Origin of the sequence: Streptomyces sp. NPDC048507 (assembly GCF_043199995.1) — a bacterium.
Classification (GTDB): domain Bacteria; phylum Actinomycetota; class Actinomycetes; order Streptomycetales; family Streptomycetaceae; genus Streptomyces.
In genome coordinates this window covers 610,173-724,239 of the sequence record NZ_JBICWZ010000003.1, presented here as the reverse complement: position 1 = coordinate 724,239, position 114,067 = coordinate 610,173, and the positions used below count along the sequence as shown (strand labels likewise).

Here is a 114,067-nt window from a genome sequence, read left to right as displayed (position 1 = left end):
CACACCGTGATGATCGGTCCGAGCTGCCGCATCGGGGGCAGCCGCATGCCCAGGAACCTGCGGCCGGTCAGCGCCAGGGAGTCGCGGTGGATGACCAGGTAGCCCGCGAAGAAGATCGCGATCATGATCTTGACGAACTCGCCGGGCTGGAGCGAGAAGCCGAAGAGGATGATCCAGCGCTTGGCCCCGTAGGTGTCCGCGCCGAAGAACGCCGGCGCGATCAGCAGCACCAGCGCGACGGCCATGGTGATGTAGATGAACCGCTGGAGCAGCCGGTGGTCGCGCAGCAGCGCCACCACCAGGATGCAGGCGGCGACCCCGACCACCGTCCACAGCAGCTGGCCGGGCGCGTTCGCGTCGGACCCGTACCGCTCGATGTACCCCTGGTCCAGACGGTGGATCAGCACCAGGCCGAGCCCGGTCAGCAGCATGGCCAGCGGGAAGATCAGCGGGTCGGCGTACGGGGCGAACCGGCGGATGCCCAGGTGCCCCACCAGGGAGAGCAGCGTCATGCTGATGACGAAGCTGACGAGCTGCTGCGGCAGCTCCCCGTTCATCGCCAGGCCGGCGCTCACGTGGCCGAAGACCGCGATGCCGATGACGAGGAGCAGCAGCAGCGCTTCGGTGCGGCGGCGGGCGCCCGACGCCGTCCGGGGCCTCAGTCCACGCACGGGATGCCGCCGCCGTCGATGGTGCCGGGCTCTTCTTCCGGTGACGGTGACCGGGGTGACGGCGGCGGTGATGAGGGTGACGGCGGTGATGAGGGTGACGGCGGCGACGAAGGCGACGACGGCACAGAGGACGCGGCGCTCGGTGCACTTGGGGTGGCAGTGGTCTGGGGACCGATCTGCTCGGCAATGAGGCGCTTTATCTTCATATCATCTACGACGTTGATGTCCTCCCCATGGTTCCTTGCGAACCCCTCGACGGGGAGTGTCGTGAACCGCACTTTTCCGCCCGACAGGTTCTTCGCCTGCCTCACGAACCCCAGCAGGTCCCAGCCCGCGTCCGTCACGACGTCCTGCTTCGCCGTGTCGATCAGCTTGAGCAGCTTCACCGGGTCCGTGAAGGTCCCGGCCGAGTTCAGCTTCTGCGTCGCGCCCGCCAGGAAGGCCTGCTGCCGCTTGGTCCGGTCCAGATCGCCCAGGTCCAGCCCGTGCCGCTGCCGGACGAAGGCCAGGGACTGCCGGCCGTTCAGGGACTGCCGGCCCGCGGGGAAGTCGGCGCCCGAGTACCGGTCCTTCACCGGCTTCTTCAGGCACACCGGTACGCCGCCCAGCGCGTCCGCCAGGTGGTAGAAACCGGCCAGGTTCAGCTCGGCGAAGTGGTCGACCGGGACGCCGAGGAAACCGCGCACCGTGTCGATCTGTGCCCTGCGCCCCGCCTCGCGCCCCTCCTGCTCCAGCTGCCGCCGGTCGTGCACCCCCTGCGCGGACAGCCGGTCCTCACGGGCCGCCTTCGCCAGCCCGTACGCCTTCTTGATCTTGTCCTTGCCGTGCCCGGGTATGTCCACGAAGTCGTCGCGCGGGATCGAGAACGCCTTCGCCGGGCCGCCGTCGCCCGGCACGTGCAGCAGGATCAGGGTGTTCGCGTTGTAGCCGCCGATGTCCGAGCTGCCCGCGTGCAGCTGGTCGAGGACCTCCTCGGGCAGCGGGTCGCCGTTCTGGTCGCGACGGCTGTCCAGGCCCATGAGCAGGACGTTCACATCCCCGTGCGCCGATTTCTCGGCGCCCTCCAGGGCCTTGGAGCTGCCGATGCTCGACGACAGGTCCCGGTAGACGTACCAGGCGGTGCCGCCCGCCATCACCGTCAGGGCGCAGCCCGTGATCAGCAGCGTGCGCCCGACCCGCCGCGGCGAGGGCCGGCGGCGGCTGGTCTTCCTCCGTTGCGCGCTCATGTCGGACGATGCTCGCGCAGACCCGCTGAAGGAATCCTGAGCGCGGAGCCCCGGCAGCCCCCGCCCCAGCCCCCGCCCCCGTCACCCGTTCCCCGGGATCCGCAGCCGCAGCAGCGCCCCGCCGCCCGGAGCCGCCAGGGCGTGCACGTCGCCGCCGTGGGCCCGCGCGATCTGCCGCGCGATGGCCAGCCCCAGCCCGGTGCCGCCGCTCGCGCGGCCCCGGTCGGGGTCCAGGCGCACGAACCGCTCGAAGACCCGGTCGCGGTCCGCCGCCGGGATGCCCGGCCCGTCGTCGCTCACCTCCAGCACCGCCCAGCCGTCCTCGGCGGCGGCCCGGACCAGGACCCCGGTACGGGCGTGCCGCAGGGCGTTGTCCACCAGGTTGGCCAGGGCCCGCTCCAGCCGCGCCGGATCCCCGTACGCCGGTACGGGCGCCCCCGCCGCCAGCCGCAGCGGCACCCGGGGAGCGGGCCGCCGGGCCGCGTCCTCCGCCGCGAGCAGCAACAGGTCCACCGGCTCGGCGGGGCGGGGCGCGGGTCCGCCGTCGAGCCGGGCCAGCAGCAGCAGGTCGGCGGCGATCCGCTGGAGCCGTTCGGTGTCGGCCAGCGCGGCGGCGACCGACTCCCGGTCGGGGTGCTCGCGGGCGAGGGCGACTTCCAGCCGGGCGCGGACGGCGGCCAGCGGGTTGCGCAGCTCGTGCGAGGCGTCGGCGGTGAACTGGCGCTGGCGGGCGTCGGAGCGCTCCAGCCGGTCGAGCGTGTCGTTGACGGTACGGGCCAGCCGGGCGATCTCGTCGGCGCCGCCGGGGTCGGGGACGCGCCGGTCGAGTTCGCTCGCGGTGACGGCGGCCAGCTCGGTGCGGATCGCGGTGACGGGGCGCAGCGCGTGCCCGGTGACCCACCAGGCGAGGGCCGCGCTGAAGGCGATCAGCGGGGGTGCGCCGGCGAGGAGTCCGAGGGCGGTGGCCCGGGTGGCGTCGTCGACGTCGCTGAGCACGGTCATCGCGTACACGGAGTAGGGGGCGCGCGGGTCGTGCGCGCCGGGCGGCCCGGGGGTGGTGACCACCACCGCCGTGCGCCGTTCCGCGCCGGGACGGGCGGGCGGGAGCACGGTCGCGCGGGAGTCCTGGCCGGGGGCGGGCCGCAGGCCGGCGAGGCCGGGGACGTCCTGGGGGCCGCCGCTGGTGGCGAGCGTCCGTCCGGCCGCGTCCCGTACGAGGACCAGGTCGACGCCGCTCTCGGGCGCGGGCAGCCGGCCGCCGGCCGGCAGGGTCCGGGTGTCGAGCTGGGCGGCGACCTTCCGCGCGGCGAGCTCGGTGCGGCCGGTGGTGTTGTCGAGGAGGTTGGTGCGCGTGAGGGTGAACAGCCACAGTCCGCCGGTGGCCAGGACGGCGGCCATCGCGAGCGCGGCGGCCAGGGCGGCCCGCGCGCGGACGCTGCTAACCACCGTCGGGGGCCATCCGGTAGCCGGTGCCGTGGACGGTGAGGATGGAGCGGCGGCCGAAGGGGACGTCGATCTTCTTGCGGAGCGAGGAGACGTAGACCTCGACGATGTTCGGGTCGATGCCGTGGGGCGCGTCCCAGACCTCGTCGAGGATGTCCTGTTTGGCGACGGCCCGGCCGGGGCGCTCCATCAGGCAGGCGAGCACGCCGAGCTCGCGCGCGGTGAGTTCGATCTCGCGCTCGCCCCGGCGGCAGCGGCGGTCCTGCGGATCGAGGACCAGGTCGCCCGCGCGCAGGACGGCGGGCTCGGGGGCGGCGGCGCGGCGGGCGAGGGCGCGCAGGCGGGCGCCGAGCACGACGAAGGAGAACGGTTTGGTGAGGTAGTCGTCGGCGCCCGCGTCCAGGCCCTCGGCCTCGTCGTACTCGCCGTCCCTGGCGGTCAGGATGAGGACGGGGGTGGGGTCGCCGTGGGCGCGCATCCGGGCGCAGATCTCGGCGCCGCCGAGGCCGGGGAGCATCAGGTCGAGCAGGACGGCGTCGTACGGCCCGCCGGTGAGGGCCAGTTCCAGTCCCCGGTGGCCGTCGCGGGCGACCTCGACGCGGTGGCCGTCGGCGGACAGGCCCTGGCGGAGGGACTCGGCCAGGTTGTCTTCGTCTTCGACCACGAGGATGCGCACGGCTCAACTGTCACACACGGGCCGACGGCCACACACGGGCCAACCGTCACACACCGGTCAACCCACGTACACCGCCCAACCCGGACGTACCGCTCCGCACACGGACCCCGGCCCGGTCTACCCGCCCGGACCCCGGCCCGGTCACCCGCCCGGGCATTCGTGGCTGTCCCCGCCGCTGAAGCACTGCCCGTACGTCCCCCCGTACCGCGGCCCCGGCGCGGGTGCCGGCCGCAGCTCGTCGCGGGACCCGACGGCGATGGCCGCGGTGCCCAGCAGGATCGCCGCGCACACCAGGGCCTGGACGCATCCGGTGACGGGCGCCCGGCGGCGGAAGGCGCGCCCGGAGACGACGGCGGTGATCACGGCCGCCAGCACGAGCCCGCCCAGCACCCAGATCAGGACCCGGCGTGCGCGACCGTCGTCGGAGCCGCCGGGGTCCCAGGCGGCGAAGGCCGAGACGTAGAGTCCCGCGGCGATGGCCACCGCCTCCAGTACGGTCAGCAGCACGGCGGCGGCGATGTCCGCGGCCCAGCCCGGCCCGCCGCGCCCGTTCCCTGTCGTCGTCATGGCCGCAGTGTGGTCCCGGGGCGGCCGCCGGCGCCTGAGTACGGGTACTCAGGCGGCCCCGCGCCGTCCGCGGACCGCGGTCCGCGGCGGCAGAGCGAGGCCGGGCAGCGGCAGGGGAGCGGCCGGGGAGCGGCCGGAACCCGACGCCGCGCGCAGCTGAATTGGCACTCCGCTTGACCGAGTGCTAATCGCCGGAATAGTGTCGCACCTGGCACTCGCCACCGGTGAGTGCCAACGCAGCGACAGGCAGGTCCGGCACCCGCGACGACGGATCGACCTGGTCGCCACCCCAGACAGTTAACCCCGGATCTCCGAAGGGGGAGGTCGGATCGTGACGACCACCAGCTCCAAGGTTGCCATCAAGCCGCTTGAGGACCGCATCGTGGTCCAGCCGCTCGACGCCGAGCAGACCACGGCCTCTGGCCTGGTCATCCCGGACACCGCGAAGGAGAAGCCCCAGGAGGGCGTCGTCCTCGCGGTCGGTCCCGGTCGCTTCGAGGACGGCAACCGTCTGCCGCTCGACGTCACCGTCGGCGACGTCGTCCTGTACTCCAAGTACGGCGGCACCGAAGTGAAGTACAACGGCGAGGAGTACCTCGTCCTCTCGGCTCGCGACGTGCTCGCGATCGTCGAGAAGTAAGTCACTTCTCCAAGTTTTGTTTGAGCTACGCCCCTGGTCACCCCTGCTGATGCCGGGCGGCGAGGGGCGTAGTTCGTTCCAGGCGGTCGCGGTGAGCGGCCGGGGATCGCAACGAGAGGGAACACCGCTCCCATGCCGAAGATTCTCAAGTTCGACGAGGACGCCCGTCGCGCCCTCGAGCGCGGCGTCAACAAGCTTGCCGACACGGTCAAGGTGACGATCGGCCCCCGCGGCCGCAACGTCGTCATCGACAAGAAGTTCGGCGCTCCCACCATCACCAACGACGGTGTCACCATCGCTCGCGAGGTCGAGCTGGACGACCCGTACGAGAACCTGGGCGCCCAGCTCGTGAAGGAGGTGGCGACCAAGACCAACGACATCGCGGGTGACGGCACCACCACCGCCACCGTGCTGGCCCAGGCGCTGGTCCGCGAGGGTCTGCGCAACGTCGCCGCGGGTGCTTCCCCGGCCGCCCTGAAGAAGGGCATCGACGCCGCGGTCAAGGCCGTGTCCGAGGAGCTCCTCGCGACCGCCCGCCCGATCGAGGACAAGTCCGACATCGCCGCCGTGGCCGCGCTCTCCGCGCAGGACTCGCAGGTCGGCGAGCTCATCGCCGAGGCGATGGACAAGGTCGGCAAGGACGGTGTCATCACCGTCGAGGAGTCCAACGCCTTCGGCCTGGAGCTGGAGTTCACCGAGGGCATGGCCTTCGACAAGGGCTACCTCTCGCCGTACATGGTCACCGACCAGGAGCGTATGGAGGCCGTCCTCGACGACCCGTACATCCTGATCAACCAGGGCAAGATCTCCTCCATCCAGGACCTCCTGCCGCTGCTCGAGAAGGTCATCCAGGCCGGCGGCTCCCGCCCGCTGCTGATCATCGCCGAGGACGTCGAGGGCGAGGCGCTCTCCACCCTCGTCGTCAACAAGATCCGCGGCACCTTCAACGCGGTCGCCGTCAAGGCCCCCGGCTTCGGTGACCGCCGCAAGGCGATGCTCCAGGACATGGCCACCCTCACCGGTGCCACCGTCATCGCCGAGGAGGTCGGCCTCAAGCTCGACCAGGCCGGTCTGGACGTCCTCGGTTCCGCGCGCCGCGTGACCATCTCCAAGGACGACACGACCATCGTCGACGGCGGCGGCAACACCGCTGACGTCGCGGGCCGCGTCAACCAGATCAAGGCCGAGATCGAGTCCACGGACTCCGACTGGGACCGCGAGAAGCTGCAGGAGCGCCTGGCGAAGCTCGCCGGCGGCGTCTGCGTCATCAAGGTCGGCGCCGCCACCGAGGTGGAGCTCAAGGAGAAGAAGCACCGCCTCGAGGACGCCATCTCGGCGACCCGCGCCGCGGTCGAGGAGGGCATCGTCTCCGGCGGTGGCTCCGCGCTCGTCCACGCCGTCAAGGTCCTGGAGGGCAACCTCGGCCTGACCGGCGACGAGGGCACCGGCGTCTCCGTCGTCCGCCGCGCCGCCGTCGAGCCGCTGCGCTGGATCGCCGAGAACGCCGGCCTCGAGGGCTACGTCATCACCTCGAAGGTCGCCGAGCTCGACAAGGGCCAGGGCTTCAACGCCGCCACCGGCGAGTACGGCGACCTGGTCAAGGCCGGCGTCATCGACCCGGTCAAGGTCACCCGCTCCGCGCTGGAGAACGCCGCTTCCATCGCCTCCCTGCTGCTCACGACCGAGACCCTGGTCGTCGAGAAGCCGGCCGAGGAAGAGGCCGAGGCCGGTCACGGCCACGGGCACGGCCACAGCCACTGAGGCTGACGCCGCCTGACGCGTGAGAAGGCCCTGGTCACCGCCGCCGAGCGGGGGTGACCAGGGCCTTTCGCGTGCCCCGGCGGGATCCGGCGCCGCGGTGCCGCGTCAGTACGGGTGGCCGGGCGCCATGCCCATCTGCCGCATCAGCCCCGGGGCGTCGTAGTACCACCAGTCCTCCGCGATCTGCCCGTTCTCGATCCGGCAGGTCGAGCAGCCCGACATGGAGACCTCCCGGCCGGTCGGGGCCAGGCCCATGAACTCGCCCCGGTGGGTGCCGCGCCAGTCCCACAGGGTGGTGACGCAGTCCCCTTCGGCGATCTGGCGCGTCACGGAGAAGGTGAAGTCGAAGGCGTCGCGCCACATCGAGATGGTGCGCCGCAGCCCGTCCCGGCCGTTGCCCCGGCCCTCCGTGTCCATCATCTCGTGGCTGACGTAGCCGGCCGCGACGCACTCCTCGATGACGTCGAAGTCACCCTTGACCGCGATCTCCTCGAAGAACCGGTTCGCGACGAGCTTGTTGAGGTACTCGTCGCGGACCACGTCGAGGTTCATGAAGGTGGGCATCCCCTCGCAGAGGGCGACCATCTCGCGGAACATCCGGTCGGTCTCCGGCAGGTGAGAGTTCCTCATGGCCTCCTCGTAGGAGGGGAATTCGACGAGGTCCACGTAGTGCGTCCGCTCGTCCCGGTCCCGGCCGATCATGGTGTGGGTGACCGTGCGCCTGCCGCTGGTCTGTTCCGCGTAGCGGTCGATGAGCGCGTTCATCTCCTCGAACCGCGTGGTCTCGTAATCGATCACCTGTACGAATGTCATCGCGTCGCCTCCCGCGGTGGATGGGACACGTCCAGTTTAGGGAGATTTCACCCGGTCGGCGGGGCTACTGGGGTCCGTACTTGCGGCCCGTACGGGAGGACACCCCGCCCAGCAGCGCGCGCGGCGTCAGCTTCACCACGCCCATCAGCGCCTTGTACCGGGGGTCCGGGATCGAGACGGTCTTGCCGCGCGCGAGGTCGGCCAGCGCGGCCGCCACCAGCTTGTCGGCGTCCAGCCACAGCCACCCGGGGATGTTGTCGGTGCCCATGCCCGCCCGCTGGTGGAACTCGGTCCGCACGAAGCCCGGGCACAGCGCCATCAGCCGCACGCCCGAGCCCGCGAGGTCCTTCGCGGCGCCCTGGGTGAACTGCACGACCCAGGCCTTGCTCGCGCCGTAGGTGCCGCGCGGGACGAAGGCGGCCACCGAGGCGACGTTGACGACCCCGCCGCGTCCGCGCGAGCGCATCGATTCGGTCGCGGCCGAGGTCAGCCGCAGCACCGCTTCGATGTGCACCTTGATCATGGTCAGCTCGTCGGCCATGGAGACCTCGAGGTAGCGGCCCTTGTTGCCGAAGCCCGCGTTGTTGACCAGCAGGTCCACGGGGTGCGTACGGTCCCCGAGGCGGGTCTCGACGGACGCGATGCCCTCCTCCGTGGAGAGGTCGGCGGCCAGCACCTCCGCCTCGATGCCGTGCCGGTCGTGCAGCTCGGTGGCCTGCTCGGCCAGTCGCTCGGTGTCGCGGGCCACCAGTACGAGGTTGTGTCCCTGGGCGGCCAGCCGCCGGGCGAAGGCGGCGCCGATGCCCGCCGTGGATCCCGTAATCAACGCAGTCGTCATGTGCGCAACCTAGCCGCCGTCCCGATCGGCGTCCGTACCCGAGCGGGCACATCCGGGCGGGTACGGACGCCGTCGGGAGGGTCTGCTCAAAGAGGTGGCGGGACATTGGCGCCGGGATCAAAGACTGGCTTATGCTCGAAGGGTGATTGAGGCACGCCATCTCCGCGTCCTGCGCGCTGTCGCCGGGACCGGGTCCTTCTCCGCCGCCGCCCGTGAACTCGGCTGCACCCAGCCCGCCGTCTCCCAGCAGATGAAGGCGCTCGAACAGTCGGCCGGCACCCCGCTGCTGATCCGTACGGGCCGCGAGATGCGGCTGACCCAGGCCGGCGAGGCGCTGGTGCGGCACGCCGCCGGGATCCTGGCCGGGCTGACGGCCGCCGAGGAGGAGGTCGCGGCCATCGCCGGGCTGCGCGCCGGGCGGGTGCGGCTCGTCTCCTTCCCGAGCGGTAGCTCGACCCTGGTTCCCACCGCGCTCGCGGCGATGCGCGCCGCGCATCCGGGCACCCGGATCTCGCTGGTCGAGGCGGAGCCGCCGCGGTCCGTCGAGATGCTCCGCGAGGGCGACTGCGACCTGGCGCTGGCCTTCCGCTACGGGGGCGACGGCGGCGGGGAGCGCGGGACGGCCGCCGAATGGGAGGACCTGGTGGTCACCCCGCTGCTGACCGACCGGCTCGTCGGACTGGTTCCCGAGGGCCACCGGCTGGCGGGCGCCGAGCGGGTCGGCATGGCGGAGCTGGCCGGGGAGCCCTGGATCGCGGGCTGCCCGCGCTGCCGCCGCCACCTGGTGGAGGTCTGCGAGGGCGTGGGATTCACCCCGCGCATCGACTTCGCCACCGACGACTACCCCGCCGTGGTCGGCCTGGTCGGGGCCGGCCTCGGGGTCGCGGTGCTGCCGGAGCTGGCGGTGGAGTCCGTACGGGCCAAGGGCGTGAGCACCCTCGCCGTGGAGCCCGCCGTGGAGCGGGAGATCGTGGCGCTGACGCTGCCCGACCTGGCCCGCGTGCCGGCGGTGGCGGCGACCCTGGGCGAACTGGCGCGGGCCGCCGCGCGCTGAGCGGGCCGCCGCGCGCCGACCGCGGCCCCCTCCGCCCGGTGGTGTCCGGGGGAGGCGGTGCGGCCGGACGCGCGGCGTGGCGGTGCTGTGTGCCGTGTTGAGGAAACGTTCCTTCGGTTGGTCGGGCGGCAGCCGGTCAGTGCGGGGCGATGGGGCCGATCGTGGTCGAGGCGGGGATCAGGCGGTGCCGGGCGCGGCCCATCAGCTCCTCGCGTTCGTCTTCGGTGAGGCCGCCCCACACCCCGTAGGGCTCGCGGACGGCGAGTGCGTGCGCGGCGCATTCCGAGCGCACCGGGCATCTCATGCAGACCTCTTTAGCCGAGGTCTCGCGCGCACTCCTGGCCGCGCCCCGCTCGCCTTCCGGGTGGAAGAACAGGGAGCTGTCGACCCCGCGGCAGGCAGCCAGCAGCTGCCAGTCCCACAGGTCGGCGTTCGGTCCGGGGAGGCGGGAGAAATCTGCCATGGGTAGTCCCTCTTGTGCCGGTACTGAGGCGGATACGGTCCATGTCTCCACACCTACTGTCGTAGTAGATGTAAATATGACTCATTGGGAATCTAGCCTCAGACACATGCCAAACGGAAGAAAAGCCGCCAAATAGGGCATAGCTCCAGATGGAGGACAGATGGCTTGAGCCTCCCGTGTCGTGATCGCTTCCTCACGTAGAGTGCCGAAGGTGTCCGTCCGACCCGTAACTCTTTCGAGTGACCATCGTTGAGAGAGCGAGTGCGGTTGAACCGAGAAGTTCCCGGACAGGTGTCCGAGGGCATCGACCGCACAGGTGACGATACGTACCAGCCTGGAGGCTCAAGGTGACGCGCATCAGCAGCTGCGGAGGGCGGTCATGACATCCGTCCTCGTCTGCGACGACTCCCCGCTTGCCCGAGAGGCGCTCCGTCGCGCGGTTGCCACCGTGCCCGGCGTCGAGCGTGTGACGACGGCTGCCAACGGCGAGGAAGTCCTCCGCCGCTGGGGTGCCGACCGCTCCGACCTGATTCTGATGGATGTACGGATGCCGGGGCTGGGCGGTGTCGAGACGGTCCGCCGGCTCCTGTCCGCCGATCCCGGCGCCCGCATCATCATGCTGACGGTCGCCGAGGACCTGGACGGGGTGGCCCTCGCGGTCGCCGCCGGTGCCCGCGGCTATCTGCACAAGGACGCCTCGCGCGCCGAGCTGCGGGCCACGGTCACCCAGGCGCTCGCCGACCCGACGTGGCGACTGGCCCCGCGCCGGCTCCGCTCGGCCGAGATGGGCGCCGCGCCCACGCTCACCGCGCGCGAGATCCAGGTGCTGGAGGGCATGAGCCACGGCCGTTCCAACGCGGAGATCGGGCGCGAGCTCTTCCTCTCCGAGGACACGGTCAAGACCCACGCGCGCAGGCTCTTCAAGAAGCTCGGCGCCTCGGACCGCGCGCACGCCGTGGCGCTCGGCTTCCGCTGGGGCCTCGTCCGCTGATTCGCCGCGGCCGTCGGGCGGCCGTCCGGAACGCTCCCGTCCGCCTCTGGCGGGCGGGGCGGCAGTTCCCCGGGCCGCCGTCGAACGTCCTGTCGTATCCGGTGACCCGCCGGGGATTGGCGGGGCACAATCCGGGGGACGTGTCGCTTCGGGCGCGATGCCGCATCCTTGGTGGTGTGCCGCATTCTTGGAGAGGTCGAGTCCCCGGGTCCCCGGGGACGACGATTCGGGCCGAGCGGAGGGGAGGGCGCACATGATGAGTTCCGGCGCACCCGCTCATAACGCTTCGATGCACAACACGGGCCACGGCGGCGCGAATGCTCCGGCGCCAAGGCACCATGGATTGATGCGCGACGACGAGGCCCTGGGGTCACCCGCGGCCACAGGCCCCACCGGCGCCGCCAAAGGCGGCAACGCCGGGGCCGTCAGCGCGCTCGTACGCCGTGCGGTCGAGGGCGACGAGCAGGCCACGCACGATCTGCTGGCCTTCGTGCACCCCCTCGCGATCCGCTACTGCCGGACCCGGCTGTCGCGACTCCCGGGTGACGCTCGTCACTTCGTGGAGGACCTGGCGCAGGAGGTCTGCGTCGCCGTCCTGATGGCGCTTCCCCGCTACCGGGACACCGGGCGCCCCTTCGAGGCGTTCGTCTTCGCCATCGCCGCACACAAGGTCGCCGACCTCCAGCGGGCCGCCATGCGGCATCCGGGGAGCACGGCCGTCCCCTCCGACGAGATGCCGGAGCGGCCGGACGACTCGCTGGGCCCCGAGGAGCGGGCCCTGCTCAGCAGTGACGCCGCCTGGGCCAAGAAGCTGCTGGCCAACCTGCCGGAGAACCAGCGCGAGCTGCTCGTGCTGCGGGTGGCCGTCGGGCTGACCGCCGAGGAGACCGGGCAGATGCTCGGCATGTCCCCGGGGGCGGTGCGGGTCGCGCAGCACCGGGCGCTGAGCCGGCTGCGGGCGCTCGCGGAACAGTAGGCCCGCCGCGGGGGGCCGCCGGGACGTCCGGGGCCTTCGAGGGTGCCGCCGAACGGCGGAATCCTCGTAGGAAACGACGAAACTTCTGCTTGACCTTGGTCGTGGAATGAGACGCGTCGGGATCCCGTTAGCATGGACATCCGCGCTGAGCAAGACCATTTGGGAAGGTGTCATGACCGACAGCGGTTCGACCGGAGTACCCGACAAATTCGCCACGCTCGGACTGACCTACGACGACGTGCTGCTGCTGCCGGGCGCGTCGGACATGTCGCCTGACGCGATCGACACCTCCTCCCTCATCTCGCGCAACGTCCGCGTGAACGTCCCGCTGCTGTCCGCCGCGATGGACAAGGTCACCGAGTCCCGCATGGCCATCGCGATGGCCCGCCAGGGCGGCGTCGGCGTGCTGCACCGCAACCTCTCCATCGCCGACCAGGCCAACCAGGTCGACCTGGTCAAGCGCTCCGAGTCCGGCATGGTCACCGACCCGATCACGGTGCACCCGGACGCGACGCTGCGCGAGGCCGACGAGCTGTGCGCGAAGTTCCGCATCTCGGGCGTCCCGGTCACCGACCCGGCGGGCAAGCTGCTCGGCATCGTCACCAACCGCGACATGGCCTTCGAGTCGGACCGCAGCCGCCAGGTGCGCGAGGTCATGACCCCGATGCCGCTGGTGACGGGCAAGGTCGGGATCTCCGGCGTGGACGCCATGGAGCTGCTGCGCCGCCACAAGATCGAGAAGCTTCCGCTGGTCGACGAGGCGGGCCTCCTCAAGGGCCTCATCACCGTCAAGGACTTCGTCAAGGCCGAGAAGTACCCGAACGCCGCCAAGGACAAGGACGGCCGCCTGCTCGTCGGCGCGGCCGTCGGCGTCGCCGGTGACGCGTACGAGCGCGCCCAGGCCCTGATCGAGGCGGGCGCCGACTTCATCGTCGTCGACACCGCCCACGGCCACTCCCGGCTGGTCGGCGACATGGTCGCCAAGATCAAGTCGAACTCCTCGGTCGACGTCATCGGCGGCAACATCGCCACCCGCGACGGCGCCCAGGCGCTCATCGACGCCGGCTGCGACGGCATCAAGGTCGGCGTCGGCCCCGGCTCCATCTGCACCACCCGCGTCGTCGCCGGCATCGGCGTCCCGCAGGTCACCGCGATCTACGAGGCCTCGCTGGCCGCCAAGGCCGCGGGCGTCCCCGTCATCGGTGACGGCGGCCTGCAGTACTCCGGCGACATCGCGAAGGCCCTGGTCGCGGGCGCCGACACGGTGATGCTCGGCTCGCTGCTCGCGGGCTGCGAGGAGTCCCCGGGCGAGCTGCTCTTCATCAACGGCAAGCAGTTCAAGTCGTACCGCGGCATGGGCTCGCTCGGCGCGATGCAGACCCGCGGCGACCGCAAGTCCTTCTCCAAGGACCGGTACTTCCAGGAGGGCGTGGGCGGCGACGACAAGCTCATCCCCGAGGGCATCGAGGGCCAGGTGCCCTACCGCGGTCCGCTGTCCGCGGTCGTGCACCAGCTCGTCGGCGGCCTGCGCCAGTCGATGTTCTACGTCGGCGGCCGTACGGTCCCCGAGCTGCAGGACCGGGGCCGCTTCGTCCGGATCACCTCGGCGGGCCTCAAGGAGAGCCACCCGCACGACATCCAGATGACGGTCGAGGCGCCGAACTACAGCCGCAAGGGCTGAAGCGCGCGAGGTGAGGGGCGGATCCGGCGGCAGGCGCCGGGTCCGCCCCTCCGCCGTGTGCGCGGCCGTCCGCGGCGGCGGCGGGCGCGCCGGGTGCGTCCGTACAGCGGTCACCGCGACGCGCGGCCCCGCCCGTCGGGGATACTGGACGGGCAGACCCACAGGAAAGGCCACCACACGTGACTGAGATCGAGATCGGGCGCGGCAAGCGCGGCCGCCGGGCGTACGCCTTCGACGACATCGCCATCGTCCCGAGCCGGCGCACGCGGGACCCGAAGGAGGTCTCGATCGCCTGGCAGATCGACGCGTACCGCTTCGAGCTCCCCTTCCTGGCCGCCCCCATGGACTCGGTGGTCTCCCCGCAGACCGCGATCCGCATCGGCGAGCTCGGCGGCCTCGGCGTGCTGAACCTCGAAGGCCTGTGGACCCGCTACGAGGACCCGCAGCCGCTCCTCGACGAGATCGCGGAGCTGGACGAGGAGTCCGCGACCCGCCGTCTCCAGGAGATCTACGCCGCCCCGATCCAGGCGGACCTGATCCGGCAGCGCATCAAGGAGGTGCGCGACTCCGGTGTCGTCACCGCCGCCGCGCTCTCCCCGCAGCGCACGGCCGAGTTCTCCAAGGCCGTCGTGGACGCGGGCGTGGACATCTTCGTCATCCGCGGCACCACCGTCTCGGCGGAGCACGTCTCCGGCGCCGCCGAGCCGCTGAACCTCAAGCAGTTCATTTACGAGCTCGACGTTCCCGTCATCGTGGGCGGCTGCGCCACCTACACGGCGGCCCTGCACCTGATGCGCACCGGCGCGGCGGGCGTGCTGGTCGGCTTCGGCGGCGGCGCCGCGCACACCACCCGCAACGTGCTCGGCATCCAGGTCCCGATGGCCACCGCCGTCGCGGACGTGGCCGCGGCCCGCCGCGACTACATGGACGAGTCCGGCGGCCGCTACGTGCACGTCATCGCCGACGGCGGCGTGGGCTGGTCCGGCGACATCCCGAAGGCGGTCGCCTGCGGCGCCGACGCCGTGATGATGGGCTCCCCGCTGGCCCGTGCCACCGATGCGCCCGGCAAGGGCAACCACTGGGGCATGGAGGCCGTCCACGAGGACGTGCCGCGCGGCAAGAAGGTCGACCTCGGTACGGTCGGCACCACCGAGGAGATCCTCACCGGTCCGTCGCACAGCCCGGACGGATCGATGAACATCTTCGGCGCGCTGCGCCGCTCGATGGCGACCACCGGCTACAGCGAGCTCAAGGAGTTCCAGCGGGTCGAGGTCACGGTCGCGGACTCGCAGCACCGCCGCTGACGCGTCCCGAGACGGACCTGAGGGCCGGCACCCCGTTGGGGGGTGCCGGCCCTCAGGCGTGGAGCCGGGTGGGCGGGCGCGGCCTCAGTTGGCGACCTTGCGGGAGATCTGGAACGAGGCGTAGCCGCCGATGCCGAGGAAGACGTAGGTCAGCAGGTCCGCGTCGGCCTTCCAGACCTCCATGATCGGCGAGAAGCCCTCGCCGAGGATGTCGAAGGCGCCGACCTGGAGCTCGTCCGCGGCGATCAGGACGATGCCGAACAGCTGCCCGGCGAAGATCGCGGCCAGCGAGAGCAGCGCGGCGACGGCGGACAGGGCGGGGTTGCGGCCGCCGATCTTGCCGGCGGCGAAGCCGACGAGGGCGCCGACGCCGATGGCGGCGTAGCCGATCTCGTGCTTGGTGCCGCCGATGATCCCGCCGTAGACGCCGGCGGCGACGACCGCCGCCACGACGGCGGCGAGGACGCCGAGGCCGAGGTTGCCGGACGGTGCGGGAGCCGGCGCGGGCACCTCGGTGTAGGACGAGGGCGCGGGCGGCTGGAAGTTCTGGCTCATCGGGAATCCCCCCCAGGGATCAGGACGCAGCTCCGCTGATCGAGCGTAAGTGCGAGATAAGTGACGCCGCAGGCTAGCAGGGGGTACCGACATCCGGCGGGGGGATTTCGGGCGTACGGGCGGGGCGGTCCAGGCCGTGACCGGACCGGGACCCGGCCGTGACCCGCGGGGGAGCGGGGCGCGGGTCCCGGGCCCGGTCAGAGGCGGTGGGCCGCCCCGGCGGGGCTCGCGCCCCGGGTGTCGAGGAGCAGCTGCGCCTTCACGGCGAGGCCCTGCAGGTCGTAGGTGCGGTGGTGCTGGAGCAGGATCGTCAGGTCGGCGTTGGCGGCCGCCTCGTAGAGCGAGTCCGCGCGCGGCACGGGCTGGTCGCGCACCCGCCAGCCCGCGATGTACGGGTCGTGGTAGCTGATCACGGCGCCGAGGTCGAGGAGCCGGCTGGCGATCTCGCGCGCCGGGGAGCCCTCCTGGTCGGCGAGGTCCTGCTTGTACGTGACCCCCAGGAGCAGCACCCGCGCGCCCCGGGCGGACTTCCCGTGCTCGTTCAGCAGGGCGGCGGAGCGCTGGATGACGTACTGGGGCATCCGGTCGTTGATCTCCTGCGCCAGGCCGACCATGCGCAGCGGGTGGCCGGGGGTTCGGGTGGTGTGGGGGAGGTAGTTGGGGTCCAGGGGGACACCGTGTCCGCCCACGCCCGGGCCGGGGCGGAAGGCCTGGAACCCGTACGGCTTGGTCTCGGCGCACCGGACGACGTCCCACAGGTCGACGCCCAGGTCGTGGCAGAGGACCGCCATCTCGTTCATGAGGGCGATGTTCACGTGCCGGTAGTTGGTCTCCAGGAGCTGGACCGTCTCGGCCTCGCGCAGGCCGCGGGCGCGCACCACCTTCTCGGTGAGGCGGGCGTAGAAGGCGTGCGCGGACTCGGTGCAGGCGGGGGTGAGGCCGCCGATGACCTTGGGCGTGTTCGCGATGCCGTGGGTGCGGTTGCCCGGGTCGTGCCGGCTGGGGGAGTAGGCCAGGTGGAAGTCCCGCCCGGCGCGCAGTCCGGAGCCGCTCTCCAGGATGGGGCGCAGGTAGTCCTCGGTGACGCCGGGGTGGACGGCGGATTCCAGGATCACGGTGGTGTGCGGGCGCAGCCGGGCGGCGAGCGCGCGGCCCGCCTCGCCGACGGCGCTCAGGTCGATCGCGCGGTCGGCGCCCAGCTGGGTGGGGGCGCAGATGACGGCGGTGCGGACCCGGCCGAGCTCGGCGGGGTTGGTGGTCACCCGGAAGCCGGCCGCCGACATGCGGCGGATCTCGGCGGCGGTGAGGGTGCTGTCCGTGGTGGGGCCGCTGTCGTAGCCGACGGTCTCGATTCCGGCGGCGACGGCCGCCTGGGCGAGGGGGAGGCCGAGGTGGCCGAGTCCGATGACGGCGAGATCTGCGGGCATGGGGGGCCGTCCCTTCCCTTCCCTGGCATGAGGGGGCGGTGCGCACGCGTTCCCGGGGCAGGGGGGCCTGAGGGGCCCGCACGCCGCCGGGAGCAGGCGCAATGTCACACTAGGCGTATATATGACAGATATGCCGCATTGTGTGGCGGTGGCTACCGTTGTGTTGTCCACAGGCGGTGGCTGAAGTCCGCGCGGCCGGTCAGAATCGTGAAACGGGAGATGTGAGCGGGATCACCCGCATCGAGCGGGTTCGGCCCGCACCAACGGGAGGCAGCCGTGAGGACAGCGACACTGGGACCGGTGCAGCGCGCGGAGGCGCTCGCCGCGATGGCCGAGCGCGAGCTGGACGTGCTGGTCGTCGGCGCGGGAGTGGTCGGAGCCGGCACCGCGCTCGACGCCGTGACCCGAGGCCTCGCGACGGGGCTGGTGGAGGCCCGGGACTGGGCATCCGGCACGTCGAGCCGGTCGAGCAAGCTGATCCACGGCGGGCTCCGGTACCTGGAGATGCTCGACTTCGCCCTCGTCCGGGAGGCCCTGAAGGAGCGCGGGCTGCTGCTGGAGCGGCTCGCCCCGCACCTGGTCAAGCCCGTCCCGTTCCTGTACCCGCTCCAGCACAAGGGCTGGGAGCGGCTCTACGCGGGCTCGGGCGTGGCCCTCTACGACGCGATGTCGGTCTCCAGCGGCCACGGGCGGGGCCTGCCCACCCACCGGCACCTCTCGCGCCGCAGGGCGCTGCGGATCGCCCCGGCCCTGCGCAAGGACGCCCTGGTGGGCGCCCTGCAGTACTACGACGCCCAGATGGACGACGCGCGCTACGTGGCCGCGCTGGTGCGGACCGCCGCGGCGTACGGGGCGCACTGCGCCAACCGGGCGCGGGTGGTCGGCTTCCTGCGCGAGGGCGAGCGGGTGGTCGGCGCGCGGGTGCGGGACGTGGAGGGCGGCGGGGAGTACGAGATCCGCGCCAAGCAGGTCGTCAACGCCACCGGGGTGTGGACGGACGACACGCAGGCGCTGATCGGCGAGCGCGGACAGTTCCACGTCCGGGCGTCGAAGGGCATCCACCTGGTCGTACCGAAGGACCGCATCCACTCCAGCACCGGGCTGATCCTGCGCACCGAGAAGTCCGTGCTCTTCGTGATCCCGTGGGGCCGGCACTGGATCGTCGGCACCACGGACACCGACTGGGACCTGGACAAGGCCCACCCGGCGGCGTCGAGCGCCGACATCGACTACCTGCTGGAGCACGTGAACTCCGTCCTGGCGGTGCCGCTGACCCGGGACGACGTCCAGGGGGTCTACGCGGGGCTGCGGCCGCTGCTCGCGGGCGAGTCGGACGCGACGAGCAAGCTCTCGCGCGAGCACACGGTGGCCCATCCGGTGCCGGGGCTCGTGGTGGTGGCCGGCGGCAAGTACACGACGTACCGGGTCATGGCGAAGGACGCCGTCGACGAGGCGGTGCACGGACTGGACCAGCGGGTGGCGCCGTGCGTGACGGAGGACGTCCCGCTGGTGGGGGCCGAGGGGTACCGGGCCCTGTGGAACGGCCGGGCCGGGACGGCGGCGCGGACCGGACTGCACGTGGCGCGGGTGGAGCACCTCCTGAACCGCTACGGCTCCCTGACGGAGGAACTCCTCGACCTGATCGTGGCCGACCCGGGGCTCGGCGAACCGCTGACCGGGGCGGACGACTACCTGCGGGCCGAGGTCGTCTACGCGGCCTCGCACGAGGGGGCCCGGCACCTGGACGACGTGCTGACGCGGCGGACCCGGATCTCGATCGAGACCTTCGACCGGGGCACCCGATCGGCCAGGGAGTGCGCGGAATTGATGGCTCCGGTGCTCGGCTGGGACAAGGAGCAGATCGAGAAGGAAGTCGAGCACTACGAGAAGCGGGTGCAGGCGGAGCGCGAATCGCAGCGCCAGCCCGATGACCAGACTGCGGACGCGGCGCGGCTGGGAGCGCCCGACATCGTTCCGTTGTAACTCCGCGACGCGGGCGGGGGAACCGTCGGACCCGGGGCTCCCGTCCGATGCGGAGTGAGCAACAATGAGGTTTCTGCCGGGGTGGGTTACCGTGCCCCCCGGCGGCTGCCGGGGCAGCCGGGGCACGCTGCACGAACGCAGAGGGGACGCATGTCGAAGCCGGAGCACACCGAATCGCCTGCCGGGTCGCCGGCGGCGGAACTGGACGGTGACGCGGCGGCCGCGGCCGGGCAGGACGCCGCCCCCGGGGCCGGGAGGGTCCCGAAGGCGCGGACCGGCTCGTCGAAGCCGTCGGCCGGGTCTGCCGCGCGTGCTTCCGGTGGGCGGGACAACGCCGCTGACGGCGCGTCCGCCGCCGCCGCCCCGGCGAAGCCCGCGCCCGCGCCCGGGAAGGCCAGGGCCGCGAAGCCTGCGGCCGCGCCCGGGAAGGCCGGGGCCGCGGAGCCCCGGGCCGCGAAGCCTGCGGTCCCCAAGTCCGGGGCCGTGAAGCCCACGCTCGCGAAGCCTGAGGCTGCCGGGGCCGGGAAGCCCGGGGCGGTGGAGCCTGAGAACGCGAAGCCCGTGTCCTCGAAGTCCGCGCCCGGGAAGGCCGGGGCCGCGGAGCCTGAGGCCTCCACGTCCGGGGCCGCGCAGCCTGAGGACGCGAAGCCCGAGGCCGCGAAGTCCGCGCCCGGGAAGGCCGGGGCTGGGGAGCCTGCGGCCTCCACGTCCGGGGCCGGGAAGCCCGGGGCGGTGGAGCCCGAGGCCGCGAAGGCGGGGGCTGCGGAGCCTGTGGCCCCCGAGGCCGGGGCCGGGAGGCCCACGCTCGCGAAGCCCGCAGCTGCGGAATCCGAGGACGCGAAGCCCGCGGGCGGGAAGCCTGTGGTTGCGAAGTCAGAGGGTCCGAAGCCCCTCGTAGGCGGGGAGTCCGGGGCTGCGGAGCCTGAGGACGCGAAGCCCGCGCCGGCGAAGGCCGGGGCTGCGGAGCCTGAGGCGCCCAAGTCCGTGGGCGGCAAGGTCGGGGCTGCGGAGTCCGATGCCGGGGACGGCCAGGACCAGGGGCGGTTGCTCGCGCGGCGGTACCGGCTCGGGGCCGTGCTCGGCAAGGGCGGCATGGGCACGGTCTGGCGCGCCGAGGACGAGGTCCTCGGCCGGACCGTCGCCGTCAAGGAGCTCCGCTTCAGCACCGGCGTCGACGAGGACGAGAAGCGCCGCCTCATCACCCGCACCCTCCGCGAGGCCAAGGCCATCGCGCGGATCCGCAGCGAGGGCGCCGTCACCGTCTTCGACGTCGTCGACGAGGACGGCCGCCCCTGGATCGTCATGGAGCTCGTCGAGGGCGCGTCCCTCGCCGAGTTCGTCCGGGAGAACGGCCCCCTGACCCCGCACCGCGCCGCCGAGGTCGGACTCGCCGTCCTCGACGTGCTCCGGGCCGCCCACCACCAGGGGATCCTGCACCGCGACGTGAAGCCGTCCAACGTGCTCATCGCCTCCAGCGGCCGCGTCGTCCTCACCGACTTCGGCATCGCGCAGGTCGAGGGGGACCCCTCCATCACCTCCACCGGCATGCTCGTCGGCGCCCCCTCGTACATCTCCCCCGAGCGCGCCCGCGGCCAGAAGCCCGGCCCGCCCGCCGACATGTGGTCCCTCGGCGGGCTCCTGTACGCGGCCGTCGAGGGCACGCCCCCGTACGACAAGGGGTCCGCGCTCGCCACCCTCACCGCGGTGATGACCGAACCCGTGGACCCGCCGAAGAACGCCGGTCCGCTGCTCACCGAGGTCATCTACGGTCTGCTCGTCAAGGACCCGGCCGGCCGGCTCGACGACGACGGCGCCCGGGCCATGCTCACGGCGGTGCTCAACGCCCCCGAGCCGGTGGTGGTGCCCGTTCCCGAGCCGGTGCCGCCCGTGGAGGAGACCCGGCCGATATCGCTCACCAAGGCCGAGGCCGAGGCCGAGAAGGCGGCCGAGAAGACGGCGAAGAAGGAGCGCGAGCGGCGCGAGCGCGAGCAGCGCGAGCGCACCCGCGCCGCGCTGAAGTCGGCCCGCAAGGCGGCGGCCGCCGCCCAGGCCGCATCGGCCGCCGAGGCCGCGCCCTCGCGGCCCTCGCCGGTACCGGCCCCGCTCACCGACGTGATGTCCCGCCGGACCATCGCGCTCGCCATAGCCGGTGTGGTCGTGGTGCTCGCGGTGATCGCCTCGCTGATCGTGTACCTGGTCCGCGGCGACGACGGCAGCGGCGACCGCAAGAACGAGGGCAGCGGCGGCCCCACCCCCGCCGCGTCCGACGGCCGGACCCCGGGCGGCCAGGCCCCCGCGGCCCCTCCCGCCAACTCCCCGGCCGCCTCGCCGGCTTCCTCGCCGGCCGCGACCCCCGGCGGCAGCCCGTCGGGCGCCGCCCCGGGCACCGACCCCGGCCAGGGCCAGGGCCAGAACCAGGGCCAGGGGCAGGGAAGTCAGGGCCAGGGCGCCAGCCCGGGCGGCTCCGGCACCCTCCCCGCCGGGTACGCCACCGTCACCGATCTGCGGTACCACTTCGCGATGGCGATGCCCGAGGGCTACCACCAGACGGACACCGCGGGCACCAACTCCGGCGCGATATACAGCCGCGACGGGGGCTTCCCGCGGATCCAGGTCGACTACACCGCCTCCCCGGGCGCCGACGCCCGCGCCGCCTGGCTGGAGATAGCCCCGGGCGTCGCCGGCAGCAGCAACGGCTACCGCCTCGTACGCCTGGAGGCGGTGGAGTACCGCGGCTACCCGACCGTCGCAGACTGGGAGTTCGAGCGGGAGCAGAAGGGCGTCAAGGTCCGGGTGCTCGACCGGGGCTTCCGGATGGACGCCAAGCACGGCTACGCCATCATGATCAGCTGCCCCGCCGACCAGTGGGACGGCCCCGAGTGCACGCAGCTGCGTGACACCGCGTTCCAGACCTTCCAGTCGTTGGGCTGACGGCCCGTTGGGCTGACGGCCCGTTGGGCTGACGGCCCGCGCAAGCCCGGGACGCGGGTGCCCCGGGCGACGTATCGTGTCAGCGGGGCCACATGGGGGTCCACCGCACTCGGGGGAGGCGATGTGGAGGAGTACGCGGGCCGGATCCTGGCCGAGCGCTACCGCCTGCCGTTGCCGCCCTCCGACGCGTACGAGCTGATAGAGACCCGCGCCTTCGACACGCGCAGCGGCCAGGAAGTCCTCGTACGGCAGATCCCGTTACCCGAGGTCGTCGACGCCGAGCTGCTCGACGGGACCCGTACGCACGCCGCGGCGGCCGCGGAACTCCCCGCGGTGCGCCGGGCCATCGCCGCCGCGCAGGCCGCCGCCTCCGTCCCCGACCACCCGCGCCTGGACCAGGTCTTCGACGTGTTCGCGGAGGGCGAGGCGCTGTGGATAGTGAGCGAACTCGTCCCGGCCCGGCCGCTCGCCGCGCTCATCGCCGATGAACCGCTGAGCCCCTACCGGGCGGCGGAAGTGGCCTCGGACGTGCTCACCGCGCTGCGGGTGCTGCACGCGCACGGCTGGACGCACCGCAACATCACCGTCCGGACCGTGCTGATATGCGAGGACGGACGGGTCGTCCTGACCGGGCTCGCGGCGGGCGCCGCCGAGGAGGCCCTGTGCGGGTACGACCCGGTGCCGGTGCCGGACGCCGACGTCGAGGGGGACGCCGAGCCGGGCCCGGAGCCCGAAAGGGGCTGGGGCACCCCGCGCCCGGTGTCCCCGGCCCCGTCGCCGCTGCCGCCCCCGGCTCCGGTTCCCCCGCCGCTGCCCCCCGCGGTCCCGGCCGACGAGCCCGTGTACGCGCCGCTCGTGGCGCCGGGTTACGACACCGGGCCCCGCTACTCCGACCACATCGTCGTGGAGTCCGCGCGGCCCCCGGCGGAGCGCACGGCCGCCGCCGACCGGGCCGACCGGGCCGACCAGCAGGCCACCGCCCGGGCGGGCATCATCGCCGCCTACCGGAGCGGAACCCGGGCCGGCGCCGCCCAGGTGGCGCGCGAGCGCGGCGAGCGGGGGCCGGTGGTCGTCCCGCAACTGCCGCCGACCGGGGCCAACCTGCCGCAGGAGTACGCGTACCCGTACGGCGGCCCGGACAGCGCCGCCGCCACCCCCTGGCACGGTGCGGCCCCCCGCCGCCCGGCGGAGCCGGAGCCGGAGCCGGACCGGGCGCCGCGAGCCCTGCCGCAGCGGGCCCCCGAGCCGGAGCCGGAGGCCGAGCCCGAGCCGCAGGCCGCCCCGGAGCCGGAGCCGGAGTGGGGGCAGGAGGGCGACCGGCCCGCGCTGCCCGCACGGCTCGCCCTCCCGCAGGGGTACCACCAGGCCGACCCCGCTGCCACCGCGCCCGTACCCGTGGTTCCCGAGCGCCCCCGCCCCGTCCCGCCGCCCGGGCCGCCCGGACCGCCCGGCGCCGGCGCCTGGGGCGGCGGCGGCCCGCGCACCGGCCTCGACGCCGAACGGGCCCGGCAGACCCGGATGGCCGTCGTCGGCCCCGTCACCGAGCGCTGGGCCCCCGAACAGGCCGGGCCCGTCCACGGCCACTGGCAGCTGGCCGCGCCCGTCGGCCCGGCCACCGACCTGTGGGCGCTCGGAGCGCTGCTGTACCGCGCCGTCCAGGGGCACGCCCCGTACCCCGAGGACAGCGTCGCCGAGCTCGTGGAGATGGTCTGCGCCGAGCCGCCCGCCTTCGCCGAGGAGTGCGGTCCGCTGCGCCCCGTCGTGGAGTCCCTGCTGCGCCAGGACCCCACCGAGCGGCCCGACTTCGAGGAGCTCCGCGGCTGGCTGCGCTCCCTCGTGCGCTCCGCGCCGGAACCCGACGGGGACTTCGCCGCGCTCCCGGCGCCGGAGCCGGATCCGGCCCGGCTGCCCGTCGTCCGCCGGCGCGGCGACCTGCACGGCCGCCACCGCAACCCCGCCGCCCCGCGGGGGCCGCGCTCCCTCGGCCGGACCCTGCTGGTCGGCGTACTGGCCCTGCTGGCCGCCGCCGTGGCGTACGCGATGCTGTTCATGCCGCGCTCCGGCGGCAGTACCGACGAGCAGGGCCGGCAGCCCACGGCCGCGCAGAGCCCGGCGGCCTCCGGCCCGGCCGGCAAGCCCCCGGGCACCGGCCCCGCGCCGCGGCCGTCGTCCGCGAACCCCTCCACGGGCCCGCAGTCCAAGCCCGCCTCCGCGCCGCCCGGTTCCGCCCCGGAGGGCTACACCCTGGAGCGGGACCCCGAGCACTTCACGGTCGCCGTTCCCCAGGGCTGGACCCGTCGCAGCATCAACGAGGCCGGCCAGGTCCGCTACACCCAGGGCGCGTTCACCCTCACCGTGGTCCCCGGCCGGGACCGGATCGAGGGCAACCCGGACCCCAAGGCGTACCAGCAGGACAAGGAGCCGGAGCTCTCCCCGTACCGCAATTCGACCTGGGCCGAGGCGGGCGACGTCAAGAGCACCACGGTCGGCGGCCAGCTGCGCGTCACCGGCCGCTACACCTGGATCGACTCCACGGGCCGGTCCGTCCTCGCCCGCAATTTCGTCGTCGCCCTCGGCGGCAGCTACCACGTCGTCCTGGTGACCGGGCCGAAGGACGAGGAGGACAAGGTCACCGACGTCTTCGAGAAGGCCACGGCGAGTTACCAGGCGGGTGGCTGACTGGCCATCAGTACGGCGATTGCGTCACAGTGCTGTCTGACCGGCCCCGCCCGCTTCCGGCAGCGGCCGCGGGCTCCGTAATCTGACCCGGAGTGCACAGAGCGGCGGGAATTCGTGGAACAGCAGACAGGCGCGGGTGCGGTGCTCGCGGGCCGGTACCGGCTCGTGGAACCCATCGGCAGCGGTGGCATGGGCAAGGTGTGGCGCGCGCACGATGAGCTGCTGCACCGGACCGTGGCGGTCAAGGAACTGACGGCGGGGCTGTACGTGGCCCAGGCCGATCGGGAGGTCCTGCACGCCCGGACCCAGAAGGAGGCCCGGGCCGCGGCCCGGATCCAGCACCCGGCGGTGGTCACCGTCCACGACGTGCTGGAGCACGACGACCGGCCCTGGATCGTCATGGAGTACATCGACGGCCCTTCCCTCGCGGAGGCCGCCAAGGCCGCCGGCCGGATCGAGCCGCGCGAGGCGGCCAGGATCGGGCTGCACGTGCTGGGCGCGCTGCGCGCCGCGCACGCGGTCGGCGTCCTGCACCGGGACGTGAAGCCGGGCAACGTCCTGCTGGCCAAGGACGGCCGGGTGCTGCTCACGGACTTCGGGATCGCCGCGATCGAGGGCGACTCGTCGATCACGCGGACCGGTGAACTCGTCGGCTCCATCGACTACCTGGCCCCCGAGCGGGTGACGGGCGGCGCCCCCGACCCCTCCTCCGACCTGTGGTCGCTGGGCGCCACCCTCTACACGGCCGTCGAGGCCCGCTCGCCGTTCCGCCGTACGTCGCCCATCTCCAGCCTCCAGGCCGTGGTCAACGACGAGCCGCCCGTGCCGCGCCAGTCCGGTGCGCTGGGTCCGGTCATCACCGCCCTGCTGCGCAAGGATCCGGTGCAGCGGCCCTCGGCGTCCGAGGCCGAGCGGATGCTCATCGAGGCGATGGAGGGCCGCGAGCCCAAGGCGGCGCAGGCGTACGTCCCCACGCGCGTGGTCGGCGCCGAGGAACTGCCCCCCGTCCAGGCCCCGCAGCCGGAACCGCCCGCCGTGCCCGCGGTCGTTCCCGTCCCGGCCCCCGCGCCTGCTCCGACGACCGCCTTCGCGGAGTCCCGGCCCGTCCCGCAGGGGCGTCCGTCCGGGCGGCTCAAGCGGGCCGCGGGCGTCGCGCTGGTGGCGGCGCTGCTCGGCGGCGGCGGGGTGTTCGGGGTGCTCACGTACCTCGACGGCAAGGGCGAGGGGGTCAAGGACGCCGGCTCCGCCGACAGGTCCGCCTCGGCCCCCGACGACGCGGCCGCGGGCGCCGACGGTGTCGGCGGCGGCAGTGGAGGCGGCGGTGGCACGAAGGCCGGGACCGGGGAGGTGGCCGTACCGGCCGGCTTCGTGAAGGTCGAGGACCCGGCGGGCTTCACGCTGTTCGTCCCGGCCGGCTACAAGCGCCAGATGGACGGCAACCAGATCGACTACACCCCCGACAACGGCCGTCACCTGATCCGGATCGCCATCGACCCGACCCCGGACTACGACAACCCGTACGTGCACCTCCAGGACATGGAGAAGCAGCTCAAGGAGCGCATGGACTACAAGCGGGAGGCGCTGCGGCAGAACAGCTTCCGCGACACCACCCGCGCCGGCCTGTGGGACTTCTCCTGGACGGAGAAGGCGCCGCACGCCGGTCCGCGCCGGGCCATCGAGCAGATGTACGTCAGCCCGGACAACACCGAGTACGCGGTGTACATGTCGGGCCCGGCGAACGAGTGGACGAAGATCCGGCAGCAGTTCGACACGGTGCTCACCGGCTGGCAGCCCCCGGCGAAGAAGGGCTGAAGGCGGGCGCCGGCCGGATCGCGCCAGCGATCACTGGCAGACTTGGCAAAATCCGGTTACCCACGGGTACCCAAAGGCCCGTCGGCGGCATACGCTCACCGCCATGACGGACTCGCAGGCCTCCGACGCCCCCCTCCGCACCGCACCCCAGCCCACCAACCCCGTCGCCCCGGTCCCGGCCGGCGCCCGCGGCGCCGCCGACGTGGTGACCCCCGAGCTGGTCACCCGGCTGACCCGCGGAGTGATCGGCTCGGGCCGGACCGCCAACCACACCCCCTTCACCGGGGACGTGCTGGCGGAGCTCCCCGAGGCCACCCCCGAGGACGTGGCCACCGCCTTCACCCGCGCCCGCGCCGCCCAGTCCGCCTGGGCGGCGGTCCCCGTACGCCGTCGCGCGGCGGTCCTGCTCCGCTTCCACGACCTGGTCCTGGCCCGCCAGTCCGAGGTGCTCGACCTCATCCAGCTGGAGACCGGCAAGGCCCGCCTGCACGCCCACGAAGAGGTCCAGGCAGTCGCCGTCGCCGCCCGTCACTACGGCCGCAAGGCGCCCGCGTACCTGCGCCCCAAGGGCCACACGGGTGCCATGCCGACCCTGACCAAGGTCACCGAACTGCGCCAGCCGCGCGGCGTCGTCGGCCAGATCGCGCCCTGGAACTACCCCCTCGAACTGTCCGTCGGCGACGCCCTGCCCGCCTTCGTCTCCGGCAACGCCGTCGTCATGAAGCCGGACACCGAGACCGCGCTGACCGCCCTGTGGGCCCGTGACCTGCTGATCGAGGCCGGACTGCCCGCCGAGGTCTTCCAGGTGGTCCTCGGCGAGGGCCCGGTCGTCGGCCCCGAGGTGGTCCGGCACGCCGACTACGTCTCCTTCACCGGTTCCACCCGGACCGGCCGCGAGGTCGCGCGGGGCGCCGCCGACCGGCTGGTCGGGGTCTCGCTCGAACTCGGCGGCAAGAACGCCATGCTCGTCCTCGCCGACGCCGACGTGGAGAAGGCCGCCGCGGGCGCCGTCCGCGCCTGTTTCTCCTCCGCGGGCCAGCTCTGCATCTCCATCGAGCGCCTCTACGTCCACGCCTCGGTCGCCGACGCCTTCGTCGAGCGGTTCGCCGCCCGCACCCGGGCCATGCGGCTCGGCCACGCCCTCGCCTACGGGGCGGACATGGGCTCGCTCGTCGGCACCCGCCAGCTGGAGACCGTCCAGCGGCACGTGGACGAGGCCGTCGCCAAGGGCGCCACCCTCGTCGCCGGCGGCACCGCCCGCCCCGACATCGGCCCCCTCTTCTACGAACCCACCATCCTCGACGGGGTCGAGGCCCCCATGGCCGTCTGCGCCGAGGAGACCTTCGGCCCGGTCGTCTCGGTCTACCGGTTCACCGACGAGGACGAGGTCATCGCCCAGGCCAACGCCACCCCCTACGGCCTCAACTCCAGCGTCTGGACCAAGGACGCGCGGCGCGGCCACGCCGTCGCCGCCCGCCTGCGCACCGGCACCGTCAACATCAACGACGGTTACGCCCCCGCCTACGGCAGCGCCCAGGCCCCGATGGGCGGCATGAAGGACTCCGGCCTCGGCCGCCGCCACGGCTCCGAGGGGATCCTCAAGTACACCGAGGCGCAGACCGTGGCCCACCAGCGCCTGCTGCCGATGGCGCCCTCACTGGGCATGGACGACGCGAAGTACGCGGAGTTCATGACCCGCAGCCTCAAGGTCATGAAGGCCCTCCGCTTCCGTTAGGAGCACGCCCGTGTCGTACGACTACGACGTCATCGTCATCGGATCGGGCTTCGGCGGATCCGTCTCGGCGCTGCGGCTCACCGAGAAGGGCTACCGGGTGGGCGTCCTGGAGGCGGGGCGCCGCTTCACCCGCGAGAGCCTGCCCAAGAACAGCTGGGACCTGCGCAACTACCTCTGGGCGCCGGCCCTCGGGCTGTACGGCATCCAGCGCATCCACCTGCTCGGCAACGTGATGGTGCTGGCGGGCGCCGGGGTGGGCGGCGGCTCGCTCAACTACGCCAACACCCTGTACGTGCCCCCCGCCGCCTTCTTCGAGGACCGCCAGTGGGCGTCCATCACCGACTGGCGCGAGGAACTCGCCCCGTACTACGACCAGGCCAAGCGGATGCTCGGCGTACGGCTGAACCCGACGCTCACCCCCTCCGACGTCCACCTCAAGGCGGCCGCCGAGAAGATGGGCGTGGGCGACTCCTTCCACATGGCGCCCGTCGGCGTGTTCTTCGGCGACGGCGAGGACGCCGGCGGGGCCCCGCCGACGGGACCGGGGCGGGAGGTCCCCGACCCGTACTTCGGCGGCGCCGGGCCCGCCCGCACGGGCTGCACCGAGTGCGGGGAGTGCATGACGGGCTGCCGCCACGGCGCCAAGAACACCCTGAACGAGAACTACCTGCACCTCGCCGAGCGGGCCGGGGCCGTCATCCACCCGATGACCACGGTCACCGCCCTCTCCGACCACCCGGACGGCGGCTACCGGGTCCGCACCGTGCCCACCGACCACCGCCGCACGGGCCGCGCCAAGGTGCTGCGCGCCCGGTACGTGGTCGTCGCGGCGGGCACCTACGGCACCCAGACCCTGCTGCACACCATGAAGGACCGGGGCGAGCTGCCCCGCCTCTCGGACCGGCTCGGCGAGCTGACCCGGACCAACTCCGAGGGGCTGGTCGGCGCCCAGACCGACGACCGCCGCTACCGCAAGCGCCACGGGGAGGGCAGCCGGGCGGACTTCACGCGGGGCGTGGCCATCACCTCCTCGGTGCACCCCGACGCCGACACCCACATCGAGCCCGTCCGCTACGGCAAGGGCTCCAACGCCATGGGGTTCATGACCGTCCTCCAGGTGCCCTACGCCCGCCACCGGGTCCGCGCCTGGTTCGCCCGCACCGCCCGCCACCCCGTGCAGCTGGCCCGTTCGCTGTCCAACCGGCGCTGGTCGGAGCGGACCATCATCGGCCTGGTCATGCAGTCCCTGGACAACTCCCTGACGACGTACCGCAGGCCCGGCGGCCCCGGCAAGGGGCTGCTGACCGCCCGCCAGGGCCACGGCGCGCCCAACCCGGTGCAGATCGAGGAGGCCACCCGGGCCGCGACCCTGCTCGCCGAGGAGATCAACGGTTTCCCCGGCAGCAACGTCGGCGAGCTGATGGGCACCCCGCTGACCGCGCACTTCCTCGGCGGCTGCCCCATCGGCGCCTCGCCGCAGGAGGGTGTGGTGGACCCGTACCACCGGCTCTACGGGCACCCGGGCATCTCGGTCGTCGACGGCTCGGCGGTCTCCGCGAACCTCGGGGTCAACCCGTCGCTGACGATCACGGCACAGGCGGAGCGGGCGATGTCCTACTGGCCCAACAACGGCGAGGCGGACCCGCGGCCCGAGCAGGGGGCGGCGTACGTCCGTCTCACGGCGGTGGAACCGGGCCGTCCGGCCGTTCCGAAGGAAGCCTTCGGTGCGCTGCGGCTGCCCTTCCTGGCCGTTCCCGCGGTGCCTCCGAGGCAACCGGAACCGGATCACTGACCGTGGTGGGTACCGCGCTCCCCCTCCGAGCGCGGTACCCACCGCGGTACAAGAGAGGACAGGCGGTCGCCGAAGAAGGTTGTACCGGAATCCTCGCGCCAGGTCTGTGGTGTCGGTCACAGGGCGAAGGGCGCAACCGCTGCCGGGGTCCGGTGGTCACAGGGTGCATGAGACAGCGCATCTCCCTGCTGGCCGCCTGCGGCCTGGTCGTCGCGGGGCTGGCCACCGCCACCGCCCCCGCGCAGGCCGCGGACCCCGTCCTCACCCCGGCGGCCCCGGCCGCGGACCCCGTCCTCACCCTGGCGGCCCCGGCCGCCCTCGCCCTCGTGCCGCACCCGGCCGACGGCGCGCCGAAGCCGGTGGCGCTGGCCGTCCGGCTGGAGCAGCCGGCCGGCGCGAGCGCCTTCACCGGCCCCGTCACCTTCACCGTCGACCTGGCCAAGGCCGCCGGGGTGGCCACCGTCCGCGAGGTGCCCGCCGCCGGCGCCGCGCCCCGGTGCGCGGCCGTCGCGAGCACGCTCGTCTGCAAGGACGAGGCTGCGCGCGCGGGCTCCCCGCGCGGCATCGACCTGGAGGTCGCCGCCGCGAAGGGCGCCGCCGACGGCGCGTCCGGCGCGATCGCGGTGAGCGGGGCGGGCGCCGGAGTCACCGTCAAGCCGGCCGTCACCGCGGTCACGGTCGGCGGCCCCGACCTGGTGATGGAGGAGATGCGGCTGAAGCGGGACCCCAAGCCGGGGGAGAGCCAGCCGCTGCCGCTCGCGTTCGCCAACCGCGGCGGGCAGCCCGCGCGGGGCGTGGTGCTGGAGCTGGAGGCCAGTCACGGCCTGGAGTTCGGCGAGCACTACGACAACTGCGCGTACCGCATCACCGCCACCTCCACCACCGCGCTCTGCACGGTCGAGGGGGAGTTCAAGGCGGGCGAGAGCTACGAGCTGGCGGGCGACAGCCCCCTGCACCTGAAGGCCACCGCGCACGCCCGCGCGGAGCTGCTCGGCTACGGCATCTACCCGGCGGCCCCGGCGGCCCCGGCGGGCGCGAACGCGGGCGCCGGCGCGAAGCCGGGCGACCAGGCGGCCGGGGACCAGGCGGCCGGGGACCAGGCCGGGAAGAACCCGGCCGGGGGCCGCAAGCTCACCGCGAAGAAGCGCGCGGCGACGCTGACCCCGGCCCTGCGCGGCCCGGACCTCAACCCCGCCGACAACCGGCGCGAGGCCGGCTTCGCCGTCACCAACACCGCCGACCTGGCGGCCGACCCGCTCGTCGTGAAGGGGAAGGCGGGCGCGACCGCCAAGGCCGTCGTCTCCGTGCGCAACCAGGGCCCGGCCTGGGTCTTCGAGCCCCGCTCCGAAGCCCCGGCGGCCGTCGTCGACGTGGCGCTCCCGCCCGGCCTGAAGGTCCTGACGGCCCCCGCGGCCTGCCGTTCCACCGGGGCCGACACCGCGCCCCGCTACCTCTGCGCCACCGGGACCTCGCTGTCGGAGAGCGCGAAGGCCGAGTTCCCCTTCGAGGTGCGGATCGACAAGGCCGTCCCGGACGCCCGGGGCGCGATCACCGTCGGCCGCCCCGGCCCCGGCGGCGAGCCGCAGCGGCACCCGTTCGACCCGGTACTGGCCAACAACCAGGCCGCGTTCACGGTGAACCCCACCGGCCCGGCCCCGAGCACCTCGGGCACGCCGTCGCCGAGCGGTTCCCCCTCCCCGTCCGCCTCCGCCTCCGCTTCGGCCTCGCCGTCGGCCGGCGCGAGCGGCGGGGCCACGGCCGCGGGCGGCTCCGGCTCGCGCGGCCCGCTCGCCTCCACCGGCAGCACCGCGGGCCCGCTCGGCCTGGCGGGGGCCGGGCTGGTCCTCGTCGGGGGCGGCCTGTACGTGGCCTTCCGCCGGCGCCGCACGGCGTAGGAACGCGGAACGCGGAACGGCCGGCCCGGGGCGTCCCCCGGGCCGGCCGTCCTCATGGGTGACCGGGCTGCTGTCCCCTGCCGTCCGGTCACGGACGGAGCGAGGTCCCACGACGCGCGCCCTCGGGCGGCACGTCTCATCGCTCCCCTGGAGCCACGCGTGGTGCTGCGACCCGCGCCTGGCTGACGCGGACTACCCCGAGAACGAAGCCCCCGCGCGGCCGGTCACGCTCCGGAAGGGTGACGAACACCCGTCAGACGCGGCCGCGGCTCAGCTCCAGCAGGGTCATCGCGAGGGCGGTGCCCGGCTTGCCGAGGGCGTCGTTCCAGTGCGCGAGCACCTCCATCTCGCGCGAGAGGTGCACCCGGCGGCCGCCGGAGGTGATCCGGGCCTCCTGGATGACGGCCGAGACGGCCATCCGTTCCTGGATCAGGCCGATGATCCGGTCGTCGAGCGCGTCGATCCGCTCGCGGCTGCCGGCGATGAGCTGCTCGGGGGTGGTGGCGGTGGCGTTCATGTCGGGTCTCCTGGGGGATGGGGGCCGCAGGACCGGAGGGAACGCGAGAGCGCCCCGGTCCTGTCGGACCGGGGCGCTCTGGGAAGTCAGCGGCTCAAGCGAGCATCACGCGGACCCATGGCGACCGGACCGACCGGTGCCATAGGTAAAGAGGAAGCTCAGCTGCTTGCGCATGGACGGATTATTACCCTCCGCCCCCGCCCCGGGTCAACCGGGCCCACATCCCGAGACGACCCGCGCGTGATCGCTGCGCACCCGCCGGAACACCTCGTGCCCGCTGCGCCGCGCGTGCCGCAGCGCCCACTCCTCGGCGGCCTCCTCCTCGTCCTGGGGTCCGGAGTCCGCCGGGCAGCAGTACGCCCGGCAGAACACCTCGTAGGTCACCCCGCCCTCGGGCACGTGCCTCAGCACCGGCCGCGCCCCTGATGCGCCCGGATCTCCACGTCGCAGTCCGACACCGCCGACCGGTCCCCCCGCCGACGGGCCTCCCGACGCTGCCGCCCGAGCGCCGCACAGACGTCACACCCCGGCACGGGTCTGGGGGCGTCCCGGGGGAGGGAGAGGTGGACGGGCGGGCTCATGGTGGTCTGTGATGCCATGAACTGGACGCTAGAGGAGGGGAGTTCGACGCAGGGTCGGCTATGCGCGAAAATTCTCGGACAGTCGACAGCTATGCCCGGAAATTCTTACGCGGCTCTCTCGGGACCGTGGCGGAGCGAGTGATCCCTGCTCGAAGCTGGGACCACCGCCTACGAGAGGGGAAGCGCCATGGCGCGTCGACTGCGATTCAACGGCACAGGCAGTGGGGTCAACGGATGCCCGGCGGTTCACGAGGACGTGGAGAGCGGCGAGGTCATCGTGCACGGACCGCCGCTCACCGATCCCGAGGACATCGCGCAGCTCCGGCACCTGTCGGCCGGGGAAGTGCCCATCGTTGTTCCGCGTGAACTGCTGGTGGACTTCGGCCTCAAGGAGGTCGACCGTGTGCCGCAGATCATTGATCTGGACGAGTTCGACCGGCTGTTCACGCGGTTCGAGCACGTGACCTGGCGGCTGGAGACCCGGCGGCGCTACGCGTCTGACGAAGCCACCAGGACGTATGCGCAGTTCGAGCGGGGCGAGCCCGTGCGCTGGGAGGGGGAGAATCCGGAATGGTGCGCCGAGCGTCGTGAGCAGGTGGCGCTCGGCAAGCGGTTCGAGCGCGTCCGTATCGTTGATGAGCCGGCCACGCGCGGGCAGCTCTACCTGCTCGACAACGCCCGCCGTAACAGCGCGCTGGGCGAGGACATCCGGGTCCTGCGACGCAGCGACGCGGAGCGGCTGCGCCTGCCTGAGGTGGACTTCTGGATCCTGGACTCGCGGACGGTGGCGCTGCTGAACTTCGACGAGGACGACAACTTCGTCGACGTCGAGCTCATCACTGAGCCCGCCGAAGTGCTCCGCTACGCCCAAGTGCGCGACGCGGCATCGCACTACGCTGTGCCGTACGAACAGTTCGAGGCCAAATAGCGGCAATGAACGGGTACCGGTGAGCACGGACTATCAGCAGGCGCGTGAGGCGCTCGGCCTGCGGCTGCGCGAACTGCGTCTCGCAGCTGTCGACGGCCGGCTCACCGGTGCCGGTCTGGCGCGGCGGCTCGGGTGGCCGCAGCCCAAAGTGAGCAAGCTGGAGAACGGCCGGCAGACCGCGACGCCCGACGACCTGCGCGCCTGGGCCGACGGGACCGGTCAGCCGGAGGCGTACGACGAACTGCTCGCCCGGCTCAGGGGTTTCGAGAGCCACATCCGCTCGTGGCGGCGGCAGCTGAGTTCAGGACACAAACCCGTACAGGACGCGCACCTCGCCGCGCACGCCGACGCCACCGTGCTCCGAGGGTGGGAGACGTCCATGATCATGGGGATCCTGCAGACGCCCGACTACGCGCGGTCCCTCTTCACCCGGTACGCCGAGCTTCAGCGCTCCCCCCGCGACACCGAAGAGGCCGTCCGGTCGCGCATGCGCAGGCAGGAGGCGCTCTACGATCCCGGAAAGCGGTTCCACCTGCTGATGTGGGAGGCCGCGCTCCACGCTCGTGTGTGCCAGCCTTCCGTTCTCGCCGCGCAGCTCGACCGGCTGCACGGAGTGGTCGGGCTCGACACCGTGGACCTGGGGATCGTTCCGTTCGGGGCGGTTCTGAAGATCCCGCCGGCCACCCCGTTCTGGATCTACGACGACCAGCAGGTGGTCGTGGAGACCTGGCACGCCGAGCTGTGGCTGGACGACACCGACAGCGTCGCGACCCACCTCCGGGTCTGGGACGCGCTCCGCGAGTCCGCCGTGTACGGCGCCGAGGCGCAGCGGGTCATCGCGCGGGCGAGGCAGGGGCTGTGAGCGGGGACGACGTCCGCCCGTGGCGGGAGCGGCTACGGTCGGGCCACCGCCCCGTGCAGGACGCGATCACGGCCGAGCACGACCGGACCACGACCCTGCGGATCTGGGAGAACTGCGTCGTGGCGGGGATGCTCCAGACGGCCGACTACGCCCGCGCCGTCTTCACCCGCCATGCCGATCTCATGCGTTCCCCGCGCGACACCGAGGACGCGGTGCGCGCACGGGTCCGCCGGCAGGAGGCGCTGTACGACTCCGGGAAGCGGCACCAGATCATGATGTGGGAGGGGGCGTTGCACGCCCGGGTCTGCCCGCCGTCGGTCCTCGCCGCGCAACTCGACCGGCTTCTGGGCGTCATCGGCCTCGACACCGTCGAACTCGGGATCGTCCCCTTCTCCGCCCTCCTGAAGACCCACCCCGGGAACGGCTTCTGGATCTACGACGACCGGCGGGTGGTCGTGGAGGACTGGCACGCCGAGCTGTGGCTGGACGACTCCGACAGCGACCCACCTCCGGGTCTGGGACGTGCTCCGCGGGTCCGCCGTGTACGGCGCCGGGGCGCAGCGGGTGATCGCACGGGCGCGGCGAGCGCTGTGAGCGGGGGGTCGCGGGGCGTCACCGGGGTGGGGGACTCGGATGGTGCGACAAAACCGGGGGTGGCGCCACCGGTAGAATCGACAAAACAGCCACCCTCTTCCGCCGGAAGGCCGCCCCGTGCCAGAAGCACCCTCCGCCGCCCACGACAGCGCCCCGGACACGGTTCTCGTCGTCGACTTCGGCGCCCAGTACGCCCAGCTCATCGCCCGCCGCGTCCGCGAGGCCAGGGTCTACAGCGAGATCGTGCCCAGCACGATGCCCGTGGCCGAGATGCTCGCCAAGGACCCCAAGGCGATCATCCTGTCCGGCGGTCCGTCCTCCGTGTACGAAGAGGGCGCCCCGCGCCTGGACGACTCGCGGGCCCTGTTCGAGGCCGGCGTCCCGGTGTTCGGCATGTGCTACGGCTTCCAGCTGATGGCGACCACCCTCGGCGGCACCGTCGACAACTCCGGTGCGCGGGAGTACGGCCGTACCCCGCTGGCCGTCTCCAAGGCCGGTTCGACGCTGTTCGAGGGCACCCCGGCCAGCCAGTCGGTGTGGATGTCGCACGGCGACGCATGCTCCGCCGCCCCCGAGGGCTTCTCCGTCACCGCCTCGACGGACGTCGTCCCGGTCGCGGCCTTCGAGAACGACGAGAAGCGGCTGTACGGGGTCCAGTACCACCCCGAGGTCATGCACTCCACGCACGGCCAGCAGGTCCTGGAGCACTTCCTCTACCGGGGCGCGGGCCTGTCCCCGTCCTGGACGACCGGCAACATCGTCGAGGAGCAGATCGCGGCCATCCGCGAGCAGGTCGGCGACAAGCGCGCCATCTGCGGCCTGTCCGGCGGCGTGGACTCGGCGGTCGCCGCGGCCCTCGTGCAGAAGGCCATCGGCTCCCAGCTGACCTGCGTGTACGTCGACCACGGCCTGATGCGCAAGGGCGAGACCGAGCAGGTCGAGAAGGACTTCGTGGCCGCCACCGGCGTCCAGCTGAAGGTCGTCGACGCGCAGGAGCGCTTCCTGAACGCGCTCGCCGGCGTCTCCGACCCGGAGACCAAGCGCAAGATCATCGGCCGTGAGTTCATCCGCGTCTTCGAGCAGGCCCAGCTGGAGATCCTCCAGGAGGACGGCCCGGCGGTCGCCTTCCTCGTCCAGGGCACCCTGTACCCGGACGTCGTCGAGTCCGGCGGCGGCACCGGCACCGCGAACATCAAGTCCCACCACAACGTGGGCGGCCTGCCCGACGACATCGAGTTCGAGCTCGTCGAGCCGCTGCGCCAGCTGTTCAAGGACGAGGTCCGGATGGTCGGCCAGGAGCTCGGCCTGCCCGAGGAGATCGTCCAGCGCCAGCCGTTCCCCGGCCCCGGCCTCGGCATCCGCATCGTCGGCGAGGTCACCAGGGAGCGCCTGGACCTGCTGCGCGAGGCCGACGCCATCGCCCGCCACGAGCTGACCGCGGCCGGCCTGGACCGGGAGATCTGGCAGTGCCCGGTCGTGCTGCTCGCCGACGTCCGCAGCGTGGGCGTCCAGGGTGACGGCCGCACCTACGGCCACCCGATCGTGCTGCGCCCCGTCTCCTCCGAGGACGCCATGACGGCGGACTGGACGCGGCTGCCCTACGAGGTCCTGGCGAAGATCTCCACCCGGATCACCAACGAGGTGCCGGACGTGAACCGCGTGGTCCTCGACTGCACGAGCAAGCCCCCGGGCACCATCGAGTGGGAGTAGTCCCCTCCGCGGCCCGAAGGAGCCGCCGTTCCCCTCCGGGGAGCGGCGGCTCCGCCGCGTGTATGGCCTCTTGGGGCGGCCGCCGGTACCTTGCGCCGCGACCGACCCCGAGAAGAAGGAGGGGCCCCGTGGCCGAGCGACCGGTACCCGTGCCCGCGGAGCGGCTCGGCTTCGCGATGCCGCCCGTCTTCGCCACGGCGGAGCAGACCCGGGCGCACCGCAGGGAGCGGCTCGCCGAAGGGCTGCGGCTGCTGGGGCGGCTGGGGTACGAGGACGGGGTGGCCGGGCAGGTCTCCGTACGCGACCCGGAGTTCGAGGACTGCTACTGGGTGAACCCCTTCGGGCGGGCCTTCGGCGCGCTCGGCCCCGCGGACCTGCTGCTGGTCGACGGGGAGGGCCGGGTGCTGGAGGGGGAGCGGCGGGTCAACCAGCTGGCCTTCGCCGTGCACGCCGCCGTCCACCGCGAGCGGCCCGGCGTGGTGGCCGTCGTGCGCACGCAGGGCCCGTACGGCAGGGCGCTGGCCTGCCTCGGCGAACTGCTGGCCCCGGTCACGGAGGAGGCCTGCGCCTTCTACGGGGACCACGCGCTGCTGGACGAGTTCGCGGGGGCCGAGGACCCGGCGCGGATCGGGCGCGCGCTGGGCCCGTACAAGGCGCTGATCCTGCGCAACCGGGGCCTGCTGACGGTCGGGGACTCGGTGGAGGCTGCGGTGTGGTGGTTCCTCGCGGCGGAACGGGCCGCGCAGGTGCAGCTGATCGCGCGGGCGGCCGGGAAACCGGTGCCCATCGACCACCGCAGCGCGGTCGCCACCCGCGGGCGGTTCGGCTCGGATCTGGCCGCCTGGGTGAGCTATCAGCCGCTGCGGGAGGCACCCACAGGGGTGACGTCAACATCATGAACGGTTAATCACCTGCTCTGACATCGTGCGCAATCCGGAGCACTGCCGCAGTGGTGCACAATTCGCTGGCACTGCACCGGAGTTCAGAGAGGCATCACGCACGTGGCTGTCCAAGAGATCCCCCGAAGTACCCACGGCGGCGGCTGCACCTGCGACGACTGCCCCCACGGAGCCCGCGAGGGACACCGGCGGGCGGTGGCCGCCTTCCTGGAGAAGCGCGAGGAGTTCGCCGCCGGTCAGGGCGTCCCGGCCGCCGTCGCCCACTCCCTCGGCGCCTCCCGTCAGTGGGTGTCGGACGAACTGACCCTGTCCGCCCGCACGGTCGCCGACCGGGGCCGGGAGGCCGGGCACTCCTGGCTGTACCTGCTGTCCCGGCGGGCCGTCCTCGCCCTGTGGATCGCCGCCGGGGTGCTGCTGGTGGTCCAGGTCGCCGCGGCGCTCGGCACCGGCTGGTCCGCCGCCCGCACCGCCGCCCTGCTGACGGCCGTCGCCCTGGCCGGGCTGCTCACCGTCGCGGCGCGGGCCCAGTCGCTGCGCGGCGGCCTGCTGGCCCCGCTGGTCGGCGAGGACAACCGGCTGTCCACCTCCAAGGCGGTCCCGGCGGCCTGGCTGGTGCTGACCGCCTTCGCGGCGCTGCTTCCCGCGCTGCGGCTGGCGGCCTCCGCGCCCGGGCCGGAGCGCGACGCCCTCTACGACGGGCTCGCGCTGGGCCGGGCGCTGCCGCTGCTGGCGGTGCTCGCGCTGACGTCCGGGGTGGCGGTGCTGGTGCGCCGGGTGGTCGCCGTACGGATCATGGGGCAGCGGCTGCAGAAGCTCCCGGCGGACCGTCCCGCCGGCGCCGACCTGCTCACCGACGACGCGGGCCGGGGGAGCTTCACCGACGCCCAGTACGTGCTGGTCTCCACGGTGGTGCTGGCCTTCGCGGCGGTGTCGCTGGCCCGGTTCCCGGACCGGCTGCCCCGGCTGCCGTGGTCGCTGGCCCTGCTGGTCGCCCTCTCGGCGGTGGTCTACCTGGCGGCGAAGTACGCCGAGGGCAGCCGTCCGCTCGTGCTGTCGGTGGTGCGCAGACGGGAGCCCGGGGACCTGGACGCGGCCGTCCGCCCCGGGGACGACATCGAGATCCGCGGGGTCGGCTTCGTGCCGCCGGGGGCGCAGACCCCGGAGATGATGGCCCGGCTGGTGGTGCGGATCGGGGCCGTGCACGTCCACGTACCGCTGGTTCCGGTGCCGGGCGGGTTCACCAACCCGTCGGACGCGGTGCTGACCGTGCCCGTGCCGGCGGAGGTCGAGCCGGGCCGCACCGAGGTCCAGGTGGTGACCGCCGCCGGGGTGGAATCCAACCGGTACGGCATCGACGTCGCCGAGTGAACGGGGTACACATGGGGCGTGACCCGAACTGACGTGCCTTCAGGGCTGCCGGCCCCGTCCCTCCGGGAGACGGCCGCCCGCCACGCGCTCCTGCCCCTGCGGATCTTCCTCGGCGTGACCTTCGTGTACGCGGGTCTGGACAAGCTGACCGACTCCGCTTTCCTGTCCGCCACCGGCCCCGGCTCCCTCGGCGAACTGATGCACGGGGTGCGCGACACCGCCGCCGTGCCCGCCCTGGTGGACCTGGCCCTGAAGTCGCCCGTCGGCTTCGGCATCGCCATCGCCGTCGGCGAGCTCCTCGTCGGCCTCGGCGCGCTCGCCGGGCTGCTGACCCGGATCGCGGCCACCGGCGGAGCGCTGATCTCGCTCAGCCTGTGGCTCACGGTGTCCTGGGCGGTCAGCCCGTACTACTACGGCAACGACCTGGTCTACCTGATGGCCTGGATCCCGCTGATCCTCGCCGGGGCGCCCTACCTGTCGGCGGACTCGCTCATCCGGCGGTCGGCCGATCCGGTCGCACCCGCCCGCCGGTCCCGCCGGACGGCGTAGGTCACCATCCCGACCAGTGCGGCGAGCACGAGCCCGCCGACCGCCATCGGGACCACCAGGAACCAGGGCAGGTCCGTCTCCCCGGCCGCGTCGAGCAGGTAGAGCACACCGACCGCGGTCAGGACCAGTCCCGCCAGCAGCCGTCCCGGCTGGAACTCATGACGCCGCACGGTCCACCTCCACCTGTCCCACGCCCGCCTCCAGGCGCAGCTCGATCGTGCCGCCGGCCTCGGTGCCGGCGGCGGGGGGCAAGGTCGCCCGACGGGTCTCCCCGCCGCTCTTCACACGGATGTCGGGGCCGCCCTCCCCGGGGAACTGGATGTCGCCGAGCCGGATGGAGACGTCGGCCTCCGCGGTGACCTCCCGGGGCACGATCACCTTCAGCCGGCCGGCGTCGATGGACGCGGCGACGCTCACGGTGGTGCCCTTCGGCACGTCCAGCCGGCTCAGGTCCAGGGTGGCGAGCCCGGTGCCCGACCGGTACGAGGGCCGTACGTCGGCCACCGCCGCCGGACGCCAGTCGACGTCGCGCCAGTCGGTGCCGATCTCGCGCGGCAGGGCGAGCGAGCCCGCGAGCAGACCGGCGGTGAGAAGGGAGAGCAGCACCGTCCCGAAGCCGGTGCGCCCCTTGAGGGAGCTGACGGCCATGCCCAGTCCGAAGACGGCCAGCGCCGAGGCGAGCCCGACCTGGAGGGCGTGCGCGAGGGTGCTGCCGTGCCACACCGAAGCCGTGCCCGCGGCTCCGGCCAGCAGGGCCAGGACGAACACCCGGCCCCCGATGCCGCCGCCGGACCGCGCCGGGGCGGCCTCGCGCGGCCGCTCCGGCGCCCCGCCGGGCCGCGGCCGGTCCTCGTCGTCCGGGCCCCACAGGTACCCCGCCGACCCGACCGGACCGGTGGTGCCGTCCTTGACCAGCGGATCCCGCCACCACGACGGGCTGCCGGGCACCGGCGGCGCCTGCGTCTCCGGCGGCGCGGGCCGGTGCGCCGCCGGGGCCTCCGCCTCCGCCTCGGGGGCGCGGCGGTGGCGCTGCGACCAGTACGAGGCGGCGCCGAGGGCCAGGACGACCAGTACGGAGAAGCCCCCGATCACCCCGTTGTCCGCCATCGACAGGAACAGGGCGCAGCCCACCAGGGCGCTGAAGACCGCCGCCAGGGTGGCGCCCTCCACCCGGCCGGTCAGCAGCTTCCTGCCCTCGCTGTCCTCCTCGCCGTCCTGGGGGAGCAGCAGCCAGGAGAACCCGTAGAAGATCAGACCGACGCCGCCGGTGACGGCGAGGACGCCCAGCACGATCCGGAACACCACCGGGTCCAGACCGAAGTACCGGCCGAGGCCGCCGCACACGCCCGCGAGGACCTTGTCGTGCTTGCTGCGGCGCAGGGGTGGGCGGCCGTCCGGGGCGGGTGCCCCGGGATCGGCCGGGGGAGCGTCGTGTACGTCGGTCATGGGTCCATGGTGACGGTCCGCCCGGCCCCGCGGCACCGGTCCCGACCCTGGCGCAACCCTGATATCCCCCCGGAGGAACTGGGGGGCTGCCCTGATGCCGCGCCCCGCCCGCGCGTGTGACCCTTGGTGCCATGCCCGTAGCCGCCGCGCCCCGCACGCCGCACCCGCCCGAAGCCGAGGACGTCCCCCAGCGCAAGCTCTACCGCAGCGCCGACGGCCGGATGCTCGGCGGCGTCGCCCGCGGTCTCGCCGGGCACCTCGGGCTGCCGGTGATCTGGGTCCGGCTCGCCTTCCTCGGCATGTTCATGTTCGGGGACGGGTTGGGCGTGCTGCTCTACGCGGCGTTCTGGGTGTTCGTCCCGCTCGGCGTCGGCGGCAAGACCGGCCACCACTCCTTCTTCGAGACCCTGCCCGACGGCACCCGGCGGCTGCGCAAGCCCGACAAGGGGGCCGTGTCCGGACTGATCGCCCTGGCCGTCGGCGCGGGCATCTTCTTCTCGCAGCTGCGCGTCGGCGGGGAGAACGGCCGGTACATCTGGCCGACCCTGCTCGTCGGCGCCGGCGTGGTCCTGGTCTGGCGGCAGGCCGACAACGCCCGCCGCGCCCACTGGGGCGCCGCCGCCGGCCGCCACGGACGCCTGTTCCAGGCCGCCCGGGCGCTGGCCGGGGTGGTGCTCGTCGGTGTGGGCCTGACCGTCTTCATCGTCGTACGGGGCTCCGCCGCCCAGCTGGGCAACGTCCTCACCGCCACCCTCGCCGTGCTCGTCGGCATAGCCCTGCTCGCCGGACCCTGGCTGATCCGGATGACCCAGGACCTCTCCGAGGAACGCCTGATGCGCATCCGCGCCCAGGAACGCGCCGAAGTCGCCGCCCACGTCCACGACTCGGTGCTGCACACCCTCACCCTGATCCAGCGGAACGCCGAGGACGCCGGCGAGGTCCGCCGCCTCGCCCGCGCCCAGGAGCGGGAACTGCGCAACTGGCTGTACCGGCCCGAGGGCACCGGCAAGGACGAGGCCGAGGAGCCCGCCACCCTCGCGGAGGCCGTGAAGAAGACCGCCGCCGAGGTCGAGGACCACCACGGCGTCCCGATCGAGGTGGTCGTCGTCGGGGACTGCCCGCTCGACGAGAAGCTGGCGGCACAGATCCAGGCCGCGCGCGAGGCGATGGTCAACGCCGCCAAGTACGGTGGCGAGGGGGGCCCGGTCCAGGTGTACGCGGAGGTCGAGGGCCGCACGGTCTTCGTGTCCGTACGGGACCGGGGCCCGGGCTTCGACATGGACGCGGTACCGGGCGACCGCATGGGCGTACGAGAATCGATCATCGGCCGGATGCAGCGCAACGGCGGGACCGCCCGGCTGCGGTCCGCGCCCGACGGCGGCACGGAAGTCGAGCTGGAGATGGAGAGGGCGGCATGAGCACCGAGGACAGCGCTGTGAACGAGGCCGGGGGCAGGCAGGTCCGGGTGGTGCTCGTCGACGACCACCGGATGTTCCGCACCGGGGTACAGGCCGAGATCGGGGAGACCGCCCGGACCGGGGTCGAGGTCGTCGGCGAGGCGGCCGACGTGGACCAGGCCGTCACCGTCATCACCGCCACCCGCCCCGAGGTGGTGCTCCTCGACGTGCACCTGCCCGGCGGCGGCGGCGTCGAGGTGCTGCGCCGCTGCGCCCCGCTGATGGCGGCCGCCGAGAACCCGGTGCGCTTCCTGGCCCTGTCGGTGTCGGACGCCGCCGAGGACGTCATCGGCGTCATCCGCGGCGGCGCCCGCGGCTACGTCACCAAGACCATCACCGGCACCGACCTGGTGGACTCCGTCTTCCGCGTGCAGGACGGCGACGCGGTGTTCTCGCCCCGGCTGGCCGGCTTCGTCCTGGACGCCTTCGCCTCCACGGACGCCCCGCCGGTGGACGAGGACCTGGACCGCCTCACCCAGCGCGAGCGCGAGGTGCTGCGGCTCATCGCCCGCGGGTACGCGTACAAGGAGATCGCCAAGCAGCTGTTCATCTCCGTCAAGACGGTCGAGTCGCACGTCTCCGCGGTGCTGCGCAAGCTCCAGCTCTCCAACCGCCACGAGCTGACCCGCTGGGCCACCGCCCGCCGCCTGGTCTGACCGCCGCCCCCGGCCCCTGCGGTGTGATCCACACCGCAGGGGCCGGGGGCAACCGCGGGGCCGCGGCCGGGGTCTTGGGTGGCGTGATGAGCCTGACGGGGACCCCGTTCTTCGCGACCGCGGTCGCCCTGGCCGTGACCGCCGTCGCCCTGCCGCTGATCCTGTGGGGCAAGGTCCGCGGCCCGGCCGCGCTGCGCCTCGCCGCGCGCGGCTCCATGGTGGTCTTCGCCCAGGTCACCGCCGTCCTGCTGGTGTTCGTCGCGGTCAACCGCGACATGAACTTCTACGCGAGCTGGGGCGACCTCCTCGGCACCGGGAAGTACGTCACCGCCGCCCCCGACCTCGGCCCCGACGGCCTCGGCGGGAAGAAGGCCGAAGAGGTCAAGGCCGCGCCCAAGGTCCGCCAGGAGTTCCAGCCCGTCGAGGGCCTCGGCGGACGGGTGCGCAAGACCGAACTCGACGGGAAGATATCCGGGGTCAAGGGCGACGTCATGGTCTGGCTGCCGCCGCAGTACGACGACCCGGCCTACAAGGACCGCACCTTCCCCGTCGTCGAGCTCATCCCCGGCATCCCCGGGACCGGCAAGTCCTGGTTCCAGGGACTCAAGGCGCACGAGGTGCTGGAACCCCTGATGAAGCAGGGCAAGGTGCAGCCCTTTGTGCTCGTCTCGCCGCGCGCGATGCTGCTGGGCAACGCCGACACCGGCTGCGCCAACATCCCCGGCAAGGTCAACGCGGACAGCTGGTTCAGCGTCGACGTCCGCAAGATGGTCACCGACAACTTCCGCGTCTCCGGCGAGGCCCGCAGTTGGGGCGTGGCCGGCTACTCGGCCGGGGCGTACTGCGCCGCCAAGCTCGCGATCCTGCACCCCGACCGCTACGGCGCGGCCGTCTCCCTGTCCGGCTACAACGACCCCGGCCAGGAGCCCTCGTCGCTGGTCGCGCAGGACCCGGAGCTGCGCCGCACCCACAACCTGAAGGCGGTGCTGCAGGCCGCCCCCGCGCCGCCGCCGGTGGCGCTGTGGATGTCGGGGGCGGAGCAGGACGGCTACCTGTCCGGCATGGACCTCAAGGCGCTCGCGAAGAACCCGACCACGGTGCACGCGGAGAAGGTGACCGGCGGCCACAACCTGGAGTCGTGGTCGAAGCAGCTGCCGCAGACCTTCGACTGGCTCAGCAAGACGGTGAAGGCTCCGTAGGGGGCGTCGTGACCGGCCGCTACGCGGGGCGGGCGGCTCCCGCCCAGGGCATGGAGTCCACCGGCGCCAGGCGGACCGTCGAGCCGGGGCGCGGGGCGTGGATCATCTGGCCGTTGCCGACGTACATGCCGACGTGCGTGACCCCGGAGTAGAAGAAGACCAGGTCACCGGGGGCGAGCTGGTCCCGGGAGACCCGCCGGCCGGCGTTGATCTGGGTGTAGGTGGTGCGGGGCAGGGAGACCCCGGCCGCCCGCCAGGCCGCCTGGGTCAGGCCCGAGCAGTCGTACGAGCCCGGGCCCGTGGCGCCCCAGACGTACGGCTTGCCGATCGCCGCGTACGCGAACGCCACCGCGCGGGCGGCCCGCGAGCCGTCGGCGGGGGCAGGAGCCGGGGCGGCGGCCCCGGCGGTGACGGCGCCCATCGGGGCGGCCCCGGCCGGCCCGGCCTCGTACGCCGCCCGCTGCTCGGCGGTGAGGCGGGCCAGCAGCCGGCGGGCGGCGGCGGTCCGGCCCTCGATGACGGCCTTCTGCCGCTCCAGTTCGCCCTGCCGGGCCCGCAGCTCCGCGAGCCGCCCGGCGGCCCGGTCGCGCAGCTGCCCCACCTCGTCGAGGCCGCGCCGTACGGCGGCCACCTCGGCGGCGGTCCGGTCCCCGGCCCGGGTCAGCAGGGAGGCCCGCTCCAGGTAGTCCTGCGGGTCGGTGGCCGTCGCCAGCTGGAGGGCCGGACCCAGGCCGCCGCTGCGGTACTGGGTGGCGGCCAGCGATCCGAGCGAGCGCCGGGCGGTGTTCAGCCGGTCCGCCTTGCGGGCGGACTCCTCGCGCAGGGCGGACAGCTCGCGCTCGGCCTCGTCGGCCTTCACCTTCGCCCCGTTGTACCGTTCCGTCGCCTCCTCGGCCTCCCCGTACAGCCGGTCGACCTCCGCCCCGACCTGGGCGGGAGTGGGCTGGGGGTCGGCCTGCGAGGTGCCCTCGAAGGCGGTGGCGGTGGCAGCGCCCGCGAGGACGAGGGTCGCGGCGGTCCGTACGGCGCCGCCGGAGAGCAGGCGCTGCCTGGGCTTTCGATGACTGGCCACGGGGGCCTCACGTCCTTCCGTCGGTCTTGGGGGAGGACGCTAAACCGCAAGGTAACGGGATGATGACGAGATGCGCGGAACTGGCCCTCCGTGACCGCGAATGACCGGAAGGGGGCCGTTCGGTGGCGGTCAGTGCCAGAGGACGGCGATGAAGATGTTGGCGACGGTCAGTCCGCCGACCGCGGCGAAGAGGCCCTTCTCCACGTGCTCCTCGTCGCGCTTGACGTAGACGATCGCCAGGATCACGAAGAGGACCGCGAGCTTCACGCCGATCTTGACCATGTTCAGGGGCGCGCCGTCGCCCATCTCGTGGAAGCCGACCAGCAGGACGCCGGTGACCAGCATGGTCAGCGCGCCGTGCAGCATCGCGGGCACGAAGCGGGCCGTGCCCGCCCCCATGGCCTTCATCTGGGTCAGGAACCCGCCGAGGAGGGAGGCGATGCCGATGATGTGCAGGCCGACGAACACCTGGGTGAGGACAGTCATGCCGCCGAGCGTACGGGGCCGCTCCGGGCGCCCCGACGGCGGTGTTCGCCCGGCCCGGAGGGGCCCGCGGACCGCGGACGGGCCGTACGGGACCTGCGTAGGGTGAACCCCATGCCGCCCGCCCCCGCCGCCGAGCCGACCCACCCCGCAGCCGACCGGATCGAGCTGGCCGCCGTCCTCGCGGCACTGGGGCACCCCGCCCGGCTGGAGATCGTCCGCAGGCTGGCCGCCGTCGAGGAGTCCTGCTGCGGGGACGTGGTGCCCGGCCTGCCCCGCTCCAGCGTCACCCACCACATCAGGACCCTGCGCGAGAGCGGCGTGATCCTCCAGCACCCCCGGGGCCGCAAGCACCTGCTCGCCCTGCGCCGGACGGACCTCGACAGCCGCTTCCCGGGCCTGCTGGACCTCGTACTGGCCTGCCGCTAGGCGCCCGCCGCCCCGCCCGGGCGTGCGGATCCCGGACGATTTTCCGGGGGCGGGACCGGCTGTCGGTCCGGCCCCCTAAACTCGGAAGGCGATGAGCAGCCTCTTTGACGACAGCTTCCTGGCGGACCTCGGCCCCACCGACGACGTCCCGCCGCCGCCCGAGGACCACCCCGCCCCGGAGCCGGGCGCGGACGACCTCTTCGGGGGCCGGTTCGACGTACCCATGAGCGGGGACGCGTACTACCGCGACGGCGCCCCCAAGCCGGTCATCGACCCGGCGGCGCTCCTGGACGGCCTCAACGAGGAGCAGGCCGCGGCCGTGGTGCACGCGGGCTCGCCGCTGCTCATCGTCGCCGGAGCCGGCTCCGGCAAGACCCGGGTCCTGACCCACCGCATCGGGCACCTGCTGTCCGCGCGGCACGTCCACCCCGGCCAGATCCTGGCGATCACCTTCACCAACAAGGCCGCCGGCGAGATGAAGGAGCGCGTCGAGGGCCTGGTCGGCCCGCGCGCGAACGCCATGTGGGTCTCCACCTTCCACAGCGCCTGCGTACGGATCCTGCGCCGCGAGTCGAAGCGGCTCGGCTTCACCTCTTCCTTCTCGATCTACGACGCGGCCGACTCCAAGCGCCTGATGGCGCTCGTCTGCCGCGACCTGGACCTGGACCCGAAGAAGTTCCCGCCCAAGTCCTTCAACGCCAAGATCTCGAACCTCAAGAACGAGCTGATCGACGAGGACGCCTTCGCCGCGCAGGCCGCCGACGGCTTCGAGAAGACCCTCGCCCAGGCGTACGCCATGTACCAGGGCCGGCTGCGCGAGGCCAACGCGCTCGACTTCGACGACATCATCATGACCACCGTCCACCTGCTCCAGGCCTTCCCGGAGGTCGCCGAGCACTACCGGCGCCGTTTCCGCCACGTGCTGGTCGACGAGTACCAGGACACCAACCACGCCCAGTACACCCTCGTGCGCGAGCTCGTCGGCCCCGGCTACCCGGACCTGCCGCCCGCCGAGCTGTGCGTGGTGGGTGACGCCGACCAGTCGATCTACGCCTTCCGCGGCGCGACCATCCGCAACATCCTCCAGTTCGAGGAGGACTACAAGGACGCCACGACGATCCTGCTGGAGCAGAACTACCGCTCCACGCAGACGATCCTCTCGGCGGCCAACGCGGTCATCGAGCGCAACGAGAACCGCCGCGCGAAGAACTTGTGGACCCAGGCCGGCTCGGGCTCGGTGATCACCGGCTACGTCGCGGACACCGAGCACGACGAGGCCCAGTTCGTCGCCGACGAGATCGACCGCCTCACCGACGCGGGCGACGCCAAGGCGGGCGACGTCGCGATCTTCTACCGGACCAACGCCCAGTCCCGCGTGTTCGAGGAGATCTTCATCCGCGTCGGGCTGCCCTACAAGGTCGTCGGCGGCGTCCGCTTCTACGAGCGCAAGGAGGTCCGCGACGTCCTCGCGTACCTGCGCGTCCTGGCGAACCCCGAGGACAACGTCCCGCTGCGCCGCATCCTCAACGTGCCCAAGCGCGGCATCGGCGACCGCGCCGAGGCGATGATCGACGCGCTCGCGCTGCGCGAGAAGATCACCTTCCCGCAGGCCCTGCGCCGCGTGGACGAGGCCTTCGGCATGGCCGCGCGCTCCACCAACGCCGTCAAGCGGTTCAACGTGCTGATGGAGGAGCTGCGCACCATCGTCGACTCCGGCGCGGGCCCGGCCGTCGTGCTGGAGGCGGTGCTGGAGCGCACCGGGTACCTCGCCGAACTCCAGGCGTCCACCGACCCGCAGGACGAGACGCGCATCGAGAACCTCCAGGAACTCGCCGCCGTGGCGCTGGAGTTCGAGCAGGCGCGGGACGAAACCAACCCGGGCACCCTGGCCGAGTTCCTGGAACAGGTCGCGCTCGTCGCCGACTCCGACCAGATCCCGGACGAGGACGAGGACGGCAGCGGGGTCATCACCCTGATGACCCTGCACACCGCCAAGGGCCTGGAGTTCCCCGTGGTGTTCCTGACCGGCATGGAGGACGGCGTCTTCCCGCACATGCGCGCGCTGGGCCAGACCAAGGAGCTGGAGGAGGAGCGCCGCCTCGCCTACGTCGGCATCACGCGCGCCCGCGAGCGGCTGTACCTGACCCGGTCCGGCATGCGCAGTGCGTGGGGCACCCCCTCGTACAACCCGCCCTCGCGGTTCCTGGAGGAGATCCCGGCCGAGTACCTCCAGTGGAAGCGGACCGGCGCCTCGCAGAAGCCCGCCGGGCCGGTGCGCGGCTCCGGCTACGGTGCGGGCACGGGCGGCGGCAAGGCCTCCTTCGGGCAGTCGCCCGAGGCGTTCCTGTCCTCGTCGCGCACGAAGTCGGGCCCGTCCGGCTTCGCCACGCGCCGCGCCACCGACAAGCCGGTCATCGCGCTCGTCGTCGGGGACCGGGTGACGCACGACCAGTTCGGGCTGGGCACCGTCATGGAGGTCCGGGGGGCCGGGGCGGACGCCCAGGCCACCATCGACTTCGGGGACGACAAGCCGAAGCGGCTGCTGCTGCGCTACGCGCCGGTGCAGAAGCTCTAGCGGGGACTACGTCGGGTCCAGGTCGTGGCTGCGCAGCCACGACAGGGGGTCGATCGCGGCGCCCGCGCCGGGCCGCACCTCGAAGTGGAGGTGCGGGCCGGTGGAGTTGCCGGAGTTGCCGGAGTAGGCGATGACGTCGCCGGCCTTGACCTTGCCGGACCGGATCTTGGTGCTGCTGAGGTGGCAGTACCAGGTCTCGGTGCCGTCGGGCGAGGTCACTATGGCCATGTTGCCGTAGGCGCTGTTCCACTGCGTGCGGACGGTGCCGTCGGTGGCGGCCATGACCGGGGTCCCGTAGGACACCGGGAAGTCGATGCCGGTGTGCACCGACATCCACATGCCGCCGGCCTGTCCGAAGCCGGCGCTCAGGCCGTGCTGGGTGACCGGGATCGCGAACTTGGGGCGGGCGGCCTCCTTGGCCGCCGCCTCCTCGGCCCGCTTCTTCTTCTCTTCGTCCTGGCGCTGCTTGAGGTCGATGCGCTCCTGCGTGCGGCTCGCCCGGTCGGCGAAGTCGCCCGCGTCGGCGCTGAGCGCGGCCAGCTGCGTGTCGAGCTTGTTGTTCGCCGCGACGGGCTTCACCGAGGCCGGGTCGGCGGCGGCCAGCGTGGTCGGCTGCTCGGCCGGCTTGTCGGTGCCGGTGAGCCCGCCGACGGAGGCGGCGGCGACGCCCGCGACCCCCATCACACAGGCGGAGGGGACGGCCACGGTCAGCAGGGCGGACCGCTTGGCGGGCGTGCGGCGGCGGCTGTTGCCGGCCGCGCCGCCCTGGACGCCGCCCTTGACGTCCTTCTTGACGTCCTTCCTGGGGTCCTTCTTGCCGGCGGCGCGGCGCGCGGAGCGCGGCTCGGCGGGGGTGACGGGCATGGCCTGCGTGGGCAGGTCGTGCACGGCGTCGGTGAAGACCGGCTCGCGCTCGAACCCGGCCTCGGACATGGCCCCGAACCCGTTTGCGTCCGGCAGGGACAGGGGCTCGAAGACGGAGGTCTCCTCGGCGGCGAACGCGTACGGATCGACGCCCGGGCCCGCCTCGGTGACGGCCGGGACGACCGTCGTGGCCTCGTAGCCGGCGTAGGGGTCGGCGACGGGCTGAGGGGCGCCGCCGCCGTTCCAGGCGGTGGCGTCGTAGCTGCCGGTGTCCTGCCCGTACCCGGGAAGGGTCCAATGCCCGCTCTGCTCCGCGCCGGTGGGGTCGTAGCCGAAGTCGGGGGCCTGGTAGGCGGTGTCGGGCTGGGACCAGGCGCTGGTGTCCCACGACCCGGTGGCGTTCTCGGGAACGGTCTGGGCCGGGACGCTGGAGAGGTAGGACTCCTGCGAGGTCCACGCGGTGGTGTCGTACGAACCGGTCGCGGTGGACGGGTCGTAGCCGCCGCCGGTGGCGTAGTCCGTGACGTACTGGTAGCCCTGACCCTGCGTTTCATAGGAAACGTATGTCTGGTCACCAGCGAAAGTGGTGGTGGAAAGGCCGTCGTATCCCATTTCGGGGTACTGGCCCGACGTGGGGCGGTCGTTCACCAACTTCTCTTTCGCCTCGGCAGTGGGGGGCCTGGGTGGCCGGGGAACTCAAGGTTCCACGGAGGAGAGCAGTGGCGTGACTGTACCCGCCGGTTACTCGCCACGACAATCTTCGGCGGGGTCCGGTCTGACGGGAACCGGGCATTCGGCGGCCTTTCGGTCGCCGGAACACTCAGCCTTGGCCTGGAGTTCGAAATCTGTTCGACTTCGGGCCCGCGGTCGGCGGCGGACTCAGTCGGTGGTGAAGGCGGCCAGCGCCAGCAGCAGGGCGAAGGGCACCGGTATGAGCGCCGCGGAGCGCAGCCACAGGTGACGCCGCTCCTTCGCCGGCAGGACCGCGTCCACGACGAGGACCGCACCGAGCATCAGCACACCCGTCACCACCAGCAGGAACAGGACGGCCGTGGAGTGGTCGAGGGTGTGGAAGTCGCAGTCGGAGAGGGCTGGGTCGGAGAGGTCGGCCGTGCTGTGGCAGTCCATGGGCAGGTACTCCGTCACCACCCACCACAGGAGGTAGAGCGGGATGACGGCGGGCAGGCCGAGGGCCAGGTTGGCCAGTACGGCCGCCCAACGGCCGCGGCGCGGCGCGGCGTCGCCGCCCATGTGCCCTCCCCGGGATGACCGTCCGGGCGTGTCCCCGGTACGCGCACCATTCGCAGGCTCAGATGTCCGGCCCCTGCACTTCGGTTCCCGTGGGGCGGAGGTTTTGCGCGGGACGGACCGGGGCGTCGTCCGCCGGGCCGGGGGTCCGGGCCGTGTCCGCGGCGCGGACCGGCCCGTCGAGGGCGCGCCGGACGGCGGTGATGACGGTGGGGTGGACGGCCAGGGCGAGGTGGCCGATGCCCATGACCTCGATGTTCGTCGCGTCGAGGTCCGGATGCTCCAGGCGGGCGGTGCCGGTGGGCTCCATCAGGGCGTCGAACTCGCTCCAGAACGCGACGCAGCGGGTCCGGCAGCCCGGCACCGGCGCCCGCAGCTCGGCCATCACCGCCGACTCCGGCCGCATCTGGCGGACCAGCGGGTGCGCGTCCATGAACGGGGCCACGCGCGTGCCGTCGTGCGGGGTGCCCAGGGTGACCAGCGTCCGCACGCGCACGTCCCCGCCCAGGCGCTGGACGTAGTACCGCGCGACCAGCCCGCCCAGACTGTGGCCGACGAGGTCCACCCGGTCCTGCCCGGACCGCTCGCACAGCTCCTCGACGCGCCGGCCGAGGTGCCGGGCGGTGGCGCGCAGGTCCCGGGTGAAGGGGGAGTAGTTGTACGTCTCCACCCGGCGCCGGCCGCCCGCGCCGAGGGCGCGGCGCAGCAGGACGAAGACCGAACGGTTGTCGGTGAAGCCGTGCAGCAGCAGCACGGGCGGCAGCTGGGCGTCGGGGCCGGGGCCGGGCGCGGGGGCGGTGGCGGGCGCGGGGCTCTCGGCGCGGACGCCGGTGGGGTAGAGGAGCAGGTGTCCGGCGAGCACCAGTGCCTCCAGCACGGCGGCCCGGACGGCGGCCCCCGTGCGCGATACGGGCAGCGGCGCGAGCGTCAGCCCCATGGACGGCCTCCCCTGGACCTCTCGGACCCCGGCCGCACGGGCCGGGCCCCTCGGGTGCGGGGCCGTGGTGCCGACGGGCCCCGCCACCGTGCCGTGCGGCTGTCGGCGCGGTGACGGGGCGACCGGGCGGTGGTGAATCAGCGGGCTCCCCCGTGTGATTTCCCCCTCGTGGTTGACCGTGAAACGGTGCCGTGCGCAATGCTGTACTTAACGTTCGTTCACTCGGGAGGCAGTGCGATGGGTGTGACCGGTCCGATCCGTGTGGTGGTGGCCAAGCCGGGTCTCGACGGCCACGACCGTGGGGCCAAGGTGATCGCGCGGGCGCTGCGGGACGCGGGCATGGAGGTCATCTACACCGGCCTCCACCAGACCCCCGAACAGATCGTCGACACCGCCATCCAGGAGGACGCGGACGCCATCGGCCTCTCGATCCTCTCCGGCGCGCACAACACGCTGTTCGCGCGCGTCATCGAACTCCTCAGGGAGCGCGACGCCGAGGACATCAAGGTCTTCGGCGGCGGGATCATCCCCGAGGACGACATCGCCCCCCTCAAGGCGAAGGGCGTCGCCGAGATCTTCACCCCCGGCGCCACCACCACCGCGATCGTCGACTGGGTCAACGCCAACGTCCGTCAGGCGTAGGCCCTCACGTGCGCGGCCGGGGCGGGGCTCAGGCGGGCGGGGTGAGTTCGGCGTGCATCGCGGCGCGCAGGCGGAGGGTGGAGACCAGGCGCTGGAAGGCCTCCGCCCAGTACGCGGCGGCGCCCGGCGAGGTGTCGCAGGGCGGCTCGGCGATGGCGGTCAGGGTGGCCAGGCGGGCCGCCTCCGCCGGGTCGAGGCAGCGTTCCGCCAGGCCCATGACCCCGCTGAAGCTCCACGGGTAACTGCCCGCCTCACGGGCCGCGTCGAGGGCGTCGACCACGGCCCGGCCCAGCGGCCCCGCCCAGGGCACCCGGCAGGCACCGAGCAGCTGGAAGGCCTCCGAGAGGCCGTGGGCGCGTATGAACTCCGCCACCCAGTCGGCGCGTTCGTCCGGCGGCAGGGTCTCCAGCAGCTTCGCCCGCTCCGCCAGCGAAGCCGTCCCCGGACCGGCGGCGGGCGGCGCGGACGCCGGGCCCAGGAGGGCCTTGGACCAGAGCGCGTCACGCTGGCGCACCGCCGCCCGGCACCAGGCCGCGTGCAGTTCCTCGGCCCAGCCCCCGGGCACCGGGAACGCCACGATCCGTGCCGGGTCCAGCCCCTCGAACCGCTCCCGCCAGCAGGACAGCGGGGCGGCTTCCACCAGCTGGCCCAGCCACCAGGCCCGTTCCCCGCGCCCCGCGGGCGGGCGCGGCACCACCCCGTCGCGGAGCATCCCCGCATCGCACTCCGCGGGCGGATCGACGGTCCCCGGGCCCACGCAGGCCAGCGCCCGCTCCGCCATCCGTCCGGCCAGCGCCGAACCCGGCAGCGCGGAGAGCAGTTCGGCGGCCGTCGCCCGGACGTTGCGGCTGCGGTCACCCAGCGCCGCCTCCAGGAAGGGCTCGTCGGCCGCCGAGAGGCCCGCCCGCAGCGAATCGAGGAACATCAGCCGGTCCTCTGCCCGCTCGGTGGCCCAGGTGGTGGCCAGCAGCCGGGTCGCGTCCGTCGCCGCACGGGCCCGTACGGAGCCCAGCAGCGCGACCCGCTCCGCGAACAGCCCCTCCGCCCACAGGCGCTCCACCCCCGCGCGGTCGGCGGGGTCCGGCAGTTCACCGCCGCCCCCCGCCGCGCGCAGGGCGAAGCGCCAGTCCGGATTGAGCCGGGCCAGCCACAGCCCGCGGGCCCCGGCCAGGGCCAGGGCCCGCGGGCGCAGGTCGGTACGAGCCCGGGCCGCGTCCAGCAGGGCCGGGAGGAGCTCCTCCGGTGCGCGGTAGCCGTGCCGGCCGGCCGTCGCCAGCCACTGCGGGAGCAGCTCCGTCAGATCCGGGGCGCTGCCCCGGCGCCCGCCCCCGCCCGCCCCGCGGCCGGCCAGCAGCTGCGCGAGCCGCCGCCGGGCGCCCTCCGGCGGCGCCGGCCGGGGATCGTGCGGCGCGGGCTCCGGCCGGGCGGCGGCCTCGGCGGGCCGCAGCCCGGCGCGGCGCCGCAGCGTCGCCCCGGCCGCCGCGCCGAGCAGCTCCCGCGGTGCGCCGCCGCGCCGTTCGGTGCCCAGCAGCGCCGTCGCGACCAGCTCCTCCCAGTCCCAGGCCCGCTCGCCCCCCGGGTCCGTCGTGCCGTCCGCCCGGCGCGTGCCGTCCATCGGATTCCCCTCCCTCGTCGTGCCGCGTGTCGGTCGTGTCCGTGTGGGAAGCGCCCCGGTCCCGCCCCCTCCGCGGGACCGGGGCATGCCTCAGCTGGCGTGGTTGTCGTCCATCACAAAGCCCCCCGGCTTTCTCGTCCCGTACGGCGGCGCCCCCGCGCCCCGTTCCGGGTACTCGTCGTGCACGGCGGATCCCGGTCGTTCCGGTCCCTCGCGGTCCCGGCCCCCCGGCCATGACCCGCCGTCCCCCTCTCCTGCGCACGGCCCCCGGGCCGTGTCCTCACCCCAGGACGACCGGCTCCGCGGCATGCGGGTGCCAGGCCGTCAGAGGGGTGAAGCCGCGGTGGCCGCACTCCCCGAAGACCGTGACGGGCCCGCCGCCCGAGAGGGCGGCCAGCTGCCACAGTCCCGTCCGGGAGCGGCCCCCGGCGGGCGTCACCGGCAGCGCGGACGTCCCTTCCGCGTCCGCGATCTGCCAGCCCCCCTCGCCCGCTTCTCCCGGGACCGGTATCACCGGACCCAGGACCACCGGCCAGGACTCCAGCCACGGGTCCTCCCGCAGCGCGGCCCCGTAGGCGGCCAGGGCCTCCCCGGTGCTCACTGCGGCCGGAGCCCCGGTGGCCGCCGTCGTCGCGGTGCGGTCCCCGAGGTCCGCCCGGAGCCCCGCCGAGCCGGTCCGGAAGCGCACGGGCGCCTCCAGTACCAGTCCGACGGGCAGCGCCAGTTCCGGCGGCCGCCCGGGCGGGCCGAAGTCCAGCACCAGGGCCGGGCGTCCGCTCCCCAGCCCCCGCAGCCAGGTCCGGCGGGTGGTGAGCCGGCCGTCCGGGGACACCGAGTCGTACTGGGCCAGCACGAGCCAGCGGTCCCGGACGGTCTCCCCCTCCGCCGAGTACGGCAGCCCCACCCGGCTGCGGACGGTCGCGGCCAACGGCTCCGGCAGCCCGGACACCCCCAGCCAGGCCCTGTCCAGCAGGTGCAGCAGCGCGAACTCCTCAAGCATCCGGGCGGGCCAGCCGGCGCCGCAACCGGGTATTGCCCCCAACTCCCGCACCCGCGCCGCCAGTCCGGGAGCCTGGGCGTCGACCATCCGGGCAGCGGTCTCCTCCCAGCCCGCGTAGCCCGTCCGCTCCTGGCCGGCCAGCCCTTCGCGGACCGCGTCCGCGAGCCGCCGCTCCAGTTCGAGGACGCCCGCCCCCACGCGTTCCGCCCGGCGCGCGGCCCGCTTGCGGGCCGCCTCCGCGTCCGCCGGCCGGGCCGGGCCGTCCGCCGCCCGAGCGGCCTTCGCCGCCCGCTCCGCCAGCCACTCGGCGGCCCAGTCCGGCGGCGGCGCGGGCTCCTGCCCCTCCCGTGCCTCCCGTCCCTCCCGCGCTTCCTGCGCCTCCCGGGTCGCCCGGAGCAACAGCAGCCCCAGCGCGTGCTTGCACGGAAACTTCCGGCTCGGGCACGTGCACCTGTACGCGGGCCCCGTCAGGTCCACGACCGTCCGGTACGGCTCCCTGCCGCTGCCCTTGCACAACCCCCACACCGCCCCGGAAGCGGAATCTCCGGTTAGTGTCCATGACCCCTCCCCTCCCAGCTTTCCCCCCGCTGTGCGCGATGCCTCGTCGGATGCCAGAGCCAGTACCTGTTCCACCGTCAGGCGGAGCTGCTGCCCAGTCATGGAAACCACCGTAGAGACCCCCACTGACAATCGCTCTGACCTGCAACAACGCCTCGAACAAGGGGCGTTGTCAGTGGCATGGTGCACCGTGGTGGAAGCGGTCGGGAACGGCCGGCGAGCCTTGGAGGGGGACCATGACCATGCCCGGAACCGACACCGCCGCAGCGGTACTGCGACCGCATGCCGAAGACGCCTTCGCGGAAGAACTGAAAGCCCTCGAAGCCGCCGACGACCGGCCCCGCCCGGCCCGCTGGAAACTCTCCCCGTGGGCCGTGGCCACCTACCTGCTCGGCGGCACGCTCGGCGACGGAACCGTCATCACGCCCAAGTACGTCGGCCCGCGCAGGATCGTCGAAGTCGCCGTCACCACCCTCGCCACCGACCGCGCCCTGCTCCTCCTCGGCGTCCCCGGCACCGCCAAGACGTGGGTCTCCGAACACCTCGCCGCCGCCGTCAGCGGAAACTCCACCCTCCTCGTCCAGGGCACCGCCGGCACCCCCGAGGAAGCCCTCCGCTACGGCTGGGACTACGCCCGCCTCCTCGCCCACGGCCCGAGCCGCGAAGCCCTCGTCCCCAGCCCCGTCATGCGGGCCATGGCCGATGGCACGACCGCCCGCGTCGAGGAACTCACCCGCATCCCCGCCGACGTCCAGGACGGCCTCATCACCGTCCTGTCCGAGAAGACCCTGCCGATACCGGAACTCGGCCAGGAGGTGCAGGCCGTGCGCGGCTTCAACCTCATCGCCACCGCCAACGACCGCGACCGCGGCGTCAACGAGCTCTCCAGCGCCCTGCGCCGCCGCTTCAACACCGTCGTGCTGCCGCTGCCCGCGAGCACCGACGCCGAAGTCGCCATCGTCGCCCGCCGCGTCGACCAGACGGGCCGGGCCCTGGACCTCCCCGCGGCCCCCGAGGGCCTGGAGGAGATCCGCCGCGTCGTCACCGTCTTCCGGGAACTGCGCGAGGGCGTCACCGGTGACGGCCGCACCAAGGTCAAGTCGCCCAGCGGCACCCTCTCCACCGCCGAGGCCATCTCCGTCGTCACCGGCGGCCTGGCGCTGGCCGCCCACTTCGGCGACGGCGTCCTGCGCCCCGGCGACGTGGCCGCCGGCATCCTCGGCGCCGTCGTGCGGGACCCGGCCGCCGACCGCGTCGTCTGGCAGGAGTACCTGGAGACCGTCGTGCGCGAGCGGGACGGCTGGAAGGACTTCTACCGGGCCTGCCGGGAGGTGACGGCGTGAGCCCGCGGGCCGCCGGGCCGCTGCTGCTGGGCGTGCGCCACCACGGGCCCGGCTCCGCCCGGTCGGTCCGGGCCGCGCTCGACGCCGCCCGGCCGCGGGCCGTGCTGATCGAGGGACCGCCCGAGGCGGACGCCCTGCTCCCGCTCGCCGCCGACCCCGGGATGCGCCCGCCCGTCGCCCTGCTCGCCCACGCGGCGGACGACCCGGCCCGGGCCGCGTTCTGGCCGCTCGCCGCCTTCTCCCCGGAGTGGGTCGCCCTGCGCTGGGCGCAGCGGCGCGGCGCGGCGGTCCGCTTCGTCGACCTGCCCGCCGCGCACACCCTGGCCGAAGCGCCCGGCCCGCGGGAGGACGCCGGGGAGGACGCGGGGCAGGGTGCGGGGGAGCCCGCGCCGGGCGGGGCCGCCGACCTGCAGGCGGACCCCCTCGCCGCGCTCGCCCGCACCGCCGGGTACGACGATCCGGAGCGCTGGTGGGAGGACGTCGTCGAACACCGGGACCCCGGAGCGGCACCGGACCCGTCGGCCGTCTTCGAGGCCGTCGCGGAGGCGATGGCGGCCCTGCGCGAGGCGCACGGGGACGGCGGCCGCCCCCGCGACGCGGTCCGCGAGGCGTACATGCGGCAGAAGATGCGCGCCGCCCGCCGGGAGTTCGGCGAGGACTACGCCGTCGTGTGCGGCGCCTGGCACGTCCCGGCGCTGCGCGCCCGGACCACGGCGGCCGCCGACCGCGCGCTGCTCGCCGGGCTCCCGAAGACCAGGGTGGAGACCACCTGGGTGCCCTGGACCCACCGCAGGCTCACCCGGGCCGGCGGGTACGGCGCGGGCATCGACTCGCCCGGCTGGTACGCGCACCTCTTCGCGGCCCGGGACCGGCCGGTCGAGCGCTGGCTGACGAAGGTCGCGGAGCTGCTGCGGGCGGAGGACCGGCAGGTCTCCCCGGCGCACGTGATCGAGACGGTCCGGCTGGCCACCGCCCTGGCCGCCCTGCGGGGCCGCCCGCTGCCCGGCCTCGCCGAAACGCTGGAGGCCGTCCGGGCGGTGATGTGCGACGGGTCCGGCGTACCGCTCGCGCTGGTCGAGGACCGGCTCGTCGTCGGGGACGTCCTCGGCGAGGTCCCGGACACCGCGCCCGCCGTCCCGCTCCAGCGGGACCTCACCCGCCGGATGCGCTCGCTGCGGCTCAAGGCCGAGGCACAGCGCCGCGAGCTGGAGCTGGACCTGCGCAAGGACACCGATGCGGCCAAGTCCCTCCTGCTGCACCGGCTGCGGCTGCTCGGCGTGGACTGGGGCGTGCCGACGGCCTCCCGCAGCGGTACGGGCACCTTCCGCGAGACCTGGCGGCTGTGCTGGGAGCCGGAGCTGTCGGTCCGGGTCGCCGAGGCCGGGATCTGGGGCACCACCGTCCTCGGGGCGGCCACCGCGAAGGCGCGGGCCGACGCCGCGGGCGCCGGGGAGCTGGCCGCGGTCACGGCGCTGGCCGAGCGCTGCCTGCTGGCCGGGCTGTCGCAGGCGCTGCCCGCCGTGCTGCGGGCCCTGGCCGACCGGGCCGCGCTCGACACCGATGCGGCCCGGCTGGCGGCGGCGCTGCCCGCGCTGGCCCGCGCCCTGCGGTACGGGGACGTACGGGGGACCGACGCGCGGGCGCTGGGGACCGTCGCGGCCGGCCTCGCGGAGCGGATCTGCGTGGCCCTGCCCCCCGCCTGCGCGGCCGGGCTCGACGCCGACGCGGCGGCCGCCCTGCGGGACCACGTCGACGCCGTGCACGGGGCGGTCGCCCTGCTCGCGGACGCCGACGCGGGGCTGCGGGAACGCTGGACGGGGGTGCTGCGGACGCTGGCCGGGCGGGAGGCCGTGCCCGGGCTGATCCGCGGCCGGGCCGTCCGGCTGCTGCTGGACGGCGGCCGGCTCGCACCCGGGGAGCCGGCGCGGCTGATGGGGCTCGCGCTGTCCCCGGCGGTGGCCCCGGCGCGGGCGGCGGGCTGGATCGAGGGCTTCGCGGGCGCCGGCGCGGGCGGGGGCACGCTGCTGGTCCACGACGAGCGGCTGCTGGGCCTGATCGACGCCTGGCTGGTGTCGGTGCCGGAGCGGGCCTTCGTCGACGTGCTGCCGCTGCTGCGGCGCACGTTCGGGGCGTACGAGCCCGGTGTGCGCCGCGCGCTGGGGGAGCTGGTCCGGCGCGGTCCGGGCGGCGGCCCCGGCGGGCGGGCCGCGTCCCGCGAGGCCCCCGAGGGCTTCGCCCCGGAGCTGGACCCCGGCCGCGCGGACGCGGCGGCGGCGGTGGTCCGCCGGCTCCTCGCCGCCGCCCCGGCCTGACGGGACCGGGCCGGCGGGCGGGCGGAGCAGGGGTGGCGGTGGCGGGGACGGACGGACAGGGGCACGGGCCCCCGACGGGGAACGGCGGAGGGGGCGGGGCGGATGACGGACACGACGGCCGGGGCCGAGCGGCTGCGGCGGTGGCGGATGGTGCTCGGGGGCGGGGAGGCGGACGGCACCGGATGGGTGCCCGGCGGGCGGGACGCCGCGATGGACGGCGCGCTGGCGGCGCTGTACGGGGGCCCGGGGGCGGGACGCGGGGACCGGGCGGAGCGCTCCGCCGGGCTCGGGGGCTCCGCACCGCACGCGGCGCGCTGGCTCGGGGACATCCGTACGTACTTCCCCACCACGGTGGTCCAGGTCATGCAGCGGGACGCCATCGAGCGGCTGGGCCTGTCCGCGCTGCTGCTGGAGCCGGAGATGCTGGAGGCCGTCGAGCCCGACGTCCACCTGGTCGCGACCCTGCTCTCGCTGCACAAGGCGATGCCCGACACCACCCGGGAGACGGCCCGGGCGGTGGTCCGCCGGGTGGTCGGGCGGCTGGAGGAGCGGCTGGCGGCGCGCACCGACGCCGCAGTACGCGGCGCCCTCGACCGTTCGGCGCGGACCTCCCGGCCCCGCCACGCGGACATCGACTGGAACCGGACGATCCGGGCCAACCTGAAGAACTACCTGCCCGAGCACCGCACGGTCGTGCCCGAACGCCTCGTCGGCTACGGCCGGGCCGCCCGCTCGGTGCGCAAGGAGATCGTGCTCTGCGTCGACCAGTCGGGTTCGATGGCGCCCTCCGTCGTCCACGCCTGCGTCTTCGGCGCGGTGCTGGCCTCGATGCGCGCGGTCGCCACCCGGCTGGTCGTCTTCGACACGGCCGTCGTCGACCTCACCGAGCAGCTCGACGACCCGGTCGACGCCCTCTTCGCCGCCCAGCTCGGCGGCGGCACCGACATCAACCGCGCCCTCGCGTACTGCCAGTCCCGGATCACCCGTCCCGCCGACACGGTCGTCGTCCTGATCAGCGATCTCCACGAGGGCGGCATACGCGACGGGATGATCAGACGGGTCGCGGCGATGAAGGCGGCGGGGGTGGAGTTCGTGGCCCTGCTCGCCCTCTCCGACGAGGGCGCGCCCGCCTACGACCACGCGCACGCGGCGGCCCTCGCCGCGCTCGGCGCCCCCGCCTTCGCCTGCACCCCCGACCTGTTCCCGGAGGTGATGGCGGCGGCGCTGGAGAAGCGACCCCTGCCGATTCCTCCGCCCAGCACGTGACGACGGCGGCGCACACCGGCAGATCGCACGAACTTGCAGTTCAACCGTGAGGCGATCTGTGACAGGTATCACCGCTCAGGTGTGATCTGCGATTTAGGGACCTACGTCCCACGGGGATAACCTGCGAGACGGACATGCCGCGTCCACGGTCACCGTGTGCGCCTTCCTTGTGACAGCGCCGTCACGTTGCCCTCCGCGGCACGCCCACGCAGATAGCAGACAACCGCGAATCACTGCGAATCTTTGAAGACAAGGGACGGACGCGCGTGGACCTGTTCGAGTACCAGGCGAGGGACCTCTTCGCCAAGCACGGTGTACCGGTGCTGGCCGGTGAAGTCATCGACACGCCTGAGGCGGCTCGCGAGGCCACCGAGAAGCTGGGCGGCAAGTCGGTCGTCAAGGCCCAGGTGAAGGTCGGCGGCCGCGGCAAGGCCGGCGGCGTCAAGCTGGCCGCCACCCCGGACGAGGCCGTCGCCCGTGCGACGGACATCCTGGGGATGGACATCAAGGGCCACACGGTCCACAAGGTGATGATCGCCGAGACGGCTCCCGAGATCCTCGAGGAGTACTACGTCTCGTACCTGCTGGACCGCACCAACCGCACCTTCCTGGCCATGGCCTCGGTCGCGGGTGGCATGGACATCGAGCAGGTCGCCGAGGAGACCCCGGAGAAGCTCGCCAAGGTCCCGGTGAACGCCAACGAGGGCGTGACCATCGAGAAGGCCCGCGAGATCGTCGCCCTGGCGAAGTTCCCGGCCGAGGTCGCCGAGCAGGTCGCAGAGGTCCTGGTGACCCTGTGGAAGACCTTCATCGCCGAGGACGCGCTCCTCGTCGAGGTCAACCCGCTGGCGAAGGTCGCCTCCGGCGACGTCATCGCCCTCGACGGCAAGGTCTCGCTCGACGAGAACGCCGAGTTCCGCCAGCCGGGCCACGAGGAGTTCGTGGACCACGCGGCCGCGAACCCGCTGGAGGCCGCCGCCAAGGCGAAGAACCTCAACTACGTCAAGCTCGACGGTGAGGTCGGCATCATCGGCAACGGCGCGGGTCTCGTCATGAGCACCCTCGACGTCGTCGCCTACGCCGGTGAGAACCACGGCGGCGTCAAGCCCGCCAACTTCCTCGACATCGGCGGTGGCGCCTCCGCCGCCGTCATGGCCAACGGCCTCGAGATCATCCTCGGCGACCCGGACGTCAAGTCCGTCTTCGTCAACGTCTTCGGTGGCATCACCGCGTGTGACGAGGTCGCCAACGGCATCGTCCAGGCGCTGGCCCTGCTGGAGGAGAAGGGCGAGGCGGTCACCAAGCCGCTCGTCGTCCGCCTCGACGGCAACAACGCCGAGCTGGGTCGCAAGATCCTCTCGGACGCCAACCACCCGCTGGTGCAGCGCGTGGACACCATGGACGGCGCGGCCGACAAGGCCGCCGAGCTCGCGGCTGCGAAGTAAGGGCAGAGGTCACAGACTCACATGGCTATCTTCCTCAACAAGGACAGCAAGGTCATCGTCCAGGGCATGACCGGTGCCACGGGCATGAAGCACACCAAGCTGATGCTGGCTGACGGCACCAACATCGTCGGCGGCGTGAACCCGCGCAAGGCCGGCACGACCGTCGACTTCGACGGCACCGAGGTCCCGGTCTTCGGCTCCGTCGCCGAGGCGATGAAGGAGACGGGCGCCAACGTCTCCGTCCTCTTCGTCCCGCCGGCCTTCGCCAAGGCCGCCGTGGTCGAGGCGATCGACGCCGAGATCCCGCTGGCCGTCGTCATCACCGAGGGCATCGCGGTGCACGACTCCGCCGCCTTCTGGTCGTACGCGACCGCCAAGGGCAACAAGACCCGCATCATCGGCCCGAACTGCCCGGGTCTGATCACCCCCGGCCAGTCCAACGCCGGCATCATCCCGGGCGACATCACCAAGCCCGGCAAGATCGGTCTCGTGTCCAAGTCGGGCACGCTGACCTACCAGATGATGTACGAGCTGCGCGACATCGGCTTCACCTCCGCCGTCGGCATCGGTGGCGACCCGGTCATCGGCACCACGCACATCGACGCCCTGGAGGCCTTCGAGGCCGACCCGGACACCGAGCTGATCGTCATGATCGGCGAGATCGGCGGCGACGCCGAGGAGCGTGCGGCGGACTTCATCGCGAAGAACGTGACCAAGCCGGTCGTCGGCTACGTCGCGGGCTTCACCGCACCCGAGGGCAAGACCATGGGCCACGCCGGCGCCATCGTCTCCGGTTCTTCCGGCACCGCACAGGCCAAGAAGGAAGCCCTCGAGGCCGCGGGCGTGAAGGTCGGCAAGACGCCGACCGAGACCGCGAAGCTGGCGCGCGAGATCCTGAACGCCGCCAAGTAGGCGCGTCCGACGCGTGAACGGGCGTGGCCCGCACCCCTTCCGGGGGTGCGGGCCACGCCCGTTCCGCGTTCTGCGACCGCCGGGCGGCCCCGGCCTCATTCCAGGGCCGGGGAGACCCTGGCCGGTCCGGCGGCCGGGTCGTCGCGCAGCTTGTCCTGGAGCTGGCGGCTGCGTTCGGTGAGCCGCTGGGGTCCGGGGTGCGGCGGGACGCCGGAGACGCTGCTGCCGGGCGGGAGCGGCGGCAGGTACCGGTCCGGAGCCGTGACCAGGGAGTACCCCGTGGCCACGGCGATGACCGCGGTCAGGCCGAGTGCGGCCCGGGCCCAGCGCCGGGCCCGGGCCTCGGTGAGCTCCCGTACGGCGGCGGCCGGGCGGCGCGGCTCCATCGGCACGGACGGCCGCAGGGCGCCGAGCAGCTCGCGCAGCGCGGCCGACTGCTTCTCGGGCGCCACGTCGACCAGCCCGGGCACCCGCTCGGCGAGCTCGGCGTGCGCGTGGAGCAGCCGGTTCCCGGCGGCGGGCGTGCTGGCCTCCGTCTCGGCGGCCGTGTCGGGCAGGTCGAGGCCGATGCCGTCGTACAGCAGCACGGTCCGGCGGTGCGCGGGCGCCAGGTCGAGCAGGGCGTCCAGCAGCATCCGGTCGACGGGCTCGGCGGGAGCCTTCTCCGGGGTGCGGGGGGAGCGGCGGAGCCGGTGCCAGGGGGAGAGGGCGTACTCGTACGCGGCCGCGCGGACCCAGCCGACGGGGTCGGCGTCGGTGGCCACCTCGGGCCAGCGGCCCCAGGCCTGACGGAACGCCTGCTCCACGGCCTCCTGCGCGAGGGCGCGGCGGCCGGTCAGCAGGTAGGCCTGGTGGACCAGGGCCGGGGCGGTGCGGGCGTAGAGGGCGTCGAAGGCCTGCGCGGGCTCGGTGGGGCGCGGCTGCGCGGGTCCGGCGGGGAGCGCTGCCGCGTCCGGCGCATCCGGCTCGGCGGGGGGCGCGGGGGCTTCCTGGGCGGGGGTGGCGTCGGTGGCCGGGGGCGTGGCGGGCGGGGCGGGCTCGATGGGCTCGGGCGGTCGGGCGGAGGTGGGAGCGGGAGCGTCCTGACCACCGGGCGGGACCCCGCCTCCGCCTCCGCTTCCGAACCCGGTCCCGGCTCCGATTCCGGCGCCGCCGCCGGTCCGGACGGGGGTCTTCGTCTCGTGGCGGGTCAGGGAGACGGGGGGCCGGGCCGCGCGTTTGGCGGCGGGCTTGGGACGGGTGCTCGCGCCGCCGGGGCGCGCGGCGGCGGCGCCCGTGCCGAAGGCCCGTACGCCGGTGGCCGTCCTGGGGGCGGCTTCGGCGGCGGGCTCGGGGGGTTCGGCGGGCGCGGCGCCGGGTGGTGCCGGGGATCCGGGGGATTCGGGGGGCGCGGGCGGTGGCGGCGGGGCCGCGGGGGCCGCGGCGGTGACGTTCAGATCGGGCGTGTCCGCCTCCGGAACGGCGTCCGCCGCCGCGAGGCGGTCCAGCAGGGCGGCATAGGCCTCCAGCTTGCGCCCGCGCGGATCGGTGCGGCCCGTCTCCCAGGAGCGGACGGTGGCCGCGGTGACGCCGACCGTCGCCGCGACCTCCTCGTGGCTCAGCTGGGCCGCTTCGCGCAGCCTGCGGCGTTCCTTGGGGGAGGGCAGACCCAGCTCCGAGTCGGAGGTCGTCTCGACGCCTTGTGTCATGCCACACTCCCCGCGACCCGGCAGTCCTGGGCAATAAAGTACATAAACGTATATTGAGCGACACCACGGGCATTCGCCTGTTACCCGCCCATAGCGCGTGTCGTTGGCACCATGGCGGGGTGACCCAAGTGACCGAACGCGGGACCTCGTTGCCGACGGCCCCACGGGCCCTCGCACGGCGGCGCTCGCCCGCCGCCGCAGCCTGCGTGCTCGCCGGCGCCGTGGCGGCCGGACTGGGGCTCGGCTTCCTGGCCGTGCTCGTGATCGTGCTCTGGATCAGCTCCCCCTATCCGGACAGCGGCCCGGGCGGGGCGCTGCACCTCGCCGCCGGACTGTGGCTGATGGCCCACGGGACGGAGCTCGTCCGCTACGAGACCCTCTCCGGGGTGCCCGCGCCCGTCGGCCTGGTCCCGCTGCTGCTGGTGGCGCTCCCGGTGCTGCTGATGCGGCGGGCGGCGCGGCTCGGCAGCGCGCCCGGGGACGGCGCGGGGACGGGGGAGCCGGACGAGGCGCTGCCGGCCGGGGTGGTGTTCTCGGCCGTGACCTGCGGGTACCTGTGCGTCGGAGCGCTGGCCACGGTGTACGCGGCCGGCGGGCCGATGCCGGCCGATCCGCTCAGCGCGGCCTGGCACGTACCGCTGGTGGCGGCGCTGGCCGCGGCCGCCGGGGTGTGGTCGGCGAAGGGGCGGCCGTCGGGGCCGCTGCCGGAGTGGGTTCCGGGGGGCGTACGGAAAGCCATCGCGCGCCCCCGTTACGCGCTGGCGCTGCGCTCCGGCACGGCCGGAGTCCTCGTCCTGCTGGGCGGCGGCGCCCTGCTGGTCGGCGCCTCGCTGGCGTGGCACGGGGCCCAGACCCAGTCCTCGTTCCTGACGCTGACCGGGGTGTGGTCCGGGCGGTTCGCGGTGCTGCTGCTCGCGCTGGCACTGGTCCCGAACGCCATGGTGTGGGGCGCGGCGTACGGGCTGGGGCCCGGGTTCGCGGTGGGGGCCGGGGCGACGGCGACGCCGCTCGGCTTTCCGGGGGCGCCCGCCCTGCCGGGGTTCCCGCTGCTGGCGGCGCTGCCGCCGGAGGGGCCGGGAACGCCGGTCACCTGGGCCACGGCCGGGGTGCCGGTGGCGGCGGGGCTGGTGGTGGGGTGGTTCGCGGTGCGGCGGGCGCGGGACGTCTCCGCCGGGGAGACCGCGCTGACGGCGGCGCTGGGCGCGGTGGTGTGCGGGCTGGCGATGGCGGGCCTGGCGGCGGCCGCCTCGGGGCCGCTGGGGTCGGGGGCACTGGCCGGCTTCGGGCCGGTGTGGTGGGCGGTCGGGGGCGCGGCGGCGGGGTGGACCCTGGTGCTGGCGGTGCCGGTGGCGGTGGGGGTGCAGGTGTGGCGGATGCGGCCGGCCTCCGGTGGTCCGGGGGCGGACGCGTGGCACGACTCGGGGGTGCGGGAGCTGCGGTGGGCGGCGTTGCGGGAGGCCGCCCAGCCGGTGGCCGCACCGGTCCCGGCGGCGGCCACGGCCCCGCCCGTGCCGGTGCCCCCACCGGTCGCGCCCGCCGCGGCCGCAGCCGCCGCCACCGGTCCGGGAAATCCGCCGCTCGTCGTCGCTGCCGTCGCTCCGCCGGTGGCCGTGCCGGCCGTCGTGCCGGTCGTGCCCGCCGCTCCGCCCGCCGATCCGGTGGCCGCGCCGGTTTCGGTGGCGGCGGTTGCTCCGCCCGAGTCGCCGGAGCGGCCCGAGCAGCCCGCTCCGCCCGTCGTGGGCGCGCCGATGCTGCCGCCCGCGGTGGGGGCACGGGTACTGGCCCGCCGCCGCCCGCCATCCTGACCGGCCCCGCGGCTCACACCCCGGCGGGGCGGGGGCCGCGGGACCGGGTCAGCGCTGGACCTTGAGGATCTCGCCCACGACGTTGTCCGGGAGGAGGTCGTTGCACTGCAGTTCCGCGGTGCGCGTCAGGGCGTCGTCGCGGCAGACGTAGAAGTCCTTGTACGCCAGTTGCAGCGCGTACGAGCTCGCCGCCAGGAGCAGCGCCAGTGCCGCGGCGACCAGGCCGCTGACCGCCGCCGCGCGCTGCGGGCGGGCCGCCGGGCCCAGGGCGGCCAGGCCGCCGGGGCGGGGCGGGGTGTCCGTCGCCGGGTCGGCCTGCGTCGCCGGGCGTCCGCGCAGGGCGCTGACGCCCCAGTACACCGCGAGCGCGCCCAGCAGCAGCCCCATGGACGGGATCCCGAAGATCCCGAAGAAGAACCCCCACATGCCGGACAGCAGCGCGTACCGGGCACGCCGCTGGAGCGGGTCCATCGGGTCCCATCGGGCCGGGCCCTCGGGGCCGCCGGGCTCCGAGGGGCCCTGGCCGGAGCCGCCGCCGTCGTGCGGCCGCTGCGGCTGCCGGGGCTGCCACTGCTGGTCGGGCCGGCCTTCCGGGGGCGCCGCGAAGGGGTTGTCGTCGGTCGAGGGGTCGGGCTGACGGCGGTCCGGCATCGAGTGCGTTACTTCCCCTGTGTCGTGGGCCGGGCGCGCGCCCGGCGTGCGGTGTACGCCTGACGCTACCGCCCACCCGTCCCCCCGTCCCTCGGGGGCGGTCCGGTGTGCCGGTATCGTTGCAGGCGGTCGGTGGCTTCGTATGGTTCCCCGTATATCGGTACCCCGAAGTTTCGTATGACCACACAAGACGAACGACGGCATTCCCGTAAGAAAGGGCCCTCCATGCCCGCCTCCCGCCTGGTCGTGCTGGTCTCCGGCTCCGGCACCAACCTCCAGGCCCTGCTCGACGCCATCGACGCACACCCCGGCGGAGCCGAGGGTTTCGGTGCGCGGGTCGTCGCCGTGGGGGCCGACCGCGAGAACATCGCGGGTCTCGAACGGGCGCGGAAGGCCGGGATCCCCACCTTCGTGTGCCCGGTCAAGGCCTACGGGAGCCGTACGGAATGGGACGAGGCCCTGACCGCGGCCACCGACGCGCACGCGCCGGACCTCGTCGTCTCCGCCGGTTTCATGAAGATCGTCGGCAAGAACTTCGTCGACCGCTTCGGCGGCCGGTTCATCAACACCCACCCCGCCCTCCTCCCGGCCTTCCCCGGCGCGCACGGGGTGCGCGACGCCCTCGCGTACGGGGCGAAGGTCACCGGCTGCACCGTTCACTTCGTGGACAGCGGCGTGGACACCGGGCCGATCATCGCCCAGGGTGTCGTCGAGATCGGGGACGGGGAGGACGAAGCCGCGCTCCATGAGCGCATCAAGGAAGTCGAGCGCCAGCTGCTCGTCGACGTCGTGGGGCGCCTGGCCCGGCACGGCTACCGCATTGAGGGACGAAAGGTAACGATCCAGTGACCGCCGCAGAGACCGTAGCGAGCACCGACCCGACCACCACACAGCGGCCGATCCGGCGTGCGCTCGTCAGCGTCTACGACAAGACGGGACTGGAAGAGCTGGCCCGCGGTCTGCACGGGGCGGGCGTCGCGCTCGTCTCCACCGGGTCCACCGCCTCGAAGATCGCCGCCGCCGGGGTGCCCGTCACCAAGGTCGAGGAGCTGACCGGCTTCCCCGAGTGCCTCGACGGGCGCGTCAAGACCCTGCACCCGCGCGTGCACGCCGGCATCCTCGCCGACCTGCGCCTGGAGGACCACCGCAACCAGCTCGCCGAGCTGGGCGTCGAGCCCTTCGACCTGGTGATCGTCAACCTGTACCCCTTCCTCGCGACCGTCCAGTCGGGCGCCACCCCCGACGAGTGCGTCGAGCAGATCGACATCGGCGGCCCCTCGATGGTCCGGGCCGCCGCCAAGAACCACCCGTCGGTGGCGGTCGTCACCAGCCCCGCCCGCTACGCCGACGTGCTCGCGGCAGCGCAGGGCGGCGGCTTCGACCTGACCGCGCGCAAGCGGCTCGCGGCCGAGGCCTTCCAGCACACCGCCGCCTACGACGTGGCCGTCGCGTCCTGGTTCACGAACGCGTACGCCCCGGAGGCCCCCGAGGCGCCGCTGCCGGAGTTCCTCGCGGGCTCCTGGGAGCGCAAGGCCACGCTGCGCTACGGCGAGAACCCGCACCAGGCCGCCGCGCTCTACACGGACGGCCAGCCGGGCGGGCTCGCCAACGCCGAGCAGCTGCACGGCAAGGAGATGTCCTTCAACAACTACGTGGACACCGAGGCCGCCCGCCGGGCCGCCTACGACCACGACGAGCCGTGCGTCGCGATCATCAAGCACGCCAACCCGTGCGGGATCGCCGTGGACGCCGACATCGCGGCCGCGCACCGCAAGGCGCACGCCTGCGACCCGCTGTCGGCCTTCGGCGGCGTCATCGCCGTCAACCGTCCGGTGACCGTCGAGCTCGCCGAGCAGGTCGCCGAGATCTTCACCGAGGTCATCGCGGCCCCCGCGTACGAGGACGGCGCCGTCGAGGTCCTCGCGAAGAAGAAGAACATCCGCGTCCTGAAGGTGGACGGCACCCCGCACCAGCCGGGCGACCTCAAGCCGATCAGCGGCGGTGTGCTGCTCCAGCAGAGCGACCTCTTCCAGGCCGAGGGCGACGACCCGGCGAACTGGACGCTGGCCACCGGTGACGCGCTGGCGGAGGCCGAGCTGGCCGAGCTGGCCTTCGCGTGGAAGGCCTGCCGGGCCGTCAAGTCCAACGCGATCCTGCTCGCCAAGGACGGCGCCTCCGTCGGCGTCGGCATGGGCCAGGTCAACCGGGTGGACTCGGCGAAGCTGGCCGTCGAGCGGGCCGGCGCCGAGCGCGCGCAGGGCTCGTACGCGGCCTCCGACGCCTTCTTCCCCTTCCCCGACGGGCTGGAGATCCTCACCGCGGCGGGCATCAAGGCCGTGGTCCAGCCGGGCGGTTCGGTCCGCGACGAGCTGGTGGTCGAGGCGGCGCGCAAGGCCGGGGTGACGATGTACTTCACCGGCACCCGCCACTTCTTCCACTGACGGACCCGTCACAGGCCGAAGGCCGCGCCCCGGATGGGGGCGCGGCCTTCGGGCGTTCGAGCGGTGAACGCGGGAACCCGTGGGAACGGGGGACGGTTACTTCGTCTTGACGACGAGGGTGCCGGCGGCGCGGTCGTGCCAGCCCTGGAGCTTGCCCGAGTTGTCGAAGAACGGGGACAGGTAGACCAGGACGGCGCCGATGTAGCAGAGGAAGGCGCCGACGATCGGGATGATCCAGCGGATGAAGCCGCCGCCCAGACCCGGGTTCTGGCCGGTGTTCTCCTTGACGACCTTCAGGCTGAGCGCCATCTTGCCGAGGGTCGCGCCGACGAAGGCGATCATCAGCCACTCGTAGAGCAGGGTGATCAGGAAGAACAGCAGCATCATGCCGAGGAAGGTCATGATGATGCCGCCGGCGGCCGCGTTCGCGTCGTCGAGGCAGGACGAGTACGCCGGGGACAGCGGGTCCATGCCGGAGCAGTCGTCGATGGACTTCGAGGCGCCGAAGACGCCCGCGAGGCCGACCGCGCTGAAGATCGCGTACAGGATGCCGATGGCGACGCCGTCGATGAGGCGCGCGCCGAGCCGGCGGCCCATCGTGGCGACCTGCACGGTGCCCAGGCCGGCGACGTTGATGAAGCCGTTGTTCGCCTGGAGCGTGCCAGGCGCCTGGGGCGGCACCGCACCGTACGGCGGCTGGCCCTGCTGCGGGTATCCGTAGCCGCCCTGCGGCGGGACGCCCTGCGGGGCCTGCTGGGGGTATCCGTAGCCGGGCTGGCCCTGCGGGGCCGGCGGCTGCTGCTGCCCGTACGGGTTGTTCGGGTCGCCGAAGCTCATCTGGGTCTTTCCTCCGTGAAGTGCGGGGACGCACGGCACGCACGGAGGACTTCGGCTTTCTGCGGTACGCCCCCCGGCACTGCCCGCGGCACTCATTGCGATCGTGTTGCCGACCGTCATCGTGGTGGGCCCGTACGGGCCTTGTCCAGCCAGTTGCGAGGCTGGGGCGGACTTGTTGTGCAAGTGCAATGAAGTGGACCGTCCGGTTTCCGCCCGACTGGAACCGGGACCGCTCCATCCGGGAGGATGGCCGCATGACCGCCCAGATTCTCGATGGCAAGGCCACCGCAGCCGCGATCAAGTCCGAACTGACCGTCCGAGTGGCGGCGCTGAAGGCCCGGGGCATCACTCCGGGCCTCGGCACCCTGCTGGTCGGCGACGATCCCGGCAGCCGCTGGTACGTCAACGGCAAGCACAAGGACTGCGCCGAGGTCGGCATCGCCTCCCTCCAGCGCGAACTGCCCGCGACGGCCTCCCAGGAGGACATCGAGGCGGTCGTGCGGGAGCTGAACGCCAACCCGGACTGCACCGGATACATCGTCCAACTCCCGCTCCCCAAGGGCATCGACACCAACCGGGTCCTCGAACTGATGGATCCGGCCAAGGACGCCGACGGCCTGCACCCCATGTCGCTCGGCCGGCTGGTGCTGAACGAGCCGGGCCCGCTGCCCTGCACCCCGTACGGCATCGTCGAGCTGCTGCGCCACCACGGGGTCGAGATCAACGGGGCGCACGTCGTGGTCCTCGGACGCGGCATCACCGTCGGCCGGTCCATCGGGCTGCTGCTGACCCGCAAGACCGAGAACGCGACGGTCACCCTGTGCCACACCGGTACGCGCGACCTCTCCGGGCTGCTGCGCCAGGCGGACATCGTCGTGGCGGCGGCGGGGGTCGCCCACCTGGTGAAGCCGCAGGACGTGAAGCCGGGCGCGGCCGTGCTCGACGTCGGCGTCAGCCGCGACGAGAACGGGAAGATCGTCGGGGACGTGCACCCGGGCGTCGCCGAGGTGGCGGGCTGGATCTCGCCGAACCCGGGCGGTGTCGGCCCGATGACGCGCGCACAGCTGCTGGTGAACGTCGTCGAGGCGGCGGAGCGGATTCCCAGTGCGGGCTGAGCACGACGGGGCCGGTGCGGCCGGGCCGTCGGGGGAGTCGCCCGACGGCCCGGCCGCCGCACGGCGGGAGGCCGCGCCCGAGCCCGCGCCCGCGCCCAAGCCCGCGTCCGGGCCGGAGGCCGTCGCCGCGGGGACCGGGGACGGCGCCGGTGTGCCGCCCGGGGCCGCGCGCTCGCGCCGCTTCCCCTCCGTCACCGAGGGCACCGTACGCCCCGAGGGCGGCGGCCGCGCCGTGTCCGGGGCGGTGTCCGCGCCCGCCCGTCAGTGGCCGATGCTCAGCGTCCTCGCCGCCACCGCGGCCGGGCTGCTGTCCACGGCGACGAGCCACCCCCGGTTCGGCTGCCTGCTGATCGGCGTCGCCCTGCTCGCGGCCGCCGTGCTGCGCCGCGTCCTGCCCTCGGTGGGCATGCTCGCGGTGCGCTCCCGGTTCACGGACATGGTCACGTACGGGGTGCTCGGCGTGGCCATCACGCTGCTCGCGCTGGTCATGGAGCCCAAGCCGTGGCTGGAGATCCCCTTCCTGGAGACCGCGGTCCGCTTCACCGTCCGGTGAGCACCGCGAGCGCCGCCGCGATGGCCGGCCGCTCCTGCGTACCCGCCCGGACCAGCGCCTCCAGGGTCCGCCCCCGGCCCGGCAGTTCCACCACCGCCGTGCCGGGCGGCGGCGCGTCGCACAGCAGTCCGGGCAGGATCGACACGGCCCGCCCGGTCCCGACCAGCCACAGCCCGGCCCGCAGGTCCGCACACTCGTGCGCGATGCGCGGGGTGAACCCGGCGTTGCGGCAGGCGTGCAGCAGCATCTCCCGGCAGCTGCTCGGGGCGGGGGCCGAGAGCCAGTCGGCGTCCCGAAGCGCCGCCAGGCCCTCCCGCCGGTAGGCCGGGAGCAGCGCCTCGGGCAGGGCCAGGCAGAGCGGGTCGTCGAAGAGCGGGACGGCGCTGGTGCCGGGCGCGGGCGGGGCGCCGAGCAGCGGGTACGCGTACGTCACCGCCAGGTCCAGGCGGCGCCCGCGCAGCTGCGGGACGGCCTCCTCCGGGTCGGCCTGGACGATGCGCGGACGCAGCCCCGGGTGGCGTACGGCGAGGGTGGCGACGAGCGGCGCGGCCACCGTTGCCAGCGCGCTCGGGGCGCAGCCGACGAGCAGTTCCCCGACCGGTCCGGTGTCCAGGGCGCGGACCGCCCCCTCGGCGCGTTCCAGCGCGGCGAGCACCGGTTCGCAGGCGGCGGCCAGGGCGGCTCCGGCGGGGGTGAGCCGCAGGCCGCGGCCCTCCCGTTCGACGAGGACGGCGCCCGCCTCGGCCTCCAGGGCGCGCAGCTGCTGGGAGACGGCGGAGGGGGTGACGCCGTGCAGGTCGGCGACCACGGTCACCTTTCCGTGGGCCGCCAGGTCCCGCAGGATGACCATCCGCTTCACATCAAGCATGAGTTCATCTTAATGATGGCTGTAGCTGAGGTAGCTGGACTTCACATTGAGTGGGCGCGATGCTCGTTCCATGACTCCTCCGAAGGTCTCCAAGGTCCTCCTCGTCGGCGCCGGCGGCACCCTCGGCCGTGCGGTGCACACCGCGCTGCGCGAGCGCGGCCACCAGGTGGTCACCGCCTCCCGCAAGGACGCCGACATCCGCGTCGACATCACCGATCCCGACTCCGTACGGGCGATGTACGACGCGGCGGGCGCCGTCGACGCGGTGGCCTGCGCGGCCGGCAGCGTCCCGTGGCGCCCGCTCGGCGAGCTGACCACCTCCGACGTCCGCGCCGGGCTGGAGGGCAAGGCCGTCAGCCAGATCGAGCTGGTCCGCCAGGGCGCCCCCCGGCTGCCCGCGCACGCCTCGTACACCCTGATCACCGGCATCCTGACCCGCGAGCCGCTGCTCACCGGTTCGGTGGCCTCCCTCGTCAACGGCGCGGTGGAGGCCTTCGTACGGGCCGCCGCCATCGAACTCCCCGGCCGTCAGCGGATCAACGCGGTCAGCCCGACCGTCTTCACCGAGTCCATGGACGTGTACGGAGAGGTCTTCGCGGGCTTCGACCCCGTGCCGGTCGCCCGCGCGGCGAACGCCTACGTGAAGTCGGTCGAGGGCCACCGGACGGGAGAGGTCTTCCGGGTGGAGTAGCCGTCCGGGGCCGCGGGCGCGGGTCCGCGGGGCCCCGGGGCCTTCGATCCCGGGGGTCCGTGTGCCACGGACCACACGGACCCGGGGATTGCCGGCCCCGCGGGTCGGATAGCCTGACCGCGGATGTCTCTTCACGTCAAGATTCGCCAGGACAGGGGAGCGGCGTCCACCCAGAACGTGGGCCCGGAACACGGGGCCCAGCACCTGGGGCCCGGCACTCGGGGCCCAGGCACATGGGGCAGGGACGCCCCACCGCCAGCTGTCTAACGGAGAAGGCCATGACCCGCACTCCCGTGAATGTCACCGTGACCGGCGCCGCCGGCCAGATCGGCTACGCGCTGCTCTTCCGCATCGCCTCCGGCCACCTGCTCGGCGCGGACGTGCCGGTCAGGCTCCGCCTCCTGGAGATCCCGCAGGGCATGAAGGCCGCCGAGGGCACCGCCATGGAGCTCGACGACTGCGCCTTCCCGCTGCTCGCCGGCATCGACATCTTCGACGACCCGAACCAGGGCTTCGAGGGCGCCAACGTCGCGCTGCTCGTGGGCGCCCGCCCGCGCACCAAGGGCATGGAGCGCGGCGACCTGCTCTCCGCCAACGGCGGCATCTTCAAGCCGCAGGGCAAGGCCATCAACGACCACGCCGCGGACGACATCAAGGTCCTCGTCGTCGGCAACCCGGCCAACACCAACGCGCTCATCGCGCAGGCCGCCGCCCCGGACGTACCGGCCGAGCGCTTCACCGCGATGACCCGCCTGGACCACAACCGCGCGATCTCGCAGCTGGCCGCCAAGACCGGCGCCGCCGTCTCCGACATCAAGCGCCTCACCATCTGGGGCAACCACTCGGCGACCCAGTACCCGGACATCTTCCACGCGGAGATCGCGGGCAAGAACGCCGCCGAGGTCGTGAGCGACGAGCTGTGGCTGGCCGACACCTTCATCCCGACCGTCGCCAAGCGCGGCGCCGCGATCATCGAGGCCCGTGGCGCGTCCTCGGCCGCCTCGGCCGCCAACGCCGCCATCGACCACGTGCACACCTGGGTCAACGGCACCGCCGCGGGCGACTGGACCTCGATGGGCATCCCGTCGGACGGCTCCTACGGCGTCCCGGAGGGCATCATCTCCTCCTTCCCCGTCACCACCAAGGACGGCAAGTACGAGATCGTCCAGGGCCTGGACATCAACGAGTTCTCCCGCACGCGCATCGACGCGTCCGTGGCGGAGCTCGTCGAGGAGCGCGACGCGGTGCGCGAGCTCGGCCTGATCTGATCGGCTCCGACCGGATCCGGTCCGGTCGTCCGACCAGTACGCACGCCCCAGCGCCCCGGCCAAACCAGGCCGGGGCGCTTTGGCGCGTTTGGACCTGTCGGCCGGTGGGGGCGGAAAATAAGGTCGGCCGGTGACCGCCCCCCTGATTCCCCCTCAGCCCGACCGCGGACCGCGGGACGGTGCGCGGGCCAGCCGCCCGCCGGCGCACCCCGCGGTCAGCGAGGCCGGCCGGCTCCTGTGCGCGGGAACCTATCTCGACGCGGCGTACCGCGACCGGGTGATCGACGAACTGTTCGTGCACGAGGAGCGGATCGCCGCCCCCTCCTACGGGTTCGACGCGTCCCGCGTCCTCGCCCACGCCCTGCGCGCCCGCCGCATCGAACTCGCCTGGGCCGGCGGCGTCCTCGGGGCCTGGTTCGTCGGCTCGCTGCTGACCGGCGGCCTGCTCGCCCTGCTGCTGTTCCCGTTCCTGCTGCTGAGCCTCGCCCGGTGGCTGCGCGCCCGGGGCAACGGGCTCCTGCGCTTCCTGTCCCTGCTGGTCCGCATCTACGCGTGGTGGTCGTTCGCCGCCGTCATGGTGGCCGTCTGGGCGGTCCTCTACGGCTCGGCGGCCAACGCCCTTTCCTTCCTCTTCCCCGGCGTCGGCCTCCTCTTCTCCCCCGGCGGCGGCACGTACGGCGACGATCCGTACGGCTACCCGGCGCACGACGCCGGGCCGCCCGCCGCCGTGTGGCTGGCGCCCCTCGTCTTCGCGGCCGTCGTCACCGTCGTCGCGCTCCAGCGCGGACACGCCGCCCGCATCGTGGCCACCGAGCTCTCCCCGGCCCGCTACGCCGACCCGGCGCGGGACCCGGCCGAGGCCGCGCCGGGCCGCCGGCACGTCCGCGTCCGCGACCGCATCCGGGCCGAGCAGCACGCCCCGCTCGTCCTGTACGACGTCAACAGCCCCTTCACCGGGGCCGGGGAGGCGTTCCGGCCCTGGCAGCTGTCCGTCGAACTGCGCCCGCGTGAGGACCTCGGGCCCGGCCGCACGCCGCAGCCGCTGAGCAACGCCCACATGGTGGGGCGCATCGTGCCGCTGCTGGAGGCCCTGCGCGTGCCGTCCCCGCACGGCTCCCCGCAGGCCGAGGCGGCCGTCCTGGACCGGCTGCGCGAGCTGGTCGTCGACGAGTGCGTCTTCCTCCCGGCCGGCGGCCTGCCCCACCGGGACGCCGCCCCGCTCACCGCGCGGGGCTTCGCCGAGCACCGCGACGGCGCGTTGGAGGAGGGCGGCGAGCGGCGCAGGCACTTCCTGCGCGTGCGGGTCGGCGGCTGGGACGAGAACCTCGTCGTCAGCGTCTTCGTGCGGGTCCACACCCAGGGCGGCATGCTGATGCTGGAGGTCGCCCCACACGTGCTGCTCCCCGTACGGGGGCACTTCCAGCGGGCCGACGCGGACGCCCACCGGCTGCTGCACACCGACTGGTTCGGTACGGCCGCCGGGGCGCTCGCCGCCACCCCGCGCTCCTTCACGGGCGCGGTCGCCACCCTCGGCCGGGGCGCCGCCAGCTGGTGGCGGATCGCCACCGGCGGCCACGGCGGGGCCCGCCCCGAGGGGCCGGGGCTCTCGGTGCGGGAGATCGCCGCCCAGGACGAGGGCTCGCTCTTCCACCTCATGGACCTGGACCGGTACCTGAAAACCATTCAGGACCGGGTCGTCGGCGGGGTTACCGTCGCCCTGCACGAAGCGGGGTGGCACACGGAGGAGTTCGCGCGGCGAGCGGTGCACGTCGCGGAGGGCGGCGTGTTCATCCAGTCGGTGAACGACAGCGCGTTCAGCGTCGGCGGCACCGGCCATCACAACACCGTCGGCGGCGGCGGCGGTCGCGGCAGCGGCAGGAGGAGGAGCAGGGATGGCGACTGACGGCGAGGAACCCCGGGTCCGCGTGGACCGGGTCAGCGGCAGCGCGTTCAGCATCGGGGGCTCCGGACACACCAACACCGTCCACCACCACGGCGGTACGGGGACCCCGGCGCCGGGCGCGGCGGAGCTGCTGGAGGCGGTGCTCGACCTGCGCGCGGCGCTGGTGCGGCTGCCGCGCGGCGAGGACCGGTCGGCGCTCGACGCCGAGCTCGACGGGGCCGCCGGGGAGCTGGAGGGGGCCGCGGAGATCCGGCCCGGGCTGCCCGCGCGGTTGCGCGGGGCGCTGGAACGGTGGGCTCCGCTGGTGGAGTCGGTGAGCGCGGCGACTGCCCTGGCCGGGCTGCTCGCGTCGCTGGGGGGCTGACCGGTGGCCCCGTCGGACGACGCCCAGGGCGCCCCCTGGTGGAACGCGGAGCTCCAGCGCTGGGACCGGGGCCCCCGCCCGTCCCCGGACGGCCAGCCGCCAAACCCCGACGCCCCGGACACCCCGGGCACCCCGGCCGCGCCGGGCACCCCGACCGCCCCGGCTGCGCCGACCACTCCGGCTGTGCGGGCCGCGCCGACCACCCCGGCTGTGCCGACCAGTCCGGATGCGCCGGGCACGCCGGGCACCCCGACCACTCCGGTCACTCCGGCTGTGCCGGGCACGCCGATCACGCCGGCCGTGCCGGGTACCCCGACCACCCCGGCTGTGCCGGGCACTCCGGCTGCGCCAGCTAGTGCGGCTGTGCCGGGCACGCCGACTACCCCGGCTGTGCCGGTTACGCCGGTTACCCCGGCTGCGCCGACCAGTCCGGCTATGCCGACCAGTCCGGCTATGCCGACCAGTCCGGCTGCGCCGACCAGTCCGGCTGCGCCGACCAGTCCGGCTGCGCCGACCACCCCGGCTGTGCCGGGCACGCTGGCCGCGCCGGGTACCCCGACCACCCCGGCTGTGCCGCGCACTCCGGCGGCGCCGGCCAGTGTGGCTGCGCCGGGTACGCCGTCCACCCTGGCCGCGGCGACCACCCCGGTCATCCCGGCTGTGCCGGGCACGCCGACTACCCCGGCTACCCCGGCTACCCCGGCTGTGCCGGGCACGCCGACTACCCCGGCTGTGCCGGGCACGCCGTTTATGCCGGCCAGTCCGACCTCCCCGGCGGTGCCGGCCGTGCCGGGCGCGGTCGGGGTGTCGGGGGACCGTGGTGCGCCCGGGCCTGCCGTGCCGCCGGAGGGCCGGGGCCCGGACGCGGCGGGGCCCTTCGGGGGGCCGGACGGTCCGGTGGTGCCGGGGTGGTGGGAGGGGCCCGCCCGGACCGGGCCCCTGGCGCCGTTGCCCCCGGGGCCGCCCGGGTACGTGGCGTGGGACGCGTCGCCGCCCGCGCCCCCGTACCCGTACGCGCGCCCCCCGGAGGGGACCGGCGAGCGGGGGGCCGGGCCGTGGCGGACCCCACTGCTGGTGGGCGTCCTGGCGGCGGTCGTGGCCGGCTCCGCGGTGGCGGCGTGGATGCTGCTGGGCGGCCGGGACGCGCCCCCGGCGGACGCGGGCCCGCCCCCGACGACGGCCCCTTCGCGGGAGCCGACCGCGCAGCCGACGGACCCCGGCAGTCCCGGCGCCACCGCGTCGCCGAGCCCGTCCGCCGGGACCGGCTACACCGTGGTGCGCGACGGGAGCGGCGGTTTCTCCGTGGCCGTCCCCGACGGCTGGCAGCCCAGCCGGGACGAGACCGGCAGCGGTTCCTTCTACCGGCCGCCCGGCGACCGCAGCGCCCTGCTGCAGATCTTCCGGGTCGGCGAGGACGCGGGTACGGGTGCCTGCGAGCTGCTGCGGCTGTCCTCGCGGAGCCTGGACGACGCCACGCCCGCCTACCGGCAGGTTTCCCTGGAGCCGGTCGCGGGCGAGGGGTGCGAGCTGGTCTACGAGTACGACAGCGCCGAGTCGCACGGCCGCCGCCGGGGTGTGGAACGGATCGTCGTCACGCCGGACGGCGGCCGGTGGGCCCTGCTCGCGGCCGGTCCGGCCGCCGACGCGGCGACGACGCGCGCGCACCTGACGGCGGCACTGGACTCCTTCCAGCCGCGCTGACCCCGGCCGCCCCGCCGTCCGGCGCCCCGTCCCACCGGGCCCGGCCGCGCTCCCGCAGCGCTGAGCCGGGTCGCCGGCCGGGCTCCGCCGGGGCCGGCCGGGGCCACCCGGGCTTCCGCCGGGCTGGGCCGGCCCCGCCGGGCCCCGCTCGGGCTCCGCCGGTTGCGGCGGATCAGGCGGTCTTGTACATGCCCGGGGTGTAGTGGCCCGGGGTCAGGCGGGTGGTGACGGCGATCCGGTTCCAGACGTTGATCGTCGTGATCACGGCGATCAGCTGGGCCAGTTCCTCGTCCCCGAAGTGCCCGGCGGCCTTCGCGTACACCGCGTCGGGCACGAAGCCGTCGGTCAGGACGGTGACGGCCTCGGTCAGCTCGACGGCCGCGAGCTCCTTCTCCGTGTAGAAGTGCCGCGACTCCTGCCAGGCGCTGAGCTGCACGATCCGCTCGACGCTCTCGCCCTGCGCGAGGGCGTCCTTCGTGTGCATGTCCAGACAGAACGCGCAGTGGTTGATCTGCGAGGCACGGATCTTGACCAGCTCGACCAGCGCCGGGTCCAGGCCCTTGACCGCGGCCGCCTCCATGGCGACGACGGCCTTGTAGAACTGCGGGGACAGCTTGGCCAGCTGGAGGCGCGGGGCGTGCTCGGCGGCGAGTTCGGTGGTCTTCGTGTCGTTGGTCATGTGTTCACCGTACGGAGGACACGGCCCGCGGATATGGTCCATATCCATGACGGGATCTTGGGCCACTTTCGGGGCCGACCTGCATCTGGACGTCTCCGCCGCCGTCCGCGGCGGCCGCGGACTGCGGGCCGCCCTGACGGAGGCGCTGCGCGAGGCGGCCCGCAGCGGGCGGCTGGCTCCGGGGACCCGGCTCCCCTCGTCGCGGTCCTTCGCCGCGGACCTCGGGATCGCCCGGAACACGGTCGCCGAGGCGTACGGGGAACTCGTCGCCGAGGGCTGGCTGACCGCCCGTCAGGGCTCGGGGACCCGGGTCGCCGAGCGGGCCCGGCCGCGCCGGGCGCCGGGCGCGGCGCCGGTGCACCGGCCGGCCCGGCGGGGGCCCGCGTACAGCCTGGTCCCCGGCTCCCCGGACCTCGGCTCCTTCCCGCGCACGGCCTGGCTGGCGGCGGCCCGGCGGGCGGTCACCGACGCCCCCAACGACGCGTTCGGCTACACCACCGACCTGCGCGGCCGGGTGGAGCTGCGCGAGGCCCTCGCCGGCTATCTGGCGCGGGCCCGGGGGGTCTACGCCGACCCGGACCGGATCGTGCTGTGCGGCGGCTTCGCGCACGGGCTCACGCTGCTCGCCCGCACGCTGCGGGCGCGCCGGGTCCGGGAGGTGGCGGTGGAGGGGTACAGCCTGGACATCCACCGCGGCCTGCTCACCGGTGAGGGGCTGCGCACCCGGCCGCTGTGGGTGGACGGGGACGGCGCCCGCACCACCGCTCTGCCCGGCCTGGGCCTCCGTACCGGCGCGGTGCTGCTGACCCCCGCGCACCAGTTCCCGACCGGCGCGGCCCTCACCCCCGAGCGGCGGGCGGCGGCGGTGGACTGGGCGCGGACCGCGGGCGGCCTGATCATCGAGGACGACTACGACGGGGAGTTCCGCTACGACCGGCAGACCGTCGGCGCGCTCCAGGGGCTCGACCCGGACCGGGTGGTGTACATCGGCACGGCGAGCAAGTCCCTCGCCCCCGGGCTGCGGATGGGCTGGATGGTGGTGCCGCCGGACCTGCTGGAGGAGGTCCTCGCGGTACGGGCGTGGGCCGTCGGCACCTCCAGCGCGCTGGACCAGCTGACGCTGGCGCAGTTCCTCACCTCCGGGGCCTACGACCGCCACGTGCGCGGCATGCGGCTGCGCTACCGGCGCCGCCGCGACGAGCTGGTCGCGGCGGTGGCGGGGAAGGTGCCCGTCTCCGGCATCGCGGCCGGGCTGCACGCCGTGCTGGACCTGCCGCCGGGTACGGAGCGGGCCCTCGTACGGGCCGCCGCCTGGCAGGACCTGGCGCTGGAGGGCCTGGTCCGCTACCACCATCCGGACTCGGCGATGCCGCCCCGCGAGGCCCTGGTCGTCGGCTACGGAACCCCCTCCGACAGCGCCTGGACCCCCACCCTGGAAGCCCTCCGCGCGGTCCTCCCCTGAGCTCCGGCCCGGGGGCCGCAGAGGCGGCCTACGCCTCCGGTTCGCCGAAGCGGGACAGGGCCAGCGCCCCCGCGACGGCGACCGCGAAGCCGAGGACCGCCAGCCAGGTGAGGCCCTCGCGGGTGCGGTCGCCGAGCCAGGCCACGCCCACCACCGCCGGGCCGATCGTCTCGCCCAGGACCAGTCCGGCCGTCGCGGCGGTGACGGAGCCGCGCTGGAGGGCCGAGGTCAGCAGCAGGAAGCCGGCGGCCCCGCCCAGCAGCAGCGCGTACAGCGCCGGGTTGCGCAGTTCCCGCCAGGTCAGGGAATCGACGAGCCGTACGGCCACCTCCACCACCCCGAAGCCCGTTCCCGCCGCGAGCCCGAGCACCAGCGCCCGCGAGCGGTCCGGCAGCCGCCCCGCCACCGTGCCCACCAGCAGCACCAGCCCCGCCACCGCCAGCAGCCCCAGTTTCAGGGCGAGCGAGCCCGTTCCGGTGCCCTCCTCACCGGAGGCCAGCCCGAGCATCACCAGCCCCGCGCACACCACCCCCACCGCGCCCCACTCCAGCCGCGAGAGCCGCACCCGCAGCAGCCGCGCCGCGACCACCGCCGTCACCGCGAGGCTGGCCGCCAGCGCCGCGCCCACCGCGTAGATCGGGACGTGCCGCAGGGCGATGATCTGGAGCACGAAGCCGACCGCGTCCAGCCCCAGACCGGCCAGATACCGCCACTGCCGCAGCGCCCGCAGGAACAGCGCGGCGTCGACCCCCGAGCCGGTGCCCGGCTCCGCAGCCCGCGCCGCCACGGCCTGAAGGACCGACGCCGTACCGAAGCAGACGGCCGCACCCAGCGCGCAAAGCATCCCAATCAGCACGAACCGACTGTAGGCCCCCGGCCGTCCGTCCACCCGTGACAAGGGTGTGACGACGGCCGGATTCCATCCCCCCGCGCCCGGCCCTAGTCTGTCGGCCATGGACAGCAGTACGACCGGTACGACCACCAGCACCCCCGCCACCCGGCGCCGCATGCGTTCCGGCGCGGTCGCCCTCGGCGGCATGGGCCTGCTCGCCGCCACCCTCGTGGCGTGCGGCAGCAGCGACGAGCCGGACAAGCGCTGCGCCTCGCGTTCCTCCCTGGAGCACCTGAACATGAAGGACTGCAAGAGCGGCGGCCACGGCTCCTACTACTACGGGGGCTCCGTCAGCAACGGCAAGGTGAGCGGCGGCAGCTTCGACAAGTCCGCGGTCACCCGCGGCGGCATCGGCGGCGGCAGCCACTCCGGCACCTCCGGCGGCTGAGCCGGATGCGGCGGCACACCATCGAACCCCGCCCCGACTGGCAGAAGACCGTCGAGGAGCAGGGACTGATCTACCCCCTCACGCGCTACCCCGACGACACCCTGCGCCCCTACTGGGACGAGAGCGCGTACTACTCCTTCACGCTGCCGGAGGTCGAGGCGCTGGAGGGGGTCGTCGAGGAGCTGCACGCCATGTGCCTGGCCGCCGCGGCCCACATCGTCGAGCGGGACCGCTTCGCCGACCTCGGCATCACCGATCCGAAGCTGGCCGCGCTGATCGCCGAGTCCTGGCGCCGGCGCGCCGAACAGCCTTCCCTCTACGGCCGTTTCGACCTCTGCTACGACGGCCGCGGCCCGGCCAAGATGCTGGAGTACAACGCCGACACCCCCACCTCCCTGGTGGAGGCGGCGAGCCCGCAGTGGTTCTGGATGGAGGATCGTTTCCCCGGCGCCGACCAGTGGAACTCCCTGCACGAGCGGCTCGTCGAGGCCTGGCGCCGGCAGGCGGAACTGCTGCCCCCCGGCCCGCTGCACTTCGCGCACTCCGAGACGGACGAGCTCGGCGAGGACCTGATGACGGTGGCCTACCTCCAGGAGACCGCCGAACAGGCCGGCCTGGACACGCACGCCCTCTCCGTCGAGCAGATCGGCTGGGACAGCCTCTCGGGCCGGTTCGTGGACGACAAGCTCCGCTTCATCCGCGGCTGCTTCAAGCTCTACCCCTGGGAGTGGCTGGCCGAGGACGCCTTCGGCCCCCAGGTCCTCGGTACCTACGACCACGGCGGCGGCTCCGGCACCACCGCGTGGATCGAGCCGCTGTGGAAGATGCTGCTGGCCAACAAGGCGCTGCTGGCGATCCTGTGGGAGCTCTTCCCGGAGCACCCGAACCTGCTGCCCGCCTACCTCGACGGCCCGCGCGAGCTCGGCGCACCGGGCTCGCGGGGCTACGCGGCCAAGCCGCTGCTCGGCCGCGAGGGCGCCGGGGTCACCCTGCACGGGCCGGACGGGGACGGGGCGCCCTTCGTGCCGGCCGAGGGGGAGACGTACGTCTTCCAGGAGCTCGCCCCGCTGCCCGACTTCGACGGCAACCGCGTCGTGCTGGGCGCGTGGGTGGTCGAGGAGGAGGCCGCGGGGCTGGGCATCAGGGAATCGGCGGGGCCGGTCACGGACGAGTACGCCCGCTTCCTGCCCCACGTCATCCTCTGATCCGGGTCGGCCGGCCGGGACCGGTCAGCCGGCCAGGACCGACCGCAGCCGGTCCAGGCCCCAGTCCAGGTCCTCCTTGCTGATCACCAGCGGCGGGGCGATCCGGATCGTCGACCCGTGGGTGTCCTTCACCAGCACCCCGAGCTCCATCAGCTTCTCGGAGATCTCCCGGCCGGTGCCGCGGGACGGGTCGATGTCCACGCCCGCCCACAGCCCGCGCCCGCGCACGGCGGTCACCGCGCCGCCGCCGACCATCAGGTTCAGCTCCCGGTGCAGGTGGTCGCCCAGCTCGGCGGCGCGCTGCTGGTACTCGCCCGAGCGCAGCATCGCGATCACCTCCAGCGCGACGGCGCAGGCCAGCGGGTTGCCGCCGAAGGTGGAGCCGTGCTCGCCCGGCCGGAACACCCCGAGCACGTCCCGGTCGGCGACCACGGCGGAGACGGGGACGACGCCGCCGCCCAGGGCCTTGCCCAGGACGTACACGTCGGGGACGACCCCCTCGTGCTCGCAGGCGAAGGTGGCGCCGGTGCGGCCCAGGCCGGACTGGATCTCGTCCGCGACGAAGAGCACGTTCCGCTCGCGCGTCAGTTCCCGTACGCCGGCCAGGTATCCGGCGGGCGGCACCAGCACCCCGGCCTCGCCCTGGATGGGCTCCAGCAGCACGGCCACGGTGTTCTCGGTGACGGCGCGGGAGAGCGCGGCGAGGTCCCCGTACGGGACGATCTCGAAGCCGGGCGTGTAGGGCCCGAAGTGGTCCCGGGCGTCGGGGTCCGTGGAGAAGGACACGATGGTGGTGGTGCGGCCGTGGAAGTTGTCGGCGGCGACGACGATCTTGGCCTGCCCGTCCGGCACGCCCTTGACCTCGTACCCCCACTTGCGGGCCGTCTTCACGGCCGTCTCGACCGCCTCCGCGCCCGTGTTCATGGGCAGCACCATCTCCTTGCCGCACAGCTCGGCGAGCTGCGCGCAGAAGTCCGCGAAGCGGTCGTGGTGGAAGGCGCGGGAGGTGAGGGTGACGCGTTCCAGCTGCTCGCGGGCGGCGTCGATCAGACGGCGGTTGCCGTGGCCGAAGTTGAGGGCCGAGTATCCGGCGAGCATGTCCAGGTAGCGGCGGCCCTCCACGTCGGTCATCCACGCGCCCTCCGCCGAACTCACGACGACGGGCAGGGGGTGGTAGTTGTGCGCGCTGTGTGCGTCGGCTGCGCGGAGGGCATCAGCTGTTGTCGACACGGGGTCTCCGATCGTCCGTCTGGCCGGTGACGTGGGTGGCGTCCTTTCTATCGTCGCTCGGATCCCGGACGCAGAAACCTTCTTTCCGGCGCGCCCGCTAGGGTGTCCGGTACGCACGGCGACTGGCGCACGGAGAACGGACTCCGGGGGAGCCGTGCGCGCACGACCGCACACAGGGCCGCTCGCCTGGGCCTCGCGGGGACGAGAGACGACATCGACCCCGGAGGAACCGCCATGAGCGCGAACCACCGTCACCCCGCACTGCTCGCCACCGATCCCGAGCTGGCGTCCTTCGTCGCTGCCGAGGAGGACCTCCAGGCGGCGACCCTGCGGCTGATCCCCAGCGAGAACTACGTCTCGGCCGCCGTGCTGGAGGCCTCGGGCACGGTGCTCCAGAACAAGTACAGCGAGGGCTACCCGGGCCGCCGCTACTACGAGGGCCAGCAGAACGTCGACCGGGTCGAGGCCCTGGCCGTCGAGCGGGCCAAGGGTCTGTTCGGGGTGGACCACGCGAACGTCCAGCCGTACTCCGGCTCCCCGGCCAACCTGGCCGTCTACCTGGCCTTCGCGAAGCCCGGCGACACGGTGATGGGCATGGCCCTGCCGATGGGCGGGCACCTCACGCACGGCTGGGGGGTCTCCGCGACGGGCTCCTGGTTCCGCGGCGTCCAGTACGGCGTCCGCGCCGAGGACGGCCGGATCGACTACGACGCGGTGCGCGAGCTGGCCCTGGCCGAACGCCCGAAGATCATCTTCTGTGGCGGCACGGCCCTGCCGCGGACCATCGACTTCGCCGCCTTCGCCTCGATCGCCGAGGAGGCCGGCTCCGTCCTCGTCGCGGACGTCGCCCACATCGCGGGCCTGATCGCGGGCGGCGCGCACCCGTCCCCGGTGGGTCACGTGGACGTCGTCTCCACGACCACCCACAAGACCCTGCGCGGGCCGCGCGGCGCGATGCTGATGTGCCGGGAGGAGCACGCGAAGGCCATCGACAAGGCGGTCTTCCCCGGCCTCCAGGGCGGTCCCCACAACCAGACGACCGCCGGCATCGCGGTCGCCCTGCACGAGGCGGCGCAGCCGGCGTTCACGGCGTACGCCCACGCGGTCGTCGCCAATGCGAAGGCGCTGGCCGCGGCGCTGCTGGAGCGGGGCTTCGACCTCGTGTCGGGCGGCACGGACAACCACCTGATCCTGATGGACCTCACCTCGCGCGGGGTGCCGGGCAAGATCGCGGCCAAGGCCCTGGACCGGGCGGGCATCGTCGTGAACTACAACACGGTGCCGTTCGACCCGCGCAAGCCCTTCGACCCGTCGGGCATCCGGATCGGCACCCCCTCGCTCACCTCCCGGGGGCTGACCGCCGCGCACATGCCGGCCGTCGCGCAGTGGATCTCCCGCTCGGTGGACGCCGCCGCGAAGGGCGACGAGGGCGCCCTCGCCGCCGTCCGCGCCGAGGTCGCCGACCTGATGGCCGCCTTCCCGGCGCCCGGCCTCCCCCTGTAGGGCGATTCCGGCCGGGGGCTCTGCGCGGGAATCCGCGGAAAGCCCCCGGGAACCCGCGGGAATCGGTCGCTCGGCCGGGGCGGGATCCGGCCGCCCCGCTACCGCCCGGTACCCGTACGGGGTCCGGGCGGTAGCGGGGGCGAGCACCGCGGTTCCGGCCAGCGCGGGGCACGGGCCCGCCCCCGCACCTGAGAGAATGGGGCCATGGCTTCTGACCGTCCTCGCGCGCTCTCCGGCATCCAGCCCACCTCCGGTTCGTTCCACCTCGGGAACTACCTCGGAGCCATCCGCCAGTACGTCGCCCTGCAGGAGACGCACGACGCGTTCTACATGGTGGTCGACCTGCACGCGATCACCATGCCGCAGGATCCCAAGGAGCTGCGCGCGAACACCCGCCTCTCGGCGGCGCAGCTCCTCGCGGCCGGCCTGGACCCCGAGCGCTGCACGCTCTTCATCCAGAGCCACGTCCCGGAGCACGCCCAGCTCGGCTGGGTCATGAACTGCATCACCGGCTTCGGCGAGGCCAGCCGGATGACCCAGTTCAAGGACAAGTCCGCCAAGTCCGGCGCCAACAACGCCACCGTCGGCCTGTTCACGTACCCGATCCTCCAGGTCGCCGACATCCTCCTCTACCAGGCGGACGCCGTCCCGGTCGGCGAGGACCAGCGCCAGCACATCGAGCTGACCCGCGACCTCGCCGAGCGCTTCAACCAGCGCTTCGGTCCGACCTTCACCCTGCCCGCCGCGCACATCGTCAAGGAGGTCGCGAAGATCTACGACCTCCAGGACCCGGCGATCAAGATGTCGAAGTCCGCGTCCTCGCCCAAGGGCCTGATCAACCTCCTCGACGAGCCCAAGGTCACCGAGAAGAAGATCAAGAGCGCGGTCACCGACACCGAGGCCGAGGTCCGCTTCGACGCTGCCGGGAAGCCCGGCGTCAGCAACCTGCTCACGATCTACTCCACCCTCACGGGCGAGAGCGTCCCCGCCCTGGAGGCGAAGTACGAGGGCAAGGGCTACGGCGCGCTGAAGACCGACCTGGCGGGCGTGATGGTCGACTTCGTCACACCCTTCAAGCAGCGGACCCAGGAGTACCTGGACGACCCGGAGACCCTGGACTCCTTGCTGGCCAAGGGCGCGGAGAAGGCCCGGGCGGTCGCCGCCGAGACCCTGGCGCAGGCCTACGACCACCTCGGCTTCCTGCCCGCCAAGCACTGACGGACCGAGGCCCCTGGCGGCGGAGGGGGTGCTGGCGCCACACTGATGCGGCAGCACCCGTACACACACGGAGGAGAGACACGTGGGGACCGTAACGCTCGGCGTTTCGATCGCGGTCCCGGAGCCGTACGGCAGCCACCTCCAGGGGCTGCGCGCAGGCTTCGGGGACGTGGCCGCGCACGGCATCCCCACGCACGTCACCCTCGTACCGCCCACCGAGGTGGAGGCGGACCGGCTGCCCGGGATCCGCGCCCACCTGGCCGAGGTCGCCGGGGCCTTCCGCCCCTTCCCGATGAGGCTGGAGGGGACGGGAACCTTCCGGCCCCTCTCGCCGGTCGTCTTCGTCCGGCTCGTCGAGGGCGCCCCGGACTGCACCCGCCTCCAGGGGCGGGCCCGCGATCCCGAGGGACCGCTCGTGCGCGAGCTGGCGTTCCCGTACCACCCGCACGTGACGGTCGCCCACGGGATCTCCGAGGAGGCGATGGACCGGGCGTACGCCGAGCTCGCCGACTACACCGCCGACTGGCTGTGCGAGGGCTTCGCGCTCTACGAGCAGGGCTCGGACGGCGTCTGGCGCAAGCTCCGCGAGTACCCGTTCGGCACCGGCACGGGCACCGTCCCCGCACCCTCCGCGCCCGCCGCCGACACGGCCGCGGGCACGGCGGGCCGCCGCTCCTGACACAGCGGCCGCAGGGCCCGTACGGCACGGAAGCGGAGCCCGCGCAGGACCAGGGCGTGGAACGGGCGGGCCGTCGGGCGCGCATCGGAAAAAGTCACAAACGACGACCGTAGTCCCAGCAACCGGTAATCCCGGCTATTTCGGGCAGCTCATTTACGGTGACTCCCATGGACTGGCTGACGAAACTCCCGGTGATCGGCCCGCTGGTGTCGGCGGCGATGCGGACCCATGCCTACCGCTCCTACGAGCGCCTCGAACGGGTGCACTGGGCCCGCCTCGCCGCGGCCATCACCTTCATCAGCTTCCTCGCGCTCTTCCCGCTGTTCACGGTCGCCATCGCCGTCGGCGCGGCGCTGCTCAGCGCCGATCAGCTCGACCGCCTCCAGAAGAACCTCGCCGAGCAGGTTCCCGGCATCTCCGACCAGCTCGACCTCGAAGGGCTCGCCGCCAACGCCGGGACCGTCGGCCTCGTCGCGGGCGCCCTGCTGCTCTTCACCGGCATCGGCTGGGTCGGCTCGATGCGGGACTGCCTGCGCGCGGTGTGGGACAAGGACGACGAGGACCAGGGCAACCCCGTCGTCCGCAAGGGCAAGGACGCGCTGGTCCTGCTGGGTCTGGGCGGTGCGGGGCTCGCCTCGGCGGCCGCGTCGATCCTCGGCTCCAGCGCGGTCGGCAAGTTCGGCGACCTCCTCGGCGTCCCCCGGGACGGAGCGGGCGGTGCGCTGCTGCGCGCCGGCGCCTTCCTCGTCGGCGTGATCGCCGCCTTCCTGCTGCTGCTGTACGTCCTGACGCTGCTGCCCGGCGTCGAACCCCCGCGGGCCCGCCTGATCCAGGCCGCGCTGATCGGGGCGGCCGGCTTCGAGCTCCTCAAGCTGCTGCTCAGCGGCTACATGCGGGAGGTGGCGGGCAAGAGCATGTACGGGGCGTTCGGCGTGCCGATCGCCCTGCTGCTGTGGATCAACTTCACGGCGAAGCTGCTGCTGTTCTGCGCCGCCTGGACCGCGACCCGCGACGACGGGAAGGACGGCGACGGCGCGGCCGGCGACGGCGCGCGGGACCCGGACCCGGCATCGGCCCCCGCACCCGCACCGGCCCCGGGAGCGGATCCCGCGCCGGGAGCGGATCCCGCGCCGGGAGCGGACCCCGCGCCGGGAGCGGACCCCGGCCCGGGAGCGGACCCCGGCCCGGACCGCGCCCGCTAGCTCCGCTGCCCGCGGCGGCCGCGCGGCCAGCGGCGGTTGACCACGAACGCCCCGCCCGCCAGGACGGCCAGCGCCCCGCCCGCGATCCCGACCGCCGTGCCGACGCCGCTGCTGCCGGAGTCGTCCCCGCTCGCCGACGCGTCGTTCTCGTGCGACTGCGCGGGCGAGCCGAGGGAGGTCGTGTCGGCGCTCTTCGGCGGCACCAGCTCGCCCACCGGCTTCACCTTCCCGGCCGCCGCGAAGCCCCAGTCGAAGAGCTCGGCGGTCTCCTCGTACACGGAGTTGACCCCTCCGGTGTCCGGGTTCATGACGGTGACCAGCAGTTTCTTGTCACCGCGCTGGGCGGCGCCGGTGAAGGTGGAGCCGGCCATGGTGGTGTTGCCGTTCTTCACCCCGGCGATGCCCTTGTAGGGGCTCAGGCCGCCCGCGCCCGTCATCAGCCGGTTGGTGTTCTGGATCTCGAAGTACTCGCGCGGCTTCCCGGACTCCTGGCGGCCGGGGAACTTCGCCTCCGCCGTCCCGCAGTACTCGCGGAAGTCCTGCTTCTGGAGGCCGGAGCGGGCGATGAGGGTGAGGTCGTACGCGCTCGACACCTGCTCGGGGGCGTCGTAGCCGTCCGGCGAGATCACGTGGGTGTCCAGGGCCTGGAGTTCCTCGGCGTGCGCCTGCATGTCCCGGACGGTCTTGTCGATGCCGCCGTTCATGGCCGAAAGTACGTGCACGGCGTCGTTCCCGGAGCGCAGGAACACCCCCAGCCACAGGTCGTGGACGGAGTACTCCATGTCCTCCTTGACCCCCACGAGGCTGCTGCCCGCGCCGACGTCGGACATCTCCTGTTCGGAGACCCGGTGCACCTGGTCCTTGGGCAGGCTCGGCAGCACGGTGTCCGCGAAGAGCATCTTCATGGTGGAGGCGGGGGGCAGCCGCCAGTGGGCGTTGTGCGAGGCGAGCACCTCGCCCGTCTCGGCGTCCGCCACGATCCACGACCGGCCGGTGAGGTTCGCGGGCAGGGCCGGGGCACCGGGCAGCAGGTTGACCTGGGTGCCCGGCTGGCCGAGCGAGGCCCCGCCGACGGTGGACATGGAGGCGGGCGGCGCGGGGGCGGCCGGAGCCTTCGGCGGCTGCCCCTTCCCGTCCGCCGCGGGGGGCGGCGTCGGCGCGGCGTGCGCGGGCGACACGAGCACCGCTGGGACCAGCAGCGCGGCGGAAAGGACCGTCAGCGCGGTCTTTTTGGCAGACACGCAGGTGAACGTACATCCCGATGGGCTGTCCGCCCTCCCGGACCGGCCATCCGTGGAGAACCACCGCCGGTACGGCCCACCCCGGCGCGTCCGTCCTGGGGACGAATCCGATACTGGGGACATGAAACTCAGCCGTACCGCCTCCTGGTTCCTGCTCGCCTTCGGAGTGTGGAGCTGGTTCATCTGGGTGACCTTCGTCCGGAACTTGTGGAAGGACGGCAGCGGCCTGTCCTTCGACGCGGCCGGCGACCCTACTGCGTACTTCTGGGTCCACCTTGTCCTCGCGGTGACGTCCTTTCTCCTGGGGACGGCCATTGGTGTGATCGGGTTGCGCTCCGTGCGGGCTCTGCGGCGTGAATCACGATGACCGTATTCGTGGTGGTCGTGGCGGTCGTCGCGGTACTGGCCCTGCTGGTGCTCGTCCACCGGTGGCTGTGGGTGCGGCTGGTCCGTGACACCACCCGCGCGGGCGGTGCGGCCCGCCGTACGGGTACGGTCCTCGCCTTCGCGCTGCCGCTGCTGGCGGCGGCGGCGCTGACCGCGGGCCGGGCCGGAGCGCCGTTCTGGCTGGAGCGGCTGGTGGCGTGGCCGGGGTTCATGTGGCTGGCGGTGCTGCTGTACCTGACGCTGGCGATGCTGGTGGCGGAGCCGGTCCGGCGGCTGTGGCTCCGCCGGCTCGGCCGCACCGCGCAGGCGCCGGCCCCGGCTCCGGCGCAGGCCCCGGCGCAGGCGGTGACGGGCGCCGGTGCCGCGGCCCCCGCGCCCGGCGGGGAACCGGACGGCGCGCGGCCCGGCGACGCGCGCCCGGACGCCCCCGCGACGGCGCCGGACGGCGTGTCGAGGCGGGTGTTCGTCGCCCGGGCGGTCGGGGGCGCGGCCGTGGCCGCCGCGGCCGCCACCGTCGGGACGGGGACGTACGGCGTGCTGCGCGGACCCCGCGTCAAGCGCGTACAGGTCCCCCTCGCCCGGCTGCCCCGCGCCGCGCACGGCTTCCGGATCGCCGTCGTCAGCGACGTCCACCTGGGCCCGATCCTCGGCCGCGCGCACACCCAGCGCATCGTGGACACCGTCAACCGCACGCAGCCCGACCTCATCGCCGTGGTCGGCGACCTCGTCGACGGCAACGTCCACGACCTCGGGCCCGCCGCCGAGCCGCTGCGCATGCTCCGCTCGCGCCTCGGCGCGTACTTCGTCACCGGCAACCACGAGTACTTCTCGGGGGCCCGGCAGTGGGTGGACCACGTACGCGAGCTGGGTCTGACGCCACTGGAGAACGCCCGCCGCGAGCTGCCCCACTTCGACCTCGCCGGGGTCAACGACGTCCAGGGCGAGAGCGAGGGCCAGGGGCCCGACTTCCGGGCTGCCCTCGGGGACCGCGACCGGTCCCGGACCGCCGTGCTCCTCGCCCACCAGCCGGTGGTCATCCACGACGCGGTCCGCCACGGCGTGGACCTCCAGCTGTCGGGGCACACCCACGGCGGCCAGCTGTGGCCCGGCAACTACCTGGCCGAGCTCGCCAACCCCACCGTCGCGGGTCTGGAGCGCTACGGCGACACCCAGCTGTACGTGTCCCGCGGGGCGGGTGCGTGGGGTCCGCCCGTACGGGTCGGCGCTCCCTCCGACATCACGGTGGTCGAACTCGCCTCATACCAGGCCTGACCAGGTCCGACCGGGCATCACGACCCTTCCCGTGGCCGATTTTCCATGATTGGGTGACCGATAGTCGGATACCTAGTTCGAATAGCGGGGTTCAGGGGATGCGGTCTGTCCGCTCGAAGATCATTGCGGCCGGTCTGGTCCTCGGCGTCGCCGGTGCCGGCGCCTGGCAGCTGCTGCCCGCCGGCGACGACGGGCGCGGCGCCATCCGCGTCGGCACCACCGACGTCGTCTCCGCGCTCGACCCCGCCGGGGCCTACGACGCCGGCTCCTGGGCTCTGTTCAGCAACGTCTACCAGTCGCTGCTGACCATCAAGTCCGGCTCCGACACCCCCGTCCCGGACGCCGCCTCCTCCTGCAAGTTCATCGGGCAGAAGCTGACCACGTACCAGTGCGAGCTGCGCCCCGACCTGACCTTCCCCGGCGGCCGCCCGGTGACGGCGGAGGACGTGAAGTTCTCCTTCGACCGCATCCGGCAGATCAACTCCGACCAGGGTCCCGCCCCGCTCTTCAAGACCCTGGAATCGGTCAAGGCCGACGGACGCACCGTCACCTTCAACCTCTCCGCGCGCGATGCGACCTTCCCCTTCAAGATCGCGACGGGCGCCGCCTCGATCGTCGACAAGGACAAGTACCCGGCCAAGGCGCTGCGTACGGAGGGCAAGGCCGACGGCACCGGCCCCTACCTGCTCGGCGCGTACAAGGCGGCCGGGTCCGCCGAACTGAAGCCCAACCCCGCCTACAAGGGGCAGGGCAAGCCGGCCCGGGCGCGGGTGACCGTCCGCTACTACAAGGACTCGGCGCAGCTGGACCGGGCCTGGCGCGACCACGAGCTGGAGGTGGCCCACCGCGACATGCCGCCGGCCGTCCTCGCCAACCTCAACCCGGGCCTGAAGGACGTCCGCTACCAGGCCTCCGGCGGCACGGAGACCCGTAGCGTCGTCTTCAACGTGCGCCCCGGCTCGGCGGTCGAGAAGGCCGCCGTGCGCCAGGCGATGGCCGCCGTGCTGGACCGCTCCAAGGTCGCCGGGGACATCTACAAGGGCACGGTCACCCCGCTGTACTCGCTGGTCCCGGCGGGCATCGCGGCGCACAGCACGCCCTTCTTCGACACCTATCCCGCGCCCAGCGGCGCCACCGCCCGCAAGCTGCTCAAGGACGCCGGAATCACCGCGCCCGTCACCTTCACGCTCGGCGTCAACGCGCGCGGCGTGAACCTGGCCGAGGCCGAGGAGCTCAAGCGCCAGCTGGAGTCGACCGGCCTGTTCCAGGTGAAGATCAAGGCGGTCGAGGCCTGGGAGGACTTCCAGAAGGCCTACGCGGCGGGCGAGTTCGACGCCTACACGATCGGCTGGATCGCCGACTTCCCGGACGCCGACAACTTCCTCGCGCCGCTGGTCGGGGCGGGCTCCAGCATGAACAACGGCTTCTCCGACAAGGCCGTCGACGAGCTGATCACCCGCACCCAGGCCTTCTCGGAGCGGGCCGAGGCCGCCGGCGACTTCCGCGAGCTCCAGCGCCTGGTCTCGCAGCAGGTCCCGATGCTGCCGATCTGGCAGAAGAAGGACTACGTGATGTCCCGCGACGCCGTCAGCGGCGCCCAGTACCTCTCCGACGGCACGGGCGTCTGGCGCCTGTGGGAGCTCAACTGGCTGTAGGAGCCGCCGCGGTGTCCCCGTGGGCGAGCAGGAGGGTGTGCAGGGCCCCGGCGAGCTGCGCCGAGGCCGCGGCGTCCAGCGGGGCCAGCAGCTCCGCGTAGTGCCGCAGGTGTTCCTCCATCACGCCGTCGCTCACCTCAAGGCCCCGTTCGGTCAGCCGGATCCGTACCGAGCGGCGGTCGGCCCCGTCGCGCACCCGCTCGACCAGGCCCTTGGCCTCCAGCCGGTCGATCCGGTTGGTGATGGCGCCCGAGGTCACCATGGCCGCCGGGATCAGGGCGCCCGCGGTCAGCGCGTACGGGGGGCCTGAGCGGCGCAGGCTGGCGAGCACGTCGAACTCGCCCACCTCCAGGCCGTGTCCGGCCATGAAGGCCTTCAGCTGCTTGTCGATGATGCGGGTCATCCGCTGGATGCGCGCGAGCACCCCGACGGGCCAGAGCGCTTCCGCGAGGTCGGGGCGTTCCGTTTCCCACTGGCCGATGAACGTGGCCACCGTGTCCTTCTCCATGCCTCCAGATTACCTCAACGTTAAGAGACTTGACGTTGAGGCAACCCGTCTGTTTTTATCTCAACGTTGAGATTGTCAATGTTGAGGCACAGGGGGAGTGGACATCCATGACGGTCACCACGGTCACCACGGGCACCACCGGCGCGAAGACCCCCGGCGGGGGAGCGGCGCCCGACGGCCCCGCCGCCCCGCCCGCCGCGGCGGCTCCCGTCCCCGTGCTCTGGCTGGCCCTGCTGGCCACCCCGCTCGCCGCCGGGGCCAACGCCCCGGTGCTGATCCTCCCCGGCATGGCCCGTTCCCTCGGCGTCAGCACCGACACGGCCACCTGGCTCCTGACCGCCTTCGGCTGGGCCACCGCCGTCGGCACCCCGCTGCTCGCCGGGCTGCTGCGCCGCCGGGGCCTGCCCGCCCTGCTCAAGGTGTCCACCCTGCTCGTCCTGGTCGGCACCCTGCTGCTGGCCGCCGCCCCCTGGCTGCCGCTCGCGATGGCCGGCCGCTGCGCCCAGGCCGCCGGGGGAGCCGGGCTGGTGGCCGCCGCGATCTCCCTGGCCGGCTCCGCCCGCCGGATGGGCGTCATCAGCGCGGGGTTCGGCATGCTCGGCGCCGCCGGACCGCTGCTCGGCCGGGCCCTCGCGGACGCCGTCTCCTGGCGGGCCGCCCTGGCCGTCTCGGCGCTCGCCCTGCTCGCCGTACCCGTGGTGGGCCGGCGCGCCGGGGCGCAGCTCCCGCCGTCGGCGGACCGCTTCGACGGCCGGGGCGCCGCCCTGCTGACCGCGTTCGCGACCGCCCTGGTCCTGCTGCCGGCCGCGCCGCTCGCCGCCCTCGCCGGGGCCCTGGTCGCCGTGGTTCCGCTCGCCCTGCACGTACGCCGCCGCCCCGACGGGTTCGTCCCCGCCGCGCTGCTGCGCCGGCCCGTCTTCGTCGTCTCGGCGCTGCTCGCGCTGACCCTCTCGGCGTCCTACTTCACCCTGCTCTTCTCGGTGCCCCGGCTGCTCGCCGACCGCGCCGGATGGGACACGGCCGCCGCGGGCACCGGCCAGCTGTGCGCGCTGCTCGCCGGGTCCGCGCTGAGCTGGCCGCTCGCCGCCGCCTCGGCCCGGATGGGGCGCACGGCCGTCCGTACGGTCCTCGTCTCGGTCGGCGCACTGGCCGCCCTCACCGGGATCTTCGCCACCTCGGGTCCGCTGCTGCTGGCGGCCACCGCCGCAGGGGTGTTCACCGCGAGCTCCGCCAACGCCGTCCTGTCCACCCACGCGGTGGGCGCGGCCGGGGAGGCGGCCCACCGCCCGGCCGCCATCGGGCTGTTCACCCTCTGCTACCAGCTGGGGGGCGCCTTCGGCCCCGCCGTCGCCGCCCTGCTGGTCCTGGGCGGGCGGTGAGCCCTCAGCCCTCCCCGGGGTGCGGGTCCGAGGCCCGGCGGCCGCGCGCGACGGCCGTCTGGGCCATGCCCGGCAGGAAGTCGGCGAACAGTTCGTGCACCTCCCGCACCAGCGGGCGCAGCACCCGGAAGCGGGCCAGGACGATGCCGCGCGTCGTCAGCTGGGCCCCGCGCTCCGCCAGCCGCCGGGTCTTGTCGCTGCCGGGGGAGCGGTCGAACACCCAGTAGAGGACCAGGCCCATCTGGGAGAGCCACATCAGCTCCGGCAGGACGTCGGCCAGTTCGGCCGGCACCTTGGTCTTCGCCCCCGCCAGCACCTCGCGGTGGATGTCGATGGCGGCCTTGCGCGCCGGTTCCGATTCCGGTGAGAAGGGGCTGAGCGGGCTCTCCGGGTCCGCCGCGTTCTTGAAGAACTGCGAGGCGAACTCGTGGTACGGAGCCGCGATGTCGAGCCAGGAGGTCAGGACGCCCGCGAGCCGCTTCTGGAGGTCGGGCTCGTGGTCCAGGATCGGCCGGACCGCCGCCTGGTGCGCGGCGCCGATCCGGTCGTAGAACCCCTGGACCAGGTGTTCCTTCGACTCGAAGTAGTAGTACGCGTTGCCGACCGAGACCCCCGCCTCCTTGGCGATGCCCCGCATGGTCGTCTTGTCGAACCCGCGCTCCTGGAAGAGCCGGAGAGCGGTTTCGAGGATGAGCGTGCGGGTCTGCTCGCTCTTGGGCGCCTTCTGATCTGTCACGGTGTCCGACCCTATCGGGGAGCGGCGCACTGCTCGGCACAGGCCGGTGCTCCGGGCTCCGCTTCGCCGCCGGCGCGCACCGCGTGCCGGACGGCGGCGGCCGTGTGCATGGCCGCCCGGGCGAAGGGCCGGCCCGCCGGGGTGGCCAGCCAGTTGGCCTTGGGCCGGTGTTCGGTCAGCGCCCACAGGCACACGATGAAGGCGTCCGTCCCGGTCCACACCTGGCCCGCGTCGCCGATCACGGTGATCTCGCGGAGGGTGGCGGCGTGGTCGAGGCGCGGGTAGCGGTTGCGGGCCTGGTGCGAACCGGCCGCCACCAGCCGCAGCGGCACCAGCGGGCGCTGGCCGAGCAGCCAGTGCCGGATGTGCACGCACACCGGGCAGTCGGCGTCGTAGAGGACGGTCAGGTGCCGGATGGGCCGCGCCGCCGGGGCCACGGTCAGGCCCCGGCCGGTGCGGTCCACGCGTTCGGGGCGACCGGCGGGGTCTGCTGGCGCTCCATGATCCCGCGGCGGCGCATCCGGTTGAGCACCCAGACGTTGCCGAGGTGCAGGAACCCGAGGACGAGCAGGACGACGCCGAGCTTGACCGACAGCGCCTCGAAGAGGCCGCGCGCTTCGAGGATGGTCTCGCCCGAGCGCAGGTAGAGGGTCACGAAGCCGATGTTCACGAGGTAGAAGCCGACCACCAGGAGGTGGTTGACGGCGTCGGCGAGCTTCTCGTTGCCCTGGAGCACGTCGCCGATGAAGACGCGCCCGTTGCGGCTGAGCGTGCGGGCCACCCAGATGGTGAGTCCGATGCTGATGACCAGGTAGATGACGTACGCGAGCACGGTGAGGTTCATTGCCCTCAGCCCCCTTGAACGTGTTCAACTGCTGACGTCGACGACTCTAGCCCTCTTTTTGAACAGGTTCAAGCAATGGTCCCCACTTCCCCCTGACGGCACGACGAAGCCCCTCCGCCGGGACGTGGTCCTGGGGGAGGGGCTTCGGGGTGAGCCGTCGGGAAGGTCAGAAGCGGCGCGTGATCAGGGCGCGCTTGACTTCCTGGATGGCCTTCGTGACCTCGATGCCGCGCGGGCAGGCATCGGTGCAGTTGAAGGTCGTGCGGCAGCGCCACACGCCGTCCTTGTCGTTCAGGATCTCCAGGCGCTGCTCGCCCGCCTCGTCACGCGAGTCGAAGATGAAGCGGTGCGCGTTGACGATCGCCGCCGGGCCGAAGTACTGGCCGTCGTTCCAGAACACCGGGCACGAGGACGTGCACGCGGCGCACAGGATGCACTTGGTGGTGTCGTCGAAGCGCTCGCGGTCCTCGGCGGACTGCAGGCGCTCGCGCGTCGGCTCGTTGCCCTTGGTGACCAGGAACGGCATGACGTCCCGGTACGCCTGGAAGAAGGGCTCCATGTCGACCACGAGGTCCTTCATCACCGTGAGGCCCTTGATGGCCTCGACGGTGATCGGCTTCTCCGGGTTGATGTCCTTGATCAGCGTCTTGCAGGCGAGCCTGTTCTTGCCGTTGATCCGCATCGCGTCGGAGCCGCAGATGCCGTGCGCGCACGAGCGGCGGAACGTCAGCGTGCCGTCGAGGTCCCACTTGATCTTGTGGAGACCGTCGAGCACGCGCTCCTTCGGGTCGATCTCGATCTGGAAGTCCTGCCACTGAGACTCTTCGGAGATCTCGGGGTTGAAGCGGCGGATCCGGAAGGTGACCGTGATGAACGGCGAAGCGGCGGCCGCCGCCTCCATCTCGTCCGTCTTGGAGAGGGTCGGGGTGGCCATCAGTACTTACGCTCCATCGGCTGGTAGCGGGTGACGACGACGGGCTTGTAGTCCAGGCGGACGGAGTCCTTGCCGTCGGCGCCGACCTCGCGGTACGCCATGGTGTGGCGCATGAAGTTGACGTCGTCGCGGTTCGGGTAGTCCTCGCGGTAGTGACCGCCGCGGGACTCCTTGCGCGCCAGCGCGGACACGGCCATGACCTCGGCCAGGTCGAGCAGGTTGCCCAGCTCGATGGCCTCCAGCAGGTCCGTGTTGAAGCGCTTGCCCTTGTCCTGGACGGACACGTTCTTGTAGCGCTCGCGCAGCTCCGCGATCTTCTCGACCGCGGTCTTGATGGTCTGCTCCGTGCGGAACACCATCACGCACGCGTCCATCGTCTCCTGGAGCTCCAGACGCAGGTCGGCGACCCGCTCGTGGCCCGTGGAGTTGCGCAGGTGCTCGACGAGGTCGACGACCTGGCGCGCCGGGTCCTCGGGCAGCTCGACGTAGTCGTTGGCGTGCGCGTACGCGGCCGCCGCGATGCCCGAACGCTTGCCGAAGACGTTGATGTCCAGCAGCGAGTTGGTGCCCAGGCGGTTGGCGCCGTGCACCGACACGCACGCGACCTCGCCGGCCGCGTACAGGCCCGGGACGACGGTGGTGTTGTCCGCCAGGACCTCACCCTCGACGTTCGTCGGGATGCCGCCCATGGCGTAGTGCGCGGTGGGCTGGATCGGGATCGGGTCCGTGTACGGCTCGATGCCCAGGTAGGTGCGCGCGAACTCCGTGATGTCCGGGAGCTTGGCGTCGAGCTGCTCCGGCGGGAGGTGCGTCAGGTCCAGGTACACGTGGTCGCCGGCCGGACCGCAGCCGCGGCCCTCGCGGATCTCCGTGTAGATGGAGCGCGAGACGACGTCACGGGACGCGAGGTCCTTCATGACCGGCGCGTACTTCTCCATGAAGCGCTCGCCGTCCTTGTTGCGGAGGATGCCGCCCTCACCACGGGCGCCCTCCGTCAGCAGGATGCCCATGCGCCAGATGCCCGTCGGGTGGAACTGGAAGAACTCCATGTCCTCCAGCGGCAGACCGCGGCGGTAGCAGGCCGCCTGGCCGTCACCCGTCAGGGTGTGCGCGTTGGAGGTCACCTTGAAGAACTTGCCCGTACCGCCGGAGGCGTAGATGACGGACTTCGCCTGGAAGATGTGGATCTCACCGGTGGCGAGCTCGTACGCGACCACACCGGCGGACTTCTGCACGCCGTCGACCTCGACCAGCAGCTGGTCCAGGACGTAGAACTCGTTGAAGAACTCCACGCCCTCCTTGACGCAGTTCTGGTACAGCGTCTGGAGGATCATGTGGCCGGTGCGGTCCGCGGCGTAGCAGGACCGGCGGACCGGCGCCTCGCCGTGGTTGCGGGAGTGGCCGCCGAAGCGGCGCTGGTCGATGGTGCCGTTCGGGGTGCGGTTGAACGGCAGGCCCATCTTCTCGAGGTCGAGGACCGCGTCGATGGCCTCCTTCGCCAGGATCTCGGCGGCGTCCTGGTCGACCAGGTAGTCACCGCCCTTGACCGTGTCGAAGGTGTGCCACTCCCAGTTGTCGTCCTCGACGTTGGCCAGCGCGGCGGCCATGCCGCCCTGCGCGGCGCCCGTGTGGGAGCGGGTCGGGTACAGCTTCGTCAGCACGGCGGTGCGGCTGCGCTTCGTCGCCTCGATGGCGGCGCGCATGCCGGCGCCACCGGCGCCGACGATGACGGTGTCGTACTTGTGGATCTTCATGAGTCGATTCGCCTCAGCCCGTGCCTAGCGGATGTTCGGGTCGAAGGTGAAGATCACCAGCGTGCCCAGAAGGATGGTGAACACCGTGGCGGTGTAGAGCAGGCCCTTCAGCCACAGCCGCGTGTTGGCGCGCTCCGCGTAGTCGTTGATGACGGTACGCAGGCCGTTGGCGCCGTGCAGCATCGCCAGCCACAGCATCAGCAGGTCCCAGACCTGCCAGAACGGGGACGCCCAGCGGCCGGCCACGAAGGCGAAGCCGACCTTGGAGACGCCGCCGTCCAGCACCAGCTGGATCAGCAGGTGGCCGATGACCAGGACGACCAGGACGACGCCCGAGAGGCGCATGAAGAGCCACGCGGCCATCTCGAAGTTGCCGCGGGTCGAGCGCGGGGTCTTGCCGGTGCGCTTGCGCGGGGCCTCGATGTACGGCGCCGGGTTGTCGACGTCGTAGAGCGAGACCCCCTCGACGTCACCGATCGCCCGGGCGGAAGAAGTGTCAGAAGACATGCGTGTCACTTCCCGAACAGAACGCGGTAGGCGTGCCCGAGGACGGGGTAGAGGGCCCCGATCATCAGGATGATCCAGACGACGACGACGGACCAGAGCATCTGCTTCTGGTAGCGCGGGCCCTTGGCCCAGAAGTCCACTGCGATGACGCGCAGACCGTTGAGCGCGTGGAACAGGATGGCGGCGACGAGGCCGTACTCCAGCAGCGCGACGATCGGCGTCTTGTAGGTAGCCACGACATCGTCGTACGCCTCGGGTGAGACGCGGACGAGTGCGGTGTCGAGGACGTGTACGAACAGGAAGAAGAAGATGAGGACGCCGGTGACTCGATGAGCCACCCAGGACCACATTCCTTCCCGGCCGCGGTACAACGTTCCAGCCGGCACGGAAAACCCTCCGGAAGCGGGGCGGGGGCCAGCCGGCTTCTTTGTCGGTCGGGCCCGGCCGGGTACGGTCCTCCGGCCCCGGACATCGTAGCGACGCTTTGTCGGTTCCCTCGCGCCGGGTCCATCGGTGTGATCAAACAGGCACGGACGGACTATCCCACAGGGGCGAATAGCCCGAAATCGGCCTCAGACAGCCCATCGTCGGGGTCGGACTGGTGCAGACCGGCCAGCCGGTCGAGCAAATGAGCCAGCCGGGAGCGGGCGACCAGGCGCAGCTCGTCCGCCGCGATCGAGCGCTCCTCGTCCACCTCGTGAGCCAGCCTGCGGCGGATCGCGGCCAGCAGCTGGTCCACCCGCTCCTCCGGCGGATGCCCGTCCAGGCAGATCACGAAGGCGTGCCCGAAGGTGCGCTCGTACTGCGCCCGGGCCGCGTCGAGGGCGAGCAGCGCGGCGTACGGCGCTCCGTGGCCCAGCTCCGCCGAGAACTCCCGGGCGAGCGCCTCCGTCAGGTCGCCCTGGGACATGTCGTACGCGGCCTCGTCGGCCGCCGCCAGCAGGGACGCGGTGTCCGGGTAGGGGCGGTGCGCGGCCACCCGGTGCGCCCACCGCGCACTGCCGCAGCAGTGCGCGAGGGCCGTCCGGGCGGTGTCGGGGGGCAGGGAGTTCAGGCGCGCCAGCCCGGGGTCGGGGGCGGAGGCCGGGCCGCGGACCTGTGCCGGAAGGTGGCTGGACAGCGGAGTTCTCCTCGGGGCGTGGCGCGGGGTGTACGGCCACGCTAGCGAGCGCGGAGCGGCGAAGGCCCGCTCACGAGGGGATTTCACCCGGAAGTGAGCCGAAAGGATGACCCGGACAGGGGTGGGCCGGCCGGACCGGGGCAAAGGCGTGAGCCGGGGAGAGCCGGGGAGAGCCGGGAAGAGGGGAGGGCGGCCGAAGCCGCCACCCCCCACAGGAGAGGCCCCGGCCGCCATCCGTCACGGACTCGTGCGACAAGCCCGTACCCCTGTCAGCGCCCGGAGTGCGTTTTGTGTCACACCTCGCTCCGCACAGGCTTGGTTGCTGGTTGTACAACTCGTGGACGAGAGGCGCGCGAAAGCCGTAACGTGCGGATTTGCGCCACACGTACAGGACGTCGAACGGGTTGGGGACTTTGCTGGGGGACGACGCGGAGCTGACCGCCGCGGTGCTCGCGGCACAGGACGGCGACGAAAGCGCGTTCCGGACTGTGTACCGCGCGGTGCACCCGCGCCTGCTCGGATACGTACGTACGCTCGTCGGCGACGGCGACGCGGAAGACGTGACCTCCGAGGCATGGCTGCAGATCGCCCGCGACCTCGACTCCTTCACCGGCGACGCCGACCGCTTCCGCGGCTGGGCCGCCCGCATCGCCCGCAACCGGGCCCTCGACCACATCCGCATGCGCGGCCGCCGTCCCGCCATCGGCGGCGACGAGAGCGAGCTGACCGGACGGGCCGCCGACTGCGACACGGCGGGCGAGGCCATGGAGGCCCTGTCCACCGGGCGCACCATGGCGCTGATCGCCCAGCTCCCCCAGGACCAGGCCGAGGCCGTCGTGCTGCGCGTGGTCGTCGGGCTGGACGCCAAGAGCGCGGCCGAGACCCTCGGCAAGCGGCCGGGCGCCGTGCGCACCGCCGCGCACCGGGGCCTGAAGAAGCTCGCGGAACTGCTCACCGCCGAGTCCGGGCCCGCGGGTCCGGCCGGCCCGGCCGAACTCCGGCCCGATCGTGGCTCGGGGCCGCTGCGTCCGGTCGGCCATAATGCCGTTGACCAGGCGCGGGAGCGCGACCTCGATGCCGTGCCCGCGCAGCGCACGCGGACCGGGGGCCTGGTGGAACCGACCGGTGTGACGCATTCACGTTGGCGGACGCAGAAGGACATGTGATGGCCGACGAGCACAACGCGTGGCTGGACAGGGCCGCGGCGGAGGAGTTGCTGCGTGCGGGCACCGGGCCCGTCGCCCCCGGCGCCGACCCCCGGGCCCGGGCCGAGGCCGCCCGGCTCCGCGCCGCCCTCGGCTCCCTGACCCCGCCGAGCTCCGGCGCCGGCGAACTGCCCGGCGAGGCCGCCGCCCTCGCGGCGTTCCGCGCGGCCCGGGCGCGGCGCGCGACCGCGCCCGGAGCGGTCCGTGCCGCGGCCCCCGGTACGGGTGCCGCTCGTGCGGGCGGCGCCGGTGAGCCGCTGGTCGACCTGGCCCCGATACCCCCCGTACGGATCCCCGCGCAGCGGCGCGGATCGACGGCCGCGCGCTTCGGGCTGGTGGCCGCGCTGGCCGGGGTCGCCGTCGGCGGGATCGCGGCGGCGGCCGGCGGCGGGCTGCTGGACCGCGTCACGCACCACACCGCGGGCCCCGCCCCGGCCGTGTCGGTCAGTGCCGACCCGGACCCGGAGCCCGCCGCGGACACGGCCGGCCCCACCCTCGTCCCGCAGCTGCGGCCGACCCCGGAGCGGGGCGGCGAGAGCCCGCTGCCGCCCGGCCCCGGTGTGTCGCGGCCGCCCGGCACGGACACCCGTACGCTCCCCGACGCGCCCGCGGCCGGACTGGCCCAGCCGTCCGGCGCCCCCACCGCGGGCATGGGCTTCGGCGCGGGCACCGACGGCAGCCGCGACAAGCTCACCGACAAGCTGAACGGCGGCGCCGCCGCGGGCGGCCGGGACCACGACAAGGGCAGCGGCCAGGGCAAGGCCGCCGACCTGTGCGAGGCCTACCGCTCGGGCCGGATGAACGACGACCGCCGCGAGCGCCTCTCCAAGCTGGCCGGGGCCCCCGCGAAGATCGCGCGGTTCTGCGAGGCCCTGCTGGACGGGGCTCGTGACGGCCTGCCGCAGAGCGGCACCGTCGACCCCGGCAACGCCATCCTCAAGGTGCCGAGCGCCAAGCCGGGCGGCGCGCTGGGCTTCAGTTCGCGCTGACGCAGCCGCTTCATCTGGCTGAAAATCGCCGCACGGGCAACGGGTCGGCAGTAGGGGCCCCACGTGCGGAAACGCTCGTCCGGTGGGTCGCCGAAACGTTCGTGGAAACGCTCTTGCTCTGGCTGGCGCACGGCGCAGTAACACTTTCGGGATGCCCGGCGCAGTACATATTGAGCCGACTGGTCATCGGCCGCGCACGAGCCGGGGTTCCCCCCGTACCCCTGGGCTCTGCGCAACCGGCGCGGGCGGGGCACGTTCCCCCGGCCCTGCCCGCGCCCTCAACTTCGACCGTCGCGGCCACCGGTCTCACCAGTAGACGACGACCTTGTCGCCCACCTTGACCTGGTCGAACAGCGCCGACAGCTTGGCCTTGTCCCGGACGTTCACGCAGCCGTGCGAGGCGCCGGCGTAACCGCGGGCCGCGAAGTCCGCCGAGTAGTGCACGGCCTGGCCCTCGCTGAAGAACATCGAGTACGGCATCGCCGTGTGGTAGATCGTCGACGTCCAGTCCTTGGCCTTCCAGCCCACCTCGAAGAGGCCCTCGCGGGTCGGCGTGTTCTCCGAGCCGAAGCGCACGTCCATCGTGGAGACGACCTTGCCGTCGATCATCCAGGCGAGGGTGCGGCTCTCCTTGCTGATGCACATCACCCGGCCCTGCATGCAGCGCGGGTCCGGGGCGTCGACCTCGTTGGTCGTCGGCGGACGCAGTTCCTCGTCCGTCGGCTTCTTGCTGAGGGACTGCACCTTCTGCCAGGTGGCCCCGTCGACCGCGCCGGTCGCGCCGAGCCCGTGCCGGGACTGGAAGGTCTTGACCGCGGTGGTCGTCTTCGAGCCGTAGAACCCGGTGGGCGCCGTGGACAGCAGCTTCAGCTGCCGCAGCCGGGCCTGGAGCTCACGGATCTGCTCGCTCTCGTCGCCGTTCGCCATGATCGGCTTCACGCCGGGGGCCTGCGGGGCCGAGCCCGGCGCGGACGCCGACTGCGAGGCACCGGGCGTGGGGGAGGCGGCGGGCGAGGACTCGCCCGGCTTCGCGTCACCCTGTGCCGAGGGGGAGCCCGCCGGTGACTTCCCCGCCACCGGCGCGGACGGCGCGGCCGGCCCGGCGTCGCCCTTCTGCGGGCCGCACGCCGTCGCGGCCAGCGCGACGGCCGCGGCGAGGCCGAGCGTACGGATCATGACTCTCTTGTGGTGCTGCATGGCGGTCCCCCGTTTTCATGGTCGTGTACCTAGGTGATGCGCCGCGGGCGTGGAAAGTTGCGGACGGTGGCCCGCTGTTGCGTCTTTGTGACCAGCTGTCGTCAGGGGCACGGTTGTACCAGCCCGCGGGCGGCCGCCCGCACGGGTACGGGGGGTTTCGCGTCATGGTCCGGCGCCCGCCGCGCGCCCGGCGGTCCAGCCCGTGAAACCCACTGGCGGGACAGGTGCGTCCGCATGGGACACTCCTGCTCATGCTGGGTGTGACAGATCTTCCGACCTATCTCGCGGCCGTCGCGCTGATCGTGCTGCTGCCCGGGCCGAACTCCCTCTACGTGCTCTCCGTCGCCTCCCGCCGCGGAGTGCAGGAGGGCTACAAGGCGGCCTGCGGGGTGTTCGCCGGGGACACCGTGCTGATGGTGCTGACCGCCGTCGGCACGGGCGCCCTCCTCCAGGCGAGCCCGCTGCTGTTCACGGTGGTCAAGGTGCTCGGCGCCGGGTACCTGGGATGGCTGGCGGTGGGCATGCTGCGCGGCGCCCTGGCCATGTGGCGGGCCCGCAGCTCGCCCGACGGGCCGGCGGCGCCGGCCGGGGAGGAGCCGGCCGGTCCGGCCGAGCGGCCGTTCCGGCGGGCGCTGGTGGTGAGCCTGCTCAACCCGAAGGCGATCCTCTTCCTGCTGTCCTTCTTCGTGCAGTTCGTGGACCCGCAGTACCGCTACCCGGCGCTGTCGTTCCTGCTGCTGGGGAGCGTCTCCCAGCTGTTCAGCTTCCTGTACCTGTCCACCCTGATCTTCACCGGCACCCGGCTGTCGGCCGCCTTCCGCCGCCGCAAGCGGCTCGCGGCCGGGGCCACCTCGGCGGCGGGCGTGATCTTCCTGGGCTTCGCGGCCAAGCTCGCCGCCGGCTGATCCGGCGCGGCGGCCGGTCAGCCCACTCGGCCCAGCCGTCGGCGCAGCCGGTGCACGGCCCGGCGCACCGCCGGGCTGCGGGGCAGGAAGGAAAGCTGCGCGGGGATCCCGCCCGGCAGGCCCAGCACGGTGAGCCGGCGGCGCTTGAAGTAGCGCCGGGTCCGGTCGTCCAGGTGCCCGGCCAGGTACGCCTCGGCCGCCCCGCGCCGGTCCGCGAGGATCCGCGGCTGCATGGTGAAGCCCACGGCCGCGACCAGCCCCGCGAGGTCGGCGGGAGCGCCGGAGCCGGGGCCGGAGCCGGAGCCGCCGGAGCCGCCGGAGCCGGGACCGTCCGGCGGCGCGAGCTCCGGGACCAGGGCGTCCACCAGCGTCAGCGGGATCCGGTTGCTGTTCTGGTACGGGGCCAGGCGGGCCAGCAGCGGCCCGGTCCCGGTGCGCGCGACCGGGATCCCGTACAGGGCCCGGGCGGTCAGCAGCCCGGTCGAGAAGCAGCCCGCGACCAGCGCCGGGCGCAGCCGCTCGTACAGGGTCTCGGCGAGCACCGGCGCGTCCAGCACCGTCAGCCGCGCCCCGAGCCGGGCGGCCTCCGCCTCGGCTCCGCGGGAGTACGCGGCCGGGGCGGAGGGGTGCGGTTTGAAGACCAGCTCCCGGTGGCCTCGCGCGACGGCCCCGCGCACCATCGCGACGTGCAGCTCCTCCTCCTGCGCCGGGGTCATCAGTTCCAGCGCCGAGAGGTACTGCCCGAGCAGCAGGGCCGGGGCCTCGGGGGGCTCCGGGGGCGTGTAGCCGCCGTCGTCGGGCAGGGCGGCCAGCTCGGCCAGCACCTTCAGGAAGGCCGGGGCCGGGACCGATTCGGCCGGCACCCCGAACTCCGTCAGGAGCAGGGGTTCCAGACCCGGTACGAGGTCCAGGTGCAGGACCCGGCGGACCCGTGCGCCGATCTGCGGGTCGAGGCGGAAGCGGGTGGGGCCGTACGACATGAGCCCGTCGGCGTAGACGTCGATCGCGGCGCCCGGGAACAGCTGGCACAGGCTCTGCGCGGGCGGCACCTGGAGCGACTCCACCACCAGCTCGACCCGGTCCTCGCCCAGCCCCCACAGGGTGCGCAACTGGCGCTCCCAGAGCGGGACGTCGTCGGGGCGGGGGGCCCAGGTGCTGGGGTGCTGCGGGGCGAGGACCGCGTTCCAGTCGAGGACCTCGTCGAAGCGGGTGCGCAGCGCGGCGAAGCCGGGCATGGCCTCGATGCCGGGGGTGACCTCGGGGGCGGGGGAGTGGTTGCTGGTCAGCAGGATCCGGCGGCCGGCCGCGGGGAGGGCGCCCGCGTCGAGGGCGGCGGCGAGGGTGGCCGTCCCGTAGAGGGTGGAGGCGAGGAAGAGCTGGGTGACGCGGCCCCCGTTCACGCGGCGGCCCCGGCGTCCGCTCCCGTGCCCGCCGCGGCCCCCGCTCCCGCGCCCGCGCCCGCCCCCGCCGGGCCGCGGCGGCGCAGCAGCCTGCGCAGGAGCGCGGAACGGTCGGCGTCCATCGAGGCCAGCGCCCCGTCCAGCAGCGGCCGGGGCATGCGCCCGAGGGCTTCCGTACTCATCAGACGGAGTTTTTTCGCCACGGCCGGTTCGAACCTTCCGATGGAGCCGATATGGTGCGCGATAATTGCGCAATATGTTCGGACGGCCTTGGGGAGCAGGAGTTCGGATTCAAGATCGGTGGCGGTGTCCGACAGGACTTGATCGAATGCTCGAATGAAATCGAGCTGACGCTCGTCCCCGATCTGGGTGAGTGAGGTGGAAATGCCCCGCCGGTAGAAGATTCCGGCCTCCCCGATCGCCGCGAAGGACTCCGCCTCCCGGTGCAGCCGCCAGATCCACGGCCGGTCCTCCGCCGTGCGCAGCCCGTCCGTGAAGTGCAGCAGCCCGCGGTCCAGCAGCCGCCGGTGGTACATCCCGGCCCAGGCGTACGGGTAGTCCACCGCGGTGGCCCGCGAGGCCGGCAGGATCCCGGCGCGGGGATCGCCCACCACTCCCTGCGGCCCGTACGGCACCCGCTGCACGCTCCGCGTCCGGCCCGTCACCTGCACATGGTCGGTACGGACGAAATCGCAGCTCAGGGCCTCGATGGCGGCCAGCGTCCGGGCCAGGTGGCCGGGCGCGAGCCAGTCGTCGCCGTCCAGGAAGGCGATGTACTCGCCGCGCGCCGCGTCCAGTCCGGTGTTGCGGGCCGTCGCCAGGCCGCCGTTGCGGTCCCGTCTGAGGTGCACCGCCCCGGGCAGGCCGCCCGCCGCCGCGCGTTCCAGCAGCCCGGGCGTCCCGTCCGTGGAGCGGTCGTCGACGAGCAGGAACTCGAAATCGGCACGCGCGTTGAGTGCGAGCCCCTTCAGGACGTCCGGCGCGTATGTCTGCACGTTGTAGAACGGCACGACAACAGAGAGCTTGAGCACCTGCGAGACATTAGGACGCGGCCCGGCATTCACCATGGCCCGGATGCGGATTCCATGTGAACGACGCGGGGCGGGCGCGTTAACCCGGGCGCTTTCGCATTTCGTCGACGGGTTGTTAACCCGCCGTTGTGCGCTCGTTGGGCCGATCACCGGAAATGCGGAATAGCTTCTGCCGGGTGCCAGTGCCACTCAGCAGCAGCCGGGCCGATCTTCGTATCGCCGTACTCGCCGATTCCGACACACGCTGGAAATGGGGCGCCCTCACCGCCCGCCGCCTCGCCCCCGACGCCCCCGCGCCCACCGGGTTCGTCCTGCGCGGCCGGGCCACCCCGACCGCGCGCCAGCTCGGCGAGGCGGGCGTGGCGGACGGCGCCGGACCGGCGGAGGTGACCTGCGCCGAGTTCCTCGCCGAACTCGGCCGCCGCCGCTACGACGTCGTCGTCCTCGCCCTCGTCGGAGGCGCCGTCCAGGCCGTCCTGCACGGCGCGCGCGCCCTGTGGCCGCAGCCGTCGGCGCGCCCCCTCCTCGTCACCGGCTACGTCGGCGTCGTCTACGAGAAGCTCGCCGACGGGCTCCTGCTGCGGCACGGCGCCGACCTGGTCCTCGCCAACTCCCGCCACGACGCCGCCCGCTTCCGCGCCGTCTACACGGGCGCGGGCGCCGACCCGGACGCCGTCGTCGAGACGGCGCTGCCCTTCCTGGACGGCGCCCCCCACGAAAGCGCCGGGGGCCGCACCCACCGGGTCGTCTTCGCGGTGCAGCCCTCCGTCCCCGAGGGCCGTACCGACCGCGCCTACCTCCTGGAACGGGCCGCCCGGCACGCCCGCCTGCACCCGGACCGCGAGGTGCTCGTCAAACTCCGCAGCCGGCCCGGCGAGCACACCACGCACCTGGAGGAACACCCCTACCAGCGCCTCGCGGAGCGGCTGCCCGGCGGGCTCCCGCCCAACTGCCGCCTGGTGTACGGGAACATGGGCGAGGTACTGGACGGCACCGACCTGCTGGTCACCGTCTCCTCCACCGCGGCCCTGGAATCCCTGCACCGGGGCATCCCGACCGCCGTCCTGACCGACCTCGGCATCCGCGAGGCCCTCGGCAACCACCACTTCCTCGGCTCCGGCTGCCTGACCTCCTGGGACCGGCTCGACGGGGGACTGCTGCCCGCCGGCGACCCCGACTGGCTCGCCGCCCAGGGGGTCGCCCCCGGCGCGGCCGACCCCTACGCCGCCGCCCGGGACCGGATCGCGCGGCTGCTCGGGCCGGGCCCGCTGGCGCCCGTGGCCCCGTACTACACGCTCGCCACCGCCCCCGGCTACCTCCCCGGGATCCTGGCCCGCCACCACCTCGCCCCCGACGGGACCCCGCTGCCCGGGGCCGCCGCCCGCGCGGCGGGGGAGTCCGGGGCGCGCCGCTGGCTCCGCTCCCACCTGCGCGAAGCCGCCCGGGGCGCCTACCGGCACGGGGTCCAGCGGGTGGCCCCGGTGATCCGAAGGCTGGGCGAGCTGTGAGGGTCCTCGCGGTGATCCCGGCCCGCGGCGGCTCCAAGGGCGTGCCCGGCAAGAACACGGAGCCCGTCGGCGGGATCCCGCTCGTGGCCCGCGCGGTGCGGGCCTGCCGGTCCGCGCCCACCGTCACCGACGTGGTGGTCTCCACCGACTCGCCCGCGGTCGCGGCGGCCGCCCGGGCCGCCGGGGCCGATGTGATCACCCGGCCCGCGGCCCTGTCCGGGGACACCGCGAGCAGCGAGGCCGCCCTGCTGCACGCCCTGGACTCCTTCGAGGAACTGCACTCCCTCACCGTGGACGTGCTCCTCCTGGTCCAGTGCACCAGCCCCTTCCTGACCTCCTCGGACGTGGAGTCGGTGGCCGCCGCCGTGGCCTCGGGCGCCGCGGACTCGGCCCTGACCGCGGCCCCCTTCCACGGCTTCCTCTGGCGGCCCGGGCCCGACGGCCACGGCGCCGGGGTCAACCACGAGGCGGCGTACCGGCCCCGGCGCCAGGACCGGCCCGCCGAACTCCTGGAGACCGGCGCGGCGTACGCCATGGACGCGGCCGGGTTCCGGGCCGCCCGGCACCGCTTCTTCGGCCGCACCCTGCCCGTACCGGCCGACCCGGCGCGGGTCCTGGAGATCGACGACCCCCACGACCTGGCCCGCGCCCGCCTGCTGGCCCCCCTCTTCGACACGCCGGGCCGCCCCGCGCGCCCCGCACCCGCCCCCACCGAACGAAGGACACCCCCTGCCATGACCGACGCCACCGCCAACTCCCGCCTGCGCAGCTTCGGTCCGCGGACCGCCGGCCCCGGCCGGCCGGTCTACGTCGTCGGCGAGATCGGCATCAACCACAACGGCGACCTCGGCACGGCGTTCGCGCTCATCGACGCCGCCGCCGAAGCGGGCTGCGACGCCGTCAAGTTCCAAAAGCGCACCCCCGAGATCTGCACCCCGCGCGACCAGTGGGACATCGAACGCGACACCCCCTGGGGCCGGATGACCTACATCGACTACCGCCACCGCGTCGAGTTCGGCGAGGCCGAGTACCGGGCCATCGACGAGCACTGCGCCCGCCGCGGCATCGCCTGGTTCGCCTCCCCCTGGGACACCGAGGCCGTCGCCTTCCTGGAGAAGTTCGACGTCCCCGCCCACAAGGTGGCCTCCGCCTCCCTGACCGACGACGAGCTGCTGCGCGCCGTACGCGCCACCGGGCGCACCGTCGTCCTGTCCACCGGCATGTCCACCCCGAAGCAGATCCGGCACGCGGTCGAGGTGCTCGGCAGCGACGGCATCCTGCTCTGCCACGCCACGTCGACGTACCCGGCCAAGGCCGAGGAGCTGAACCTGCGCGTCATCCAAACGCTCCAGGAGGAGTACCCGAACGTCCCCGTGGGCTACTCCGGCCACGAGACGGGCCTGCAGACCACCCTGGCCGCGGTCGCCCTCGGCGCCACCTTCGTCGAGCGGCACATCACCCTCGACCGGGCCATGTGGGGCTCCGACCAGGCCGCCTCCGTCGAACCCGGCGGCCTCGCCCGCCTCGTCCGCGACATCCGCACCATCGAGACCGCCCTCGGCGACGGCGTCAAGCGCGTCTACGCCTCCGAGCTCGGCCCCATGAAGAAGCTCCGCCGCGTCCAGGGCCAGGACGGCCAGGTCCCGGCCGCGCGCTGATCCGGCCCCACCCCTCCTCCTCCCAGAGCGGAGACCCGTGGTGAACTCCCCCGCCCCCACCCTGGCCCTGGTCGAGAGCCCGGTCCAGCTGCTCAACGTCCTCGAATGGGCGCACGCCCAGACCCCGCGCCGGCCCGCGGCGGACGCCCGGACCGAGGGCCGCCCCCACCGGCACGGCCCCCTGCTGTCCGGCGTCCCGAGCCAGCCCGGCCCCCCGGCCGGCCGCCGCCCGCAGGACGGCCCGCCCGCTGCCGGGAGCCACGGCCCGCACATCGTCGTCCTGCCGCCCACCGACCCCATGTCCCGGGGCCAGCTGCGCCGCGTCGCCGCGCTCGCCCGTGACGAGGGTCACACCGTGCACTGGCAGGAGGCCCGCGGCGGCTCCGGCAGCCCGCTGGGGACCCTGGCCGCGCTCGCCGCCGCCGTGCGCCGGGCCGAGCGCATCGTCGTCGGCGACCCCTTCTCCCGCCTCGTACAGCTGCTGCTGGTCCCCGCCCGGGCCGCCGAACTGGTCGTCGTGGACGACGGCACCGCCACCATGGAGTTCGTCGCGCAGCTCGGGCGCGGGGAGCGGCTGCGCCGCTGGCACAGAACCGGCGGCGGGGCCCTGTCCCGGGCGCGCGAGCTCGCGTACGCCCCGGTGTCGGGGACGGCCCGGCGGCGGCTGACGCCCCGCGGCGGGCGCGCCATGGAGGTCTTCACCTCGATGCCGGTCACGCCGCTGCCGGGGATGGAGCTGCGCGTCAACGACTTCGCCTGGACCCGCTCCCGCTTCGGCCCGCCCCGGCTGACCAGGGGCACCGACCTGGTCGGGACCTCCCTGGTGGAGACCGGCGTGGTGGATCCGGCCCGCTATCTGGACGCGGTCCGCGCCCTGACCCTGGAACACGGGGTGACCCGCTACTTCGCGCACCGTCGCGAATCCCCGGAGAAGCTGCGCGCGCTGAGCGAGGCGACCGGGCTGGAAATCGTCCGTCCCGACCTGCCGCTGGAGCTGATCGCCCGCCGCGGACCGGTGGGCCGGACGATCGTCAGCTTCCCCTCCACCGTCGTCCACACGCTGCCCTACGCGCTCACCGGCACCGGCGTGACGGTGGCGGTGTGCGACATCGACCCGGCCTGGCTCACGGCCGCCGCCTCGCCCCGGGCCCGCGGATTCCTCGCGGGCGTCACCGACACGGCCCGTGATGTGCGCAGACTGCCCGCTCAGGCGGCTCCGGCGGCCGGATGAGCGCGCGAGTTTACCCCCGGCCGCTTGCGGTCATGCGTCCAGAGGCCGGGTTTCTTTCCCCTAACGGCATGAACTTTTGGTGATCTCCGGCCAGTTGAGCCATCCGTGGGCCTACCCTTCAACGGGTGAACCAGTTGATGTCCCGCGAGTCCCAGACCGCCCTGCCCGGCAAGCCCGACCGGCCCGAGCTGCCCGGCAAGCTTCCGGACCACCTGCGTGCCGAACTGATCGCCTTCCGGCGGGATCTGCACATGCATCCCGAGCTAGGACACCAGGAGTTCCGCACGACGGCGGCGATCAAGGCCCGGCTGGAAAAAGCCGGCCTGCGCCCCCGCGTGCTGACGTCCGGCACGGGGCTGATCTGTGACGTCGGCACCTGGGACGGCGAACGGCCGATGCTGGCCCTGCGCGCGGACATCGACGCCCTGCCGATCCCGGACGCCAAGACGCACGTCGCCTACCGCTCGACCGTCCCGGACCGCGCCCACGCCTGCGGCCACGACGTGCACACGGCCGTCGTGCTGGGGGCGGGCCTGGTGCTCGCCGGCCTCGACCGCCAGGGGCTGCTGCCCCACCCGGTGCGGCTGCTGTTCCAGCCGGCCGAGGAAGTGCTGCCGGGCGGCGCGAGCGACGCCATCGAATCCGGGGTGCTCGACGGAGTGGGCCGGATCATCGCGGTGCACTGCGACCCCCGCGTGGACGCGGGCCGGATCGGCCTGCGGCCGGGTGCGATCACCTCTGCCTGCGACCGCCTGGAGGTCAGCCTCTCCGGCTCCGGCGGCCACACCGCGCGGCCCCACCTGACCACCGACCTGGTGACGGCCGCCGCCCGCGTCGCCGTCGACGTCCCGGCCCTGCTGACCCGGCGGATGGACGCCCGCTC

Annotated in this window: 100 protein-coding genes and 2 pseudogenes (2 of these 102 only partly in view); 61 read left to right on the top strand and 41 right to left on the bottom strand. The window is 73.7% G+C overall.

The annotated features are described in order from the left end of the window. The 5 genes from ACGFXC_RS12380 to ACGFXC_RS12360 form a co-directional block, all read right to left on the bottom strand. Positions 1–671 carry the 5' portion of an FtsW/RodA/SpoVE family cell cycle protein gene (locus tag ACGFXC_RS12380; RefSeq protein WP_393712055.1) on the bottom strand. 730 nt of this gene lie to the left of the window's left edge, so only the first 671 of its 1,401 coding nucleotides appear in the window; its start codon is at positions 669–671; its stop codon lies off the left edge, out of view. Then, on the bottom strand, positions 659–1,897 hold the full coding sequence (locus ACGFXC_RS12375; RefSeq protein WP_393712053.1) for an LCP family protein: 1,239 nt from the start codon (positions 1,895–1,897) through the stop codon (positions 659–661). Before ACGFXC_RS12375 ends, ACGFXC_RS12380 begins: the two co-directional genes overlap by 13 nt. Before the next feature lie 81 nt (positions 1,898–1,978). After that, positions 1,979–3,343, bottom strand: a complete 1,365-nt coding sequence (locus tag ACGFXC_RS12370) for a sensor histidine kinase (protein ID WP_393712051.1) — start codon at positions 3,341–3,343, stop codon at positions 1,979–1,981. After that, complete coding sequence (locus ACGFXC_RS12365) at positions 3,336–4,016, bottom strand: response regulator transcription factor (protein ID WP_393712049.1); 681 nt, start codon at positions 4,014–4,016, stop codon at positions 3,336–3,338. The genes ACGFXC_RS12370 and ACGFXC_RS12365 overlap by 8 nt, the downstream gene beginning before the upstream one ends. Positions 4,017–4,157: 141 nt before the next feature. Then, the gene (locus tag ACGFXC_RS12360; RefSeq protein WP_393712048.1) at positions 4,158–4,583 is read right to left on the bottom strand and encodes a DUF6234 family protein; all 426 of its coding nucleotides are present in this window, start codon (positions 4,581–4,583) and stop codon (positions 4,158–4,160) included. A 331-nt stretch (positions 4,584–4,914) separates the two neighbouring features. Here ACGFXC_RS12360 and groES point away from each other — a divergent pair, with 331 nt between their 5' ends. Beyond that, complete coding sequence (gene groES / locus ACGFXC_RS12355) at positions 4,915–5,223, top strand: co-chaperone GroES (RefSeq protein WP_055418319.1); 309 nt, start codon at positions 4,915–4,917, stop codon at positions 5,221–5,223. Between the two features lie 132 nt (positions 5,224–5,355). Further along, positions 5,356–6,984, top strand: a complete 1,629-nt coding sequence (gene groL / locus ACGFXC_RS12350; protein WP_393712046.1) for a chaperonin GroEL — start codon at positions 5,356–5,358, stop codon at positions 6,982–6,984. A 105-nt stretch (positions 6,985–7,089) separates the two neighbouring features. On the opposite strand, the gene ACGFXC_RS12345 is transcribed toward groL, so the two are convergent. Both ACGFXC_RS12345 and ACGFXC_RS12340 read right to left on the bottom strand, forming a co-directional pair. Next, on the bottom strand, positions 7,090–7,797 hold the full coding sequence (locus ACGFXC_RS12345) for an ester cyclase (protein ID WP_393712044.1): 708 nt from the start codon (positions 7,795–7,797) through the stop codon (positions 7,090–7,092). Positions 7,798–7,861: 64 nt separating this feature from the next. Then, positions 7,862–8,635: an SDR family NAD(P)-dependent oxidoreductase gene (locus tag ACGFXC_RS12340; RefSeq protein ID WP_393712042.1), complete on the bottom strand. Its 774-nt coding sequence runs from the start codon at positions 8,633–8,635 to the stop codon at positions 7,862–7,864. A 142-nt stretch (positions 8,636–8,777) separates the two neighbouring features. Between ACGFXC_RS12340 and ACGFXC_RS12335 the strand changes: the two genes are divergently transcribed. Then, complete coding sequence (locus ACGFXC_RS12335) at positions 8,778–9,689, top strand: LysR family transcriptional regulator (RefSeq protein ID WP_393712040.1); 912 nt, start codon at positions 8,778–8,780, stop codon at positions 9,687–9,689. 136 nt (positions 9,690–9,825) lie between these two features. Here the strand turns inward: ACGFXC_RS12335 and ACGFXC_RS12330 are convergent, their stop codons facing one another. Next, entirely contained in the window at positions 9,826–10,152 is a 327-nt protein-coding gene (locus tag ACGFXC_RS12330) for a WhiB family transcriptional regulator (protein WP_393712038.1), read from the bottom strand. Positions 10,153–10,531: 379 nt separating this feature from the next. On the opposite strand from ACGFXC_RS12330, the gene ACGFXC_RS12325 reads away from it, so the two are divergent. From ACGFXC_RS12325 to ACGFXC_RS12310, 4 genes are all read left to right on the top strand, one after another. Continuing rightward, entirely contained in the window at positions 10,532–11,143 is a 612-nt protein-coding gene (locus ACGFXC_RS12325; protein WP_003948568.1) for a response regulator transcription factor, read from the top strand. A 346-nt stretch (positions 11,144–11,489) separates the two neighbouring features. Further along, positions 11,490–12,119 (top strand): sigma-70 family RNA polymerase sigma factor, encoded by a 630-nt coding sequence (locus ACGFXC_RS12320; RefSeq protein WP_393712037.1) that lies wholly within the window; start codon positions 11,490–11,492, stop codon positions 12,117–12,119. A 172-nt stretch (positions 12,120–12,291) separates the two neighbouring features. Further along, positions 12,292–13,800, top strand: coding sequence for an IMP dehydrogenase (guaB, locus tag ACGFXC_RS12315; RefSeq protein ID WP_393712035.1), 1,509 nt, complete (start codon positions 12,292–12,294; stop codon positions 13,798–13,800). 179 nt (positions 13,801–13,979) lie between these two features. After that, positions 13,980–15,104 carry a GuaB3 family IMP dehydrogenase-related protein gene (locus tag ACGFXC_RS12310; protein ID WP_393712033.1) on the top strand — a complete coding sequence of 375 codons (1,125 nt, stop codon included), beginning with the start codon at positions 13,980–13,982 and terminating at the stop codon, positions 15,102–15,104. Between the two features lie 84 nt (positions 15,105–15,188). Here ACGFXC_RS12310 and ACGFXC_RS12305 read toward each other — a convergent pair whose 3' ends face one another. Both ACGFXC_RS12305 and ACGFXC_RS12300 read right to left on the bottom strand, forming a co-directional pair. Then, positions 15,189–15,659, bottom strand: coding sequence for a hypothetical protein (locus tag ACGFXC_RS12305; RefSeq protein ID WP_393712031.1), 471 nt, complete (start codon positions 15,657–15,659; stop codon positions 15,189–15,191). A gap of 197 nt (positions 15,660–15,856) precedes the next feature. Further along, on the bottom strand, positions 15,857–17,086 hold the full coding sequence (locus ACGFXC_RS12300; RefSeq protein ID WP_393712030.1) for a nucleotide sugar dehydrogenase: 1,230 nt from the start codon (positions 17,084–17,086) through the stop codon (positions 15,857–15,859). Between the two features lie 276 nt (positions 17,087–17,362). On the opposite strand from ACGFXC_RS12300, the gene ACGFXC_RS12295 reads away from it, so the two are divergent. The 7 genes from ACGFXC_RS12295 (at position 17,363) to ACGFXC_RS12265 (ending at position 31,913) form a co-directional block, all read left to right on the top strand. Then, positions 17,363–19,069 (top strand): glycerol-3-phosphate dehydrogenase/oxidase, encoded by a 1,707-nt coding sequence (locus ACGFXC_RS12295; protein ID WP_393712029.1) that lies wholly within the window; start codon positions 17,363–17,365, stop codon positions 19,067–19,069. A gap of 984 nt (positions 19,070–20,053) precedes the next feature. Then, positions 20,054–22,000, top strand: coding sequence for a serine/threonine-protein kinase (locus ACGFXC_RS12290; protein WP_393712028.1), 1,947 nt, complete (start codon positions 20,054–20,056; stop codon positions 21,998–22,000). A gap of 123 nt (positions 22,001–22,123) precedes the next feature. Next, positions 22,124–24,679 (top strand): protein kinase, encoded by a 2,556-nt coding sequence (locus tag ACGFXC_RS12285; RefSeq protein ID WP_393712027.1) that lies wholly within the window; start codon positions 22,124–22,126, stop codon positions 24,677–24,679. A 114-nt stretch (positions 24,680–24,793) separates the two neighbouring features. After that, positions 24,794–26,491, top strand: a complete 1,698-nt coding sequence (locus ACGFXC_RS12280) for a serine/threonine-protein kinase (RefSeq protein ID WP_393712025.1) — start codon at positions 24,794–24,796, stop codon at positions 26,489–26,491. Between the two features lie 103 nt (positions 26,492–26,594). After that, a complete protein-coding gene (locus ACGFXC_RS12275) occupies positions 26,595–28,226 on the top strand; it encodes a succinic semialdehyde dehydrogenase (RefSeq protein WP_393712023.1) in 1,632 nt (543 codons plus the stop codon). A 10-nt stretch (positions 28,227–28,236) separates the two neighbouring features. Beyond that, positions 28,237–30,018 carry a GMC oxidoreductase gene (locus tag ACGFXC_RS12270; protein WP_393712022.1) on the top strand — a complete coding sequence of 594 codons (1,782 nt, stop codon included), beginning with the start codon at positions 28,237–28,239 and terminating at the stop codon, positions 30,016–30,018. A 167-nt stretch (positions 30,019–30,185) separates the two neighbouring features. Then, positions 30,186–31,913, top strand: a complete 1,728-nt coding sequence (locus tag ACGFXC_RS12265; RefSeq protein WP_393712020.1) for an LPXTG cell wall anchor domain-containing protein — start codon at positions 30,186–30,188, stop codon at positions 31,911–31,913. Between the two features lie 253 nt (positions 31,914–32,166). Here ACGFXC_RS12265 and ACGFXC_RS12260 read toward each other — a convergent pair whose 3' ends face one another. Beyond that, positions 32,167–32,430, bottom strand: a complete 264-nt coding sequence (locus tag ACGFXC_RS12260; protein WP_393712019.1) for a chorismate mutase — start codon at positions 32,428–32,430, stop codon at positions 32,167–32,169. A 207-nt stretch (positions 32,431–32,637) separates the two neighbouring features. Continuing rightward, a complete protein-coding gene (locus ACGFXC_RS12255) occupies positions 32,638–32,841 on the bottom strand; it encodes a hypothetical protein (RefSeq protein ID WP_393712017.1) in 204 nt (67 codons plus the stop codon). A 357-nt stretch (positions 32,842–33,198) separates the two neighbouring features. Here ACGFXC_RS12255 and ACGFXC_RS12250 point away from each other — a divergent pair, with 357 nt between their 5' ends. From ACGFXC_RS12250 to ACGFXC_RS12220, 7 genes and pseudogenes are all read left to right on the top strand, one after another. Then, positions 33,199–33,939 carry a DUF6879 family protein gene (locus ACGFXC_RS12250; protein WP_393712015.1) on the top strand — a complete coding sequence of 247 codons (741 nt, stop codon included), beginning with the start codon at positions 33,199–33,201 and terminating at the stop codon, positions 33,937–33,939. A 19-nt stretch (positions 33,940–33,958) separates the two neighbouring features. Beyond that, positions 33,959–34,801: a Scr1 family TA system antitoxin-like transcriptional regulator gene (locus tag ACGFXC_RS12245; RefSeq protein ID WP_393712013.1), complete on the top strand. Its 843-nt coding sequence runs from the start codon at positions 33,959–33,961 to the stop codon at positions 34,799–34,801. A gap of 11 nt (positions 34,802–34,812) precedes the next feature. Next, positions 34,813–35,395: pseudogene (locus ACGFXC_RS12240) on the top strand (DUF5753 domain-containing protein); the annotation flags it as partial. A 117-nt stretch (positions 35,396–35,512) separates the two neighbouring features. Next, positions 35,513–37,105 (top strand): glutamine-hydrolyzing GMP synthase, encoded by a 1,593-nt coding sequence (gene guaA / locus ACGFXC_RS12235; protein ID WP_393712011.1) that lies wholly within the window; start codon positions 35,513–35,515, stop codon positions 37,103–37,105. A 128-nt stretch (positions 37,106–37,233) separates the two neighbouring features. Beyond that, positions 37,234–38,004, top strand: a complete 771-nt coding sequence (locus tag ACGFXC_RS12230) for a class II aldolase/adducin family protein (protein WP_393712009.1) — start codon at positions 37,234–37,236, stop codon at positions 38,002–38,004. A 102-nt stretch (positions 38,005–38,106) separates the two neighbouring features. Continuing rightward, complete coding sequence (locus tag ACGFXC_RS12225) at positions 38,107–39,372, top strand: hypothetical protein (RefSeq protein WP_393712008.1); 1,266 nt, start codon at positions 38,107–38,109, stop codon at positions 39,370–39,372. 18 nt (positions 39,373–39,390) lie between these two features. After that, complete coding sequence (locus tag ACGFXC_RS12220) at positions 39,391–39,921, top strand: DoxX family protein (protein WP_393712006.1); 531 nt, start codon at positions 39,391–39,393, stop codon at positions 39,919–39,921. On the opposite strand, the gene ACGFXC_RS12215 is transcribed toward ACGFXC_RS12220, so the two are convergent. Together ACGFXC_RS12215 and ACGFXC_RS12210 are read right to left on the bottom strand one after the other, a co-directional pair. Then, positions 39,843–40,091, bottom strand: coding sequence for a hypothetical protein (locus tag ACGFXC_RS12215; RefSeq protein WP_393712004.1), 249 nt, complete (start codon positions 40,089–40,091; stop codon positions 39,843–39,845). The genes ACGFXC_RS12220 and ACGFXC_RS12215 overlap by 79 nt on opposite strands. After that, positions 40,078–41,367 carry a PspC domain-containing protein gene (locus ACGFXC_RS12210; RefSeq protein WP_393712003.1) on the bottom strand — a complete coding sequence of 430 codons (1,290 nt, stop codon included), beginning with the start codon at positions 41,365–41,367 and terminating at the stop codon, positions 40,078–40,080. Before ACGFXC_RS12210 ends, ACGFXC_RS12215 begins: the two co-directional genes overlap by 14 nt. Before the next feature lie 131 nt (positions 41,368–41,498). Between ACGFXC_RS12210 and ACGFXC_RS12205 the strand changes: the two genes are divergently transcribed. The 3 genes from ACGFXC_RS12205 to ACGFXC_RS12195 all read left to right on the top strand — a co-directional run bounded on the left by ACGFXC_RS12205 (position 41,499) and on the right by ACGFXC_RS12195 (position 44,679). Next, positions 41,499–42,785 carry a PspC domain-containing protein gene (locus ACGFXC_RS12205; protein ID WP_393712002.1) on the top strand — a complete coding sequence of 429 codons (1,287 nt, stop codon included), beginning with the start codon at positions 41,499–41,501 and terminating at the stop codon, positions 42,783–42,785. Then, complete coding sequence (locus ACGFXC_RS12200; protein ID WP_393712000.1) at positions 42,782–43,480, top strand: LuxR C-terminal-related transcriptional regulator; 699 nt, start codon at positions 42,782–42,784, stop codon at positions 43,478–43,480. Before ACGFXC_RS12205 ends, ACGFXC_RS12200 begins: the two co-directional genes overlap by 4 nt. Before the next feature lie 86 nt (positions 43,481–43,566). Then, positions 43,567–44,679 carry an alpha/beta hydrolase gene (locus tag ACGFXC_RS12195; protein ID WP_393711999.1) on the top strand — a complete coding sequence of 371 codons (1,113 nt, stop codon included), beginning with the start codon at positions 43,567–43,569 and terminating at the stop codon, positions 44,677–44,679. Between the two features lie 19 nt (positions 44,680–44,698). Here ACGFXC_RS12195 and ACGFXC_RS12190 read toward each other — a convergent pair whose 3' ends face one another. Together ACGFXC_RS12190 and ACGFXC_RS12185 are read right to left on the bottom strand one after the other, a co-directional pair. After that, positions 44,699–45,751 carry an NlpC/P60 family protein gene (locus ACGFXC_RS12190; RefSeq protein ID WP_393711998.1) on the bottom strand — a complete coding sequence of 351 codons (1,053 nt, stop codon included), beginning with the start codon at positions 45,749–45,751 and terminating at the stop codon, positions 44,699–44,701. A gap of 129 nt (positions 45,752–45,880) precedes the next feature. Next, complete coding sequence (locus ACGFXC_RS12185) at positions 45,881–46,237, bottom strand: hypothetical protein (RefSeq protein WP_393711997.1); 357 nt, start codon at positions 46,235–46,237, stop codon at positions 45,881–45,883. Positions 46,238–46,348: 111 nt separating this feature from the next. On the opposite strand from ACGFXC_RS12185, the gene ACGFXC_RS12180 reads away from it, so the two are divergent. Then, a complete protein-coding gene (locus tag ACGFXC_RS12180; RefSeq protein ID WP_393711996.1) occupies positions 46,349–46,663 on the top strand; it encodes an ArsR/SmtB family transcription factor in 315 nt (104 codons plus the stop codon). Between the two features lie 91 nt (positions 46,664–46,754). After that, positions 46,755–49,238 (top strand): DNA helicase PcrA, encoded by a 2,484-nt coding sequence (gene pcrA, locus ACGFXC_RS12175; RefSeq protein WP_393711994.1) that lies wholly within the window; start codon positions 46,755–46,757, stop codon positions 49,236–49,238. Positions 49,239–49,244: 6 nt separating this feature from the next. Here the strand turns inward: pcrA and ACGFXC_RS12170 are convergent, their stop codons facing one another. From ACGFXC_RS12170 to ACGFXC_RS12160, 3 genes are all read right to left on the bottom strand, one after another. Next, complete coding sequence (locus ACGFXC_RS12170; protein ID WP_393712229.1) at positions 49,245–50,714, bottom strand: M23 family metallopeptidase; 1,470 nt, start codon at positions 50,712–50,714, stop codon at positions 49,245–49,247. Positions 50,715–50,981: 267 nt separating this feature from the next. Continuing rightward, positions 50,982–51,353, bottom strand: a complete 372-nt coding sequence (locus tag ACGFXC_RS12165) for a hypothetical protein (protein ID WP_393711993.1) — start codon at positions 51,351–51,353, stop codon at positions 50,982–50,984. Between the two features lie 58 nt (positions 51,354–51,411). Next, complete coding sequence (locus tag ACGFXC_RS12160; protein WP_393711991.1) at positions 51,412–52,287, bottom strand: esterase/lipase family protein; 876 nt, start codon at positions 52,285–52,287, stop codon at positions 51,412–51,414. A gap of 237 nt (positions 52,288–52,524) precedes the next feature. On the opposite strand from ACGFXC_RS12160, the gene ACGFXC_RS12155 reads away from it, so the two are divergent. Next, on the top strand, positions 52,525–52,929 hold the full coding sequence (locus ACGFXC_RS12155) for a cobalamin B12-binding domain-containing protein (RefSeq protein WP_351826807.1): 405 nt from the start codon (positions 52,525–52,527) through the stop codon (positions 52,927–52,929). A 28-nt stretch (positions 52,930–52,957) separates the two neighbouring features. Here the strand turns inward: ACGFXC_RS12155 and ACGFXC_RS12150 are convergent, their stop codons facing one another. After that, entirely contained in the window at positions 52,958–54,544 is a 1,587-nt protein-coding gene (locus ACGFXC_RS12150; RefSeq protein ID WP_393711990.1) for a DUF5691 domain-containing protein, read from the bottom strand. A 280-nt stretch (positions 54,545–54,824) separates the two neighbouring features. Beyond that, positions 54,825–56,204 (bottom strand): SWIM zinc finger family protein, encoded by a 1,380-nt coding sequence (locus ACGFXC_RS12145; RefSeq protein WP_393711988.1) that lies wholly within the window; start codon positions 56,202–56,204, stop codon positions 54,825–54,827. A 134-nt stretch (positions 56,205–56,338) separates the two neighbouring features. Here ACGFXC_RS12145 and ACGFXC_RS12140 point away from each other — a divergent pair, with 134 nt between their 5' ends. From ACGFXC_RS12140 to sucD, 5 genes are all read left to right on the top strand, one after another. Further along, positions 56,339–57,445, top strand: coding sequence for an AAA family ATPase (locus ACGFXC_RS12140; protein WP_393711986.1), 1,107 nt, complete (start codon positions 56,339–56,341; stop codon positions 57,443–57,445). Further along, entirely contained in the window at positions 57,424–59,757 is a 2,334-nt protein-coding gene (locus ACGFXC_RS12135) for a DUF5682 family protein (RefSeq protein ID WP_393712227.1), read from the top strand. Before ACGFXC_RS12140 ends, ACGFXC_RS12135 begins: the two co-directional genes overlap by 22 nt. Before the next feature lie 102 nt (positions 59,758–59,859). Then, entirely contained in the window at positions 59,860–61,023 is a 1,164-nt protein-coding gene (locus ACGFXC_RS12130; protein WP_393711984.1) for a VWA domain-containing protein, read from the top strand. A 266-nt stretch (positions 61,024–61,289) separates the two neighbouring features. Beyond that, on the top strand, positions 61,290–62,468 hold the full coding sequence (sucC, locus tag ACGFXC_RS12125) for an ADP-forming succinate--CoA ligase subunit beta (RefSeq protein WP_393711982.1): 1,179 nt from the start codon (positions 61,290–61,292) through the stop codon (positions 62,466–62,468). Positions 62,469–62,489: 21 nt separating this feature from the next. Continuing rightward, positions 62,490–63,380, top strand: coding sequence for a succinate--CoA ligase subunit alpha (gene sucD, locus ACGFXC_RS12120; RefSeq protein ID WP_393711981.1), 891 nt, complete (start codon positions 62,490–62,492; stop codon positions 63,378–63,380). 95 nt (positions 63,381–63,475) lie between these two features. Here the strand turns inward: sucD and ACGFXC_RS12115 are convergent, their stop codons facing one another. Next, positions 63,476–65,068: a helix-turn-helix domain-containing protein gene (locus ACGFXC_RS12115; RefSeq protein WP_393711979.1), complete on the bottom strand. Its 1,593-nt coding sequence runs from the start codon at positions 65,066–65,068 to the stop codon at positions 63,476–63,478. A gap of 119 nt (positions 65,069–65,187) precedes the next feature. Between ACGFXC_RS12115 and ACGFXC_RS12110 the strand changes: the two genes are divergently transcribed. Continuing rightward, positions 65,188–66,873: a DUF6350 family protein gene (locus tag ACGFXC_RS12110; RefSeq protein ID WP_393711977.1), complete on the top strand. Its 1,686-nt coding sequence runs from the start codon at positions 65,188–65,190 to the stop codon at positions 66,871–66,873. Positions 66,874–66,921: 48 nt separating this feature from the next. Here ACGFXC_RS12110 and ACGFXC_RS12105 read toward each other — a convergent pair whose 3' ends face one another. Next, positions 66,922–67,524, bottom strand: coding sequence for a hypothetical protein (locus ACGFXC_RS12105; RefSeq protein ID WP_393711975.1), 603 nt, complete (start codon positions 67,522–67,524; stop codon positions 66,922–66,924). 225 nt (positions 67,525–67,749) lie between these two features. Between ACGFXC_RS12105 and purN the strand changes: the two genes are divergently transcribed. Further along, complete coding sequence (purN, locus tag ACGFXC_RS12100; RefSeq protein ID WP_393711973.1) at positions 67,750–68,373, top strand: phosphoribosylglycinamide formyltransferase; 624 nt, start codon at positions 67,750–67,752, stop codon at positions 68,371–68,373. Then, positions 68,370–69,965, top strand: coding sequence for a bifunctional phosphoribosylaminoimidazolecarboxamide formyltransferase/IMP cyclohydrolase (purH, locus tag ACGFXC_RS12095; RefSeq protein WP_393711971.1), 1,596 nt, complete (start codon positions 68,370–68,372; stop codon positions 69,963–69,965). Before purN ends, purH begins: the two co-directional genes overlap by 4 nt. A gap of 96 nt (positions 69,966–70,061) precedes the next feature. Here purH and ACGFXC_RS12090 read toward each other — a convergent pair whose 3' ends face one another. After that, a complete protein-coding gene (locus ACGFXC_RS12090; protein WP_393711969.1) occupies positions 70,062–70,802 on the bottom strand; it encodes an RDD family protein in 741 nt (246 codons plus the stop codon). A gap of 254 nt (positions 70,803–71,056) precedes the next feature. Between ACGFXC_RS12090 and ACGFXC_RS12085 the strand changes: the two genes are divergently transcribed. After that, entirely contained in the window at positions 71,057–71,917 is an 861-nt protein-coding gene (locus tag ACGFXC_RS12085; RefSeq protein ID WP_393711967.1) for a bifunctional methylenetetrahydrofolate dehydrogenase/methenyltetrahydrofolate cyclohydrolase, read from the top strand. After that, positions 71,907–72,470 (top strand): DUF3017 domain-containing protein, encoded by a 564-nt coding sequence (locus ACGFXC_RS12080; protein ID WP_393711965.1) that lies wholly within the window; start codon positions 71,907–71,909, stop codon positions 72,468–72,470. The genes ACGFXC_RS12085 and ACGFXC_RS12080 overlap by 11 nt, the downstream gene beginning before the upstream one ends. Here ACGFXC_RS12080 and ACGFXC_RS12075 read toward each other — a convergent pair. Beyond that, a complete protein-coding gene (locus ACGFXC_RS12075) occupies positions 72,457–73,338 on the bottom strand; it encodes a LysR family transcriptional regulator (protein ID WP_393711964.1) in 882 nt (293 codons plus the stop codon). The two genes, ACGFXC_RS12080 and ACGFXC_RS12075, sit on opposite strands and share 14 nt — an antisense overlap. A 70-nt stretch (positions 73,339–73,408) precedes the next feature. Between ACGFXC_RS12075 and ACGFXC_RS12070 the strand changes: the two genes are divergently transcribed. The 5 genes from ACGFXC_RS12070 (at position 73,409) to ACGFXC_RS12050 (ending at position 79,265) form a co-directional block, all read left to right on the top strand. Continuing rightward, positions 73,409–74,029, top strand: a complete 621-nt coding sequence (locus ACGFXC_RS12070) for a short chain dehydrogenase (RefSeq protein ID WP_393711962.1) — start codon at positions 73,409–73,411, stop codon at positions 74,027–74,029. A 278-nt stretch (positions 74,030–74,307) separates the two neighbouring features. Beyond that, positions 74,308–75,297: a malate dehydrogenase gene (locus ACGFXC_RS12065; RefSeq protein ID WP_393711960.1), complete on the top strand. Its 990-nt coding sequence runs from the start codon at positions 74,308–74,310 to the stop codon at positions 75,295–75,297. A gap of 130 nt (positions 75,298–75,427) precedes the next feature. Continuing rightward, positions 75,428–77,200, top strand: coding sequence for a hypothetical protein (locus ACGFXC_RS12060; RefSeq protein WP_393711958.1), 1,773 nt, complete (start codon positions 75,428–75,430; stop codon positions 77,198–77,200). Further along, positions 77,190–77,564, top strand: coding sequence for a hypothetical protein (locus ACGFXC_RS12055; protein WP_393711956.1), 375 nt, complete (start codon positions 77,190–77,192; stop codon positions 77,562–77,564). The genes ACGFXC_RS12060 and ACGFXC_RS12055 overlap by 11 nt, the downstream gene beginning before the upstream one ends. 1,074 nt (positions 77,565–78,638) lie before the next feature. Further along, positions 78,639–79,265: a hypothetical protein gene (locus ACGFXC_RS12050; protein ID WP_393711955.1), complete on the top strand. Its 627-nt coding sequence runs from the start codon at positions 78,639–78,641 to the stop codon at positions 79,263–79,265. 172 nt (positions 79,266–79,437) lie between these two features. Here the strand turns inward: ACGFXC_RS12050 and ACGFXC_RS12045 are convergent, their stop codons facing one another. Beyond that, on the bottom strand, positions 79,438–79,944 hold the full coding sequence (locus ACGFXC_RS12045) for a carboxymuconolactone decarboxylase family protein (RefSeq protein WP_393711953.1): 507 nt from the start codon (positions 79,942–79,944) through the stop codon (positions 79,438–79,440). Positions 79,945–79,990: 46 nt separating this feature from the next. Here ACGFXC_RS12045 and ACGFXC_RS12040 point away from each other — a divergent pair, with 46 nt between their 5' ends. Beyond that, positions 79,991–81,406, top strand: coding sequence for a PLP-dependent aminotransferase family protein (locus ACGFXC_RS12040; RefSeq protein WP_393711951.1), 1,416 nt, complete (start codon positions 79,991–79,993; stop codon positions 81,404–81,406). A gap of 28 nt (positions 81,407–81,434) precedes the next feature. On the opposite strand, the gene ACGFXC_RS12035 is transcribed toward ACGFXC_RS12040, so the two are convergent. After that, positions 81,435–82,250 (bottom strand): DMT family transporter, encoded by an 816-nt coding sequence (locus ACGFXC_RS12035; RefSeq protein WP_393712226.1) that lies wholly within the window; start codon positions 82,248–82,250, stop codon positions 81,435–81,437. 109 nt (positions 82,251–82,359) lie between these two features. On the opposite strand from ACGFXC_RS12035, the gene ACGFXC_RS12030 reads away from it, so the two are divergent. After that, entirely contained in the window at positions 82,360–82,686 is a 327-nt protein-coding gene (locus ACGFXC_RS12030; RefSeq protein ID WP_393711949.1) for a hypothetical protein, read from the top strand. Positions 82,687–82,691: 5 nt separating this feature from the next. Continuing rightward, on the top strand, positions 82,692–83,891 hold the full coding sequence (locus ACGFXC_RS12025; protein ID WP_393711947.1) for a glutathionylspermidine synthase family protein: 1,200 nt from the start codon (positions 82,692–82,694) through the stop codon (positions 83,889–83,891). A gap of 24 nt (positions 83,892–83,915) precedes the next feature. On the opposite strand, the gene rocD is transcribed toward ACGFXC_RS12025, so the two are convergent. Further along, positions 83,916–85,121: an ornithine--oxo-acid transaminase gene (gene rocD / locus ACGFXC_RS12020; RefSeq protein WP_393711945.1), complete on the bottom strand. Its 1,206-nt coding sequence runs from the start codon at positions 85,119–85,121 to the stop codon at positions 83,916–83,918. 234 nt (positions 85,122–85,355) lie between these two features. On the opposite strand from rocD, the gene glyA reads away from it, so the two are divergent. From glyA to ACGFXC_RS12000, 4 genes are all read left to right on the top strand, one after another. Next, on the top strand, positions 85,356–86,624 hold the full coding sequence (gene glyA, locus ACGFXC_RS12015) for a serine hydroxymethyltransferase (protein ID WP_393711944.1): 1,269 nt from the start codon (positions 85,356–85,358) through the stop codon (positions 86,622–86,624). 204 nt (positions 86,625–86,828) lie between these two features. Next, positions 86,829–87,842 carry a tryptophan--tRNA ligase gene (gene trpS / locus ACGFXC_RS12010; protein ID WP_393711942.1) on the top strand — a complete coding sequence of 338 codons (1,014 nt, stop codon included), beginning with the start codon at positions 86,829–86,831 and terminating at the stop codon, positions 87,840–87,842. Positions 87,843–87,924: 82 nt separating this feature from the next. Next, on the top strand, positions 87,925–88,521 hold the full coding sequence (locus ACGFXC_RS12005; RefSeq protein WP_393711940.1) for a 2'-5' RNA ligase family protein: 597 nt from the start codon (positions 87,925–87,927) through the stop codon (positions 88,519–88,521). Between the two features lie 167 nt (positions 88,522–88,688). After that, positions 88,689–89,723: a YihY/virulence factor BrkB family protein gene (locus ACGFXC_RS12000; RefSeq protein WP_393711938.1), complete on the top strand. Its 1,035-nt coding sequence runs from the start codon at positions 88,689–88,691 to the stop codon at positions 89,721–89,723. Here ACGFXC_RS12000 and ACGFXC_RS11995 read toward each other — a convergent pair. Continuing rightward, entirely contained in the window at positions 89,720–90,964 is a 1,245-nt protein-coding gene (locus tag ACGFXC_RS11995) for a D-alanyl-D-alanine carboxypeptidase family protein (RefSeq protein WP_393711936.1), read from the bottom strand. The genes ACGFXC_RS12000 and ACGFXC_RS11995 overlap by 4 nt on opposite strands. Positions 90,965–91,085: 121 nt before the next feature. Between ACGFXC_RS11995 and ACGFXC_RS11990 the strand changes: the two genes are divergently transcribed. From ACGFXC_RS11990 to ACGFXC_RS11980, 3 genes are all read left to right on the top strand, one after another. Further along, positions 91,086–91,331 carry an SCO4848 family membrane protein gene (locus ACGFXC_RS11990; protein WP_393711935.1) on the top strand — a complete coding sequence of 82 codons (246 nt, stop codon included), beginning with the start codon at positions 91,086–91,088 and terminating at the stop codon, positions 91,329–91,331. Next, entirely contained in the window at positions 91,328–92,623 is a 1,296-nt protein-coding gene (locus ACGFXC_RS11985; protein WP_393711934.1) for a metallophosphoesterase, read from the top strand. The genes ACGFXC_RS11990 and ACGFXC_RS11985 overlap by 4 nt, the downstream gene beginning before the upstream one ends. Positions 92,624–92,721: 98 nt before the next feature. Then, on the top strand, positions 92,722–94,278 hold the full coding sequence (locus tag ACGFXC_RS11980; protein WP_393711932.1) for an ABC transporter substrate-binding protein: 1,557 nt from the start codon (positions 92,722–92,724) through the stop codon (positions 94,276–94,278). Here ACGFXC_RS11980 and ACGFXC_RS11975 read toward each other — a convergent pair. Then, on the bottom strand, positions 94,265–94,786 hold the full coding sequence (locus ACGFXC_RS11975) for a MarR family winged helix-turn-helix transcriptional regulator (RefSeq protein ID WP_393711930.1): 522 nt from the start codon (positions 94,784–94,786) through the stop codon (positions 94,265–94,267). The genes ACGFXC_RS11980 and ACGFXC_RS11975 overlap by 14 nt on opposite strands. 107 nt (positions 94,787–94,893) lie before the next feature. Here ACGFXC_RS11975 and ACGFXC_RS11970 point away from each other — a divergent pair, with 107 nt between their 5' ends. Next, positions 94,894–96,165 carry an MFS transporter gene (locus ACGFXC_RS11970; protein WP_393711929.1) on the top strand — a complete coding sequence of 424 codons (1,272 nt, stop codon included), beginning with the start codon at positions 94,894–94,896 and terminating at the stop codon, positions 96,163–96,165. A gap of 4 nt (positions 96,166–96,169) precedes the next feature. Here the strand turns inward: ACGFXC_RS11970 and ACGFXC_RS11965 are convergent, their stop codons facing one another. The 8 genes from ACGFXC_RS11965 to ACGFXC_RS11930 all read right to left on the bottom strand — a co-directional run bounded on the left by ACGFXC_RS11965 (position 96,170) and on the right by ACGFXC_RS11930 (position 102,147). Beyond that, positions 96,170–96,901, bottom strand: a complete 732-nt coding sequence (locus ACGFXC_RS11965) for a TetR/AcrR family transcriptional regulator (RefSeq protein ID WP_393711927.1) — start codon at positions 96,899–96,901, stop codon at positions 96,170–96,172. Positions 96,902–96,912: 11 nt separating this feature from the next. Next, a complete protein-coding gene (locus tag ACGFXC_RS11960; protein ID WP_393711925.1) occupies positions 96,913–97,365 on the bottom strand; it encodes a thiol-disulfide oxidoreductase DCC family protein in 453 nt (150 codons plus the stop codon). Further along, entirely contained in the window at positions 97,341–97,745 is a 405-nt protein-coding gene (locus ACGFXC_RS11955; protein ID WP_393711923.1) for a hypothetical protein, read from the bottom strand. Before ACGFXC_RS11955 ends, ACGFXC_RS11960 begins: the two co-directional genes overlap by 25 nt. 166 nt (positions 97,746–97,911) lie before the next feature. Beyond that, entirely contained in the window at positions 97,912–98,679 is a 768-nt protein-coding gene (locus ACGFXC_RS11950; protein ID WP_393711922.1) for a succinate dehydrogenase iron-sulfur subunit, read from the bottom strand. Continuing rightward, the gene (gene sdhA, locus ACGFXC_RS11945) at positions 98,679–100,433 is read right to left on the bottom strand and encodes a succinate dehydrogenase flavoprotein subunit (RefSeq protein ID WP_393711920.1); all 1,755 of its coding nucleotides are present in this window, start codon (positions 100,431–100,433) and stop codon (positions 98,679–98,681) included. The genes ACGFXC_RS11950 and sdhA overlap by 1 nt, the downstream gene beginning before the upstream one ends. Before the next feature lie 24 nt (positions 100,434–100,457). Continuing rightward, on the bottom strand, positions 100,458–100,940 hold the full coding sequence (locus tag ACGFXC_RS11940) for a succinate dehydrogenase hydrophobic membrane anchor subunit (protein ID WP_393711918.1): 483 nt from the start codon (positions 100,938–100,940) through the stop codon (positions 100,458–100,460). A 5-nt stretch (positions 100,941–100,945) separates the two neighbouring features. Next, entirely contained in the window at positions 100,946–101,326 is a 381-nt protein-coding gene (sdhC, locus tag ACGFXC_RS11935) for a succinate dehydrogenase, cytochrome b556 subunit (RefSeq protein ID WP_393711916.1), read from the bottom strand. Between the two features lie 152 nt (positions 101,327–101,478). After that, on the bottom strand, positions 101,479–102,147 hold the full coding sequence (locus ACGFXC_RS11930; protein WP_393711914.1) for a 2-oxo-4-hydroxy-4-carboxy-5-ureidoimidazoline decarboxylase: 669 nt from the start codon (positions 102,145–102,147) through the stop codon (positions 101,479–101,481). Positions 102,148–102,473: 326 nt separating this feature from the next. On the opposite strand from ACGFXC_RS11930, the gene ACGFXC_RS11925 reads away from it, so the two are divergent. Further along, positions 102,474–103,226, top strand: coding sequence for an RNA polymerase sigma factor (locus tag ACGFXC_RS11925; RefSeq protein ID WP_393712224.1), 753 nt, complete (start codon positions 102,474–102,476; stop codon positions 103,224–103,226). Continuing rightward, positions 103,226–104,254, top strand: coding sequence for a hypothetical protein (locus tag ACGFXC_RS11920; RefSeq protein WP_393711912.1), 1,029 nt, complete (start codon positions 103,226–103,228; stop codon positions 104,252–104,254). Before ACGFXC_RS11925 ends, ACGFXC_RS11920 begins: the two co-directional genes overlap by 1 nt. Before the next feature lie 306 nt (positions 104,255–104,560). On the opposite strand, the gene ACGFXC_RS11915 is transcribed toward ACGFXC_RS11920, so the two are convergent. Beyond that, entirely contained in the window at positions 104,561–105,430 is an 870-nt protein-coding gene (locus ACGFXC_RS11915) for a peptidoglycan-binding protein (RefSeq protein ID WP_393711910.1), read from the bottom strand. A gap of 272 nt (positions 105,431–105,702) precedes the next feature. Here ACGFXC_RS11915 and leuE point away from each other — a divergent pair, with 272 nt between their 5' ends. Continuing rightward, positions 105,703–106,356: a leucine efflux protein LeuE gene (gene leuE / locus ACGFXC_RS11910; RefSeq protein ID WP_393711908.1), complete on the top strand. Its 654-nt coding sequence runs from the start codon at positions 105,703–105,705 to the stop codon at positions 106,354–106,356. A 17-nt stretch (positions 106,357–106,373) separates the two neighbouring features. Here leuE and ACGFXC_RS11905 read toward each other — a convergent pair whose 3' ends face one another. Beyond that, positions 106,374–107,756: a polysialyltransferase family glycosyltransferase gene (locus ACGFXC_RS11905; protein WP_393711906.1), complete on the bottom strand. Its 1,383-nt coding sequence runs from the start codon at positions 107,754–107,756 to the stop codon at positions 106,374–106,376. Next, the gene (locus tag ACGFXC_RS11900) at positions 107,753–108,787 is read right to left on the bottom strand and encodes a glycosyltransferase family 2 protein (protein ID WP_393711904.1); all 1,035 of its coding nucleotides are present in this window, start codon (positions 108,785–108,787) and stop codon (positions 107,753–107,755) included. The genes ACGFXC_RS11905 and ACGFXC_RS11900 overlap by 4 nt, the downstream gene beginning before the upstream one ends. 155 nt (positions 108,788–108,942) lie before the next feature. Between ACGFXC_RS11900 and ACGFXC_RS11895 the strand changes: the two genes are divergently transcribed. The 5 genes and pseudogenes from ACGFXC_RS11895 to ACGFXC_RS11875 form a co-directional block, all read left to right on the top strand. Then, positions 108,943–110,295, top strand: a complete 1,353-nt coding sequence (locus tag ACGFXC_RS11895; protein WP_393711902.1) for a DUF6716 putative glycosyltransferase — start codon at positions 108,943–108,945, stop codon at positions 110,293–110,295. Beyond that, a pseudogene (locus ACGFXC_RS11890) lies at positions 110,292–110,660 on the top strand (cytidylyltransferase domain-containing protein); the annotation flags it as partial. The gene ACGFXC_RS11895 and the pseudogene ACGFXC_RS11890, both read left to right, overlap by 4 nt. Positions 110,661–111,029: 369 nt before the next feature. Then, positions 111,030–111,953, top strand: coding sequence for an N-acetylneuraminate synthase family protein (locus ACGFXC_RS11885; protein ID WP_393712223.1), 924 nt, complete (start codon positions 111,030–111,032; stop codon positions 111,951–111,953). 40 nt (positions 111,954–111,993) lie between these two features. Further along, positions 111,994–113,184: a hypothetical protein gene (locus ACGFXC_RS11880; protein WP_393711900.1), complete on the top strand. Its 1,191-nt coding sequence runs from the start codon at positions 111,994–111,996 to the stop codon at positions 113,182–113,184. A 137-nt stretch (positions 113,185–113,321) separates the two neighbouring features. Then, positions 113,322–114,067 carry the 5' portion of an amidohydrolase gene (locus ACGFXC_RS11875; protein WP_393712221.1) on the top strand. It continues 499 nt past the right edge of the window, so only the first 746 of its 1,245 coding nucleotides appear in the window; it begins with the start codon at positions 113,322–113,324; its stop codon lies off the right edge, out of view.

Coding starts and splice junctions, on each gene's coding strand:
- sdhA (WP_393711920.1), bottom strand. CDS start 100,433: ATGAAGATCCACAAGTACGACACCGTCATCGTCGGCGCCGGTGGCGCC.
- ACGFXC_RS12375 (WP_393712053.1), bottom strand. CDS start 1,897: ATGAGCGCGCAACGGAGGAAGACCAGCCGCCGCCGGCCCTCGCCGCGG.
- sucD (WP_393711981.1), top strand. CDS start 62,490: ATGGCTATCTTCCTCAACAAGGACAGCAAGGTCATCGTCCAGGGCATG.
- ACGFXC_RS12210 (WP_393712003.1), bottom strand. CDS start 41,367: ATGACCGACGTACACGACGCTCCCCCGGCCGATCCCGGGGCACCCGCC.
- ACGFXC_RS12065 (WP_393711960.1), top strand. CDS start 74,308: ATGACCCGCACTCCCGTGAATGTCACCGTGACCGGCGCCGCCGGCCAG.
- ACGFXC_RS12330 (WP_393712038.1), bottom strand. CDS start 10,152: ATGGCAGATTTCTCCCGCCTCCCCGGACCGAACGCCGACCTGTGGGAC.
- ACGFXC_RS12305 (WP_393712031.1), bottom strand. CDS start 15,659: ATGAGCCAGAACTTCCAGCCGCCCGCGCCCTCGTCCTACACCGAGGTG.
- ACGFXC_RS12160 (WP_393711991.1), bottom strand. CDS start 52,287: ATGGGGCTGACGCTCGCGCCGCTGCCCGTATCGCGCACGGGGGCCGCC.
- ACGFXC_RS12205 (WP_393712002.1), top strand. CDS start 41,499: ATGCCCGTAGCCGCCGCGCCCCGCACGCCGCACCCGCCCGAAGCCGAG.
- ACGFXC_RS12275 (WP_393712023.1), top strand. CDS start 26,595: ATGACGGACTCGCAGGCCTCCGACGCCCCCCTCCGCACCGCACCCCAG.
- ACGFXC_RS12200 (WP_393712000.1), top strand. CDS start 42,782: ATGAGCACCGAGGACAGCGCTGTGAACGAGGCCGGGGGCAGGCAGGTC.
- ACGFXC_RS11915 (WP_393711910.1), bottom strand. CDS start 105,430: ATGATCCGTACGCTCGGCCTCGCCGCGGCCGTCGCGCTGGCCGCGACG.
- ACGFXC_RS12035 (WP_393712226.1), bottom strand. CDS start 82,250: ATGCTTTGCGCGCTGGGTGCGGCCGTCTGCTTCGGTACGGCGTCGGTC.
- ACGFXC_RS12265 (WP_393712020.1), top strand. CDS start 30,186: ATGAGACAGCGCATCTCCCTGCTGGCCGCCTGCGGCCTGGTCGTCGCG.
- ACGFXC_RS12150 (WP_393711990.1), bottom strand. CDS start 54,544: ATGGACGGCACGCGCCGGGCGGACGGCACGACGGACCCGGGGGGCGAG.
- ACGFXC_RS12155 (WP_351826807.1), top strand. CDS start 52,525: ATGGGTGTGACCGGTCCGATCCGTGTGGTGGTGGCCAAGCCGGGTCTC.
- ACGFXC_RS12250 (WP_393712015.1), top strand. CDS start 33,199: ATGGCGCGTCGACTGCGATTCAACGGCACAGGCAGTGGGGTCAACGGA.
- ACGFXC_RS12165 (WP_393711993.1), bottom strand. CDS start 51,353: ATGGGCGGCGACGCCGCGCCGCGCCGCGGCCGTTGGGCGGCCGTACTG.
- ACGFXC_RS11950 (WP_393711922.1), bottom strand. CDS start 98,679: ATGGCCACCCCGACCCTCTCCAAGACGGACGAGATGGAGGCGGCGGCC.
- groL (WP_393712046.1), top strand. CDS start 5,356: ATGCCGAAGATTCTCAAGTTCGACGAGGACGCCCGTCGCGCCCTCGAG.
- ACGFXC_RS12030 (WP_393711949.1), top strand. CDS start 82,360: ATGGACAGCAGTACGACCGGTACGACCACCAGCACCCCCGCCACCCGG.
- ACGFXC_RS12320 (WP_393712037.1), top strand. CDS start 11,490: ATGCGCGACGACGAGGCCCTGGGGTCACCCGCGGCCACAGGCCCCACC.
- ACGFXC_RS11885 (WP_393712223.1), top strand. CDS start 111,030: ATGACCGACGCCACCGCCAACTCCCGCCTGCGCAGCTTCGGTCCGCGG.
- ACGFXC_RS11980 (WP_393711932.1), top strand. CDS start 92,722: ATGCGGTCTGTCCGCTCGAAGATCATTGCGGCCGGTCTGGTCCTCGGC.
- ACGFXC_RS12300 (WP_393712030.1), bottom strand. CDS start 17,086: ATGCCCGCAGATCTCGCCGTCATCGGACTCGGCCACCTCGGCCTCCCC.
- ACGFXC_RS11940 (WP_393711918.1), bottom strand. CDS start 100,940: ATGTCTTCTGACACTTCTTCCGCCCGGGCGATCGGTGACGTCGAGGGG.
- ACGFXC_RS11895 (WP_393711902.1), top strand. CDS start 108,943: ATGCGGAATAGCTTCTGCCGGGTGCCAGTGCCACTCAGCAGCAGCCGG.
- purN (WP_393711973.1), top strand. CDS start 67,750: ATGCCCGCCTCCCGCCTGGTCGTGCTGGTCTCCGGCTCCGGCACCAAC.
- glyA (WP_393711944.1), top strand. CDS start 85,356: ATGAGCGCGAACCACCGTCACCCCGCACTGCTCGCCACCGATCCCGAG.
- ACGFXC_RS12360 (WP_393712048.1), bottom strand. CDS start 4,583: ATGACGACGACAGGGAACGGGCGCGGCGGGCCGGGCTGGGCCGCGGAC.
- ACGFXC_RS12040 (WP_393711951.1), top strand. CDS start 79,991: ATGACGGGATCTTGGGCCACTTTCGGGGCCGACCTGCATCTGGACGTC.
- ACGFXC_RS12000 (WP_393711938.1), top strand. CDS start 88,689: ATGGACTGGCTGACGAAACTCCCGGTGATCGGCCCGCTGGTGTCGGCG.
- leuE (WP_393711908.1), top strand. CDS start 105,703: ATGCTGGGTGTGACAGATCTTCCGACCTATCTCGCGGCCGTCGCGCTG.
- ACGFXC_RS12025 (WP_393711947.1), top strand. CDS start 82,692: ATGCGGCGGCACACCATCGAACCCCGCCCCGACTGGCAGAAGACCGTC.
- ACGFXC_RS12045 (WP_393711953.1), bottom strand. CDS start 79,944: ATGACCAACGACACGAAGACCACCGAACTCGCCGCCGAGCACGCCCCG.
- ACGFXC_RS12145 (WP_393711988.1), bottom strand. CDS start 56,204: ATGACTGGGCAGCAGCTCCGCCTGACGGTGGAACAGGTACTGGCTCTG.
- ACGFXC_RS11990 (WP_393711935.1), top strand. CDS start 91,086: ATGAAACTCAGCCGTACCGCCTCCTGGTTCCTGCTCGCCTTCGGAGTG.
- ACGFXC_RS11955 (WP_393711923.1), bottom strand. CDS start 97,745: ATGAACCTCACCGTGCTCGCGTACGTCATCTACCTGGTCATCAGCATC.
- ACGFXC_RS11985 (WP_393711934.1), top strand. CDS start 91,328: ATGACCGTATTCGTGGTGGTCGTGGCGGTCGTCGCGGTACTGGCCCTG.
- guaB (WP_393712035.1), top strand. CDS start 12,292: ATGACCGACAGCGGTTCGACCGGAGTACCCGACAAATTCGCCACGCTC.
- ACGFXC_RS11970 (WP_393711929.1), top strand. CDS start 94,894: ATGACGGTCACCACGGTCACCACGGGCACCACCGGCGCGAAGACCCCC.
- pcrA (WP_393711994.1), top strand. CDS start 46,755: ATGAGCAGCCTCTTTGACGACAGCTTCCTGGCGGACCTCGGCCCCACC.
- ACGFXC_RS12180 (WP_393711996.1), top strand. CDS start 46,349: ATGCCGCCCGCCCCCGCCGCCGAGCCGACCCACCCCGCAGCCGACCGG.
- ACGFXC_RS12130 (WP_393711984.1), top strand. CDS start 59,860: ATGACGGACACGACGGCCGGGGCCGAGCGGCTGCGGCGGTGGCGGATG.
- ACGFXC_RS12070 (WP_393711962.1), top strand. CDS start 73,409: ATGACTCCTCCGAAGGTCTCCAAGGTCCTCCTCGTCGGCGCCGGCGGC.
- ACGFXC_RS12140 (WP_393711986.1), top strand. CDS start 56,339: ATGACCATGCCCGGAACCGACACCGCCGCAGCGGTACTGCGACCGCAT.
- ACGFXC_RS12115 (WP_393711979.1), bottom strand. CDS start 65,068: ATGACACAAGGCGTCGAGACGACCTCCGACTCGGAGCTGGGTCTGCCC.
- ACGFXC_RS12185 (WP_393711997.1), bottom strand. CDS start 46,237: ATGACTGTCCTCACCCAGGTGTTCGTCGGCCTGCACATCATCGGCATC.
- ACGFXC_RS11975 (WP_393711930.1), bottom strand. CDS start 94,786: ATGGAGAAGGACACGGTGGCCACGTTCATCGGCCAGTGGGAAACGGAA.
- trpS (WP_393711942.1), top strand. CDS start 86,829: ATGGCTTCTGACCGTCCTCGCGCGCTCTCCGGCATCCAGCCCACCTCC.
- ACGFXC_RS12195 (WP_393711999.1), top strand. CDS start 43,567: ATGAGCCTGACGGGGACCCCGTTCTTCGCGACCGCGGTCGCCCTGGCC.
- ACGFXC_RS12090 (WP_393711969.1), bottom strand. CDS start 70,802: ATGAGCTTCGGCGACCCGAACAACCCGTACGGGCAGCAGCAGCCGCCG.
- ACGFXC_RS12105 (WP_393711975.1), bottom strand. CDS start 67,524: ATGCCGGACCGCCGTCAGCCCGACCCCTCGACCGACGACAACCCCTTC.
- ACGFXC_RS12325 (WP_003948568.1), top strand. CDS start 10,532: ATGACATCCGTCCTCGTCTGCGACGACTCCCCGCTTGCCCGAGAGGCG.
- ACGFXC_RS12085 (WP_393711967.1), top strand. CDS start 71,057: ATGACCGCCCAGATTCTCGATGGCAAGGCCACCGCAGCCGCGATCAAG.
- ACGFXC_RS12340 (WP_393712042.1), bottom strand. CDS start 8,635: ATGACGACTGCGTTGATTACGGGATCCACGGCGGGCATCGGCGCCGCC.
- ACGFXC_RS11920 (WP_393711912.1), top strand. CDS start 103,226: ATGGCCGACGAGCACAACGCGTGGCTGGACAGGGCCGCGGCGGAGGAG.
- ACGFXC_RS12075 (WP_393711964.1), bottom strand. CDS start 73,338: ATGCTTGATGTGAAGCGGATGGTCATCCTGCGGGACCTGGCGGCCCAC.
- ACGFXC_RS12170 (WP_393712229.1), bottom strand. CDS start 50,714: ATGGGATACGACGGCCTTTCCACCACCACTTTCGCTGGTGACCAGACA.
- ACGFXC_RS12345 (WP_393712044.1), bottom strand. CDS start 7,797: ATGACATTCGTACAGGTGATCGATTACGAGACCACGCGGTTCGAGGAG.
- ACGFXC_RS12260 (WP_393712019.1), bottom strand. CDS start 32,430: ATGAACGCCACCGCCACCACCCCCGAGCAGCTCATCGCCGGCAGCCGC.
- ACGFXC_RS12055 (WP_393711956.1), top strand. CDS start 77,190: ATGGCGACTGACGGCGAGGAACCCCGGGTCCGCGTGGACCGGGTCAGC.